The sequence below is a fragment of the Paraburkholderia rhizosphaerae genome (assembly GCF_004366595.1).
In the GTDB taxonomy this organism is placed as follows: Bacteria; Pseudomonadota; Gammaproteobacteria; order Burkholderiales; family Burkholderiaceae; genus Paraburkholderia; species Paraburkholderia rhizosphaerae.
Genome location: NZ_SORE01000003.1, coordinates 1 through 114674, shown reverse-complemented (window position 1 = coordinate 114674; position 114674 = coordinate 1). Strand labels below are relative to the sequence as shown.

At 63.6% G+C, this 114674-nt stretch carries 102 protein-coding genes (1 of these 102 running past the window's edge); 55 read left to right on the top strand and 47 right to left on the bottom strand.

All coding sequences use genetic code 11. From position 1 onward, the window contains the following. The 4 genes from BX592_RS04560 to BX592_RS04545 all read right to left on the bottom strand — a co-directional run. On the bottom strand, nucleotides 1-375 hold the 5' portion of the coding sequence (locus BX592_RS04560; protein ID WP_134190476.1) for a nuclear transport factor 2 family protein. Its footprint begins 72 nt before the window's first position; the window shows 375 of its 447 coding nt (coding positions 1-375); it begins with the start codon at nucleotides 373-375; its stop codon lies off the left edge, out of view. A 258-nt stretch (nucleotides 376-633) separates the two neighbouring features. Then, nucleotides 634-1659: a lipopolysaccharide heptosyltransferase II gene (gene waaF / locus BX592_RS04555; protein WP_134190475.1), complete on the bottom strand. Its 1026-nt coding sequence runs from the start codon at nucleotides 1657-1659 to the stop codon at nucleotides 634-636. 378 nt (nucleotides 1660-2037) lie between these two features. Then, the gene (locus BX592_RS04550; RefSeq protein WP_075155855.1) at nucleotides 2038-2232 is read right to left on the bottom strand and encodes a zinc-finger domain-containing protein; all 195 of its coding nucleotides are present in this window, start codon (nucleotides 2230-2232) and stop codon (nucleotides 2038-2040) included. Between the two features lie 63 nt (nucleotides 2233-2295). Further along, complete coding sequence (locus BX592_RS04545) at nucleotides 2296-3219, bottom strand: branched-chain amino acid transaminase (RefSeq protein WP_134190474.1); 924 nt, start codon at nucleotides 3217-3219, stop codon at nucleotides 2296-2298. A gap of 328 nt (nucleotides 3220-3547) precedes the next feature. Here BX592_RS04545 and BX592_RS04540 point away from each other — a divergent pair, with 328 nt between their 5' ends. The 9 genes from BX592_RS04540 to BX592_RS04500 all read left to right on the top strand — a co-directional run bounded on the left by BX592_RS04540 (nucleotide 3548) and on the right by BX592_RS04500 (nucleotide 13579). Next, nucleotides 3548-4294 carry an AzlC family ABC transporter permease gene (locus tag BX592_RS04540; protein WP_134190747.1) on the top strand — a complete coding sequence of 249 codons (747 nt, stop codon included), beginning with the start codon at nucleotides 3548-3550 and terminating at the stop codon, nucleotides 4292-4294. Further along, on the top strand, nucleotides 4291-4614 hold the full coding sequence (locus BX592_RS04535; protein ID WP_134190473.1) for an AzlD domain-containing protein: 324 nt from the start codon (nucleotides 4291-4293) through the stop codon (nucleotides 4612-4614). Before BX592_RS04540 ends, BX592_RS04535 begins: the two co-directional genes overlap by 4 nt. 259 nt (nucleotides 4615-4873) lie before the next feature. Beyond that, nucleotides 4874-6067 (top strand): phosphoglycerate kinase, encoded by a 1194-nt coding sequence (locus BX592_RS04530; protein WP_134190746.1) that lies wholly within the window; start codon nucleotides 4874-4876, stop codon nucleotides 6065-6067. Between the two features lie 482 nt (nucleotides 6068-6549). Next, a complete protein-coding gene (pyk, locus tag BX592_RS04525) occupies nucleotides 6550-7986 on the top strand; it encodes a pyruvate kinase (protein WP_134190472.1) in 1437 nt (478 codons plus the stop codon). Between the two features lie 283 nt (nucleotides 7987-8269). Further along, nucleotides 8270-9334 carry a class II fructose-bisphosphate aldolase gene (fba, locus tag BX592_RS04520; protein WP_134190471.1) on the top strand — a complete coding sequence of 355 codons (1065 nt, stop codon included), beginning with the start codon at nucleotides 8270-8272 and terminating at the stop codon, nucleotides 9332-9334. Nucleotides 9335-9558: 224 nt separating this feature from the next. Then, nucleotides 9559-10449 (top strand): phosphoribosylaminoimidazolesuccinocarboxamide synthase, encoded by an 891-nt coding sequence (locus BX592_RS04515; RefSeq protein ID WP_134190470.1) that lies wholly within the window; start codon nucleotides 9559-9561, stop codon nucleotides 10447-10449. A 156-nt stretch (nucleotides 10450-10605) separates the two neighbouring features. Beyond that, nucleotides 10606-11124, top strand: a complete 519-nt coding sequence (gene purE / locus BX592_RS04510; protein ID WP_134190469.1) for a 5-(carboxyamino)imidazole ribonucleotide mutase — start codon at nucleotides 10606-10608, stop codon at nucleotides 11122-11124. A 135-nt stretch (nucleotides 11125-11259) separates the two neighbouring features. Further along, nucleotides 11260-12477, top strand: coding sequence for a 5-(carboxyamino)imidazole ribonucleotide synthase (locus BX592_RS04505; protein ID WP_134190468.1), 1218 nt, complete (start codon nucleotides 11260-11262; stop codon nucleotides 12475-12477). A gap of 13 nt (nucleotides 12478-12490) precedes the next feature. Further along, on the top strand, nucleotides 12491-13579 hold the full coding sequence (locus tag BX592_RS04500; protein WP_243849314.1) for an L-threonylcarbamoyladenylate synthase: 1089 nt from the start codon (nucleotides 12491-12493) through the stop codon (nucleotides 13577-13579). A 99-nt stretch (nucleotides 13580-13678) separates the two neighbouring features. Here the strand turns inward: BX592_RS04500 and BX592_RS04495 are convergent, their stop codons facing one another. Next, nucleotides 13679-14836 carry an SGNH/GDSL hydrolase family protein gene (locus BX592_RS04495; RefSeq protein WP_134190467.1) on the bottom strand — a complete coding sequence of 386 codons (1158 nt, stop codon included), beginning with the start codon at nucleotides 14834-14836 and terminating at the stop codon, nucleotides 13679-13681. Nucleotides 14837-15443: 607 nt separating this feature from the next. Then, nucleotides 15444-17177 carry a D-alanyl-D-alanine carboxypeptidase/D-alanyl-D-alanine endopeptidase gene (dacB, locus tag BX592_RS04490; RefSeq protein ID WP_134190466.1) on the bottom strand — a complete coding sequence of 578 codons (1734 nt, stop codon included), beginning with the start codon at nucleotides 17175-17177 and terminating at the stop codon, nucleotides 15444-15446. 481 nt (nucleotides 17178-17658) lie between these two features. Here dacB and BX592_RS04485 point away from each other — a divergent pair, with 481 nt between their 5' ends. The 6 genes from BX592_RS04485 (at nucleotide 17659) to BX592_RS04460 (ending at nucleotide 23375) form a co-directional block, all read left to right on the top strand. Continuing rightward, a complete protein-coding gene (locus BX592_RS04485; RefSeq protein ID WP_134190465.1) occupies nucleotides 17659-18321 on the top strand; it encodes a response regulator in 663 nt (220 codons plus the stop codon). Nucleotides 18322-18325: 4 nt separating this feature from the next. Beyond that, nucleotides 18326-19627 (top strand): ATP-binding protein, encoded by a 1302-nt coding sequence (locus tag BX592_RS04480; RefSeq protein WP_134190464.1) that lies wholly within the window; start codon nucleotides 18326-18328, stop codon nucleotides 19625-19627. 112 nt (nucleotides 19628-19739) lie between these two features. Next, nucleotides 19740-21269, top strand: a complete 1530-nt coding sequence (locus tag BX592_RS04475; protein ID WP_134190463.1) for a DegQ family serine endoprotease — start codon at nucleotides 19740-19742, stop codon at nucleotides 21267-21269. Nucleotides 21270-21427: 158 nt separating this feature from the next. Then, nucleotides 21428-21928: a carboxypeptidase-like regulatory domain-containing protein gene (locus BX592_RS04470; protein ID WP_134190462.1), complete on the top strand. Its 501-nt coding sequence runs from the start codon at nucleotides 21428-21430 to the stop codon at nucleotides 21926-21928. 227 nt (nucleotides 21929-22155) lie between these two features. Beyond that, nucleotides 22156-22608 (top strand): DUF427 domain-containing protein, encoded by a 453-nt coding sequence (locus BX592_RS04465; protein WP_134190461.1) that lies wholly within the window; start codon nucleotides 22156-22158, stop codon nucleotides 22606-22608. Between the two features lie 32 nt (nucleotides 22609-22640). After that, nucleotides 22641-23375: an SRPBCC family protein gene (locus BX592_RS04460; RefSeq protein WP_134190460.1), complete on the top strand. Its 735-nt coding sequence runs from the start codon at nucleotides 22641-22643 to the stop codon at nucleotides 23373-23375. 101 nt (nucleotides 23376-23476) lie between these two features. Here BX592_RS04460 and BX592_RS04455 read toward each other — a convergent pair whose 3' ends face one another. Continuing rightward, nucleotides 23477-24133, bottom strand: a complete 657-nt coding sequence (locus BX592_RS04455; protein ID WP_134190459.1) for a TetR family transcriptional regulator — start codon at nucleotides 24131-24133, stop codon at nucleotides 23477-23479. A gap of 456 nt (nucleotides 24134-24589) precedes the next feature. Between BX592_RS04455 and BX592_RS04450 the strand changes: the two genes are divergently transcribed. The 3 genes from BX592_RS04450 to BX592_RS04440 are packed head-to-tail and all read left to right on the top strand — an operon-like array spanning nucleotide 24590 to nucleotide 30575. Beyond that, a complete protein-coding gene (locus BX592_RS04450; protein WP_134190458.1) occupies nucleotides 24590-25807 on the top strand; it encodes an efflux RND transporter periplasmic adaptor subunit in 1218 nt (405 codons plus the stop codon). 18 nt (nucleotides 25808-25825) lie between these two features. Beyond that, complete coding sequence (locus BX592_RS04445) at nucleotides 25826-29053, top strand: efflux RND transporter permease subunit (RefSeq protein WP_134190457.1); 3228 nt, start codon at nucleotides 25826-25828, stop codon at nucleotides 29051-29053. A 1-nt stretch (nucleotide 29054) separates the two neighbouring features. Beyond that, nucleotides 29055-30575, top strand: coding sequence for an efflux transporter outer membrane subunit (locus BX592_RS04440; RefSeq protein WP_134190456.1), 1521 nt, complete (start codon nucleotides 29055-29057; stop codon nucleotides 30573-30575). Between the two features lie 219 nt (nucleotides 30576-30794). Here BX592_RS04440 and BX592_RS04435 read toward each other — a convergent pair whose 3' ends face one another. Next, nucleotides 30795-32207 (bottom strand): nucleobase:cation symporter-2 family protein, encoded by a 1413-nt coding sequence (locus tag BX592_RS04435; RefSeq protein WP_134190455.1) that lies wholly within the window; start codon nucleotides 32205-32207, stop codon nucleotides 30795-30797. A 393-nt stretch (nucleotides 32208-32600) separates the two neighbouring features. Here BX592_RS04435 and BX592_RS04430 point away from each other — a divergent pair, with 393 nt between their 5' ends. Continuing rightward, a complete protein-coding gene (locus BX592_RS04430) occupies nucleotides 32601-34013 on the top strand; it encodes a xylulokinase (protein WP_134190454.1) in 1413 nt (470 codons plus the stop codon). On the opposite strand, the gene BX592_RS34130 is transcribed toward BX592_RS04430, so the two are convergent. Next, nucleotides 33965-34345: an acyl-CoA thioesterase gene (locus BX592_RS34130; protein ID WP_208327847.1), complete on the bottom strand. Its 381-nt coding sequence runs from the start codon at nucleotides 34343-34345 to the stop codon at nucleotides 33965-33967. The genes BX592_RS04430 and BX592_RS34130 overlap by 49 nt on opposite strands. A 36-nt stretch (nucleotides 34346-34381) precedes the next feature. Further along, nucleotides 34382-35179: an enoyl-CoA hydratase-related protein gene (locus tag BX592_RS04420; RefSeq protein ID WP_134190453.1), complete on the bottom strand. Its 798-nt coding sequence runs from the start codon at nucleotides 35177-35179 to the stop codon at nucleotides 34382-34384. 301 nt (nucleotides 35180-35480) lie between these two features. On the opposite strand from BX592_RS04420, the gene BX592_RS04415 reads away from it, so the two are divergent. Beyond that, nucleotides 35481-36587, top strand: coding sequence for an S-(hydroxymethyl)glutathione dehydrogenase/class III alcohol dehydrogenase (locus BX592_RS04415; RefSeq protein WP_134190452.1), 1107 nt, complete (start codon nucleotides 35481-35483; stop codon nucleotides 36585-36587). Nucleotides 36588-36597: 10 nt separating this feature from the next. Continuing rightward, nucleotides 36598-37446, top strand: a complete 849-nt coding sequence (gene fghA, locus BX592_RS04410; protein WP_134190451.1) for an S-formylglutathione hydrolase — start codon at nucleotides 36598-36600, stop codon at nucleotides 37444-37446. Between the two features lie 164 nt (nucleotides 37447-37610). On the opposite strand, the gene BX592_RS04405 is transcribed toward fghA, so the two are convergent. From BX592_RS04405 to BX592_RS04390, 4 genes are all read right to left on the bottom strand, one after another. Beyond that, a complete protein-coding gene (locus BX592_RS04405) occupies nucleotides 37611-38393 on the bottom strand; it encodes a metal ABC transporter permease (RefSeq protein WP_134190450.1) in 783 nt (260 codons plus the stop codon). After that, complete coding sequence (locus tag BX592_RS04400; protein ID WP_134190449.1) at nucleotides 38386-39357, bottom strand: ABC transporter ATP-binding protein; 972 nt, start codon at nucleotides 39355-39357, stop codon at nucleotides 38386-38388. The genes BX592_RS04405 and BX592_RS04400 overlap by 8 nt, the downstream gene beginning before the upstream one ends. Continuing rightward, nucleotides 39354-40340, bottom strand: coding sequence for a metal ABC transporter solute-binding protein (locus BX592_RS04395; RefSeq protein WP_134190448.1), 987 nt, complete (start codon nucleotides 40338-40340; stop codon nucleotides 39354-39356). The genes BX592_RS04400 and BX592_RS04395 overlap by 4 nt, the downstream gene beginning before the upstream one ends. A 63-nt stretch (nucleotides 40341-40403) precedes the next feature. Continuing rightward, entirely contained in the window at nucleotides 40404-40865 is a 462-nt protein-coding gene (locus BX592_RS04390; RefSeq protein ID WP_134190447.1) for a Fur family transcriptional regulator, read from the bottom strand. A gap of 434 nt (nucleotides 40866-41299) precedes the next feature. Between BX592_RS04390 and BX592_RS04385 the strand changes: the two genes are divergently transcribed. From BX592_RS04385 to BX592_RS04315, 15 genes are all read left to right on the top strand, one after another. Beyond that, complete coding sequence (locus BX592_RS04385) at nucleotides 41300-42082, top strand: L-iditol 2-dehydrogenase (protein WP_134190446.1); 783 nt, start codon at nucleotides 41300-41302, stop codon at nucleotides 42080-42082. A 103-nt stretch (nucleotides 42083-42185) separates the two neighbouring features. Then, on the top strand, nucleotides 42186-43508 hold the full coding sequence (locus BX592_RS04380; protein ID WP_134190445.1) for an ABC transporter substrate-binding protein: 1323 nt from the start codon (nucleotides 42186-42188) through the stop codon (nucleotides 43506-43508). Nucleotides 43509-43672: 164 nt separating this feature from the next. Next, nucleotides 43673-44608, top strand: a complete 936-nt coding sequence (locus BX592_RS04375) for a carbohydrate ABC transporter permease (protein ID WP_134190444.1) — start codon at nucleotides 43673-43675, stop codon at nucleotides 44606-44608. Further along, nucleotides 44605-45471 carry a carbohydrate ABC transporter permease gene (locus tag BX592_RS04370; protein ID WP_134190443.1) on the top strand — a complete coding sequence of 289 codons (867 nt, stop codon included), beginning with the start codon at nucleotides 44605-44607 and terminating at the stop codon, nucleotides 45469-45471. Before BX592_RS04375 ends, BX592_RS04370 begins: the two co-directional genes overlap by 4 nt. Nucleotides 45472-45482: 11 nt before the next feature. Continuing rightward, complete coding sequence (locus BX592_RS04365; protein ID WP_134190744.1) at nucleotides 45483-46172, top strand: HAD family hydrolase; 690 nt, start codon at nucleotides 45483-45485, stop codon at nucleotides 46170-46172. An 82-nt stretch (nucleotides 46173-46254) separates the two neighbouring features. Continuing rightward, entirely contained in the window at nucleotides 46255-47364 is a 1110-nt protein-coding gene (locus BX592_RS04360; protein WP_134190442.1) for an ABC transporter ATP-binding protein, read from the top strand. 347 nt (nucleotides 47365-47711) lie between these two features. Beyond that, nucleotides 47712-49055: an oxalate/formate MFS antiporter gene (gene oxlT, locus BX592_RS04355; RefSeq protein ID WP_475483650.1), complete on the top strand. Its 1344-nt coding sequence runs from the start codon at nucleotides 47712-47714 to the stop codon at nucleotides 49053-49055. A 32-nt stretch (nucleotides 49056-49087) separates the two neighbouring features. Beyond that, on the top strand, nucleotides 49088-49810 hold the full coding sequence (locus BX592_RS04350; RefSeq protein ID WP_134190742.1) for a GntR family transcriptional regulator: 723 nt from the start codon (nucleotides 49088-49090) through the stop codon (nucleotides 49808-49810). A gap of 370 nt (nucleotides 49811-50180) precedes the next feature. Next, on the top strand, nucleotides 50181-51926 hold the full coding sequence (oxc, locus tag BX592_RS04345) for an oxalyl-CoA decarboxylase (protein ID WP_134190441.1): 1746 nt from the start codon (nucleotides 50181-50183) through the stop codon (nucleotides 51924-51926). A 25-nt stretch (nucleotides 51927-51951) separates the two neighbouring features. Next, complete coding sequence (gene frc / locus BX592_RS04340; protein WP_134190440.1) at nucleotides 51952-53205, top strand: formyl-CoA transferase; 1254 nt, start codon at nucleotides 51952-51954, stop codon at nucleotides 53203-53205. Between the two features lie 172 nt (nucleotides 53206-53377). After that, on the top strand, nucleotides 53378-53809 hold the full coding sequence (locus BX592_RS04335; RefSeq protein WP_134190439.1) for a PAS domain-containing protein: 432 nt from the start codon (nucleotides 53378-53380) through the stop codon (nucleotides 53807-53809). Between the two features lie 377 nt (nucleotides 53810-54186). Continuing rightward, a complete protein-coding gene (locus tag BX592_RS04330; protein WP_134190438.1) occupies nucleotides 54187-55779 on the top strand; it encodes a Re/Si-specific NAD(P)(+) transhydrogenase subunit alpha in 1593 nt (530 codons plus the stop codon). Nucleotides 55780-55789: 10 nt separating this feature from the next. Further along, nucleotides 55790-57190 carry an NAD(P)(+) transhydrogenase (Re/Si-specific) subunit beta gene (locus BX592_RS04325; protein WP_134190437.1) on the top strand — a complete coding sequence of 467 codons (1401 nt, stop codon included), beginning with the start codon at nucleotides 55790-55792 and terminating at the stop codon, nucleotides 57188-57190. A 166-nt stretch (nucleotides 57191-57356) separates the two neighbouring features. Further along, nucleotides 57357-57605, top strand: a complete 249-nt coding sequence (locus BX592_RS04320; protein WP_134190436.1) for a hypothetical protein — start codon at nucleotides 57357-57359, stop codon at nucleotides 57603-57605. Between the two features lie 165 nt (nucleotides 57606-57770). Beyond that, a complete protein-coding gene (locus BX592_RS04315) occupies nucleotides 57771-58715 on the top strand; it encodes an amidohydrolase family protein (protein WP_134190435.1) in 945 nt (314 codons plus the stop codon). Between the two features lie 19 nt (nucleotides 58716-58734). Here the strand turns inward: BX592_RS04315 and BX592_RS04310 are convergent, their stop codons facing one another. From BX592_RS04310 to kynB, 6 genes are all read right to left on the bottom strand, one after another. Then, nucleotides 58735-59715 (bottom strand): sugar-binding transcriptional regulator, encoded by a 981-nt coding sequence (locus BX592_RS04310; protein ID WP_134190434.1) that lies wholly within the window; start codon nucleotides 59713-59715, stop codon nucleotides 58735-58737. A gap of 59 nt (nucleotides 59716-59774) precedes the next feature. Beyond that, nucleotides 59775-61262, bottom strand: a complete 1488-nt coding sequence (gene xylB / locus BX592_RS04305) for a xylulokinase (RefSeq protein ID WP_134190433.1) — start codon at nucleotides 61260-61262, stop codon at nucleotides 59775-59777. Between the two features lie 236 nt (nucleotides 61263-61498). Further along, nucleotides 61499-62908: a D-arabinitol 4-dehydrogenase gene (gene dalD, locus BX592_RS04300; RefSeq protein WP_134190432.1), complete on the bottom strand. Its 1410-nt coding sequence runs from the start codon at nucleotides 62906-62908 to the stop codon at nucleotides 61499-61501. A gap of 213 nt (nucleotides 62909-63121) precedes the next feature. Beyond that, nucleotides 63122-64105 carry a tryptophan 2,3-dioxygenase gene (kynA, locus tag BX592_RS04295; protein ID WP_377681509.1) on the bottom strand — a complete coding sequence of 328 codons (984 nt, stop codon included), beginning with the start codon at nucleotides 64103-64105 and terminating at the stop codon, nucleotides 63122-63124. An 18-nt stretch (nucleotides 64106-64123) separates the two neighbouring features. Next, on the bottom strand, nucleotides 64124-65380 hold the full coding sequence (kynU, locus tag BX592_RS04290) for a kynureninase (protein WP_134190431.1): 1257 nt from the start codon (nucleotides 65378-65380) through the stop codon (nucleotides 64124-64126). An 82-nt stretch (nucleotides 65381-65462) separates the two neighbouring features. Beyond that, nucleotides 65463-66119, bottom strand: coding sequence for an arylformamidase (gene kynB / locus BX592_RS04285; RefSeq protein ID WP_279589172.1), 657 nt, complete (start codon nucleotides 66117-66119; stop codon nucleotides 65463-65465). Nucleotides 66120-66224: 105 nt separating this feature from the next. Between kynB and BX592_RS04280 the strand changes: the two genes are divergently transcribed. Then, a complete protein-coding gene (locus BX592_RS04280) occupies nucleotides 66225-66716 on the top strand; it encodes an Lrp/AsnC family transcriptional regulator (RefSeq protein WP_134190430.1) in 492 nt (163 codons plus the stop codon). 137 nt (nucleotides 66717-66853) lie between these two features. Here BX592_RS04280 and BX592_RS04275 read toward each other — a convergent pair whose 3' ends face one another. Next, nucleotides 66854-67363: a flavin reductase family protein gene (locus BX592_RS04275; RefSeq protein WP_134190429.1), complete on the bottom strand. Its 510-nt coding sequence runs from the start codon at nucleotides 67361-67363 to the stop codon at nucleotides 66854-66856. Between the two features lie 255 nt (nucleotides 67364-67618). Between BX592_RS04275 and msrA the strand changes: the two genes are divergently transcribed. After that, the gene (gene msrA, locus BX592_RS04270; RefSeq protein ID WP_134190428.1) at nucleotides 67619-68173 is read left to right on the top strand and encodes a peptide-methionine (S)-S-oxide reductase MsrA; all 555 of its coding nucleotides are present in this window, start codon (nucleotides 67619-67621) and stop codon (nucleotides 68171-68173) included. A 42-nt stretch (nucleotides 68174-68215) separates the two neighbouring features. Here msrA and BX592_RS04265 read toward each other — a convergent pair whose 3' ends face one another. From BX592_RS04265 to pdxH, 3 genes are all read right to left on the bottom strand, one after another. Further along, entirely contained in the window at nucleotides 68216-69523 is a 1308-nt protein-coding gene (locus BX592_RS04265; protein WP_243849313.1) for a DUF72 domain-containing protein, read from the bottom strand. Nucleotides 69524-69639: 116 nt separating this feature from the next. Further along, nucleotides 69640-70854, bottom strand: a complete 1215-nt coding sequence (locus BX592_RS04260) for an SAM-dependent methyltransferase (RefSeq protein WP_134190427.1) — start codon at nucleotides 70852-70854, stop codon at nucleotides 69640-69642. A gap of 159 nt (nucleotides 70855-71013) precedes the next feature. Then, nucleotides 71014-71652: a pyridoxamine 5'-phosphate oxidase gene (pdxH, locus tag BX592_RS04255; protein WP_134190426.1), complete on the bottom strand. Its 639-nt coding sequence runs from the start codon at nucleotides 71650-71652 to the stop codon at nucleotides 71014-71016. A 222-nt stretch (nucleotides 71653-71874) separates the two neighbouring features. On the opposite strand from pdxH, the gene BX592_RS04250 reads away from it, so the two are divergent. Next, nucleotides 71875-72735: a tRNA threonylcarbamoyladenosine dehydratase gene (locus BX592_RS04250; RefSeq protein WP_134190425.1), complete on the top strand. Its 861-nt coding sequence runs from the start codon at nucleotides 71875-71877 to the stop codon at nucleotides 72733-72735. 133 nt (nucleotides 72736-72868) lie between these two features. On the opposite strand, the gene trxA is transcribed toward BX592_RS04250, so the two are convergent. The 4 genes from trxA to tsaE all read right to left on the bottom strand — a co-directional run bounded on the left by trxA (nucleotide 72869) and on the right by tsaE (nucleotide 76996). Further along, complete coding sequence (gene trxA / locus BX592_RS04245; protein ID WP_134190424.1) at nucleotides 72869-73717, bottom strand: thioredoxin; 849 nt, start codon at nucleotides 73715-73717, stop codon at nucleotides 72869-72871. A gap of 108 nt (nucleotides 73718-73825) precedes the next feature. After that, the gene (locus BX592_RS04240; protein WP_134190423.1) at nucleotides 73826-74707 is read right to left on the bottom strand and encodes a pirin family protein; all 882 of its coding nucleotides are present in this window, start codon (nucleotides 74705-74707) and stop codon (nucleotides 73826-73828) included. Between the two features lie 181 nt (nucleotides 74708-74888). Then, nucleotides 74889-76463: an N-acetylmuramoyl-L-alanine amidase gene (locus BX592_RS04235; RefSeq protein ID WP_134190422.1), complete on the bottom strand. Its 1575-nt coding sequence runs from the start codon at nucleotides 76461-76463 to the stop codon at nucleotides 74889-74891. Then, entirely contained in the window at nucleotides 76445-76996 is a 552-nt protein-coding gene (gene tsaE, locus BX592_RS04230) for a tRNA (adenosine(37)-N6)-threonylcarbamoyltransferase complex ATPase subunit type 1 TsaE (protein ID WP_134190421.1), read from the bottom strand. The genes BX592_RS04235 and tsaE overlap by 19 nt, the downstream gene beginning before the upstream one ends. 17 nt (nucleotides 76997-77013) lie before the next feature. On the opposite strand from tsaE, the gene queG reads away from it, so the two are divergent. The 3 genes from queG to xerD all read left to right on the top strand — a co-directional run bounded on the left by queG (nucleotide 77014) and on the right by xerD (nucleotide 79833). Further along, nucleotides 77014-78315 carry a tRNA epoxyqueuosine(34) reductase QueG gene (queG, locus tag BX592_RS04225; protein WP_134190420.1) on the top strand — a complete coding sequence of 434 codons (1302 nt, stop codon included), beginning with the start codon at nucleotides 77014-77016 and terminating at the stop codon, nucleotides 78313-78315. 94 nt (nucleotides 78316-78409) lie between these two features. Next, on the top strand, nucleotides 78410-78880 hold the full coding sequence (locus BX592_RS04220; RefSeq protein WP_134190419.1) for a methylated-DNA--[protein]-cysteine S-methyltransferase: 471 nt from the start codon (nucleotides 78410-78412) through the stop codon (nucleotides 78878-78880). Then, nucleotides 78877-79833, top strand: a complete 957-nt coding sequence (xerD, locus tag BX592_RS04215) for a site-specific tyrosine recombinase XerD (RefSeq protein ID WP_134190418.1) — start codon at nucleotides 78877-78879, stop codon at nucleotides 79831-79833. The genes BX592_RS04220 and xerD overlap by 4 nt, the downstream gene beginning before the upstream one ends. A 93-nt stretch (nucleotides 79834-79926) precedes the next feature. Here the strand turns inward: xerD and BX592_RS04210 are convergent, their stop codons facing one another. Beyond that, complete coding sequence (locus BX592_RS04210) at nucleotides 79927-81534, bottom strand: class I adenylate-forming enzyme family protein (protein WP_134190417.1); 1608 nt, start codon at nucleotides 81532-81534, stop codon at nucleotides 79927-79929. 152 nt (nucleotides 81535-81686) lie between these two features. Here BX592_RS04210 and BX592_RS04205 point away from each other — a divergent pair, with 152 nt between their 5' ends. Both BX592_RS04205 and plsY read left to right on the top strand, forming a co-directional pair. Next, entirely contained in the window at nucleotides 81687-82178 is a 492-nt protein-coding gene (locus BX592_RS04205; protein ID WP_134190416.1) for an aminoacyl-tRNA deacylase, read from the top strand. A gap of 158 nt (nucleotides 82179-82336) precedes the next feature. Continuing rightward, nucleotides 82337-82987 carry a glycerol-3-phosphate 1-O-acyltransferase PlsY gene (gene plsY / locus BX592_RS04200; RefSeq protein ID WP_134190415.1) on the top strand — a complete coding sequence of 217 codons (651 nt, stop codon included), beginning with the start codon at nucleotides 82337-82339 and terminating at the stop codon, nucleotides 82985-82987. Nucleotides 82988-83221: 234 nt separating this feature from the next. On the opposite strand, the gene BX592_RS04195 is transcribed toward plsY, so the two are convergent. Then, nucleotides 83222-83707, bottom strand: coding sequence for a YajQ family cyclic di-GMP-binding protein (locus BX592_RS04195; protein ID WP_134190414.1), 486 nt, complete (start codon nucleotides 83705-83707; stop codon nucleotides 83222-83224). 250 nt (nucleotides 83708-83957) lie between these two features. Between BX592_RS04195 and murB the strand changes: the two genes are divergently transcribed. After that, complete coding sequence (gene murB / locus BX592_RS04190; protein WP_134190413.1) at nucleotides 83958-85085, top strand: UDP-N-acetylmuramate dehydrogenase; 1128 nt, start codon at nucleotides 83958-83960, stop codon at nucleotides 85083-85085. Nucleotides 85086-85263: 178 nt separating this feature from the next. Here murB and BX592_RS04185 read toward each other — a convergent pair whose 3' ends face one another. Beyond that, complete coding sequence (locus BX592_RS04185) at nucleotides 85264-86493, bottom strand: argininosuccinate synthase (protein ID WP_134190412.1); 1230 nt, start codon at nucleotides 86491-86493, stop codon at nucleotides 85264-85266. A 152-nt stretch (nucleotides 86494-86645) separates the two neighbouring features. Then, nucleotides 86646-87575 (bottom strand): ornithine carbamoyltransferase, encoded by a 930-nt coding sequence (argF, locus tag BX592_RS04180; RefSeq protein ID WP_134190411.1) that lies wholly within the window; start codon nucleotides 87573-87575, stop codon nucleotides 86646-86648. A gap of 528 nt (nucleotides 87576-88103) precedes the next feature. On the opposite strand from argF, the gene BX592_RS04175 reads away from it, so the two are divergent. Further along, nucleotides 88104-88439, top strand: a complete 336-nt coding sequence (locus tag BX592_RS04175) for a DUF3579 domain-containing protein (RefSeq protein ID WP_134190410.1) — start codon at nucleotides 88104-88106, stop codon at nucleotides 88437-88439. Between the two features lie 281 nt (nucleotides 88440-88720). Here BX592_RS04175 and rpsT read toward each other — a convergent pair whose 3' ends face one another. Further along, entirely contained in the window at nucleotides 88721-88999 is a 279-nt protein-coding gene (gene rpsT / locus BX592_RS04170) for a 30S ribosomal protein S20 (RefSeq protein WP_134190738.1), read from the bottom strand. A 388-nt stretch (nucleotides 89000-89387) separates the two neighbouring features. Between rpsT and murJ the strand changes: the two genes are divergently transcribed. Further along, nucleotides 89388-90938 carry a murein biosynthesis integral membrane protein MurJ gene (gene murJ, locus BX592_RS04165; protein WP_134190409.1) on the top strand — a complete coding sequence of 517 codons (1551 nt, stop codon included), beginning with the start codon at nucleotides 89388-89390 and terminating at the stop codon, nucleotides 90936-90938. 5 nt (nucleotides 90939-90943) lie between these two features. After that, nucleotides 90944-91786, top strand: coding sequence for a SirB1 family protein (locus tag BX592_RS04160; RefSeq protein WP_134190737.1), 843 nt, complete (start codon nucleotides 90944-90946; stop codon nucleotides 91784-91786). Between the two features lie 176 nt (nucleotides 91787-91962). Here the strand turns inward: BX592_RS04160 and BX592_RS04155 are convergent, their stop codons facing one another. The 5 genes from BX592_RS04155 to lpxK form a co-directional block, all read right to left on the bottom strand. Further along, the gene (locus tag BX592_RS04155) at nucleotides 91963-92721 is read right to left on the bottom strand and encodes a 3-hydroxyacyl-CoA dehydrogenase (RefSeq protein ID WP_134190408.1); all 759 of its coding nucleotides are present in this window, start codon (nucleotides 92719-92721) and stop codon (nucleotides 91963-91965) included. Nucleotides 92722-92980: 259 nt separating this feature from the next. Then, nucleotides 92981-93646, bottom strand: a complete 666-nt coding sequence (adk, locus tag BX592_RS04150; protein ID WP_134190407.1) for an adenylate kinase — start codon at nucleotides 93644-93646, stop codon at nucleotides 92981-92983. Nucleotides 93647-93895: 249 nt separating this feature from the next. Next, complete coding sequence (gene kdsB, locus BX592_RS04145) at nucleotides 93896-94714, bottom strand: 3-deoxy-manno-octulosonate cytidylyltransferase (protein ID WP_134190406.1); 819 nt, start codon at nucleotides 94712-94714, stop codon at nucleotides 93896-93898. Continuing rightward, nucleotides 94711-94914, bottom strand: a complete 204-nt coding sequence (locus BX592_RS04140) for a Trm112 family protein (protein ID WP_006050060.1) — start codon at nucleotides 94912-94914, stop codon at nucleotides 94711-94713. The genes kdsB and BX592_RS04140 overlap by 4 nt, the downstream gene beginning before the upstream one ends. After that, a complete protein-coding gene (gene lpxK, locus BX592_RS04135; RefSeq protein ID WP_134190405.1) occupies nucleotides 94895-95911 on the bottom strand; it encodes a tetraacyldisaccharide 4'-kinase in 1017 nt (338 codons plus the stop codon). Before lpxK ends, BX592_RS04140 begins: the two co-directional genes overlap by 20 nt. Nucleotides 95912-96421: 510 nt before the next feature. On the opposite strand from lpxK, the gene xseA reads away from it, so the two are divergent. Both xseA and BX592_RS04125 read left to right on the top strand, forming a co-directional pair. Next, nucleotides 96422-97801, top strand: coding sequence for an exodeoxyribonuclease VII large subunit (gene xseA / locus BX592_RS04130; protein ID WP_134190404.1), 1380 nt, complete (start codon nucleotides 96422-96424; stop codon nucleotides 97799-97801). A gap of 429 nt (nucleotides 97802-98230) precedes the next feature. Continuing rightward, nucleotides 98231-98809, top strand: coding sequence for a superoxide dismutase (locus BX592_RS04125; RefSeq protein WP_134190403.1), 579 nt, complete (start codon nucleotides 98231-98233; stop codon nucleotides 98807-98809). A 454-nt stretch (nucleotides 98810-99263) separates the two neighbouring features. Here the strand turns inward: BX592_RS04125 and BX592_RS04120 are convergent, their stop codons facing one another. Next, complete coding sequence (locus tag BX592_RS04120) at nucleotides 99264-100571, bottom strand: NYN domain-containing protein (RefSeq protein WP_134190402.1); 1308 nt, start codon at nucleotides 100569-100571, stop codon at nucleotides 99264-99266. A 215-nt stretch (nucleotides 100572-100786) separates the two neighbouring features. Between BX592_RS04120 and BX592_RS04115 the strand changes: the two genes are divergently transcribed. Next, entirely contained in the window at nucleotides 100787-101407 is a 621-nt protein-coding gene (locus tag BX592_RS04115; RefSeq protein ID WP_134190401.1) for a TetR/AcrR family transcriptional regulator, read from the top strand. Between the two features lie 114 nt (nucleotides 101408-101521). On the opposite strand, the gene clpP is transcribed toward BX592_RS04115, so the two are convergent. Next, entirely contained in the window at nucleotides 101522-102169 is a 648-nt protein-coding gene (clpP, locus tag BX592_RS04110) for an ATP-dependent Clp endopeptidase proteolytic subunit ClpP (protein ID WP_134190400.1), read from the bottom strand. A 213-nt stretch (nucleotides 102170-102382) separates the two neighbouring features. On the opposite strand from clpP, the gene BX592_RS04105 reads away from it, so the two are divergent. Continuing rightward, nucleotides 102383-103528 (top strand): sigma-70 family RNA polymerase sigma factor, encoded by a 1146-nt coding sequence (locus tag BX592_RS04105; protein ID WP_243849312.1) that lies wholly within the window; start codon nucleotides 102383-102385, stop codon nucleotides 103526-103528. Here BX592_RS04105 and BX592_RS04100 read toward each other — a convergent pair. From BX592_RS04100 to BX592_RS04090, 3 genes are all read right to left on the bottom strand, one after another. Beyond that, nucleotides 103484-104758, bottom strand: a complete 1275-nt coding sequence (locus BX592_RS04100; RefSeq protein WP_134190399.1) for an EAL domain-containing protein — start codon at nucleotides 104756-104758, stop codon at nucleotides 103484-103486. The two genes, BX592_RS04105 and BX592_RS04100, sit on opposite strands and share 45 nt — an antisense overlap. 231 nt (nucleotides 104759-104989) lie before the next feature. Further along, complete coding sequence (gene mdtD / locus BX592_RS04095; protein WP_279589171.1) at nucleotides 104990-106438, bottom strand: multidrug transporter subunit MdtD; 1449 nt, start codon at nucleotides 106436-106438, stop codon at nucleotides 104990-104992. Nucleotides 106439-106615: 177 nt separating this feature from the next. Further along, entirely contained in the window at nucleotides 106616-108031 is a 1416-nt protein-coding gene (locus BX592_RS04090) for an aminotransferase-like domain-containing protein (RefSeq protein ID WP_134190398.1), read from the bottom strand. A 169-nt stretch (nucleotides 108032-108200) separates the two neighbouring features. Between BX592_RS04090 and BX592_RS04085 the strand changes: the two genes are divergently transcribed. Then, nucleotides 108201-108503: a DUF2917 domain-containing protein gene (locus BX592_RS04085; protein WP_134190397.1), complete on the top strand. Its 303-nt coding sequence runs from the start codon at nucleotides 108201-108203 to the stop codon at nucleotides 108501-108503. 100 nt (nucleotides 108504-108603) lie between these two features. Here the strand turns inward: BX592_RS04085 and BX592_RS04080 are convergent, their stop codons facing one another. Next, nucleotides 108604-109893, bottom strand: a complete 1290-nt coding sequence (locus BX592_RS04080) for a citrate/2-methylcitrate synthase (protein WP_134190396.1) — start codon at nucleotides 109891-109893, stop codon at nucleotides 108604-108606. 124 nt (nucleotides 109894-110017) lie between these two features. Between BX592_RS04080 and BX592_RS04075 the strand changes: the two genes are divergently transcribed. Next, complete coding sequence (locus BX592_RS04075) at nucleotides 110018-111460, top strand: CoA transferase (protein ID WP_134190395.1); 1443 nt, start codon at nucleotides 110018-110020, stop codon at nucleotides 111458-111460. 95 nt (nucleotides 111461-111555) lie between these two features. On the opposite strand, the gene BX592_RS04070 is transcribed toward BX592_RS04075, so the two are convergent. Then, nucleotides 111556-112302 carry a GntR family transcriptional regulator gene (locus tag BX592_RS04070; protein WP_134190394.1) on the bottom strand — a complete coding sequence of 249 codons (747 nt, stop codon included), beginning with the start codon at nucleotides 112300-112302 and terminating at the stop codon, nucleotides 111556-111558. Between the two features lie 153 nt (nucleotides 112303-112455). Here BX592_RS04070 and BX592_RS04065 point away from each other — a divergent pair, with 153 nt between their 5' ends. Further along, nucleotides 112456-113301, top strand: a complete 846-nt coding sequence (locus BX592_RS04065) for an aldo/keto reductase (RefSeq protein WP_134190393.1) — start codon at nucleotides 112456-112458, stop codon at nucleotides 113299-113301. Here BX592_RS04065 and BX592_RS04060 read toward each other — a convergent pair whose 3' ends face one another. Both BX592_RS04060 and BX592_RS04055 read right to left on the bottom strand, forming a co-directional pair. Continuing rightward, entirely contained in the window at nucleotides 113302-113793 is a 492-nt protein-coding gene (locus BX592_RS04060) for a hypothetical protein (RefSeq protein WP_134190392.1), read from the bottom strand. Nucleotides 113794-114068: 275 nt separating this feature from the next. After that, the coding region (locus BX592_RS04055) for an IS256 family transposase (RefSeq protein ID WP_134190391.1) at nucleotides 114069-114674 on the bottom strand (606 nt) is incomplete at its 5' end.

Sequence of the window (114674 nt, the reverse complement as noted above, 5' to 3'; positions counted from 1 at the left end):
CGCGTGGATATGCGCAATGCGCCATTCGCCACGTTCATGGACCATCACGTAGGTGGTGAACACCATCGCCGGCGTGGCCGCCGGGTTCGCCGGCCGATGGGCTTCGGCAATCGCGTAGACGACCGTGCCGAGGCTGTCGTACACGCGGATGTCGAGCGGTTCGATCGACACCGGTGTCGCCTCCAGCTGCGCGGTGAGTCCCGCCCGGATCTGCTCGAGACCATGCAGATGCGAGCCATCCGCACAGATGCAGGTGACGAACTCCTCGTCGATCCACAGGCCCATCAGACTCTCGATATTGACCTCCGCGATCGCCTGGTAATAGGCGTTGAGGGTATCCGCAGCGGCTTCGAAGATGTGGGCGAAACGTGGCATGGCTCGTCAGTCTGTTAGGCGCGGCGTGCGCGGTTGCAGGTCATACGGCATCGACGGGCGGCGGGCGCTGGATGCGAGCATCGCGCACCGCGTGCATTTCGTGCACCGGGGCGTCCACCGCCGGCGGCAGCGAACAACCGCGAGAATGCCCGTGCCGCAAGACGCGCCCATGACTTGCCGCTCGTGCAGCGTGGGCCGGACGTGGCGGGCCTGCCCTGCGCGGTCAACCGGGGCCAGACGTTGCGAAACCCGCGTGGCCTACCGCTGCGCGATCAACATACCCCGCAAGTCATCGAATACCTGCTCAGCGCTCAGTTGCCGCAGACAGTTCAGATGACCCAGCGGACATTCGCGTTCGAAGCACGGACTGCATTCGAGATGCAGCCATTGTACCTTTGCAAGGTCCGACAGGGGCGGGGTGTGGCGCGGATCAGTCGATCCGAACACCGCGACCAGCGGCCGGCGCAGCGCGGCGGCAACGTGCATCAGGCCCGAATCGTTGGTGACGACCGCATTGGCCCGCGTAATCAGCGCGCACGCCTCACCCAACGCGGTCTGGCCGCACAGGTTGCGTACGTTCGGCGCACGGTCGGCGATCGCCTGCGCGATGGGCGCGTCTTTCGGCGAGCCGAGCGCGACGATCTGCGTGTACGGGAACGACTGGCCGACCATTTGCGCGAGCGCCGCGAAATGCTCGGGCGGCCAGCGCTTCGCGGGACCGTATTCGGCGCCCGGGCAGAAAACGAGCAGCGGCACGCGCGTATCGAGGTTAAAGCGCGCCGATACGCGCGACGCCTCGTTCAGGTCGGCGTCGAGGCGCGGCACCGGCAGATCGCCTGGCACGTTGGCGCCGGGTGCGTACGCGAGCGCCGCATAGTGGCCGACCATCGGCGGACGTTCGTCCTTGCGCGGGTTTGCGTGACGCACGTTCAACAGGCCGTAGCGGCTTTCACCGGTGTAACCGATGCGCAGCGGGATGCCCGCGAGCCAGGGCACGAGCGCCGACTTCAGTGAGTTCGGCAGCACGTACGCGGCGTCGTAGCCGACATCGCGCAGGTCGCTCGCCAACTGCCAGCGGCGCAATATTTGCAGCTTGCCGTGCGCGAGATCGGTCGCGTAGACATCGCGGATCTCGGGCATCCGTTCAAGCACCGGGGCGACCCAGGTAGGCGCGAGCGCATCGATCACGATGCGCGGATGCAATTTGACGAGGCGCGCGACGAACGGCTGCGCCATCAATGCGTCACCGATCCAGTTCGGTGCGATAACCAACGCGCGACGCATCAGGGTGGGTTTCCGATGTCGAAAATAAGCGCCGCGCGCGATCGCGTGCGGCGTTCAGGTTGCAGGTTTAAAAGAGACGTGGACACGCGCCCGCAGCGCAAACCGGAGAACGCGTGATATCGCGCGTTTGGACGACGATACGCGTCGTTCACTCCGGTCAGCACTCCCGGCAGAGGCATCAGGGGTTGCGCTGCCGTTCGCGCGCTCACGTCGCGACGAGCGCTACGCGCGACGGCAAATGTGCCCATTCGGCGGCTGTTTCGCCCGCTGCTTCGGCCACTGCTTTGTCCGCCGGTTTGACCGCTGCTTCGACCGCCGCCAGGCGGACCGTCGAACCCAACGGCGACACAGCACGCGCGACCCGGATGCCTGCCGGCTTCAGTGGCCTTTGACCACTTCGCCGTCGCGCAGCTTGTACCGCGTGCCGCAATACGGGCAGCGCGCTTCGCCGTGCGTGACGTCGATAAACACGCGCGGGTGCATGCTCCAGCGGGGCATGGCCGGATTCGGGCAGTAAGCGGGCAGATCTTTTGCCGACAGCTCGACCAGCGGCATTTCCTTGATTTCGCTCATGAGGCTTTCTCGTCTATGCGGGATGCCGGGCGCGTGTTGCGCGCCCGCTCAGGTTTGCTCGAATCAGACTTTCGTGAGCCAGTGCGCGTACTTCGCGCTCCTGCCGTTCACGATATCGAAAAATGCGGACTGCAGCTTCCCGGTGATCGGGCCGCGCGTGCCGGCGCCGATCGTACGGTTGTCGAGTTCGCGGATCGGCGTGACTTCAGCGGCGGTGCCGGTGAAGAACGCTTCGTCGGCGGTATAGACCTCGTCCCGCGTAATGCGCTTTTCGATCACTTCGATGCCGGCGTCTTTCGCCAGCGTGATGACCGTATCGCGCGTAATGCCGTCGAGGCACGACGACAGGTCAGGCGTGTACAGCTTGCCGTTGTTGACGAGGAAGAAGTTCTCGCCCGAGCCTTCGGACACGTAACCGTCGACGTCGAGCAGCAGCGCCTCGTCGTAACCGTCGGCGGTCGCTTCCTGGTTCGCGAGGATCGAGTTCACGTACCAGCCCGATGCCTTCGCACGCACCATCGACACGTTCACGTGATGGCGCGTGAACGACGACGTCTTCACGCGGATGCCCTTGTTCATGCCGTCTTCGCCGAGGTACGCGCCCCACGGCCATGCGGCGATCGCGACGTGGATCGTGTTGCCGCGCGCGGACACGCCGAGCTTTTCCGAGCCGACCCAGACGATCGGACGCAGGTAGCACGATTCGAGCTTGTTTTCACGCACCACCTCGCGCTGCGCGGCGGAGATCGTTTCCTGGTCGAACGGCACGTCCATCTGGAAGATCTTCGCCGAGTTGAAGAGGCGCTTCGTATGTTCTTTCAGGCGGAAAATGGAAGTACCGCCGTCGACCGTCTTATATGCGCGTACGCCTTCGAAAACGCCCATCCCGTAGTGCAGCGTGTGGGTGAGCACATGAATCTTGGCATCGCGCCAGTCGATGAGCTTGCCATCCATCCAGATCTTGCCGTCGCGGTCGGCCAGTGACATACGATTCTCCAGGGCGGTGCTAGTGCGAATAATTGATTGCGAGAGTGCAACGACAAAGCCGTGGCCCGAATGAGCCCGCCCGACGAGGCGCGCTTCATGAACAGGCTTGACCTTGCGTCAGGCTGCAAAAATGGGCTGTTGCAGCGCGCGCGAGGCGGCGAAGATCATTATTTTAGCGTCTTTTGTATGCCGACCGGACATTCCTGGGCGGGGCGGACGCTATAATTCCGCGCACCCATAACACGTATCCGCCTACGTTGCGGGACCGTCAAGGTCTGGCAACGCTATTTGCCGGCGTGCCACCATGCGCACCGGCGTCCTCAGTCTCATGCTCGCTCGCCTGTCCGAACCCGATCGCCGCGCGTTTCACGAAGGCCTGCGCACCTATTCGCCGACCTTGATGGCTATCTTCTCGTGGGGGCTGGTGACCGGCATCGCGATGAGCAAGTCGGTGATGACCGTGCCGCAGGCACTCGGCATGTCGCTGCTGGTCTATGCAGGCTCGTCGCAACTCGCGGTGCTGCCGCTGCTGGCCGCGAAGCTGCCGATCTGGACCGTGCTGCTCACCGCCGCGATGGTCAACACGCGCTTTGTGATCTTCAGCGCCGGGCTCGCGCCGCATTTCGCGTATCTGCCGCTGTGGCGGCGGCTTCTCGTCGGCTATTTCAACGGCGACATCATTTACCTGTTGTTCCAGAAGAAGTCGTTCGCGACCGGCTATGTGCCCGGCAAGGAGCCGTTCTTCTGGGGCATGGCGGTCGCGAGCTGGGTGTCGTGGCAGGTGTCGTCGGTCATCGGCATCCTGCTGGCGAGCCTGTTTCCGGACAACTGGGGGCTGGGCCTCGCGGGCACGCTGGCGCTGATTCCCATCATGGTGTCGGCGATCGCGAACCGCTCGACGCTCGCCGCGGTCGCGGTGGCAGGCGTCGTGTCGCTGCTGCTGTTCGACTTGCCGTACCGGCTCGCGCTGCCGCTTGCGGTGATCGCCGCGATCGCGGCGGGCAGTGCGACCGACCTGATGGTCGAGCGCGCCGATTTGCGCCGCATCCGCGACGGCGCTGGAGACCGGCAATGAGTGCCACCTATATCTGGTTCGCGATTCTCGGCATGATGCTCGTCACCGCGCTCACGCGCGCGTTGTTTCTGATCGGCGGCGAGCGCACCGTGCTGCCCGAGCGCGTGCAGCGAATGTTGCGTTACGCGCCGGCAGCCGCGCTGATCGCGGTCGTGCTGCCGGACGTGCTGGTGACCGACGACGGCGTGTCGTTCGCACTCGCGAATCACGATTTTTACGCGACGCTTGCGGGTTTCGTCTGGTATTTGCTGCGGCGCAGCATGGTCGAGACGATTGTCGTCGGGATGGTGGTGTTTACGGTACTTCGACTGCTGCTGTAAGGCGGTCGACGGGTTCGTCGGGAGCGCGCTCCCGAATATTGTCAATCCGCTGCGAGCGGATCGAAACGCGAGGGGATCGGTTAAAATGGCAGCCTCCTGACGCCTGCGGACGGCCCGCAATCCGGCCGCCGGTCGGGGCGCTGCGCGTCCTGCGACGATCCTGCAACGAGTTTTTGCAACGATCTCGCGGTTGATGCCGCCCTTGATCACCGCACCGCGTCCGCCACCGCCTTCCCAATCAACTCGCATACACATGTCCATGAACCAGGTATTGCGTCTCTCCGATCTGATCGCCGAAGGCAAGCTGTCCGGCAAACGCGTTTTTATCCGCGCCGACCTGAATGTTCCGCAAGACGACGCGGGCAACATCACGGAAGACACGCGCATCCGCGCATCGGTGCCCGCCATCAAGGCGGCGCTCGACGCGGGCGCGGCCGTGATGGTCACCTCGCACCTGGGACGCCCGACCGAAGGCGATTTCAAGCCTGAAGATTCACTCGCGCCGGTCGCGAAGCGGCTGGCCGAACTGCTCGGCCGCGACGTGCCGCTGGTACAGAACTGGGTCGAAAACGGTGTGAACGTCGCGCCCGGCCAGGTCGTCCTGCTCGAAAACTGCCGCGTTAATAAAGGCGAAAAAAAGAATTCGGACGAACTCGCGCAGAAAATGGCGAAGCTGTGCGATGTATATGTGAACGACGCGTTCGGCACCGCGCATCGCGCGGAAGCGACCACGCACGGCATCGCGAAGCACGCAGCGGTAGCTTGCGCGGGTCCGCTGCTGGCCGCTGAGCTCGAAGCGCTCGGCAAGGCGCTCGGTGCGCCGAAGCGGCCGCTGGTGGCGATCGTCGCCGGGTCGAAGGTGTCGACCAAGCTCACCATTCTGAAGTCTCTTGGCGAAAAGGTTGATCAGCTGATTGTCGGCGGCGGCATTGCGAATACGTTCATGCTGGCCGCGGGCCTGAAGATCGGCAAGTCGCTCGCCGAAGCGGACCTGGTCGCCGACGCGAAAGCAATCATCGAGCAGGCAAAGGCGCGCGGCGCGTCGGTGCCGATTCCGATCGACGTGGTCACCGCGAAGGAATTCGCGCCGACCGCGAAGGCCGAAATCAAGAAGGTGGCCGACGTGCAAGACGACGACATGATCCTCGACATCGGTCCTGAGACCGCGAAGGCGCTCGCATCGCAACTCGAGAAGGCCGGCACGATCGTCTGGAACGGCCCGGTCGGCGTGTTCGAGTTCGATCAGTTCGGCAACGGCACGAAGACACTGGCCGAAGCGATTGCCCGGTCGTCCGCGTATTCGATCGCCGGCGGCGGCGATACGCTGGCTGCGATCGCCAAGTACGGCATCCACGACAAGGTCAGCTATATCTCGACGGGCGGCGGAGCGTTCCTCGAATTCCTCGAGGGCAAGAAGCTGCCGGCGGTCGAAGTTCTCGAATCGCGAGCCTGAACGTGGCGCAGCGCTCTCCCACCCGAACCACTCGGAAAACGCGTACCTCGTCGCGTGCGGGGTCATCGGCAGGAGAGCGCGCGTTGAAGGACGCGGCGGCGCAAGACCCGCCGCCGCTGCAACCGACCGACGCAGCGGCCTTAGCCGCGGCCGATGTCGATGTCGCTCTATTGCCCGCGGCGTCCGATGCGGACAAAGCGGCGAACGCAACTGCGAACCCAGACGCAAACCCAGGCGCAAACCCAACCGCGACCCCGACTCCGGCCTCGAACATGTCGGCGCAACATGCGCTGGCGCAAAATAGCGCGATAAACCGCGCGGCCGCACCTGACAACCTTACGCCGATGCTCGCCGCGCGACCCACGCGCGCTGGCGCCAGCGTCACAAACGGCGTATCCGCCCCGGCAGTACCCGTCGGCGCGCAGCCCCCGTATCCGACTCATAGCGCACTTCCCAGCGATTCAACCCACACGAGGAGACTCATGCATCGCGCCACCAAGATAGTCGCTACCATCGGCCCAGCTTCCAGCACATTGGAAATCCTGAAACAAATGATCGAGGCGGGCCTCGACGTGGTGCGGCTCAACTTTTCGCACGGCACGGCCGACGACCATCGTCAGCGCGCCGAGTTTGTGCGTGAAGCGGCTCGCCAGGCGGGCCGCGAAGTCGGCCTGATGGCCGATCTGCAAGGCCCGAAGATCCGCGTCGGCAAGTTCGAGAACGGTAAGGTGACGCTCGTCGCCGGCAATCCGTTCGTACTCGACGCCGACTGCGAGCTCGGTAACGACGAGCGCGTCGGTCTGGACTATAAAGACCTGCCGCGCGACCTGAAACCGGGCGATACGCTGCTGTTGAACGACGGCCTGATCGTGCTGACCGTGTCCCGCGTGATCGGCAACGAAATCCATACGGTCGTGAAGATCGGCGGCGATCTGTCGAACAACAAGGGCATCAACCGCCAGGGCGGCGGCCTGACCGCGCCCGCGCTCACCGCGAAGGATATGGAAGACATCCGCACCGCGATGGCGCTTGGCGCGGATTACGTCGCCGTGTCGTTCCCGAAGAACGCGACCGATATGGAAATGGCGCGCCAGCTCGCAAACATCGCGGGTGCGCCGTACAACATCAAGCCAAAGATGATCGCGAAGATCGAGCGTGCCGAAGCGATTCCGGCGCTGCAAGGCATTCTCGACGCGTCGGACGGCATCATGGTCGCGCGCGGCGACCTCGCGGTCGAAGTCGGCAACGCGGCGGTGCCGGCGCTGCAAAAGCGCATGATCAAGATGGCGCGCGACTCGAACAAGTTCGTGATCACCGCGACGCAGATGATGGAGTCGATGATCCACGCGCCGGTGCCGACCCGCGCCGAAGTGTCGGACGTCGCGAATGCGGTGCTCGATGGCTCGGACGCGGTGATGCTGTCGGCGGAGTCGGCTGCGGGCAAGTATCCGGTGCAGACCATCGAAACCATGGCGGCGATCTGCGTCGAAGCGGAAAAGTCCGAGCACGTCGAACTCGACCGCGATTTCCTCGACCGCACGTTCACGCGGATCGACCAGTCGATCGCGATGGGCGCGCTGTTCACCGCGTATCACCTGGGCGCGAAGGCGATCGTCGCGTTGACCGAGTCCGGCTCGACCGCGCTGTGGATGTCGCGCCACTGGACGCACGTGCCGATCTTCGCGCTGACGCCGCGTATCGGCAGCGAGCGTGCGATGCAGATCTACCGCAACGTGAACCCGCTGCATCTCGATAGCAGTAACGATCGCGACATCGCGTTGCAGCAGGCGCTCGAAGTGGTGGTCAGCAAGGGCTACGCGGCGCGCGGCGATATGGTCGTGCTGACCGTCGGCGAGCCGATGGGCCAGGCGGGCGGCACCAATACGCTGAAGATCGTGCGCGTCGGCGAGCCGTATTGATTTGATTGCAGGAAACCCGCGTGGGGCACCGCGCGGGTCGGTTACATGCAGAAGAAACACGCCCGCAAACGGTAGAAACGGTAGTTCAGTTCATAAACGGCATCGCGAGGCAGGCCGCTGTCCCGGGAGAGGCAGCGCACCGTGCGGCGCGCGCATCGGACGTCAAGATGCGCACGCGCCGCGCCGGGCGCGCGGGAGTGCGGCCTGCTTCACGTAAAATTGCGGATTCGACGCAATAGGTGCCGCGGGCAAAGGTTTTCGTTTGAAATCCAAGGAGTAGCAAATGCCTCTCGTATCAATGCGTCAATTGCTGGACCACGCGGCTGAGAACGGCTACGGTTTGCCGGCTTTCAACGTGAATAACCTGGAACAGGTGCAGGCGATCATGGCGGCGGCGGATCAGGTCGGCGCGCCGGTGATCATGCAGGCGTCGGCGGGCGCGCGCAAATATGCGGGCGAGCCGTTCCTGCGCCATCTGATCGAAGCGGCGGTCGAGTCGTATCCGCATATTCCGGTCGTGATGCACCAGGATCACGGGCAATCGCCGGCGGTGTGCATGGCGGCGATCCGCAGCGGCTTCACGAGCGTGATGATGGACGGATCGCTCGAGGCGGACGGCAAGTCGGTTGCGTCGTACGAGTACAACGTCGACGTGTCGAGGAAGGTTGTCGAAGCGGCGCATTCGATCGGCGTGACGGTCGAAGCGGAACTCGGCGTGCTGGGTTCGCTGGAAACGATGAAGGGCGACAAGGAAGACGGTCACGGCGCCGAGGGCACGATGACGCGCGAGCAACTGCTGACTGACGTCGAGCAGGCCGCCGATTTCGTGAAGCTCACGCAGTGCGACGCGCTGGCAATTGCAATTGGCACGTCGCATGGCGCGTACAAGTTTTCGAAGAAGCCGACCGGCGATATCCTGTCGATTCAACGTATCAAGGAGATTCACCAGCGCATCCCGAATACGCACCTCGTGATGCACGGTTCGTCTTCGGTGCCGCAGGACCTGCTAGCCGAGATTCGCGAGTTCGGCGGCGATATGAAGGAAACCTACGGCGTGCCGGTCGAAGAGATTCAGGAAGGCATCAAGCACGGCGTGCGCAAGGTCAATATCGATACCGATTTGCGGCTTGCGATCACCGGTGCGATTCGCCGTTACTTCGCGGAAAATCCGTCGAAGTTCGACCCGCGCGACTACCTGAAGCCGGCGCGCGAAGCGGCAAAGAAGGTTTGTCTGGATCGCTTCGTCGCGTTCGGCTGCGAAGGCCAGGCCGGCAAGATCAAGCCGCTGCCGCTGGACAAGATGGCGGACAAGTACAAGGCGGGCGATCTGACCCAGGTGGTCCGCTAAGGGGTTGAGCGACGCGGCGCGGGTGGATGCGCGGGCATTACCCGCAAGTGTCGCCGCGATGGCGGGTCGGCTTAACCGCGAGCCTGACCACGGGTTTCAACGCACCGGCCGCGCGCAGTAGTCGAGTTGCATCGCCGTTCCCGCTTGACCGGGGAACGGCGTTTCCCTTTTGTCGGGGCAGTGTTTTTGCCTCATTTTTTGCATGACTTTTACGAGCCACGACGATGTCTACCCTTTATGAATCCACGCTTCGCTCGCTGCCGCTGTTGGGCCGCGGCAAGGTCCGCGACAACTATGCGGTGGGCAATGACAAGCTGCTGATCGTCACCACCGACCGTCTGTCGGCGTTCGACGTGATCATGGGCGAGCCGATTCCGGACAAGGGCCGCGTGCTGAACCAGATGGCCGACTTCTGGTTCGACAAGCTGAAGGACATCGTGCCGAATCACCTGACGGGTGTCGCGCCGGAGTCCGTCGTCGCGCCGGACGAAGTCGAGCAGGTGAAGGGGCGCTCGGTCGTCGTGAAGAGGCTCGAGCCGATTCTCGTCGAAGCCGTGGTGCGCGGGTATCTGGCCGGCAGCGGCTGGAAGGACTATCAGGCGACCGGCGCGATCTGCGGCGTCGAGCTGCCGCCGGGCCTGCAGAATGCGCAGAAGCTGCCCGAGCCGATCTTTACGCCCGCCGCGAAAGCCGAAATGGGCCACCACGACGAGAACATCACCTATAACGAGATGGAACGCCGCATCGGCACCGAACTGTCGGCGACGATTCGCGACATCTCGATCCGGCTGTACAAGGAAGCCGCCGATTTTGCCGCGACGCGCGGCATCATCATCGCGGATACCAAGTTCGAGTTCGGCCTCGACAACCATGGCAAGCTGTATCTGATGGACGAAGCACTGACCGCCGATTCGTCGCGTTTCTGGCCCGCCGACGAATACCAGGTCGGCACGAATCCGCCGTCGTTCGACAAACAGTTCGTGCGCGACTGGCTGGAGACGCAACCGTGGAAGAAGGAACCGCCGGCGCCGAAGCTGCCCGCTGATGTGGTCGCGAAGACGGCCGACAAGTATCGCGAGGCGCTCGAACGGTTGACCGGACAGAAGCTCGCCTGACGGATAGTGTTCGCAATCGGTTGCTAGTTGGCCCGCCAGTTGGCCAATGATCCAGCCAATGACTCGCTGTATGACTGACCTGACTGATAACCGGCGCACGCCGCGTCGGGTGTCTGTATTGAACCCGTGACGCACGGGGGAAGGAATCTGTGGAACATGAGTGAAGTTCAAACCGCGCATACGCATGACGCGCCGCTGGTCGGCGTGCTGATGGGCTCCAGCTCCGACTGGGACGTGATGAAGCACGCGGTCGCGCTGCTGCAGGAATTCGGTGTGCCGTACGAGGCGAAGGTCGTCTCCGCGCACCGGATGCCCGACGAGATGTTCGCGTACGCACAAAGCGCGCGCTCGCGCGGCCTGCGCGCGATCATCGCGGGCGCGGGCGGCGCCGCGCATCTGCCGGGCATGCTGGCTGCCAAAACGACGGTGCCGGTGCTCGGCGTGCCGGCTGCGAGCAAGTATCTGAAAGGCGTCGATTCGTTGCATTCGATCGTGCAGATGCCCAAGGGCGTGCCGGTCGCGACGTTCGCAATCGGCGAAGCGGGCGCGGCGAATGCGGCGCTGTTCGCGGTGTCGATTCTGAGTGGCACCATGCAGGAATATGCGGACAAGCTCGCGGCGTTCCGCGTGCGCCAGAATCAGGCGGCGCATGCGATGGTGCTGCCCGCGCTGTGAGCGCGGCGCAGCGCGCACTGCGCATCCGCAGTACGTAACCGCAGTACATTTCGCTACGCAATAAACAAGGTTCATTGCCCCACTGGCCGCCTGCCGTAAGCGGCGGCCCGCTCGACGTCGGATCCGACCACGAAGATGAGTTCAGACAACACCCCGGTTTCACCGATTCTGCCCGGCGCATGGCTCGGCATGGTTGGCGGCGGCCAGCTTGGCCGCATGTTCTGCTTTGCCGCCCAGGCAATGGGCTATCGCGTTGCCGTGCTCGATCCGGATGAAACGAGTCCGGCGGGCTCGGTCGCGGACAAGCATCTGCGCGCAGCCTACGAAGACGAAGCGGCGCTTACCGAACTCGCGCGCCTGTGCGCGGCGGTGTCGACGGAGTTCGAGAACGTGCCGGCCGCGAGCCTCGACTTTCTCGCGCGTTCGACTTTCGTGAGCCCGGCGGGTCGTTGCGTCGCGATCGCGCAGGACCGGATTGCGGAAAAGCGTTTTATTGCCGCGTCAGGTGTACCGGTCGCGCCGCATGTGGTGATCGAATCGTCGGATGCGCTGGCCGCGCTCGACGATGCGGCGCTCGACGCGGTGCTGCCCGGCATTCTGAAAACCGCGCGTCTCGGCTACGACGGCAAGGGTCAGGTGCGGGTTTGCAATGCGGACGAAGTGCGCGAAGCGCACGCGTCGCTTGGCGGCGTCGCGTGTGTGCTCGAGAAGCGCTTGCCGCTGAAGTTCGAAGTGTCGGCGCTGATCGCGCGTGGTGCGAACGGCAGCTCGGCGGTTTATCCGCTTGCGCAGAACGCGCATCGCAATGGCGTGCTGTCGCATACGATGGTCCCCGCGCCGGATGCGAGCGCGACGCTCGTCGCGCAGGCGCAGCAGGCGGCCTTGCAGATTGCCGACAAGCTCGGCTATGTCGGTGTACTGTGCGTCGAGTTCTTCGTGCTTGAAGACGGCACGATCGTCGCCAACGAAATGGCGCCGCGGCCGCACAATTCCGGCCACTATACGGTCGATGCGTGCGCCACGAGCCAGTTCGAGCAGCAGGTGCGCGCGATGACCGCGATGCCGCTTGGCGACACGCGTCAGCATTCGCCGGCGGTAATGCTGAACATCCTCGGCGACGTGTGGTTCGCGGGCAGCCCGAAGGACATGAAGGGCACGCGTAGCGGCCCGGCGGTGACGCCGCCGTGGCATGAAGTTGCCGCGATGCCGTCGGCGCGTTTGCATCTGTATGGCAAGGAGGACGCGCGTCCCGGCCGTAAGATGGGGCATGTGAACTTCACCGCGGCGACCCTCGAAGAAGCGCGCACGGCGGCCCGCGATTGCGCGCGCCTGCTGCATATTCCGACGAGCTGACGCGCTTTCCACGATGCCGGATCATCCCAATCAGTCTGGCGGCGCGCCGGACGCGCCAGAGTCTCGCGACGGCGGTCACGCGAGCACGCGCGCGACGATCGATGCTGCGCAGATCGACCATGCAGCGGCGCTGCTCGATGCGGGCGAACTGGTCGCGTTTCCGACCGAGACGGTCTACGGCCTGGGCGGCGATGCGCAAAGCCCGGCAGCGGTCGGCCGCATTTATGCGGCAAAAGGGCGGCCGGCGAATCATCCGGTAATCGTGCATCTCGCGCCGCATGGCGATCCGCGCTATTGGGTCGAGCAATTGCCTGCCGATGCGCAGCGGCTGATCGACGCATTCTGGCCCGGTCCGCTCACGCTCATTCTGAAGCGCGCGGCGCATATTCCGTCCGCGGTCAGCGGTGGGCAGGATTCGGTTGGGCTGAGGTGTCCGTCGCATCCGGTCGCGCAGGCATTGCTCGAGGCATTCAGTGCACGCCGCGGTGGACACGGCGGTGTCGCGGCGCCGTCGGCGAACCGCTTCGGACACGTCAGTCCGACCACCGCGCAGCATGTGCGCGACGAGTTCGGACCGGCCATTCACGTGCTCGATGGCGGGCCGTCGAAGGTCGGCATCGAGTCGACGATTGTCGATCTGTCGCGTGGTTTCCCGGCGCTGCTGCGGCCGGGACACGTGACGCCGCAAGACATCGCCAACGTGCTCGGTGCGATGCCGCGGTTGCCCGATGGTTCCGACGCTTCCGCGCCGCGCGCGTCGGGCACGTTGAAGGCGCACTATGCGCCACGCACGCCGCTCGCGCTGTTGCCCTTCGACGCGCTCGAGCCGCTGCTGGCGGCAGCGCGCGCGGCCGATGAGCGCGTCGCGCTGGTCGCGCGGGCGTCGCGTGCCGGGCAGTGGGCGGACGCTAAAGGCGTGCACTTCGTTGCCGCGCCGGAAGATCCGCATGCTTATGCGCGAGATCTTTACGGGCTGTTGCGCGCGCTCGATCGTGCGAACGTCACGCGCATCCTGATCGAAAAGCTGCCGGATACGATCGAGTGGATTGCAGTGAACGATCGGCTTGGAAGAGCGGCGGCTGCGTTCGAAGCGTCAGAGTAGATTTGTCGGCGGCGGTGCGCGCACGATGCGACGGGATTCGCGATGAAAACGGCCCGATCAGCAGCGGATGCGGATCGGGCCGTTTCGATTGCGGTTCAATTACTTCCCAAGGCCCGTCGCTGCGATCGCCTGCTGGGCTTGCGTCGCGAACAACGCATGCAAATGCGTGGTCGGGTGAATCGTATCGGCGAACATGTAGCTCTGGTCCGCGCCCGCCACCGTGAGCAACTGCGGCGAGCAGAACAGCGACGACGCGAATGCGCTCGGGTCGGCCACGCCGTACTGCGCGGCTGCGGCCTGCATGTCCGCCAGTCTGCAAGCAGTGCCGGTGTTCGACACCGTGAAGCCGTTCGCCTGATAGTTCGCCACTGCGCCGTCGATGAATTTATCGGTCTGCAGGTAGATCACTTTGCTGAGGAGGCCGGTGGCAGCCAGCGTGCCTTGCAGCGACTGATTGAACGCGCCGACCAGCGTCTTGAACAACTGCTGGCCGGACGCACCCGAATTGATGCCGAGCGGTGTCACAGCGATATCCGGCACGTTGGCGACCACGACGTGCGTTGCGCCGGCTGCGAGAATCGGCGCGATCACCTGTTGCACCATTTGTTGCGCAGTGGTCACCAATGTTCCGGCTGCAGCGGTGACCGCCGCGGTAGTCGCCGTGCCAGGATTGGCGCCTTGCGCGACCGCAGCTGCGATGGTCGCCTGCGCCGTTTGCGCCGCAACCAGCACGTCATTCGCACCACCTTCAACGAGCACCAGCTGGCCCGCATTGAAGCTGCCATGGGCGCTCAGATAGTTCTGCACCTGCGTCGCGACCGGCACCGTCGTCGCTTGTGCATACGGCGGCTGTCCCGCCGGCGCATGGCCGATCCCGTTCGCGCCGATCACCAGCGCACCGCCTTGCGCATAACCGAGCCCAGTTGACGCTGCAAGCGGTTGACCAAAGCCGCCGAGAAAAGCCGGCGTCAGTGTGCCGCCGTAGTATTCGGCCACCTTCTGCGTCCAGATCTCGCCCGGGTTCGTCGTGAACCGGCCGCCGCCGAAGTTCGCCAGAATCACCGGCGAATACGTGCCGACATCCGACAGGCTCGTGCCGAACGACACGACCTGCAGATTCACCCCGCCCGCCGGCCCGCTGCTCGAATTGTTGTTGTCCCCGCCGCCGCCGCACGCGGCGACGACCGCGAACGCGACACTCGCGATACCGATCTGCGCGGCGCGCCGCAGGCGTGATGGCTTTGATGCTTGCTTCATGTTGTCTCCGGTCTTCTCTTGTTTGTAGTGGGCATCGCAAGCCCTTTGTCGCAAGCTGCGCGTACGGCTTGCGCGATGCGGCGTTAGCCTGCTGAAACGATTCTGGTTCGCGCGATTGGCTGGTAGAACGGCATCCTGAGCGGTTGCTTGAGCACAAGCACGGCGGTCCTTTGCGTTTTGACTTTCCAGTCTGTGCCGCTGTCATCGACCACTCATGTACGCGCGTATCGTTGCGCGTGATGCGGTAGTCGAGTCATGCGGACAGTTGATGCCTGGACCTATGCAATGCGGATCGCTTCGGCTATCGACACGAGCCGTCTGCCCGGGTGCGATAGCGGGCGCAAGCGCGCCGCCATTGAATAGCATGAGTGAGTGTCTCCCTCCGTGGTTCGCGCCAACGCATGTAGCGGTTGGCGCGATCGTTCTAGTTTGATTGTGTCGCCGGTCCGAAATCGAACGCGAAGTGATCGCGCGATCTGCACCATGATGATCTGCGTGTGCGCGTATTCACTCGCGGTTCACGCGCGTTTCATCGACGCGACAAATGCTGCCCGACAGCGTACACGGTTCACAGCGATGCGCGCGCACGCATCGCTAGAAGGATTCCTCAATGCGCACCGCGCCGATTCGGGTTTTTCCTTAGCTTGCTGCGGGGCTCGGCAGCGGGTTCGGCGAGCGATTCGGTGAGCGCGGCCTGCGGTCCCTGATAGACCCACTCGAGCAGACTGTCGTGCGCCGCGCGCGCGGCCTGCGCGTGCGGGTCGTTGATCAGGCTGACGACCACATAGCTGAAGCCATCCGCCGAAGCGACGTAGCCCGCGATCGCGCGCACATCGCGCAGCGTGCCGGTCTTGATATGCGCATTGCCGTTCACCGGCTCGCGCGTCAGACGGTTACGCATCGTGCCGTCGACGCCGACGATCGGCAGCGAATCGACGAACACTTGCGCGACCGGACTCGCATTGGCCGACTGCAACAACCCGGCAAGCGATAACGCGGTGATCTGTTCGTTGCGCGACAGGCCCGAGCCGTTCTCGAGCGTCAGATACTCGGTCGATAGCGCGCTGTTCTTCAGGAACGACCCGATCGCGCGCGCGGATTTCGCGGGCGTCGCCGGCGGTTTGCTCTCGACCGCGCCTATCGTCAGGAACAGGTTGCGCGCCATCGTGTTGTTGCTGAATTTATTGATGTCGTGAACGATGTCGGAAAGCGGTGGCCCCTGATGCGTTGCGACAAGGCGTGCGCCAACCGGCACCGCGCCTTCACGCGTCGTGCCGCTGAACGTGCCGCCGGTCTGCTTCCATAACGCGAGGAAGCCGCCCGCGAAGAATGCCGAATGGTCGAGGGTCGCGACATTGATCGTGCGGTCGCCGCAGCGCAGCGGGTAGTTGCCGTCGAATGATGCGGTCACGATGCCGCCCGGGTCGGGCGTCACGACCGGCGTGAGCGCGCTCAACTGGCCGCGGCATGGGCCGCCGGTCGCGTGCAGATGGTTGTCGATCTGCAGTTGCGCGAGCGCGGGTAGCACGTCGATCGCAACCGTGCCATCGGGCGACGGCGTCAGCGTGAACGACAGCGACTTGAATGCATACAGCAACGGGTCGGGGCCGACGTTATACGGTGCCTCGGTATCGTCGTCGAACGCGGGCAGGTCGCGCGTCGACGGATCGAAGAAACGCTTGTCGAGCACCAGCGCGCCATCGATGCCGACGATGCCCGCGTTGTGAATCTTCTGCACGAGGTCGATCAGTTCCTCTGGCACGAGTTTCGGGTCGCCAGTGCCCTGCACGTACAGATTGCCGTGCAGCACGCCGTTTGCGTCGACGTTGCCGTCCGCGTACGCGGTCGTGCGCCAGCGATAGTCCGCGCCGAGCATCGACAGGCCCGCGTAGGTGGTGACGAGCTTCATCGTCGACGCGGGCAACATCGGCTTGCCGGCGTTCAGCGCGAGGACCGGCGTGGGGTCGCCGACCTTCTCGACGACCACGCTCACCGACGACAGCGGCACATGTGCGCGCTGCAAGCCGGCCATCACGGCGGCCGGCAACACGGTGGTTACGTTGACCGACGGGTGCTGGGTTTTCTTGCGCGCTTGAGCAGGCGCTGCACAGACCAGTGCTGCCGATGCGCACAGCACCGCGGCGACGCGCGCGGCATGATGCGCGCGCCTGCCGACATTCGCCGGAACGGCGCTCGACGACGCGGTGGCCGACGTGGAGTCCGGGACAACAGAACCGGTGCCAGCCTCGCCACGCAAAAAAAATCGTGCGTACGGAAAAGCGCGAGCGGACAGTTGGCGCAAACACAAACGTGGGAGGGCGGAGGGTGAAGCGGGCGTCATGTACGGATCGGTCGTCGGAAAAGCTTTCGAATTCAGTTCTTGCAGCGGTGGGCAACGCCCACGCGGTGGATTGTCTGCAGCTGATCTTCACAGCGCAAGCGTGAAGTGCGGGAATGAAGCGCAAACGCAACTGCGCGCCCAGGTCCGCGCAAGCGCCCGGACACACGGCCATTCGGACGCGCAAATGAAGACAGAACCGTGAACCCCGTTGCGACGCGCGGCCGAACATCCAGAGCCGTAGTGTGGCCGACGCGCGCGGCGTCGCGCAAACAGCGCAAAACCGCTTGCGACCGCAAGCGGCGGCACCGGATGTGTCCGGTCGGCGCGACTGGCGCAAAAGCGCTCATTGTAGAGACATGCCGCGCCGCTGCGTGAAAAACGCAATGCGAAAGCCAGCGCGAAAGCCAATGGCAAGGCGATGCGGGCGGGCATGCGGAAGCGGGCGCTAGAATGCAGGCATTGATTCCAGCTCACGAACACCATGCGAATACTGCTCGTCGAAGATGACCGGATGATCGCCGAAGGCGTGCGCAAGGCGTTGCGCGGCGAAGGCTTCGCGGTCGATTGGGTGCAGGACGGCGAATCGGCGCTGAGCGCCGCGTGCGGCGAACCCTACGATCTATTGCTGCTCGACCTTGGCTTGCCTAAGCGCGATGGCCTCGACGTGTTGCAGACATTGCGCAAGCGCGGTCTATCGGTGCCGGTGCTGATCGTCACCGCACGCGACGCGGTGGCCGATCGCGTGAAGGGCCTCGACGCGGGCGCCGACGACTATCTCGTGAAGCCGTTCGATCTCGACGAACTGGGTGCGCGGATGCGTGCGCTGATCCGGCGCCAGTCCGGCCGCAGCGATTCGACCATCCGTCATGGGACGCTGACGCTCGACCCGGCGTCGCATCAGGTCACGCTCGACGGCGCGCCGGTCGCACTCTCGGCGCGCGAATTCGCGCTGCTCGCCGCGCTGCTCGCGCGGCCCGGCGCGGTGCTGTCGAAAAGTCAGCTCGAGGAGAAGATGTACGGTTGGGGCGAGGAAATCGGCAGCAACACCGTCGAGGTGTACATCCACGCGCTACGCAAGAAGCTCGGTTCGGACCTGATTCGCAACGTGCGTGGCCTCGGCTACATGATTGCGAAGGAAGCCTGACACGATGCGTTCGATTCGCCGTCAATTGCTGTTCTGGCTGCTTGCCATCGTGTTGCTCGGGGTCGGTATCGCGGGCTGGCTGATTTACCGGCAGGCGCTCGCTGAGGCCAATGAACTGTTCGACTATCAGTTGCAGGAAATCGCGGCCGCACTGCCGGCCGAACCGTTCTCGCAAATCCTCAGCTCCCGCGATACCGGCGACGAAGGGATCGTGCTGCAAATCTGGAATCGCAACGGCGTGCTGATGTACTACTCGCATCCGCGTGCACCGCTCGCGCCACGTGCGGAACTCGGCTTCTCGACCGAACGCACTGAGCGGGGCGACTGGCGCGTGTATGGCGCGATCGTCGGCGACAATGTCGTGCAGCTTGCGCAGCCGCTGTCGGTGCGCAACCGGCTCGCGGCGAACGTCGCACTGCGTACGCTATGGCCGCTTATCGTGCTGCTGCCGCTGCTTGGCGTCGCGGTCTGGGGCGTGGTCGGCCGCGGGCTTGCGCCGTTGCGCCGCGTGACGGGCGCGCTCGACACACGCCACCCTGAAGCGCTGGACCCGTTGCCCGACTCGCGTTTACCGCTTGAAGTGCGGCCGCTCGTGCACGCGCTGAACGCGCTGCTCGAGAGGCTGGCGATCGCGCTCGATACGCAGAAGGCGTTCGTCGCCGATGCGGCGCACGAACTGCGCACGCCGCTCGCTGCAGTGCAGATTCAGGCGCAACTCGTCGCGCGCGCTCACGACGATGCGGCCCGCAGCGAAGCGCTCACGGACTTGCAAGCCGGCGTCACGCGCGCGACGCGTCTTGCCGAACAGTTGCTCGCGCTCGCGCGCGCGGAACCGGACGGCCGGGAGGCCGCGCAGCAGATCGATCTCGATACGCTGCTGCACGACTGCGTCGCGGCTTATGCGCCGCTCGCGGAACGGCGCGGCGTCGATCTCGGTATCGAGGCGAGCGAACCGGCGTTCGTGCGCGGCGACGCGGAAGCGCTGCGCGTGCTTTTCAATAATCTGATCGACAACGCAACCAAATACACACCGGGTGGCGGCCGCGTCGACGTGTGCCTGCACGTGACAGACGGCCATCCGGTCGTCCAGATCGCGGATAGCGGCCCCGGTATTCCGCCTGAAGAGCGCGAGCGCGTGTTCGATCGTTTCTACCGTGTCGGCGCTGGCGCGAATCGCGTGCGTACCGATGTCGCCGGCAGCGGCCTCGGCCTCGCGATTGTGCGGCGCATCGCGCTTCAGCACGATGCGACCGTCACGCTCGGCGAGGCTCGGGCAGGCGGGCTGCTGGTGACCGTGACGTTCTGAAAACCCCGGTTTTTATCGCCGTTTTCCGTAAGAGTCTGTTTAAGATTGTTTTAAGTGACCCCGCGTACTCTGCGACACATCGAGAACCACTCTCCCTGTCTGGAGTACAACGATGAACGCAAAAACTCTGTCCCGCAGTGCGATTGCTGTGGCTGTCGCGGTTGCGGTTTCCGCCGGTTATGTGGCCGGGCGCCACAACGTGCACACGCCGGAAGTGATCCAGCAGGCGCAGGCCGCTACTGCGCTGATGCCGGCGGAAGCGGCTGCGAAAACCGGCATTCCTGATTTCTCCGGTCTCGTCCAGACGTACGGGCCTGCGGTGGTCAACATCAGCGCGAAGCATGTCGTGAAGCACACGGCATTGCGCGGCGGTGGCGGCAACGGCGGCAACCAGCAACTGCCGATCGATCCGAGCGATCCGTTCTACCAGTTCTATCGCCACTTCTTCGGCAATGTGCCGGGCATGCAGGGCGGTCAGGGCGGTGACGACGGCGGAGGCGAAGCGCCCGACACGCCGAGCGCGAGCCTCGGCTCGGGCTTCATCATCAGCAGCGACGGGTACATCCTGACGAACGCGCACGTCGTCGACGGCGCAAACGTGGTTACCGTGAAACTGACTGACAAGCGCGAGTATCACGCGAAGGTCGTCGGCGCGGACAAGCAGTCGGATGTCGCGGTGCTGAAGATCGATGCGAAGGATCTGCCGACCGTGAAGATCGGCGACCCGCGTCAAAGCAAGGTCGGCCAGTGGGTCGTTGCGATCGGCTCGCCGTACGGTTTCGACAACACGGTGACGTCGGGCATCATCAGCGCGAAATCGCGCTCGCTGCCGAACGAGAACTACACGCCGTTCATCCAGACTGACGTGCCGGTGAACCCGGGTAACTCGGGTGGCCCGCTGTTCAACCTCGAGGGCGAGGTGATCGGCATCAACTCGATGATCTACTCGCAGACCGGCGGTTTCCAGGGCCTTTCGTTCGCGATCCCGATCAATGAGGCGATGAAGGTCAAGGACGACCTGGTGAAGACCGGCCACGTGAGCCGCGGACGCCTGGGCGTCGCGGTGCAGGGCTTGAACCAGACGCTTGCCGACTCGTTCGGCATGAAGCAGCCGCAAGGCGCGCTGATCAGTTCGGTCGACAAGAGTGGCCCTGCAGCGAAGGCGGGTCTGGAACCGGGCGATGTGATCACCGCGGTGGACGGTACGCCGATCACCGAGTCGTCGGATCTGCCGTCGATGATCGCCGGGCTGAAGCCTGGCACCACCGCCAACGTGACCGTCTGGCGCGACAAGGCGTCGAAGGACATCAAGGTGACGATCGGCGCGCTGTCGGACACGAAGGTTGCGTCCAACGACGAGTCGAAGCCGCAGGTGCAAGGGCGCCTGGGCGTCGCGGTGCGGCCGCTGACGCCGCAGGAAAAAGACAGCGCGTCGGTGTCGCACGGTCTGCTCGTGCAACAGGCGGGCGGCGCGGCGGCGAGCGCGGGCATCCAGGCCGGCGACGTGATCCTCGCGGTGAACGGCCGCCCGGTGTCGAGCGTCGACCAGCTGAAGCAGGCCGTGTCGCAAGCGGGTGACAGCATCGCGCTGCTGATCGAGCGCGACAACGCGCAGATCTTCGTACCGGTCGACCTCGGCTGATCGTACGAAAGGCCTGACCGGCGGCACGCGTGCGGCGACCCGCCGCGCGCCGCAGCCTGCCGGTCAGCCATGCAGGAGGCGCGGCTGTCGGGTACGCCGCTTGCTGCTCCGGTTGGATGTCCATGGTTCGGGGGTTCCCCGAAAAAGGAGCTAACCAAATGGAGAAATTTCAGCGCCACTTTTCACGCCGTCTGGCTGCAGTTGTTGCTGCCACGGCCCTTTCAGCCGGTCTTGCTTCAGGCGCCTTCGCGCAGAACGCAAACGCCGTCACCGGCGGCACAACCAATGACAATACCAGCGCGGGCAATGTGAATGGCGGAGGTCTGCCGCAAATTCAACAGCAAGGCGCGGTCTCATTCACGTCGGGCGGAGTAGGCCTTGACGAATCGCATGCGCTGCGCGCCGCGGAACATGACTGGCCGCTATCGCTGCGCTTCACCGGGCCCAGTTCCGAATATCTCGCTGACGTCCATGTGAAGATCTCGGACGCGCATGGCGGCGACGTACTCGATACCACATCGCGCGGCCCATATATGCTCGTTAAATTGCCGCCGGGCCGCTACACCGTGCAGGCGTCGTATAAAGACCACGCACAGACGAGGACCGTCACCGTGCCGGCTAACGGCACGACGAAGGCGGCGTTCTCCTGGCAGACGTAACGCGCCGGCAACCTGCGTGTGAGGCGAACGGCGCGCGACACCCGGTCAGGTTGTTGCAAGCGTGCGGGAACGCGCGCACTTCACGACGGTTTGATCGATAATGAAGCCACGGACTTCCGGTCCGTGGCTTTTTTGTCTTTGCAAGCACGTTTGAAAGGTCAGCGGCCTTGCTGCAACTGCACAAGCGCTGGTCCGCGCAACATCAGATTCGTTCCGGAGCAGGTGAGATGAGCGGTGTTCCGACTGACGGCGGCGGGAGCCGCGGTGCCTCGCACGAGCCAAGCGCCGCGCGCCATGATGCGGCCCGCGCGGACGCGGCGGATGGCCGGCAGGCCACACCTCATGTCAGCATTTCGCGTAATCAGCACCGCGTGCGCGTCATCCATCAAGGCGTCACCGTGGCCGACACCCAGTCCGCGCTGACGCTCGCCGAAACCGGCTTGCCCGACGTCTTCTATTTCCCGCGCGCCGACGTCAACATGGCGCGCCTCGAACGTTCGACCCACTCGTCCCGATGTCCGCACAAAGGTGATGCATCGTATTTTCATCTGCGCACTGAGGACGGAATCGTCGAAAACGCCGCATGGAGTTATGAGGCCCCGATCGACGGAGCCGTGCAAATCAAGGGATATCTGGCGTTTTACGCGTCGCGCGTCGACCGCATCGATCAGACTTCCTGATCCCGCGGTTGCGAGCACATCGGGAGGCGGCCATGGAACTGACCAACGCGTTGAGAATTCCGCTTGCACAGTCTGAAGTCTGGGACGCGATGCAGGATCTCGCGTTGTTGCGCGCAAGCCTCGACAACTGCGAGTCGTTTACGCGGCTCGCGGGCGGCGAGTATGCATTGACGCTGACCGTGCCGCTCGGGCCATTGCGTGCGCATTACGAGGTGCGCGCTCATGTGGCGAGCGATAACGGCACCGCCGCCGACCAGCCGCATCGCACATTGAACTTCAAGGCACGCGCGGGCGGGGTCGGTTCGCTGCGTGGTCAGATCGACGTCGCGTTGCGCGCGGACGAAGAGGCGCCGCGCGATCGGCCGAGCACACGCATCGACTACGCGGTGTGGGCCACATCAACCGGGCCGCTTGCCGAATTGCCGGCGCGCCAGATCGAGAATGCGCTGCACGAGCTGGCCGACGATTTTTTCACCGAGTTCTGCGCGGTCGTGCAGGCCAAGCACGGGCAGGGGCCGAACCAGTCGCGTGGTACGCCGGCGCGACGCCAGCACGTGTTTCTGCGGCCGATCAGTCTCGCCGGCGTCGCGCGCCGTGCGCGGCACGACCATGACAGCGCGCTGACGGGCCGCGCGATGCATTCGACGTTCGGCGCGCGTGCGCATCATGAACACCCGCCGCATGTGGTCCCGCATTGGGCGTGGGCCGCGATGATTTTCTTCGTCGCGCTGCTGTTGTACGTCGCGCGCTGGTTCGGCGCCAGCTAGGCGCGTATTGCGCGACACGCTTCGGGCTCCATTCGGCGGCGATGGTCGCACGGCTGCCGTGCGACCATCACGCGACCATCAGACGGGCACAACGGGATCCATTACGCCGCCGGCTCTTCGCCTGCCCCGATGCGCAACGACGGGCCGAAGCGCAGCGCATCGACCACCGCCTCGACCATCTCGCGCGCGTACTTGCCGTAGTCGACCGAGCACGGCAGAAACAACATGTCGCGCAACGCGCCGCTCACGAACGAATGCAGGATCGACGCCGCCCGCGTCGTATTCAGATCAGCCGGTAGTTGTCCCTTCGATACCGCATTGCGCAGTCCGCCCTGGATGTTCGCGAGTCCTTCGCGCATGTCGTTCTGATGGCGCGCCATCACCGGGCCCATCTCTTCGACGAACTCACACTTCAGAAACAGGATATCGAACACGCGTCGCTGGCGTGAATCGACCGCGGTATTGCGCAGTACGACCGTGAGAATGTCGATCAGCTTGCCGAGCGGATCCAGTTCCTGCGGATCGAGCGACGCCGCTTTCAGTTCGTCGAGCGGCATCAGCACGCGGTCGAACATCGCGGTGAAGAGATCGCCTTTGTTGTCGAAGTGCCAGTAAATCGCGCCGCGTGTGACGCCGGCGGCTTGTGCGATATCAGAAAGCGAAGTGCGAGAAACCCCTTTCTCGAAGAACACTTTTTCCGCTGCATCCAGAATGCGGCTTCGCGTTTCCAGTGCCTCTTCTTTGGTTCGTCGGACCATATCTTCAGACTACCTGTGTTGCTGGATATCCCTGAGGTTTTTAAGCGAGACTGATAAGGATTGTCTCGTGTAGTCGTTCTCATGGGAGTTGATGTTCCATGGATGCACGCGAACCGTGCGCGGATAATCTTTTACGTGCATTCGTGAACGTATCTATAATAGCACCCTAAACGATCGGATGACCCAGCTCACCCGACCGGTTAAGATCCGTCACTGTTGCTTTCAAACATCTTTACGCCGCCCTTCCGAAGGGTGCGCGGTGCGGCATTTTCCCCGGTTTGGCGCGATTCGAAAGAGCGGTGCTCCCGCTGCAAACAGCATCCATGGGCTTCCCGGTCGGGGCGTCATAAGACGCCAGTGCGCGCCGTCTTCATCCTGGGTTGCCGTCGATCATCCCTGGTCGTCCAGGTAGCCGGTACGCACTTTTCCTTCTCAGTCTCTGACAGAGGTCGCTCCATGCGCGTCAAACGGGTTCCCATCCGCTGGGCTTCGTTCAGCCTGATTCCTGCCGCGGCGCTTGCCGTCTTGCTGGCAGCCTGCGGACCAAAACAATCAGCTCCTCCGCCGCAAGACCCCGAAGTCGGCATCGTGACCGTCAAGCCGACGCCGGTGCCCGTGATTACCGAACTGCCCGGCCGCACCAGCGCGTACCTCGTCGCACAGGTGCGCGCGCGCGTCGACGGCATCGTGCTGCGGCGCGAGTTCATCGAAGGCAGCGAGGTGAAGGCGGGCCAGCGGCTGTACAAGATCGACCCGGCGCCGTACATCGCGGCGCTGAACAACGCGAAGGCGGCGCTCGCGAAAGCGCAGGCAAATCTCGCGACGACCACCGCGCAGGCGAATCGCTACAAGGTGCTCGTCGCCGCTAACGCGGTCAGCAAGCAGGACTACGACAACGCGGTCGCAGCGGAAGGCCAGGCGGCGGCGGACGTTGCCGCGGGCAAGGCCTCGGTCGATACCGCGCAGATCAACCTCGGCTATACGGATGTCGTGTCGCCGGTCTCGGGCCGCGTCGGCATTTCGCAGGTCACGCCGGGCGCTTATGTACAGGCGAGCCAGGCCACGCTGATGTCAACGGTCCAGCAGCTCGACCCGATGTACGTCGACCTCACGCAGTCGAGCCGCCAGGGTCTGCTGCTGCGCCGCGAAGTGCAGAGCGGGCGCCTGAAGACCACCGGTCCGAACGCGGCAAAAGTCACGCTGATTCTCGAAGACGGCCGCCCGTACACAACCACGGGCAAGCTGCAGTTCACCGACGTCACGGTCGACCAGACCACCGGCTCGGTGACGATTCGCGCGATCTTCGACAACAAGGACCGTGTGCTGCTGCCGGGCATGTTCGTGCGCGCGCGCATTGAGGAAGGCATCAACGAGGCGGCGATTCTCGTGCCGCAGATCGCGGTCACGCACGACCAGCGAGGGCAACCTACCGCGCTCGTCGTCGACAAGGACAACAAGGTCGAACTGCGCACGCTCGTCACTTCGCGCACTTTCGGCCCGGACTGGGTGGTTGAAGACGGCCTGAACCCAGGTGACCGCGTGATCGCGCAGGGCGTCGACAAGGTGCGTCCGGGCGCCAAGGTCAGAACCGTCGCCGCGCAGCTTCCTCCGACCCCCGCTTCCGGCGCGGCAGGACAGGCCGCGCCGGCCGCCTCCGCTGCATCGGGCGCGTAATAACAGGGAGCCTGTTACATGGCAAAGTTCTTTATCGATCGCCCGATCTTTGCATGGGTGATCGCCATCGTGCTGATGCTCGCGGGTCTCGCGTCGATTTTCACGCTACCCGTCGCGCAGTACCCGACCATTGCGCCGCCGTCCATCCAGATCAGCGCGACCTATCCGGGCGCATCGGCGAAGACGGTTGAAAACACCGTCACGCAGGTGATCGAGCAGCAGATGAGCGGCCTCGACCACTTGCTGTATCTGTCGTCGACATCGGACGATTCCGGCACTGCAACCATCACGCTGACCTTCGCGGCCGGCACCAACCCGGACATCGCGCAGGTGCAGGTGCAGAACAAGCTGCAGCTTGCGACCCCGCTGCTGCCGCAAGTGGTTCAGCAACTGGGCACGAAGGTGACGAAGTCGAGCAGCAGCTTCCTGCTGGTGCTCGCGTTTGTGTCCGAAGACGGCAGCATGAGCAAGTACGACCTGGCGAACTACGTCGCGTCGCACATCCAGGATCCGGTGAGCCGGATCGACGGCGTCGGCACGGTCACGCTGTTCGGTACGCAGTACGCAATGCGGGTCTGGCTCGACGCGAACAAGTTGACCAACTTCAACCTGACGCCGGTCGACGTGCAGGCGGCGATCATCGCGCAGAACGTGCAGGTCGCGGGCGGTGCGCTCGGCGGCACGCCATCGGTGCCGGGGCAGTTGCTGCAGGCGACGATCTCCGAAGCATCGCTGCTCACCACGCCCGAGCAGTTCGGCAATATCCTGCTGAAGGTGAACACGGACGGCTCTCAAGTGCGGCTGAAGGACGTCGCGCGTATCGATCTCGGCGGCGAGAACTATAACGTCGACACGAAGTACAACGGCGCGCCGACGGCCGGCTTCGGTATTCAGCTTGCGACCGGCGCGAACGCACTGCAGACCGCGAAGCTCGTGCGGCAGAAGATCGACCAGCTGGCGCCGTATTTCCCGCACGGCCTTGTCGTTAAGTATCCGTACGACACGACGCCGTTCGTCCGGCTGTCGATCGAGGAAGTCGTGAAGACGCTGCTCGAAGGCATCGTGCTCGTGTTCCTCGTGATGTACCTGTTCCTGCAGAACCTGCGCGCGACGCTGATTCCGACGATTGCCGTGCCCGTGGTGCTGCTCGGCACGTTCGCGATCATGGCGGCGGTGGGTTTCTCGATCAACGTGCTGTCGATGTTCGGTCTCGTGCTCGCGATCGGCCTGCTGGTGGACGACGCGATCGTGGTCGTCGAGAACGTCGAGCGCGTGATGAGCGAGGAAGGGCTTTCGCCGCGCGAAGCGACCCGCAAGGCAATGGACCAGATTACCGGCGCGCTGATCGGCGTCGCACTGGTGCTCTCCGCGGTGTTCGTGCCGGTTGCGTTCTCAGGTGGCTCGGTCGGTGCGATTTACCGGCAGTTTTCGCTGACGATCGTCGCGGCGATGGTGCTGTCGGTGCTGGTCGCATTGATTCTCACGCCGGCGCTGTGCGCGACGATTCTCAAGCCGATCCCGCAGGGCCATCACGAAGTAAAGAAGGGCTTCTTCGGCTGGTTCAACCGCACGTTCGACAAGAGCCGCGATCAGTATCACAAGGGCGTGCACCATGTGATCAAGCGCTCGAGTCGCTGGCTCATCATTTACCTGGTGGTGATCGTCGCGGTGGGCATGCTGTTCGCGCGCTTGCCAAAGTCGTTCCTGCCGAACGAAGACCAGGGCACGATGTTCGTGCTCGTGCAGACACCGGTCGGTTCGACACAGGAGACCACCGGCCGCGCGCTGAAGGACATCTCCGACTACCTGCTCAACGACGAAAAGAGCATTGTCGAGTCGACCTTCACGGTGAACGGCTTCAGCTTTGCCGGTCGCGGCCAGAACTCGGGTCTCGTGTTCGTGCGGATGAAGGACTATTCGGTGCGCCAGCACGCCGACCAGAAGGTGCAGGCGCTGGTGGGTCGTCTGTTCCAGCACTTCTCGACGTACAAGAACGCGACCGTGTTCCCGGTCAATCCGCCTTCCATTCCCGAACTGGGTACCGCGGCAGGCTTCGATTTCGAACTGCTGGATCGTGCGGGCGTCGGCCACGAAGTGCTGATGCAGGCGCGCAACGAGTTGCTCGGCATGGCGGCGAAAGACCCGATACTCGCGCAGGTGCGTCCGAATGGCCTGAACGATACGCCACAGTTCAAGGTGACGATCGATCAGGAAAAAGCCTCTGCGCTCGGCGTTCAGCTGGCGACGATCGACCAGTCATTCTCGATCGCATGGGCATCGGCGTATGTGAATAACTTCCTCGATACCGACAGCCGGATCAAGAAGGTGTATCTGCAGGGTGACGCGCCGTTCCGGATGACGCCGGAAAACCTGAACGACTGGTACGTGCGCAATACGTCCGGCGGGATCGTGCCGTTCTCCGCGTTCACGACCGGCAAGTGGACCTTCGGCTCGCCGAAGCTCGAACGCTTCAACGGCATCTCGTCGATCGAAATCCAGGGGCAGGCGGCGCCGGGCAAGAGTACTGGCCAGGCGATGGCAGCGATGGAAGCGCTCGCGAAGAAGCTGCCCGCGGGAATCGGCTACGACTGGACCGGCCTGTCGTTCCAGGAAATCCAGTCCGGCTCGCAGGCGCCGATTCTGTACGGCATCTCGATTCTGGTCGTGTTCCTGTGTCTCGCGGCGCTGTATGAAAGCTGGTCGATTCCGTTCTCGGTGATCATGGTCGTGCCGCTCGGCGTGCTGGGCGCGTTGCTGGCGGCGACGCTGCGGGGGCTCGAAAACGACGTGTTCTTCCAGGTCGGTCTGCTTACCACGGTGGGCTTGTCCGCAAAGAACGCAATTCTGATCGTCGAGTTCGCGCGTGAGCTGCAGCAAGGGCAGGGGATGGGGCCGGTCGAAGCCGCACTCGAAGCCGCGCGCCTGCGGTTGCGGCCCATTCTGATGACGTCGCTCGCGTTCATTCTCGGTGTGCTGCCACTCGCGATCAGTAACGGCGCGGGCTCAGCGAGTCAGCACGCGATCGGTACCGGCGTGATCGGCGGGATGTTGACGGCGACGTTCCTCGCGATTTTCATGATCCCGATGTTCTTCGTCGTGATCCGCGGCAGCTTCAGTGGTGAAAAGGAAGATCCGGACGCGGCGCTCGCTCACTACAACGAGCATCATCCGCATGATCCGTCGGGCGGCGATCCGTCGGGCGGCGGTGATCGCAACGGCGGCGGCTCCGGCAAGGAAGGACACTAAGATGCTCAAACATTCTTTGATCGCAGCGTCGGTGGCGCTGCTTGCCGCGGGCTGCACGATGGCGCCGAAGTACCAGCGCCCGGCGGCGCCCGTGTCGGCGACGTTCCCGCAAGGCGGCGTCTACGACACGCAGCCAGTGCCAGCGCGAGGCGAGCGCTCCGCCAATGGAGTGCCGGCGACCGAGATCGGCTGGCGCGACTTCTTCGTCGACGAGCGGCTGCAACAGCTCATCGGGATCGCGTTGAAGAACAACCGCGATCTGCGTGTGTCGGTGCTGAACATCCAGGCGGCGCGCGCGCAGTATCAGATCACGCGTGCGGCGCTGTTCCCGTCTATCGAGGCCGCCGCGTCGCAGTCGAAGACGCGTACGCCGAAGAACCTGTCGTTCCTCAACAAGACGATCTCGAACGAGTACTCGGTCGGGCTCAACGCGTCCTGGGAGATCGACTTCTTCGGTCGCATTCAGAGCCTGAAGGACGAGGCGCTCGCGCAGTATCTCGCGACAGCGCAGGCGCGCAAGGCGGCGGAGATTGCGCTCGTGTCGTCGGTGGCGGACCAGTATGTATCGATGCTCGGCTTTATCGAAGCACAGAACGTCACCGAGAACACACTGCGTACCGCGCAGGATTCGTACAACATCACGAAGCTGCAGTATGAAACCGGCACGGGTTCCGAACTCGATCTGCGTCAGGCCGAAACTGTCGTTGAGCAGGCGCGCGCGAACCTGCAGACCGAGGCACGCGCCCGCGCGCAGGCCGAAAACGCGCTGGTGCTGCTGATCGGCGAGCCGTTGCCGGCCGATTTGCCGGAAGGCCATACGCTTGGCGGGCAGGATCTGTTGACCGATATCCCGGCGGGCTTGCCATCCGACCTTCTGACGCGCCGACCGGACATCATGGAAGCGGAGCAGAATCTGCTCGCCGCGAATGCGAACATCGGTGCCGCGCGCGCTGCTTTCTTCCCGCGCATTTCATTGACCGGCAACTTCGGCACGTTAAGCCCAACGCTCGGCGGACTCTTCAAGGCCGGTTCGGCCGCGTGGGGCTTCGCTCCGCAGATCACCGTGCCGATCTTCGAAGGCGGAGCGAACATCGCGAACCTCGATCTTGCGCACGTGCAGAAGAACATCCAGATCGCGCAGTACGAGAAGGCGATCCAGACCGCGTTCCGAGACGTCGCTGATGGGCTCGCGGCACGCGGCACGTTCGATCAGCAGATCGCAGCGCTGGAACGCGATACGTTCGCCGAACAACGCCGGCTCGACCTGTCGGAACTGCGCTATCGAAACGGCGTCGACAGCTATCTGTCAGTGCTGACCGCGCAGACCGATCTGTACCAGGTGCAACTGTTGCTCACCGATGCGCGTGTGCAGCGACTCACCAACCTGATCGATCTCTATCAGGCGCTCGGCGGCGGTTGGATCGAGCGAGCGGGCGAAATACCGCGGCCGGCCGATGCGCCTGTCGACTACGGTGATGCGCCAGCGGCGCCCGTGTCCGCGTCGGTACCCTCGGCCGGTTGAAGGGTGCGAATAGCCGAACGGCCGGGTTGACGGAGAGGAAGCCGCTGGATGGAAGGCGAGCGGTCCATTCGATGGATGCAACTTCATCGCCACCATTCGTCCGAATGGCCAGGTGCGGCAGCAGCGGCCGCATTGCCTTTACGTGTTTCCGCGGCGTCAGCGTCAGTCATGCGCTCAGTGACGTTCCTCCTCACCGCCATTTATATCCTGTTTTCAATACTATTCGGCCGCTGCGCGCATCATGCCGTCACGGGCGGCGGTGTCGCGCGGCTCGGAACTCGCATCCAGCTCATCTTCGGCGCGGCGCAATTCGCACGTGGATGCGCGTTCGCTCCGAACGCCATTGAAGATCACGTTCAGCGCGACCGCCGACGCAGCAGCAAGCAGAATCCCGCTGTGCAGCAACGGCGACAACGCCGGTGGCAGCCTGGCGAAGAAGTGCGGGGACACGACCGGCACGAGTCCGAGTCCGATGCTGACCGCAACGATGAAAAGATTGTGATGGTTCTTCGCGAAGTCGACCTTCGATAGCACCTTGATGCCGTTCGCCGCCACCATCCCGAACATCACGATGCCGGCGCCGCCGAGCACGAACGCGGGCACCGACGCGACGACCTGCGCCATCTTCGGAAACAGTCCAAGCAGCACCAGGATCACGCCGCCCATCGCACATACATAACGGCTCTTCACACCGGTTACGCCGATGAGCCCGACGTTCTGCGAAAACGACGTATGCGGGAACGAATTGAAGATACCGCCGATCAGCGTGCCCAGGCCATCGACGCGCAAACCGCGCACGAGCGTTTTCTGATCGACAGGCCGATCGACCATGTCGCCGACCGCGAGAAACATTCCGGTGGATTCGATAAACGTGACGAACATCACGGTGACCATCGTCGCGATCGAAAGCGGATCGAAGTGCGGCAAGCCGAAATGAAATGGCATCACGAAACCGACCCATGGCGCGCTCGTCACGCCTTCCATATTGACACGACCGATCAGCGCGGCGATCGCAAAGCCGGCCACGATGCCAAGCAGCACCGATATATTCGCGACGAAGCCCTTGCCGAACTTGTTGATCAGCAAAATCAGCATCAGCACCAGAAGCGATAAGCCCAGATACACCGGATTGCCGTAATCAGGATTGCCGACGCCGCCCGCGGCCCAGTTGATGCCGACTTCCATCAGCGACAGCCCGATCACCGTGATCACGACACCCACGACCACCGGTGGGAAAAACCGCAACAGCTTGCCGATCGCAGGGGCTACCAGTATGCCGACTACGCCCGCAGCGATCGTCGAACCGAAGATATCGAGAATGCCGAGATTCGGGTTCGTGCCGATCGCGATCATCGGGCTCACCGCGGCAAACGTGCAACCCATGATGACCGGCAGACGGATGCCGAATATCCACAGGCCGAGCGTCTGGATCAACGTCGCGACGCCGCATGAGAACAGATCGGCGCTGATCAGGAACGCGATCTGGTCTTTCGGCAGCTTCAGCGCGCTGCCGATGATCAGGGGCACTGCAACCGCGCCTGCATACATGACGAGTACGTGCTGGATTCCAAGTGTCAGCAGCCGGCCTGCCGGCAGCCGCTCATCGCACGGATGAACCGTGTTCGCATGCATTGTCTGTCTCCCTGTCGGTTAGGAATATTCCCAACGGTATGCGCGCCGAAAAAGCGCAACAAGACCGCTGATGGGTATTTCGGGCTTCGCGTTGCTGATATGCGCTATCCGCCGATGTGCACAGGCATGGGCGAAGGGTCAGCGCCACGCGCGCGCACAGGCGGTACCGGTGCGCGCCGCCGGCCACATCGGAACAAAAGGCGATTGCGCAATCGTCAACTCAACAGGGACCTATCGCGTTCGCTATGATCTGTATTTCGCGCCGCGCATCTCGCAGGTTTTGCGTGGCGAAGCGGACGCGGGGGTTAACCCGCGCATCACCGTCCAGTGCGCGTTGCTCGTAGCCGACTGCGCGCGTGATCTCGTCACTCCATTTCCATCGAACGTCTTCTCATGTCCTATCTCGGCATCGATCTCGGCACCGGTTCACTGAAACTCGCGATCGTCGACGGCGATGGTCGCGAAACATCGACCGCAAGTGTTGGGTACGCGATCGAAACGCCGCATCCCGGCTGGGCCGAGACCGATCCGCAGACATGGTGGCGCGCACTGTGCGAAGCGTCGGCGCGCTTGCCAGCGAGCGAACGCGATGCCATTGAGGCGATCGGCTTTTCCGGGCAGATGCATGGCGTCGTGCTGACCGATGCGCACGGCGACGCTGTGCGGCACGCGATGCTATGGCCCGACACGCGCGCGCTGGCGCTGCTCGACGCGTGGCCTGAACCGCAGCCGAATCCGGTTGCACCTGGCATGGCAGGTCCGCTGCTGCGATGGATCACGCAGCACGAACCGGAGCATGTCGAAAACGCCCGCTGGGCGCTGCAGCCGAAAGACTGGCTGCGTGTCGCGATGGGCGGCGACGTGGCGACCGACCCATCCGATGCGTGCGCAACCGCGTTGGCCGAGCCCACGGGTGTCTGGGATGTCGCGCTGCTCGATCGGCTCGGCTTGCCGCGTAGCTGGTTTGCTGCATTGGCGCCGTCGTCCGCGGCATGCGGCGCACTGTCCACGAAAGCCGCGCACGCGCTCGGCCTGCGCCCCGGCATTCCGCTTGCAACCGGCGCGGCCGACACGCCGTGTGCGGCACTCGGCAGCGGCCTCGTGAGCGACGGCGACGCGCTGCTGACGACTGGCACCGGCGGCCAGATCGTCGTGCTGTCGACCGACGAACCCTCGTTCGCGCGAGGCTTGCACCGCTACCGTGCGGCAACCGGTGACTGGTATCGGATGGCCGCGATGCAGAACGTCGGCGTCGCGCTCGAAGCAGTGCGCGGATGGCTGTCGTATGAATGGAGCGATGCGTATCGCGACGCGTTCGCTACCGAAAGCGATGCCAACGCGATCAGTTTTCTGCCGTATCTGACAGGCGAGCGAACACCGTGGCTCAATCCGGCGGCGCGCGGCGGCTGGCTCGGGCTTGCACTGGGCGCTTCGCGCGGCGCGCTGATGCGTGCGGCTTTCGAAGGTGTCGCGTTCGCGCTGCGCGCGGGCCTCGACGCGATTCGGGAAAGCGGCGCGACGGTCGATGCGTTGCGTCTCGCGGGCGGTGGCTCGGTCGACACGCGTTGGCGTCAGCTGCTTGCCGACGCGCTCGATGTGGAACTTCACGCGGTCGATTGTCCGAACGCAGCGGCGCGTGGCGCTGCGTTGCTCGGAGGACTCGCGTGCGGCCATTGGCGCGCGGACGAACTGGCGACGCTCGCGCCTCGCGCGATGCGTGTCGCGGCGCCGGGCAGCGACCGCGCGATCGCGGCTCGCTACGCCCGCTTTATCGATCTATACGGACGGGTCGAAAGCTGGTTCTGAACGTGTCCCGCGTTGTTTCGCGCGCTCACGGCGCAGGTGGTGCCACCAGCAGGGTTTCGAGACACTGCCGCCATGCCAATGGCAGCGACGCGGTCCACATAGACTTGCACGAAATGACCTTGCGCGCACGCTTCGTTCTCTTCATTGCGAAAGATCGCGAGTTCGTAGCGCACGCTGCTGCTGCCAATGCGAGCGACGCCCAGCCCCACGGTGACCGTGTCGGGATGCCCGTAGATATCGTTGTCCACCCAGCGCGTCGTGATGCCGTGCAGTGCGGCAAAGTCGGCGCGCTGCCGGCGTGGTTCGCGTGTATGGGGGGGGTGTTTGCTCATGCAGCCTCGCGATGCGTGCTGTTCGCGACTCGTTCTTCATTCGCCGCGAAACCGCGGCGCGCGTTTTTCCGCGAACGCCGCGCGTCCTTCGCGGAAATCATGGCTCTGCGCCGCCTGATCGAGCAGTTGCTCGACCACGCCGTCGCGTAGCGCGCCGTTGCCGGACGTGAGCGCGTCGAGCATGGTTTTCGCACCGGAGATCGTGAGCGGCGCGCACGCATTGAGCCGCTGCGCGAACGCGTGCGCCGCGGCAAGCGCATCGTCGGCAATTTCGTCGATAAAGCCGATATGCAGTGCGCGCTCGGCATCGAACTTTTCAGCGGTGTAAAGAATGCGCTTCGCGTTCGCCAGGCCAACGAGCGACAGCAGCCGGCGCGTGCCCGCAATGCCATAGACAATCGACAGCTTTGCGGCTGGAATCGCAAACGTTGCGTGCCGTTCGGCGAAGCGAAAATCGCATGACATCGCGACATTGCAACCGCCGCCCATGCAGTAGCCGTTGATTGCCGCGATGGTCGGCTTCGGCGACGCGGCGATCCGGTTGCAGCATCCTTCGTAAGCCTGTTCGTACGCGCGCGCTTGCTCCGCGTTCGCGCGAACCTCGCCGAACTCGGAGATGTCCGCGCCCGCGCAGAAGCTGTTTGCACTGCCCGTTAGTACGATCGCGCGAATTTCGCGCTGCGCGCTCAAGGCATCGAATGTATCGCGCAGACGCTCCCACAACGCGAAGGTGAGCGCATTGCGTCGCTCCGGGCGGTTCAGTGTCACGCGCGCGATGCCTTCGCTGACAGTCAACTGTATGGCATCGCCGGATGCCGGGGTCTCGCTTGCCATGGGTCGCGTTCCGAAAGTCAATGGGTTGCCGTATTGTCGCCGACGTGTGCCGTCGGTGTCCTGTACGGTCGTCTTTGTGACGCTTCGATGTCTTCCGGGTATAGAGACGCAAGGCCGTCCGACGAAATTTCGTCGGGCGTGACCTTTACATAACGGCTGGGCAACGCCAACATGCACGGTGCGCATACCGGCGCGAACGCAGGTCGCGACGCGTTCCGGTCAATGAGGCATCGTCGGGGGCCGACGTCCGTGACATCGACCTTTCCGCTATCCGCTTCGCCAGAATCCAGGAGAACAGTCAATGAAGACCAAAGCCGCCATCGCATGGAAAGCCGGCGCACCGCTAACCATCGAGGAAGTCGATCTCGAAGGACCGCGCGCCGGTGAAGTGCTGATCGAGGTGAAGGCCACCGGCATTTGTCACACCGACTACTACACGTTGTCCGGTGCGGACCCGGAAGGCATTTTCCCGGCCATTCTCGGTCACGAAGGCGCGGGCGTGGTGGTCGACGTCGGGCCCGGCGTCGGTACGCTGAAAAAAGGCGACCACGTCATTCCGCTTTACACGCCGGAATGCCGGCAATGCAAGTTCTGCCTGTCGCGCAAGACAAACCTGTGTCAGGCGATACGCGCGACACAAGGCAAAGGCCTGATGCCCGATTCGACATCGCGCTTCTCGCTTGGCGGCAAGCCGCTCTTTCACTACATGGGTACGTCGACGTTCTCGAATTTCATCGTCGTGCCGGAGATTGCCGTCGCGAAGATTCGCGAAGATGCGCCGTTCGACAAGGTCTGCTATATCGGCTGCGGCGTCACCACGGGTGTCGGCGCGGTCGTCTATTCGGCGAAGGTCGAGGCGGGCGCGAATGTCGTCGTGTTCGGGCTGGGCGGCATCGGGCTCAACGTGATCCAGGGCGCGAAGATGGTCGGCGCGAACAGGATCATCGGCGTCGATATCAACCCGGGCCGCGTCGAACTGGCGACGAAATTCGGCATGACCGACTTCATCAACCCGAAGGAGGTCGGCAACGTCGTCGATCGCATCGTGCAACTCACCGATGGCGGCGCGGATTATTCGTTCGAATGCATCGGCAATACGAAGGTGATGCGCGAAGCACTCGAATGCACGCATAAGGGCTGGGGGCAGTCGTTCATCATCGGCGTCGCGGCGGCGGGTGAGGAGATCAGCACGCGGCCGTTCCAGCTTGTGACCGGCCGTCAATGGAAAGGCTCGGCATTCGGTGGCGCGCGCGGCCGCACCGATGTGCCGAAGATCGTCGACTGGTATATGGAAGGGAAGATCAATATCGACGATCTGATCACGCATCATCTGTCGCTCGAACAGATCAACGACGGTTTCGATCTGATGAAGAAGGGCGAGTCGATCCGCTCGGTGGTGATGTATTAAGGAGGCCGCGATGCTGGAGACGCGCTCATCGCACGCTTGCCACGGCGGCGTGCAGCAGTTCTATCAACACGATTCGCGCACGATCGGCCTGCCGATGCGCTTCGCCGTGTATCTGCCGCCGCAGGCCGCGCACGGCAAGGTGCCGGCGCTGTTTTATCTCGCCGGCCTCACTTGCACCGAAGAGACGTTTCCGATGAAGGCGGGCGCGCAGCGCTTCGCCGCACGGCACGGCATCGCGTTGATCGCGCCCGATACCAGTCCGCGTGGCGCCGGCGTGCCTGGCGAGAGCGACGCATGGGATTTTGGCGTGGGTGCGGGCTTTTACGTCGATGCGACGCGCGACGCATGGGCGAAGCACTATCGGATGTACTCGTACGTGCGCGACGATTTGCGCGAGACGGTCTGCGCGAATTTGCCGATCGATCCCGCGCGGCTTGGCATCTTCGGCCACTCGATGGGCGGGCACGGTGCACTCGTGCTGGCGCTGCGTAATCCGGATCTGTACCGGTCGGTGTCGGCGTTTGCGCCGATCGCGGCGCCGATGCGCTGCCCGTGGGGCGAGAAGGCCTTCCGCGGTTATCTTGGCGACAACCGTGATGCGTGGCGCGACTACGATGCAAGCGAACTCGTTGGGTGCGCGTCGGCGAAATTCGCGGCGGGCATTCTGGTCGATCAGGGGCTCGCCGATCAGTTTCTCGATGTGCAACTGAATCCGGATGTCTTCGAGGCGGCGTGCGGTGCCGCGGGTCAGCCGCTGACACTGCGGCGGCACGCGGGCTACGACCACGGGTACTACTTTATTTCGACCTTCGTCGAAGATCATCTCGCGCATCACGCGAAGGTGTTGCTCGCGTCATAGCGCAGGCCGGTTGCGGCGCGGATGCGCTCGCGTCGCTCGTTTGTCGCATGTTTGCGTCACTTGTCAGCCGGTATGCGGTGTCATTGTGTCATCGCACCACCGCGTTGTCTCACCACCGCGTTGTCGCACGACAGCGAGAATGTCGCCGTACTGGCACTCACGCGTTATCGCCGCGCGAGCAGACTCGCGCCGTACACAAGCGCCGCAAGCAGCGTGATCCAGAAACTCGTCGGCCAGTCGGTGTAGAACGCGAGCGTGACGCCGAGCCACGCTTGCACCAGTGCGAGCGCCGCGGCAACCACGAGACCGACCGACAGACGTGTCGTCATGTTCTGCGCCGCGGCAGCCGGGCCGACCATCAGCGTGAACACCAGCAGCACACCGACGATCTGCGTACAGGCGGCCACCGCAAGTGCCGCGATCGCGAGAAACAGCACCGACACGAGGCGCAGCGACACCCCTTTCGCTTCCGCCAGTTCCGGCTGTAACGACGCAAACAGCAGCGGCCGCATGATCGCCGCGAGCGCAGTGAGGCTCACCGCGCCGAGCGCCGCCAGCACCACGAGCGTCGACTTGCTGACGCCGAGCACATTACCGAACAGCAGTGCGGTGACCTGCGTCGCATAGGCGGTGAAGAAATGCAGAAACAGCAGCCCGAAGCCGAGCGCGAGCGACAGGACCACGCCGATCGCGACATCGCGGCCGGCGAGACGCTCGCCGAGTGCGCCCATGCCGACGCCGGCTGCCAGCGTAAAGCCGATCATCCCCCAGATCGGCGAAATGCCGATCAGCACGGCGCCGGTCGCGCCGGTAAAGCCGACGTGCGACAGCGCATGCCCGGCGAATGTCTGCCCGCGCATCACCAGAAAGTAACCGACGATGCCCGACAGCACCGCGACGATTCCCGACGCGGCGAACGCGTTCACCATGAAGTCATATTCAAACATCGTGCGTGTGCCCGTCGCGTGACGCGTGGTGATGGTTGCGTGCGTGGCCGTGCTTGTGCGTGCCCGCGGCGCCGTGTTCATGCGAGTGGCCGTGTCCGTGATTGCCGTCGTCTTCATGCTCGTGGTCGTGCTTCTCCACTTCGACGTCGCCCGACATCACGAAGATGCGGCCGTTCATGCGGATCACGTCGATCGTCGACCCATAGAGCCGCGACAGCACCGGCTTCGTGATCACTTCGTCGACCGTGCCGAGCGCGGCGACGCCATTGCCGAGGTACAGCACGCGGTCGAGCGCATGCAGCAGCGGGTTCAGTTCGTGCGCGGAGAACAGCACCGCGATGCCGAGCTCCTGCTGCACGCGCCGCACGAGTTCGACGACGCTTTTCTGATGATGCGGATCGAGGCTGATCAGCGGTTCGTCGAGCAGCAGCAGGCGCGGATTGCCGAGCAGGCACTGCGCGAGCAGAAGGCGTTGCCGCTCGCCGCCCGATAGCTCGGAGAGCGGCCGCGCGGCCAATGCGCGGCCGCCGACCAGATCGAGTACGCGTTCGACGTCGGCGCGCGTTTTTGCGTCGGCGTGCGGCAAGCCCCAGCGGTGTCCGTCGGCGGCCATCGCGACGAAATCGCGCCCGCGCACGCGCCGGCCGGCCAGCGCACTGCGCGTCTGCGGCATATAGCCGATCGACGGATTGCCGCAGACGACCGGCTCGCCCAGCACGCGCACGATGCCGCTCGCGGCCGGTACGAGACCGAGCAGCGCGCGCATCAAGGTGGTCTTGCCCGCGCCGTTGGGACCCAGCACACCGACAAATTCGCCTTGCCGGATCGCGAGGCTCGTATCGCGCAGGATCGTTCGTCCGCCGAGTTCGAGCGTTACACGGTCGAGCTCCAGCACCGGTGCGGCATCACTCGCAGTGGGCGACGAAGCGGGCGGTGCGGGCGGCGGACGGTCACTTTCGTTCATTGAGTTTTTCCTTTACCGCCGGCATTGTCGCCTGCAGCGAGCGCAACGCCGAGCGCATCGAGTTGCGTGAGCATCCATTGCTGGTAGTTCTTGCCCGCCGGTTCCGTTTCGGCGACGCTCATCGTCGGCACGTGCGATTGCTGCGCGAGCTTCAACATTCTTTTAGTCAGCGCTTCAGTGGCCTGATTGTTGTAGATCAGTACGCGCACGCGCTTCTCGCGCAAGTCGCGTTCGAACGCGGCAATGTCCGATGCGCTCGCCTCGGTGTCGTTCATCGTCGCCAGCTGGAAACGCAGATTGCGCATATCGAGGCCGATTGCGTCGGACATATAGCCGAACACCGGCTCGGTTGCGGTGACCGGCACACCCGCATAGCGGGCATGCAGGGCGGCAACCTTGGCGTCGATCGGCTTCAGCGATTCGATAAACCTCGCGAGATTCGCATCGTACGCGTTCTTGTGCGCGGGGTCAGCCGCCGTCAACGCGGCGCTGACCGCACGGGCGACAGCGGGCATCGTCGCCGGGTCGTACCAGAGGTGCGGATTATCGCCGCTTTTCTTGCCGACGAGGTCCGCGACGACGATCACTGTGCGCTTCGCATTCTGCGACGCGGCGAGCAGCTTCGCCATCCACGGATCGTAGTCGGCGCCGTTGTAGACGACAAGGCTTGCGTGCTGCAGCGCGCGAGCGGTTTTCGGGCTCGCTTCGAACAGGTGAGGATCCTGGTCCGGATTGCTCAGGATGCTGGTGACGTCGACGCGATCGCCGCCCAGCTGTTGCACGACATCGCCGTAGAAGTTCTCGGCGGCGACCACCGGAATTTTGCCGTTTGCGGCTGCCGGGGCGGCTTGCGCATGCGCTGCCTCAGTCACGGCAAGCGTCGCGGAAAGCGCCGCGGCAAGTGCCAGGCCCACGGTCGTCAGATACTTTGCCAGTCTCAGCGCGGCGCGCGCCGCATGCCACTTGGGATTCTTGTTGTTCATCGTAAGTGCGTGATCGGATTGAAGGTTAGAACGGTTCGAACGTTGGATAAGTAAACGGATGAACTACCGTTGGCCGTGCTGGCAGGCCGCGCATAGCCCACTCAGTTCGACGACCTGACGGAGTACTGCGAAGCCCTGTGCAGGCGCGCTGCCGGCGAGTTGCCGCGCGAGTTCACCGCCGGGAATCTCGACCGTTTCGCCGCATGCTTCGCAGATCAGAAACTGGCCCTGATGCGGATGGTCGACGTCGCAACACGCGAAGAACGCGTTCTTCGACTCGATCCGGTGCACGAAGCCATGCTCGAGCAGGAAGTCGAGCGCGCGATAGACCGTGGTCGGCGGCACGCGTCCGCGCGCCGGCTGGAGCGCGGCAAGCAGGTCATACGCACCGATCGGCCGCTCGCTGGCGACGATCAGCGCATAGACCTGGCGGCGCAACGTAGTGAGCACGAGGCCACGCGCGGTCGCGACGGCTTGCGCGTGCGCGACCCGTTGTACGACGCGGTCATCGGATGGGACAGGCATGAGGCTGCTCCAGAAGGGCGGCACGCTCGACCGGTCGGCGATACACCGGCGGCTGCCCGCGTTCGGCGAATCAACGGCGAACAACGAAGGCGGAATGATATAACGTATCTAAACATCTTGCCATTGATTGCGCCGACGCGCCGTCTAAATTAAGAGAAGGGAGGTGACGCACGCTGGGAAGCGACCGGGCGGTAATCGTGCGAACGACCCGCGCAAAAGCGCTGAGCGAGCATGCTGGCGAGCGCGTGGACCAGGCATACAGCGAGGCAGCGCAACCTGCCGCGCTGCACCATCGAAATCTTGCAGCGCGCCTTGACATGGCCGGACGCGTATCCGATCATTCGATCACAAATAGAGCAATTGATCGCGCAGAGAGCGTTCGCTCACTGGCGAAAGACTCACACACGAAGAGTCGAACGATTGGGAGACACGCAGTGGCAGCGCGATTGCAGGACAAGGTGGCGATTCTCACCGGCGCGGCAAGCGGGATTGGCGAAGCGGTCGCACGCCGGTATCTGGACGAAGGCGCGCGCTGCGCGCTGGTCGACGTGAAGCCCGCCGGCGAGTTCGGCGACGCGTTGCGCGACGCGCACGGCGAGCGCGTGCTGACGATCAGCGCGGACGTCACGCGGCGCGAAGATATCGAGCGCATCGTCGCGCAAACCATTCGGCGGTTCGGCCGCGTCGACATTCTCTTCAATAACGCGGCGCTATTCGACATGCGTCCGCTGCTCGACGAATCCTGGGATATCTACGACAAGCTCTTCGCGGTCAACGTGAAGGGTATGTTCTTCCTGATGCAGGCGGTCGCGCAGCGCATGGTCGAGCAGGGCGAAGGCGGCAAGATTATCAATATGTCGTCGCAGGCCGGGCGCCGCGGCGAGGCGCTCGTGTCGCACTACTGCGCGACCAAGGCGGCCGTGCTCAGTTATACGCAATCGGCGGCGCTCGCATTGGCGCCGCACAGGATCAACGTCAACGGCATCGCACCGGGCGTCGTCGATACGCCGATGTGGGAGCAGGTCGATGCGCTTTTCGCACGTTATGAGAACCGGCCGCTCGGCGAGAAGAAGCGCCTCGTCGGCGAAGCGGTGCCGCTCGGCAGGATGGGGCTGCCGGCGGATCTGACCGGCGCCGCGCTGTTCCTGGCATCGGCGGATGCGGACTACATCACCGCGCAAACCCTGAATGTCGACGGCGGCAACTGGATGAGCTGACCTGTTTGCCCCTGCCAGCGACGCTAGCTGCCGCCCGGAAATGCGAGGATCCGTGAGCCGCCCATCGCAAGCCAACACGAACGTACGATAAAGGAGACAAACGATGAAACCTGCCCTGAAACCCGCGCTGAAGGCATTCGGCGCTGCGGCGGCCGCGTGCGCGGCGCTCAATGCGTCGGCGGCGACCGTGACGATTGCGACGCTGAACAATCCGGACATGATCGAGCTGAAGAAGCTCTCGCCCGCATTCGAAAAGGCAAATCCGGACATCAAGCTTAATTGGGTGATCCTCGAAGAAAACGTGCTGCGCCAGCGCGCGACCACCGACATCACCACCGGCAGCGGCCAGTTCGACGTGATGACGATCGGCGCGTATGAAACGCCGCAATGGGGCAAGCGCGGCTGGCTATCGCCGCTGACGAATTTGCCGGCCAGCTACGATCTGAACGACGTCGTGAAGACCGCGCGCGACGGGCTGTCGTACAACGGCACGCTGTTTGCGTTGCCGTTCTACGTCGAAAGCTCGATGACCTTCTACCGCAAGGACCTGTTTGCGGCGAAGGGCCTGAAAATGCCGGACAACCCGACCTACGAGCAGATCGCGCAGTTCGCGGACAAGCTGACCGACAAGTCGGCCGGCACGTACGGTATCTGTCTGCGCGGCAAGGCGGGCTGGGGCGAAAACATGGCGTACGTGACGACGCTCGTCAATACGTTCGGTGGCCGCTGGTTCGACGAACAATGGCATGCGCAGCTGACCTCGCCGGAATGGAAGAAAGCGGTGTCGTTCTATGTCGATCTGCTGAAGAAAGACGGCCCGCCGGGAGCGAGCTCGAACGGCTTCAATGAAAACCTGACGTTGATGTCGTCCGGCAAGTGCGGAATGTGGATCGACGCGACGGTCGCGGCCGGCATGCTGTACAACAAGCAGCAATCGCAGATCGCCGACAAGGTCGGGTTTGCCGCGGCGCCGACCCAGGTCACGCCGAACGGTTCTCACTGGTTGTGGGCATGGGCGCTCGCCATTCCGAAGACGTCGAAGCAGCAGGATGCGGCGAAGAAGTTTATCGAGTGGGCGACGTCGAAGGAATACATCGAGATGGTCGCGAAAGACGAAGGCTGGGCCTCGGTGCCGCCGGGCACCCGCCAGTCGACCTATCAGCGTCCTGAGTACAAGCAGGCAGCACCGTTTGCCGACTTTGTGCTGAAGGCGATCGAAACAGCCGACCCGACGCACCCGACGCTCAAGCCTGTGCCGTACACCGGTGTGCAGTTCGTCGGTATTCCTGAGTTCCAGTCGTTCGGTACGGTGGTCGGGCAGAGCATCTCCGGCGCGGTGGCCGGACAGATGACGGTCGACCAGGCACTGACAGCCGGCAATGCTGCCGCGGATCGCGCGGTACGTCAGGCCGGATTGCAGAAGTAACCCGGCGTATTACGACGTATGCCGAAGCGATAGCGAAGCAACGTTCGTTTGAAGCAAACCCCGGCCGGGCGACCTAACCCGGCCGGACTCCGGCAGCACGGCGGACCGCTCGACCCGGTTGCAGCAACCCGGCGGTTCGCGCACTTCCGAACAGGTGGCCCATCATGCCTCATCTGCGCCTTCCTCTGTCGCACGTCCACCCCGAAACCGAGAAGGAACGCGAATCGCGTCGAGCCGCGTCCGCACGCTGGCTGGTTTCGCCATCCGTCGCGGTGCTGCTGCTGTGGATGACGATTCCGCTCGCGATGACGATCTGGTTTTCGTTCACGCGCTACAACCTGCTGAACCCGGATGCGCGGGGTTTCGCCGGATTCGACAACTACCGCTATCTGGCGACCGACCCGTCGTTCTGGCCGTCGATCGTGCACACACTGCAACTGATCATTTCAGTGCTGGTGATCACGGTCGTGGGCGGCGTGCTAATGGCCGTGCTGTTCGACCGCAAGTTCTACGGGCAGGGCGTCGCGCGCCTGCTTGCGATCGCGCCGTTCTTCGTGATGCCGACGGTCAGTGCGCTGATCTGGAAGAACATGATCCTGCACCCGGTGTACGGCCTCGTCGCCGGTGCGATGCGCGCGGTCGGCCTGACGCCGATCGACTGGTTTGCGACTTATCCGCTCACGGCGGTGATCATCATCGTCGCATGGCAGTGGTTGCCGTTTGCGTTTTTGATTTTGTTCACCGCGATCCAGTCGCTCGACCAGGAACAGAAGGAAGCGGCGCGCATCGATGGCGCCGGACCGCTCGCGATGTTCTTCTATATCACGCTGCCGCACCTCAGACGCGCGATCGCGGTGGTTGTGATGATGGAGACGATTTTCCTGCTGTCGATTTTCGCGGAGATCTATACGACGACCGGCGGCGGCCCCGGCAATGCAACGACCAACCTGTCGTACCTGATCTACGCGCTCGGCTTGCAGCAGTTCGACGTCGGTCTCGCGTCGGCGGGCGGCATTCTGGCGGTGATCGTCGCGAACATCGTGTCGTTCTTCCTCGTGAAGATGCTCGCGAAGAACCTGAAAGGGGAGTATGAAAAATGAGCCAGCTCGCCGCTACACCTGTGACGACTGCCACCGTGCCCGCAGCTTCGCCGTTTGCCGCTGTGAAGCGCAGCATTCCGGGCATTCTCGCGTGGCTGATTTCGATTGCGCTGTTCTTCCCGATCTTCTGGATGACGATCACCGCATTCAAGACCGAGCAGCAGGCGTATTCGTCGTCGATATTATTCACGCCGACGCTGGAAAGCTTTCGCGAAGTGTTCGCGCGCAGCAACTACTTCGCGTTTGCGTGGAACTCGATTCTGATTTCGGTCGGCGTGACGATTCTGTGCCTGCTACTCGCGGTGCCCGCTGCGTACGCGATGGCGTTTTTCCCGAGCAAACGCACGCAGCAAACGTTGCTGTGGATGCTGTCGACGAAGATGATGCCGTCGGTCGGCGTGCTGGTGCCCATCTACCTGCTGTGGAAAAACAGCGGGCTGCTCGACACGGTGACCGGGTTGATCATCGTCTATACGCTGATCAACCTGCCGATTGCCGTATGGATGGCGTTCACGTACTTCAACGAGATCCCGCGCGATATTCTCGAGGCCGGCCGTATCGATGGCGCGGCGACCTGGCAGGAGATCGTCTACCTGCTGATGCCGATGGCGCTGCCGGGGCTCGCGTCGACCGCGCTGCTGCTCGTTATCCTGTCGTGGAATGAGGCGTTCTGGAGCATCAACCTGTCGAGCTCGAACGCGGCGCCGTTGACGGTGTTCATCGCGTCGTATTCGAGTCCGGAGGGGCTGTTCTGGGCGAAGCTGTCCGCCGCGTCGCTGCTTGCGGTCGCGCCGATTCTGATCGTCGGTTGGCTGTCGCAGAAGCAGTTGGTGCGTGGCCTTACATTCGGGGCCGTTAAGTGACCCAGACCCTGATGCAAGCCGATACGAAGCTCGCGCTGATCTGCGATTGCGACGGCGTACTGATCGACAGCGAAGCGGTCGCGGCCGCGGTGCTCGTGCGCGAACTCGAAGCGCGCTGGCCCGACGCAGAGGTTGCCCCGGTCGTGATACCGCTGCTCGGACTGCGCATCGAGCGCGTGCTCGAAGGCACGGCCACGCAGCTCGGCAAGCAGTTCGCCGACGGCGACGTCCATGCAATTCGCGCGAAGGTCGAAGCGGCGGCGGTGCAGGCGCCGACGGTCAACGGTATCGGCGACGCGCTAGCGGCGATCACGCTGACTAAAGCATGCGCGAGCAACAGTTTCCGTCCGTATGTGGAAGCAGCGCTCGCGCGCACGGGTCTCGCGACGTTCTTCGGCGAGCGGCTCTTCTGCGCGGATATGGTGCCGCGGCCGAAGCCGGCGCCGGATGTCTATCTGGCCGCGGCGCGCGGTCTGAACGTGACGCCGGACGCGTGCCTCGTGATTGAAGACAGCGTGACCGGCGTAACCGCGGCGACAGGCGCCGGAATGACCGTGATCGGCTTCGCCGGCGCCGGTCATGTGAGCGACGCGCAGATCGGCGCGCTGCGCGAGGCCGGTGCGCGGCACGTGTTCGACGACATGCGGCAACTGCCCGAACTGGTCACGCGCTGGACGCAGCAGTTGAAGGCGGCTTCATAACGCGCCTGTGCCAACCGGCATACCGAGCTTTGAAACGAATCGACGCAACACAGCAACATCACGCAACACACGGAGACACATCATGGCTAGCCTGGCATTGCGCAATATCAGCAAGCGCTACGACGACAACGAAGTGATGCGGAACATCAACCTCGATATCGCGGATGGCGAGTTCGTCGTGTTCGTCGGTCCGAGCGGCTGCGGAAAGTCGACGCTGATGCGGATGATCGCGGGACTCGAAGACATCAGCAGCGGCGACCTGAGCATCGACGGCACTCGGATGAACGATGTGCCGCCGGCCAAACGCGGGATCGCGATGGTGTTCCAGTCCTATGCGCTGTATCCGCATATGACGCTGTACGACAACATGGCATTCGGCCTGAAGCTCGCCGGCGCGAAAAAGCCGGAGATCGATCAGGCGGTGCGCAATGCGGCGAAGATCCTGCATATCGACCATCTGCTCGAGCGCAAGCCGAAGCAGTTGTCGGGCGGGCAGCGGCAACGGGTAGCGATCGGCCGGGCGATCACGCGCAAGCCGAAGGTGTTTCTGTTCGACGAGCCGCTGTCGAACCTCGACGCGGCGTTGCGCGTCAAGATGCGTCTCGAGTTCGCGCGGCTGCACGACGAACTGAAGACGACGATGATCTACGTGACGCACGACCAGGTCGAAGCGATGACGCTCGCCGACAAGATCGTCGTGCTGTCGGCCGGCAATCTCGAGCAGGTCGGCACGCCGAATACGCTATATCACGCGCCCGCGAACCGCTTTGTCGCGGGGTTCATCGGTTCGCCGAAAATGAATTTCATGGATGGGGTCGTGCAGTCGATCGGAGCGGACGGCCTGCTGGTGCGCTACGAGACCGGCGAGACGCAGCGGGTCGCGGTCGAACCAGGCAACGCGAAGGAAGGCGACAAGGTGACGGTCGGCATCCGGCCCGAGCACCTGCATGTCGATACCAGCGAATTCGGTGTGTCCGCAACGATCATGACCGTCGAGTCGCTCGGCGATGCCGCGTACCTGTACGCGGAATGCGGCGTCGCACCGGACGGGCTGATCGCGCGCATTCCGCCGCTCGAACGGCATCCGAAGGGAAAACTGGTCAAGCTCGGCGCGCAGCCGGATCATTGCCACCTGTTCGACAGCGATGGGCAGGCGTTCCGCCGCAAATTTGCGCACGAACTGGCCGCCTGATCAGGCGGCCGCGGCCACTGCGCTATACATATAGTCAAACTGATGGTCGATCTCACCGCTACGCATCCGGGCGTCGATGCGTAGCGGCCGGACGCCGCCCGCCGACTGATTTGCTCACTCAGCACCGCATGAGCTTCATTACCGATGGCTTGCACTTTAATAAAGCGTGCTAACGGCCATTCACGTCCTCTTATTCAAACGATAAAAAAGTTTGATTTTTGCTGCCGCGCAAAACACTCCACCATCGTCGGGCGTCAACTGCATCTCGTTCTGTACTTGCCAGCCCGATAGTTGCTCCGGAACCCGAGCGTCGACGTCATACCAGAAGTTACCAACGGAGACGACTCTTGCGACAGCCAGTCAAAGAACAGCAGGCCGCTGCACCGCGCGGTGCCGGTGGCCTATCCAGCCGATGGGTGCAACTCGCGATCGGCGTCATATGCATGGGCCTGGTCGCGAACCTTCAATACGCGTGGACACTGTTCGTCGAACCAATGAATGCGCAGCACCATTGGGGCCTCGCATCCATTCAAACCGCTTTCTCGATCTTTATCGTCACCGAAACCTGGCTTGTGCCGATTGAAGGGTGGCTCGTCGACCGCTTCGGTCCGCGCCCGGTCGTGATCGGCGGCGCAATCTGCGCGGGCCTCGGCTGGATTCTCGATGCGCTTGCACCAAACCTGGGCGTGCTGTACGTCGCCGCGGTGATCTCCGGCATCGGCGCCGGATGTGTGTACGGCACCTGCGTCGGCAATGCGCTGAAGTGGTTTCCGGACCGGCGCGGTCTGGCGGCCGGCATGACCGCCGCGGGTTTCGGCGCGGGCGCCGCACTGACGGTAATCCCGATTGCGTCGATGATCGCGCGCTCCGGTTACCAGCACACGCTGATTTTCTTCGGCTGTCTGCAAGGTGGCGTAATCCTGTTGCTGGCGACGATGCTGGTGCGCCCGAAGCCACCAGAGTTCGCGCGCAACGTGAAGCGCATCGTCGCGACGAAGATCGACTACACGACCGGCGAAATGGTGCGGGCGCCGGTGTTCTGGGTGTTGTACGCGATGTTCGTCTGCGTCGCGACCGGCGGCATTATCGCGACTGCGCAGATCGGCCCGATCGCGAAAGAGTACGGCTTCGCCGACATGCCGATGGCGTTCTTCGCGTCGACGCTGCCGTTGCTCACGCTGACGCTGTCGATCAACAACGTCTGCAACGGCTTTACGCGGCCGATCTGCGGCGCGATTTCCGATCGCATCGGCCGCGAGAACACGATGTTCATCACGTTCCTCGGCGAGGGGCTCGCGCTGCTCGGGCTGATGCACTTCGGTCACAACCCGTACCTGTTCATCGTGTTCTCCGGGCTGATCTTCGTGTTCTACGGCGACATCTTCTCGAACTTCCCGGCGACCTGCGCAGATACGTTCGGCGCGAAATACGCGGCCGGCAACGCGGGAACGCTGTACACCGCGAAAGGCACCGCGGCGCTGCTGGTGCCGATCGCGTCGGTATTGTCCGAGCACGGCGGCTGGAACACGGTGTTTATCTTCGCGGCCTGCATTGCGATCGCGGGCAGCGTGTCGGCGAAGTTCCTGCTCGCACCGATGCGCAAGCGCTGGATCGAGAATTCGGCGAAGGAAAGCGAACGGCTCGCGTTCCGCGGTACGTATGACCCGGCGCCGCTGGGGTCCAACGAGTAATGGACGACGCGACCTTGACGATCCAGGCGCCGATGCCGTCGGCGTCAACGCAAACGCGTGCGGCGCCTTTTACGCTGGCGCTGCAGCCGCTGAGTCCGGGTGCGTCGCTGCGCGATCTGGCGTACGCGAAGCTGCGTCAGGCGATCGCGGAAGCGGATATTTACGGGTCGCGCGAAGCGATCCGGCTCGACGAGCGCAACCTCACCGAAGCGCTCGGCGTGAGCCGCACGCCGATCCGCGAGGCGATGACACTGCTCGAGCAGGAAGGCTTCCTGCGCGCGGTGCCGCGGCGCGGCGTGTTTATCCGGCGCAAGACGCGCCGCGAGATCGTCGAGATGATCCAGATGTGGGCGGCGCTCGAAAGCATGGCCGCCCGGCTTGCGACGCTCAAGGCAAGCGACGACGAGGTCGCCGAGCTGCGGCGGCTGTTCGACGATTTCCAGGGCGAACGGCAGGCGCCGGCGCGGCATATCGACGAGTACTCGGAAGCGAACATCACGTTTCACGAGGCGCTGGTGAAGCTGTCGAAGTCGCAGGCGATCGCGCACACGATCCGCAACGTGTTCGCGCACGTGCGTGCGATCCGCAAGCTGACGATCTCGCAGAGCGACCGCGCGTCACGTTCGATTACCGATCACATGCACATCATCGAAGCGCTGGAAGCGCGCGATACCGAAGGCGCGGAGCGGCTCGCCCGCCAGCATTCGCTGGAACTCGCAACTTATGTGAATACGCACTGCGATTTTCTGGAGTAGGAAAAATCGAAGTTAGATGACAGATGAATGTAATTTCGGCCCGTCAGCGGGCCTTTCTTCGTCTGAGGTTGATATATCACATGCCAGATATCGTCGGACGTCGTTGTGTGCTGCACAAGACATTCTTGAAAGGAGTAAGTCACTGAGATTATTGAAGTTTTTTGATGAAAACTATCAGCGATCAGCGAGGCTTAACGGCATTTGTGCTGCGCAAAACGCGTCCTTAGGGACAAACAGCTATTGAATCAAACTTGGTGTGTGATATATGGTATATCACAGTGCCGGAAAGAGACCGACGGAAGGTCTCGGGCACCGGTTGCCAAACACACGGCGCGACGGCCTAACAGTCCTAACGATTGGAGAAAAGTGAATGTCTACTGTTGAAATTGCGCGCCCTGACGCAACGACCGCACAGGGGAGCGAACAAGCCGCCACGACCGACGGCTTTCATCTGGTTATCGATGCGCTGAAGCTGAATGACATCGATACGATTTTCGGCCTTGTCGGCATTCCGATTACCGACCTCGCGCGCCTTGCGCAGGCCGAAGGCATGCGTTTCATCGGCTTCCGCCACGAGCAGAACGCGGGCAACGCGGCCGCGATTCACGGCTATATGACGCAAAAGCCGGGCATCTGCCTGACGGTGTCCGCGCCGGGCTTCCTGAATGGCTTGACGGCGCTCGCGAACGCGACGACCAACTGTTTCCCGATGATCCTGATCAGCGGCTCGAGCGAGCGCGAGATCGTCGACCTGCAGCAGGGCGACTACGAAGAGATGGATCAGTTGAACGCTGCGAAGCCGTACGCGAAGGCGGCGTACCGCGTGCTGCACGCGGAAGATATCGGCGTCGGCGTCGCGCGTGCGATCCGCGCAGCGGTGTCGGGCCGTCCGGGCGGCGTCTATCTGGACCTGCCCGCCAAGCTGCTCTCGCAAGTGATCGACGCGGCGAAAGCGAAGGCATCGCTCATCAAGGTGGTCGACGCGGCACCGCGTCAGCTGCCGGCGCCGGATTCGGTGAAGCGCGCGCTCGACGTGATCAAGGGCGCAAAGCGTCCGCTGATTCTGCTCGGCAAAGGTGCCGCGTACGCGCAAGCCGACAAGGCGATTCGCGATCTGGTCGAAAAGAGCGGCATTCCGTATCTGCCGATGTCGATGGCCAAGGGCCTGTTGCCGGATACGCATGAACAGTCGGCATCCGCCGCGCGCTCGTTCGTGCTGCAGGAGTCGGACTGCGTGGTGCTGATCGGCGCGCGCCTGAACTGGCTGCTCGCGCATGGCAAGGGCAAGACCTGGGGCGCCGCCCCGAAGCGCTTCGTGCAGATCGATATCGCTCCGACTGAAATCGACAGCAACGTCGCAATCGAAGCACCGCTGATCGGCGATATCGGTTCGTGCGTGTCGGCGCTGGTCGCGGGTATCGACGCAAACTTCCCGAAGCCGCCGGCAGAGTGGATCTCGGCCGTTACGCAGAAGAAGAACACGAACCTCGAAAAGATGGCCGCGACGCTCGCGAAGAATCCGTCGCCGATGAACTTCCACAGCGCGCTGCGCGCGATCCGCGACGTGCTGAAGACGCGTCCGGACATCAACGTCGTCAACGAAGGCGCGAACACGCTGGACTACGCACGTGCGGTGATCGACATGTACGAACCGCGTCGCCGTTTCGATTCGGGCACGTGGGGCATCATGGGTATCGGCATGGGCTTCGCGATTGGCGCCGCGGTGACGAGCGGCACGCAAGTGGTCGCGATCGAAGGCGATAGCGCGTTCGGCTTCTCCGGCATGGAACTCGAAACGATCTGCCGTTACGACCTGCCGGTCTGCACGATCGTGTTCAACAACAACGGCGTCTATAAGGGCACCGATGTGAACCCGACCGGCGGCAAGGACGTCGCGCCGACCGTGTTCGTGAAGGGCGCGCGTTACGACAAGATGATCGAGGCATTCGGCGGCATCGGCTTTAACGCGACGACGCCGGAAGAACTGACCCACGCGCTGCAGGAAGCGATCAAGTCAGGCAAGCCCACCTTGATCAATGCAGTGATCGACGAAACGGCCGGTACCGAAAGTGGCCGATTGACCAACCTGAACCCGCAAAGCGGCGCCAAGAAGTAAGCCCCAGCCCACCTGGAGAAATTGAATGAGCAACAAACCCCTCGAAGGCATCAAGATCATCGACTTTACGCACGTACAGGCCGGCCCGGCGTGCACGCAGCTGCTTGCGTGGTTCGGTGCGGACGTGATCAAGGTCGAGCGTCCGGGCTCGGGCGACGTGACGCGTAACCAGTTGCGCGACATTCCCGACGCTGACGCGCTGTATTTCACGATGCTCAACAGCAACAAGCGTTCGTTGACGCTCGACACGAAGACGGCCGCGGGCAAGGAAGTGCTGGAAAAGCTGATCAAGGAATCGGATGTCCTCGTTGAAAACTTCGGCCCGGGCGCACTGGACCGGATGGGCTTCTCGTGGGAGCGCATCAACGAACTGAACCCCAAAATGATCGTCGCGTCGGTCAAGGGCTTCAGCGACGGCCACCACTATCAGGACCTGAAGGTCTATGAAAACGTCGCGCAGTGCGCCGGCGGCGCCGCTTCGACGACCGGCTTCTGGGACGGCCCGCCGACGGTCAGCGCGGCAGCGCTGGGCGACAGCAACACCGGCATGCACCTCGCGATCGGCATTCTGACCGCGATCATCGGCCGCCAGCAGACCGGCAAGGGCCAGAAGGTGGCCGTGTCGATGCAGGACAGCGTGCTGAACCTGTGCCGCGTGAAGCTGCGCGACCAGCAGCGTCTGGACCGCCTGGGCTATCTGGAAGAGTATCCGCAATACCCGCACGGCACGTTCAGCGACGTGGTGCCGCGCGGCGGCAACGCGGGCGGCGGCGGCCAGCCGGGCTGGGTGTTGAAGTGCAAGGGCTGGGAAACCGATCCGAACGCGTACATCTACTTCACGGTTCAGGGCCATGCATGGGAGCCGATCTGCCGCGCAATCGGCAAGCCAGAATGGATCGCCGATCCGAACTACGCGACGGCGGAAGCCCGTCAGCCGCACATCTTCGACATCTTCGCGACGATCGAAGCATGGCTCGCCGACAAGACGAAGTTCGAAGCGGTCGACATCCTGCGCAAGTTCGATATTCCGTGCGCTCCGGTGCTGACGATGAAGGAACTGGCGAACGACGAATCGCTGCGCGCGAGCGGCTCGATCGTCGAAGTCGACCACAAGGTACGCGGCAAGTACCTGACGGTCGGCAGCCCGATCAAGTTCTCGGACCTGAAGCCGGAAATCACGGGGTCGCCGCTGCTGGGCGAGCACACCGATGAAGTGCTGGCCGAACTGGGCTATAGCCACGAGCAGATCAAGACGATGCGTGAATCGCGCTCGGTTTGATGTGGGAAACGCATTTCGCAGCAGACGTAGCCTGCAGTAAGCGCGGTTGAAGTTGCAGTAGAAGCAGACGGCCGCCGTACCCGTGTTCAGCAAAACGGGACGGCGGCCGCATTAATGAATGAGAGACAAAAGCTCGCGTGCGAGCACAGCCCTACAGCCCGGACGACAGAACATGGCCTCCACCATCGACTTTGAACAGCTTGTCAACGCAATCGGCGACGCCGTGATCATCTCCGGTCCGGACGGCGCGATTACGCTGTGGAATCCCGCGGCTGAGCGGATGTTCGGGTACACGCAGGACGAAGCGCTTGGGAAGTCGCTCGATCTGATCATTCCCGAGCGGCTGCGTGGCCGTCACTGGGACGGTTACAACAAGACCATGGCGACGGGGCAGACGCGCTATGGCCACGATCTGCTGAAAGTGCCGGCCGTCGACAAAGCCGGCCGCGCGATGTCGATCGCGTTCACGGTCGCGCTATTGCATTCGCCACAAGGCGACGTGACCGGGATTGTCGCGATCATCCGCGACGAGACGGTGCGCTTCGCCGAAGACCGCGCGCTACGCAAGCGCGTGACGGAACTGGAAGCGAAAGTCGGCGCGTGACATACGCCGCGATGTAGGCCATTGAGGCGCGCCGATGACGCGCGCGAGCCCACCGGTATGCGGATGCCAGCATGCCGGTGCCAGTGAATCTGCCGGATAACGAACACGAAGCAAAGCGATATAGGCTCGCGTCGAAGCGAGCCGCAAGCGGCCAGCGGTCCTTCCCCCCAAACGGACCACTGGGCCAGAAAGCCCGCGTTTCGCGGCTGACCGACCATCTGACAACAGGATTGAGCGCCTTGCAGCGGCATCACGCCGATGCAGAGGTGTGCGCGGCTGCGCGCTTGAATTGCGGCGCGCGGGATGCCGAGGCGCCTCGCGAAGCGCGCCGGGCGCACCGCAGAACAGGATTTGAAACGTCGAATGGGAGCATTGCCATGCCAATGATGATTGGAGTACCGCGGGAGCGTTATCCGGGCGAGCGTCGCGTTGCATTGACGCCGGAGGTGATCGGGCATCTGTCGAAGCTCGGTTTCAAGGTGACCATCGAAACGGGCGCGGGCGAACTGGCCGCGTTCTCCGATGATTCGTATCGTGCGGCGGGCGCGCAGGTCGTTGCGGACGCAACGGCTGTGCATCAGACCGCCGACATCATTCTGAAAGTGCGTGCGCCTTCGCGTGATGCCGCGGGCGTCGACGAGATCGCGCTGCTGCGCGAAGGCACGACGCTGATCAGCTTTATCTGGCCCGCGCAGAACCCGGAACTGCTCGAGCAGCTGCGTGCACGCAACATCACCGTGCTCGCGATGGACTGCGTGCCGCGCATCTCGCGCGCGCAGAAGATCGATGCGCTGAGCTCGATGGCGAACATGGCGGGTTATCGCGCGGTGATCGAGGCCGCGCATCAGTTCGGCCGCGGCTTTATGGGGCAGATCACGGCGGCCGGCAAGATCGCGCCGGCCAAGGTGATGGTGATCGGCGCGGGCGTCGCGGGCCTCGCGGCGATTGGCGCAGCGCGCAGTCTCGGCGCGATCGTGCGCGCGTTCGACACGCGGCCTGAAGTACGGCAGCAGGTCGAGAGCATGGGTGCGGAATTCCTCGAACTCGACTACCAGGAAGACGGCAGCGGCTCGGGCGGCTACGCGAAGGAAATGAGCCCGGCGTTTATCGAAGCGGAAATGGCGCTGTTCGCCGCGCAGGCGAAGGAAGTCGACGTGATCGTGACGACCGCGCTGATTCCGGGCAAGCCCGCGCCGAAGCTGATTACGAAAGACATGGTGCGCAGCATGCGCTATGGCAGCGTGATCGTCGATCTGGCGGCCGAGCAGGGCGGCAACTGCGAGTTGACGAAACCGGGCGTCGCGACGCAGGCCGAAGGCGTGACGATGATCGGCTATGCGGATCTGCCTTCACGGATGGCGACGCAATCAAGCCAGCTATACGGCACGAACCTGCGGCACCTGCTCACCGATCTCACGCCGCAGAAGGACGGCGAGATCGTCGTGAATCTCGAAGACGAAGTGATCGCCGGCATGACGGTGATCCGCAACGGCGAGATCAAATGGCCGACGCCGAAGCGCGCAGCACCGGCGCCCGTGGCGCCTGCCGCGAACGCGGCCGCGCAACCGAAGCCCGCTGCGCATGGCGCGGGCGCCGCGGTCACGGACGAGCAACGGCGCCGCGCGGCGACGATGGGCATCGTCGGGCTGGTGCTTGCCGCGGTGTTGATCGCCGCGCTCGGCGCAGTCGCGCCGCCCGCGTTTATCGCGCACTTCACGGTGTTCGTGCTGGCGATCTTCGTCGGCTATCAGGTCGTATGGAACGTGACGCCGGCGCTGCATACGCCGCTGATGAGCGTGACCAATGCGATCAGCGGCATTATCGTGATCGGCGCGCTGTTGCAGATCGGCGCACCGGGCCCGCTCGTCGCGGTGCTCGCGGGCCTCGCGCTGCTGATCGCGACGATCAATATCGCAGGCGGGTTCCTCGTGACCCAACGCATGCTGAACATGTTCCAGCGCGGCGAATAAGGAGACCGACATGCAAAACGGAATCGGCAGCATGGCCTATCTGGTCGCGAGCGCGCTGTTTATCTTGAGCCTGCGCGGCCTGAGCAATCCCGCGTCCGCGCGGCGCGGCAATCTGTATGGCGTCGCCGGCATGGCGATCGCCATCGTCACGACGCTGTGCCTGTCGGGCGGCGCGGCGTTGCCGGTCGTCGTCGTGCTGATGGCGATCGGCGTGGCGGGCGGCGCGGTGCTCGCGCGGCGCGTCGAGATGACGCAGATGCCGCAACTCGTCGCGGCGCTGCACAGCTTCGTCGGTCTTGCAGCGGTGCTCGTCGCATACGCGAGCTACCTGTCGCCGGCCGCGGAAAACGCGGCGAGCTTCGGCGGCGCCGGCAAAACCATCCATGACGTCGAAATCTATCTCGGCGTATTCATCGGCGCGGTGACCTTCACCGGCTCGATCGTCGCGTTCCTGAAGCTGCAAGGGACAGTCGGCGGCAAGCCGTTGATCCTGCCGATGCGGCATTTGCTGAACATCGTCGGCGTGCTGGCGTCGGTCGCGCTCGGCTATCTGTTCCTGACGGCGGAAACGCCCGCGCAAGGCATCGGTCCGCTGCTGACGATGACTGCGATCGCCGCGCTGATTGGCGTGCATCTGGTGATGGCGATCGGCGGGGCGGACATGCCGGTGGTCGTGTCGATGCTGAACAGCTACTCCGGCTGGGCGGCAGCCGCGACCGGCTTCATGCTCAGCAACGATCTGCTGATCGTGACCGGCGCACTGGTCGGTTCGAGCGGCGCGATTCTGAGCTACATCATGTGCCGCGCGATGAACCGCAAGTTCCTGTCGGTGATTTTCGGCGGCTTCGGCACGGTGACCACGGTTGCCGCGGCGATCGAAGGCGAAGTGGTGCCGGTCTCGGTCGACGAAGTCGGCGCGCTGCTGCGCGACGCGTCCGAAGTGGTGATCGTGCCCGGTTACGGGATGGCGGTCGCCCAGGCGCAAACGACGATCAGCGAGATCACCCGCAAGCTGCGCGACAAGGGCGTGAAGGTGCGCTTCGGCATTCATCCGGTCGCCGGGCGCTTGCCGGGCCATATGAACGTGCTGCTCGCGGAAGCGAAAGTGCCGTATGACATCGTGCTCGAAATGGACGAGATCAACGAGGACTTCAGCAGCACGGATGTCGTGCTCGTGATCGGCGCGAACGACATCGTGAATCCGGCGGCGCTCGAGGATGCGGGCAGCCCGATCGCCGGCATGCCGGTGCTCGAAGTGTGGAAGGCGAACACGGTGATCGTGTCCAAGCGCAGCATGGCGAGCGGCTATGCGGGCGTGGACAATCCGCTCTTCTACAAGGAGAACACGCGGATGCTGTTCGGCGACGCGAAGCGCAGCGTCGAAGCGTTGCTTGCGCAACTGAGCGCGTAAGCAGCGCCGATTGATCGCGAATAGCGACGAGGCTCGCACGGCGGCGGTGCGAAACAGGGCGGCGCGCGATAGCACGCCGCCCCGTTACCGGCGCCGCTCGGGCCGCCTGGGACTGGGCAAGATGCGACGCAACATCGGCAACAAGCCTCTTTGACTGGAGAAAATCATGCACATCGAAACGCTTGGACGATATCAACTGGTACTGTCGGCGATGCAGTCGATTCAGAACGGCGGCTGGACCGCGTATGCGGCGGTGCGAACCGTGACCGCGCCGACCGACGATGATGGTGAAATCCTGCCGTATCAGCGCGTCGAGAGCGACACGATGTATGCGAGCGAAGCCGCGGCGATCGAGAGCGCGCGCAGTGCTGCGTTGCAGGCGATCGCATCTGGCGCGAAAACCAGGGCAAGCTGATCTCCACCTTTGCCGGTTCAATGTTCGACGCGTCGAAGCAGTCGTAGCGGGTGTCGCGCGGCATACCGCGCCGAATAGTGTGGCCAGTTGCCTTGGGCGCGTGGCGATCCGCGCCTATGCTGTGCGTTGTGCTGTACCGACAACGCCACGCGACGAGGCTGCACCATGACTATTCCGCGGAGAATTATCGATTCGCACGTTCACTTCGTCGATCGCACGGAAAACCAGTATCCGTTTTTTGAGCGTCACGATGAGGGGTTCGAAGCGTTTGTCGGCAACTACGATGCGCTTCCACGGCGTTATCTGCCCGCCGACTATCTCGCGGATGCCACCGGCTACCCGGTCGAGGGCGTCGTCTGGCACGAGTTTCTGTCGACCGATGCATACCAGGAAGCCGCGTGGGCGCAACGGCTGGCAAACGAAAGCAGGCCGCGCAACGGTAACCCGCATGCCGGCAACCTCCGTATTGCGCTGTGCGCGGTGGTCGAGTTCCTCGATCCGGCGCTCGAGCAGAAGCTCGATCTGTACGCGGGTTTGCCGGATCTCACTGCGATTCGTGAGCACGTGGTGTGGGATGACGCGAATCCGCGCAAACGCTTTGCAAAGCGCGGCGATCTGATGCGCGACCCGGAATGGAACCGCCGGCTTGCGATACTGAAGCGATATGACCTGAAATGCGGCCTTTATGCGTTCGCATCGCAGTTGCCGGATCTGATTGAAGTGGTGCGCAGCCATCCGGATATCGGTTTCACCGCCGCGTTGATGGGCTGGCCGCTCGACCTGTCGGACGAAGGCTTCGCGCGCTGGAAGCGCGACCTGCACGAACTTGCCGGCTGCGACAACATCCGCATGGACATCTCCGCGCTCGAATGCCTGTTCGGCATGAAATGGTCGATTCAGGACGCGGCGCGCTGGGTGTCGACGACGATCGAAACGATGGGCGTGTCACGTTGCATGTTCGGCAGTCATATGCCGATCGCCGGCCTGTCGGTCGGATTTGCGGAAGTCTATCGGCGTTACACCGACATGCTCCACGACTACTCAGCGAGCGAAGCGGACGAGATGTTTTACGGTGTCGCGAACCGTTGGTTCATGCCCGCCAATGGATGAGCGGCGCATGATGTTGGCGTTAGCGCGCGCGTTCTTTCAACCCCGCATCGGCCGCCTCTTCGAGTGCCTCGCGCGCGCACAATTCGTCGGTGACGAGCCCGGACAGCCATCCGCCTTTTAGCGCGGCGATCACCGCGGTGCGCTTGCGCTCACCACACGCAAAGCCGATGGTTGGGCGCTTTGGCGGCGATACGGGCCGGATACTGGTCACGCGCCGTTCGGTCGGCGACTCGATGCGCGCACCGTCCGCCGAAATCGGCAAACCATGCAGTTCCGCGACCGCGCCCAATTCCATCAATTCCGCCACTTCGTCGGAGGTGATGAAGCCGTCTTCATGCAGCGGGCAACCGAGCCCGATATTGCCGATGCCGATAAACGCGACATCCGCGTCGCCCGATAGCGACTCGACGATCCGATAAAGCCGGTGATTGCACCATTGCGCGCGCTCGGCCTCGCTATCGGCGATCAACGGCGCAGGCAACAGAAAATGCTTGCCGCCGGTCTTCTCGGAGATATGCAGCGCGACGTCATACCGATTCGACGACCCGTCGTGCGCAATCGCGCCGACCATCGACACCAGCCGATGCTGCGGCCGATCGAGCTGCCCGACCTGATCGACCACCGCCTTCAGCGTGCGTCCGCTGCTGACCGCGACGATCATCGGTTTTTCTTCGCCCAGATACCGCTCCATCACCTGCGCGCCGGCCACCGCAAGCTTCCGGTCGATCTCTTCCTGCGTATCGTTGTCGACTGGCACGACTTCGCACATCGCGAGCCCATACCGTTTCGACAGTTCATCGGCGAGCGCGAGACACTCGGCCAGCTGATGGTCGACCCGCACGCGAATCAGATTTTTTTCGACCGCGAACGCGACCAGCCGCTGCGCGACCGGCCGCGACACCTGCAACTTTTCGGCGATTTCGTTCTGCGTATTGCCCGCCACGTAATACAGCCAGGCAGCACGCGTCGCGAGATCGAGTTTTTCGCTGGACTTGGGCACGGTGAATGGATGCGTCGTTGGCTTGGACCTTTCGACCTGTTCGGCGATTCGAGTGCGGGCTACGCTTCGGAATCGCCTGTCGCAGTCGCGGCAAATAGCGGCTTCAATTGCCGGTACAGCGCGCGGTAATGCTCGAGCCGCTTGCGCAGCACCGCATGCCGCCGCGGATTCGGCGTGAACTCGATTTCCACTGGCGGCTTCGTCAGCACCTGCGCGGGGTCGCCACCGGCCGCGAGCCAGCCCAGCCGCGCGGCGCCGAGCGCGGCGCCGGTTTCGCCGCCGCCGTGTTTGCGCGTACTCGTATTGAGCGCGTCGGCCAGCAGTTGTCCCCAGTAGTTGCTGCGCGCGCCGCCGCCGAGTAGCGACAATGCGTTCGCTTCGGTGCCGGCTGCCTTCAGCGCATCGAGACCGTCGGTCAATGCAAGCGTCACGCCTTCGAGCACCGCGTAGCCGAGTAGCGCACGGTCGGTTGCATGCGTCATGCCGAAGAACACGCCTTGCGCGTACGGGTCGTTATGCGGCGTGCGCTCGCCGGACAGATACGGCAGGAAGATCGGTGCATGCGTCAGCGCGCTTTCGGGCAGCGCCTCGATTTCCGGCAGCAGCGAAGTCTCATTGGTGCCGGTCAGCTTGCAGACCCAGCGCAAGCAGCTCGCGGCCGACAGCACGACGCTCATCTGATGCCAGCGGTTGGGAATCGCATGGCAGAACGCATGCACCGCGGACTCGGGGTTCGGCCGGAAGCTGTCGCCGATCACGCACAGCACGCCGGACGTGCCCAATGACACGAAGCCGTCGCCGGGTTGCGTCGCACCGATGCCGATTGCGCTTGTCGCATTGTCGCCGCCGCCGGCCGCCACGACGACCGGTCCGCGCAGGCCGAGCTCGCGGGCGAGCTCAGGCTTCAGCATGCCGGATGGTGCGCTGCCTTCCGCGAGACCTGGCATATGCGCGCGCGTCAGGTTGCACGCGGCGAGGAGCGTTTCGGACCAGTCGCGCTTTGCGACGTCGAGCCACAACGTGCCGGCCGCATCCGACGGATCGGACACCTTGCCGCCCGTCAGTTGCAGACGCAAGTAGTCTTTCGGCAGCAGCACGCAGGCGGTCTGTTTGAAAATCTCAGGCTCGTGTCGTGCGACCCACAACAGTTTCGGCGCGGTGAAGCCGGGCATCGCGAGATTGCCGGCTACACGATGCAACTCCGGCGCGCGCTCGGTCAGCTCCGCGCATTCTTCGACGCTGCGCATGTCGTTCCATAGAATCGCCGGACGCAGCACGCGGTCCTGCGCATCGAGCAACACGGCGCCGTGCATCTGGCCGGAAAGGCCGATGCCGCGAATCTGCGCGAATTCATCGGGGTGCCGTTCACGCAATGCGAACAGCGCGGCGCGCGTGCCTTCCCACCAGTCGATCGGATTCTGTTCCGACCAGCGCGGATGCGGACGCGACACCGTAAACGGGGTTCCCGCGGTGCCGATCACGCGTCCATCGGACGCGAGCAGCAGGACTTTCACTTCGGACGTGCCGAGATCGATGCCAAGATACATGGGCGCGATACCTTCGTCGGTAAAGATGCGCTACTTTAGCCGCATGTGGCGCGCGATGCCATGGGCGTAAGACCTGGCGCGCATGCGTGCAGCGGATTCGATGATTGAGCGATCACTATGTGGGCTGGGAAGCCGGCTGCGGTCATGGCAATGTCACGCACCGCATGCCGAAAGCCGCTGCCCGTTCCCCGTTCCGCGCTACCTGCCTGTGCAACCGCCGTATTCAACTCTGCTGTTCAACCACGCTTGTCGAGCCAGGCATCGACGCGTGACACTGCCGCGCGAATCGCATTCTCGAGCTGCGGCGTCTGCGCCATGCTTCCCCATAGCAGGCGGTCCGAGCAATACGCTTTGACCGGGTCCGCCGCCGCGAAGAATCCGCGCGCGACCTTCTCGTCCATCACGCCGTCCTGGTAGGTGTATGGCAACCGCCCTTGCTGCCAGCGGTCGAGGAAGCGGAAAAACAGCGCGGGCAGCATCGCGGTCGCCGAGGGCTCGTTGCCGCGTGCGAAGGTTTCGGCGAGCGTCGGCGCGATAAACCCGGGGATTTTCGAAAAGCCGTCCGCCGCGACGCGCTGATTCGTATCCTGGATAAACGGGTTGCTGAAGCGCTCGATCACGACGTCGCGATAGCGGGCCAGGTCGATCGGGCTTGGCGTGAGGCACGCAATCACGTCTTGCGTCACGTAGTCGTACGCGAACCGCTGGATATCCGGGTCGATCGTGCCTTCGTGGATGTAGCGCAGTCCAATCAGTGTGCCCGCCCACGCGATGCAACTGTGCGTCGCGTTCAGCACGCGGATCTTTGCCTCTTCATACGGCATCACCGAATCGACGAGTTCCGCGCCGACTTTTTCCCACGCGGGGCGTCCCGCGCGGAACTGATCTTCGATCACCCACTGGATAAATGCTTCGCCCATCACTGGACACGCATCGTCGAGGCCGGTCGCGGCGCGCACGCGATCGCGCACATCCGGCGTGGGACGCGGCGTGATGCGGTCGACCATCGAGTTCGGGCAAGCGGTATTCGCGTCGAACCACGCGCGCAGCGCCGATGCGCCGCGCTTGTCGAGAAACGCGGTCATCCCCGCATGGAAACGGTGGCCGTTGCTGCGCAGGTTGTCGCAGGTCTGCAGCGTGACGGGGCCCGCGTTGCGCTGCATCCGCGCGTCGAGAATCGCCGCGAGCGCGCCGTAGATCGTCGTGCGCGCACCGTTCAGATCGGCTGCGAGATCCGGGTTGCCGACGTCGAGCCGGTCGTGTTCGTCGAGGTAATAACCGCCTTCGGTGACGGTGAACGCAATGATCTTGCACGCGGGGTCCGCGCCCGCGTCGATCAGCCCTTGCAGGTTGGCCGACCACGGTATGACATGTTTGATCGAACTGATCGTCTCGTACGCGCGCTCGCCTTGCGGCGTGACGGTCTCGAGCGTGTAGACGCCGTTTTGCGCGGCAAGTGCGTCCATCACGGCGTTCATGTCGCTACGGATATTGCCGACGGACAGCGACCAGTGAGGCTCGCCTTCGACATGCGCCTGGATAAGCCGGTGCAGATACCACGCTTGATGCGCGCGATGGAACGAGCCTGCGCCGATGTGCAGGATTACATGCGCATTCGCGCCGCTGCCGCTCGGGTCGCTGTTCATGGTGTGTCTCCAGAGTGTGCTTTGCGCGCGGCCGCCGCTGCGCGCGACCCACATCGATCGCGCGCCTGCTGGGTGCGGAGCATTTGCTCAGTTTGTGAACTTATGATCGTATTCGCGACGGCGAAAGTCAAGGCAGCACGACGAGGTTTTCGTGCGGCAGTGCGGCATCGGCGGGCAGAGGGAGGGCGGCTGGCGGCGAATACGCGGGGACGATCACAGAACCGTGCGCACGTGCCACAGCTCCGGAAACAGCACGACGTCTAGCATCTTGCGCAGATACAGCACGCCCGCGGTGCCGCCGGTGCCCTGCTTGAAGCCGATGATCCGCTCGACGGTCGTCACATGCCTGAAACGCCACTGGCGGAATTCGTCTTCGAGGTCGACCAGTTCTTCGGCCATCTCGTACAGTTCCCAATGCCGCGACGGATTGCGATACACGTCGAGCCACGCGGCTTCGACGCTTGCGTCGTATTCGGTCGGCTTTGTCCAGTCGCGCTCGAGCCGCTCCGGTGCGATTGCAAAGCCGCGCCGCGCGAGCAGGCGCACGACCTCGTCGTAGAACGACGGCGCTTCGAGCAATTGACGGATCGCGTCCATCACTTCGGGATGATGCGCATGCGGCTTGAGCATCTCTTCATGCTTGTTGCCCAGCAGAAACTCGAGTTCGCGATACTGATACGACTGAAATCCCGACGAACTGCCGAGGTACGGTCGCATCGATGTGTATTCGGACGGCGTCAAGGTCGCGAGCACGTCCCAGGCCTGCACGAGCTGTTCGAAGATGCGCGACACGCGCGCCAGCATCTTGAAGGCGCGCGGCAGCTCGTCGCGATGCACAGCAGCGAGCGCGCCGCGCAGTTCGTAGAGGGCAAGCTTCAGCCAAAGCTCGCTCGTCTGATGCTGAATGATGAACAGCATCTCATTGTGATCGGGCGATAGCGGATGCTGCGCGGACAACAAGGTATCCAGCGACAGATAGTCTGCGTAGCTCATCGACTTCGACATATCGAGCTTCGCTTTGTGCCAGCCGTTATCCTGGCCGCGGCCGGGTGCGTTGCCGTTATTGTCGGTGCCCTCATCGCCGGCGGCCATATGAGGCGCGTGCGCGGAATGCGGTACATGAGGGGTACCGTGGCTGATGTTCGAGCCATGTGAAGGCTGCTCGTCGTCCTGCAGTTTCATCGGGTCGGTGGTCATCTTGCGCTCCTCGGCCCGTCAGGTCACAGTGGCGCGGATCGCGAATTCCGGCGCGCGCCAGGTTTCTTTCGCTAATACATCGCGCAGCGTTTCGACCGCATCCCACACGTCCACATAGCGCGTATAAAGCGGCGTAAAGCCGAAGCGCATCACTTGCGGTTCGCGGTAATCGCCGATTACGCCGCGCGCGATCAACGCCTGCATCACCTCGTAGCCGTTCGGATGCGTGACGCTTACCTGCGAGCCGCGTCGCGCATGCTCGCGCGGCGTGATGACGCGCAGCGGAAACTCGTCGCAGCGCGCTTCGACGAGTTCGATAAAGAGATCGGTTAACCCGAGCGATTTGTCGCGGACCGCGCGCATATCCGTTTGCAGGAACACGTCGAGCCCGCATTCGACGAGCGCCATCGACACGATCGGCTGCGTACCGCAGAGGAAGCGCCCGATGCCGTCGTCGGGTTCGTACACCGGGTTCATCGCGAGCGGTGCGCGATGTCCCCACCAGCCCGACAGCGGCTGCTCGAACGCGCTCTGGTGCCGATGCGGAACCCACACGAAGGCGGGCGCGCCGGGGCCGCCGTTCAGGTACTTGTACGTGCAACCGACCGCGCCGTCCGCGCCGACGCCGTTCAGATCGACCGGCACCGCGCCCGCCGAATGCGCGAGGTCCCATATCGCAAGCGCGCCTTTTTGATGAATCAGCTGCGTGAGCGCCGCCATATCGTGCATGTAGCCGCTGCGATAGTTCACCTGCGTGATCATCGCGACCGCGGTGTCCGGCTGTAGTGCGGCTGGCAGTTCCGATGGATCGTCGATCAGCCGGAGCTCATAGGCGCCGTTCGAGTGCGCGACAAGCCCCTGAGCAATGTACAGATCGCTCGGAAAATCACCGCGTTCGGCGACGATCACCCGCCGTTTCGGATCGCGCTGCTGCTGCGCGCGCAACGCGGCCGACAGCAGCTTGAACAGGTTGATCGAAATCGTATCGGTGACCACGACCTCGTTATGCGCGGCGCCGATCAGCGGCGCGAGCTTGTTGCCGAGGCGCTTTGCCAGTGCGAACCAGCCAGCCGTGTTCCAGCTGCGGATCAGGCCTTCGCCCCATTCGGCCGCTATCACGACCTGTGCGCGCTGCGCGGCCGCGGCGGGCGGCACGCCGAGCGAGTTGCCGTCGAGATAGATCGTGTCGGGCGACAGCGCGAACTGCGCGCGCAAAGGCGCAAGCGGGTCGGCGGCGTCGAGGGTCAGTGCTTCGTCACGGGTATTCGTCGTCATCCGGTCAGTTCCAGTCAGGCGCAAGCAAGCGCAATTAAGCGCAATCAGGCGGTCCGTCGTGCGGACGCGGACACGATACGCACTACAGCGCGCGCAACACGGCGCGCACCGGGCTGGCGTCGAGCGTCGTGAATTTGAGCGGTAGCGCGATCAGCTCGTAGTCGCCCGCGTCGACGTCGTCGAGCACGATGCCTTCGAGAATCGCCATTCGATGCGCGTGCACGCGGTGGTGCGCGTCCATTGTTTTAGAGTCCTGCGGATCGAGCGACGGCGTATCGATGCCGATCAGCTTCACACCGTGCGCGGCGAGCAGATCGATCGTTGCCGGCGCGACCGCACAGAACGCGCTATCCCAGACGCTAACCGGCGCATGCGCGTAAGTACGCAGCAGCACGCGCGGCGGGATGTCTTCGAGTGCGGCGGCGATCTGCGCCGGCATGACCAACGGCGTCGTGCCGATGCAATGAATCACACGGCATCGGCCGAGGTACGCATCCAGCGCAACGGCGCCGATCGCGGCCCCTTCGGCGTCATAGTGAAGCGGCGCATCGGTATGCGCGCCGGTATGCGGCGAAAGTGTCAGCCGCGCGACATTGACCGGCGATCCGGCTTCGATGCGCCACACCCGTTCGATACCGACCGGCGTATCGCCCGGCCACACCGGTGTCGCGGCGTCGACGGACGGTGTGATATCCCACAACTTCCGGTTGCGACGCTGCATTTTCGCTGTCGTGTCCATGACATCGATAATAGGCCGGTTGCCGCGCAATAGGGTTGCAAAAAAACTCGTTCTTTCGCCTTGTTTGGAACATAATTTGATCAAGACGGAAAAGGGAGACCGAAAATGAACGCGATCTCGCTCGACGCCACCGATTGCCGTATCTTGACGGTGCTACAGCACGAAGGACGAATCAGCAATCTCGATCTGGCGGAGCGGATCTCGCTGTCGCCGTCAGCCTGCCTGAGGCGATTGCGCCTGCTTGAAGAGCAGGGTGTCATCGAGCGCTATCGCGCGTGTCTGAACCGCGAAGTGCTGGGGTTTGAACTCGAAGCGTTCGTGCAGGTGTCGATGCGCAACGAACAGGAAAACTGGCACGAGCGTTTCGCGGAAGCGGTACGCGACTGGCCGGAGGTAATCGGCGCGTTTGTCGTGACCGGCGAGACGCACTATCTGTTGCACGTACTCGCGCATCACCTGAAACATTATTCGGATTTTGTGCTGACGCGCTTGTACAAGGCGCCGGGTGTGCTGGATATACGCTCGAATATCGTGCTGCAGACACTCAAGGAAGATTCAGGCGTGCCAGTCAGTCTGGTGCCGGGAGCGAGAGGCTAACGCAACCGGTCAAAATGACTGTTTGCGTTGAACGTCGGCGCGCCATTTCGCAAGTCATCCCGAATGCCGTCCGGAATGTGCTCCATGCGCGTCGCCCGCGTCGCGCGCATCGGCACCGGGCTTCACGTTTTTACCGACTACAGCGGCTTGACCGTATGGAATTCGCCACTCTGAAACACGAGCGGCCCGACCTGTCGGGCATCGTCGCGCACGCCGCAGCGTTCCACTTCGCCGACGAAGATCACATGGTCGCCTTCTTCATAACGGCTGCGGTTATGGCACTCGAACCACGCGAGGGCGCCGTCGAGCACCGGCATCCCGCTATCGCCCGCCGCGTGCGCGACGCCTTCGAAGCGGTCGCCCTTTAGTGTCGCGAAGCGTTTGCACAGATCGAGTTGCGACGCGGCGAGCACATTGACGACATAATGGCTATTCGTCCGGAATACCGGCATCGACGCGGAGCGCGACGACAAACTCCACAGCACGAGTGGAGGCGACAGCGAGACGGAGTTGAACGAGCTGGCGGTGATGCCGATCAGTCGGCCCGATGGCGCACAGGTCGTGACGACGGTGACACCGGTGGCGAACTCGCCTAATGCGCGGCGAAACGCGACGGCGTCGAAATTGGGCTGCGCGGCGCGCTTCATGGGTTCGGGGTCTCCCGCGGCGCCTTGTGGGCAATCGTTTCCGCGCGAATGGAGGAAAAAGCTGAATCGAAGGTCATGTAGATTTTCGTCGAATTGACCCAATTTTAGCGGAATCGCGCTGCGGTCCCGCCAAGACCCTACGGTTGTGGGAGCAAGCCGCGCGCGGCGCGAACCGGTCACCGGTCACCGTGGCACGCGGTGGAACGCCTGGTGCATCAGTCGCAAACCAGCACTCGAAGAAAAGGAGCGAGCAGCATGAGTCAGTCAGTCGAAACCGCCACGCTCGGCGGCGGATGTTTCTGGTGTCTCGAAGCGGTGTATCTGGACGTCGATGGCGTCACGTCGGTGGAATCCGGTTACGCGGGTGGTCACGTCGATCATCCGTCGTACGAACAGGTGTGTGACGGCAATACCGGCCACGCGGAAGTGGTGAAGCTCGAGTTCGATCCGTCGAAAATCAGCTATCGCGAGATTCTCGAGATTTTTTTCGCGATTCACGATCCGACGCAGCTGAACCGGCAGGGTAACGACGTCGGCACGCAGTACCGGTCGGTGGTCTTCACGCACTCCGATGCGCAGCGCGATGCGGCGCTGCAGATGATTCGCCAGATCACCGCGGAAGGCATCTACGACGGCCAGATCGTCACGCAAGTGTTACCGCTCGACGGTAACTACTGGCCAGCTGAAGCCTATCATCAGAACTATTTCGCACAGCATCCGAACCAGGGCTACTGCTCGTTTGTCGTGGCGCCGAAGGTCGGGAAGTTCCGGCAGAAGTTCGCGCACCGGATCAAGAGCAGCCGGGTTTGAGCGACAGGCCGGCGCGCCGCGTCCCCGTGTGCGCGCCGCCTTCTATTGCGAGAGTCGCGCGCAGGCGGCTGCAATCTCGCGCGCGAGTTCCACGCAGCTAAGCGGCGCCGATCCTTCCGCCTTGTTGTTGACTGCTATCAGCACCGGTTGACCCGCAATCGCATAGCGTGCCGCGAGTTCCGCGAGCGCGGTGCGTGTGGCCGGGTCTTCATCGACGAGCTGGTCGAACGGATCGTATTTGGCCTTCGCCTGCTCGTACTTGAATCCGCTATGCAGACTCCAGCGTACGATCAGCGGGCCCGCGGGTACTTCGTCGAGTAGCGCGAGCGCCGCCGCTTGCCGTAGCGTGTCCGGCATCCGTGCATGCAAACCGATGCAATAGCGTACGCCCGCCAGTTTCAGCATCCGGACAAAGCGCGGTGTCAGCAGGCACGCGTCACGGATTTCCACCGCATAGCAGCTGCCGTCGGGCAGTGCCGGGAGCGCGGCCAGGAACGCCGCGAGCCGCTCGATCAACGCGGCGGGCTGCGCGAGCAGCGTGTCCGGAAACGGTGAGAACTGGAATACGAGCGCGCCCGCTTTGGTGCCCAGGCCGTCAATACATGGCCGCACAAATTCATCGGCGGCAAGCTGCGCGTTCAGGAAGCATGGGTTCGGCGAGACCGGTTCACCGCGTTCGGCGCGCACGGTCGCGTCGGTCACGAGCGCGGGCGCCTTCACGATAAAACGAAAGTGCTCGGGCACCTGCTGCGCGTAGCGCAGATATTCGGCAAGCGTCAGCGGTTTATAGAACGAGCGGTCGATGCTAACCGTGCGCAGCAGCGGATGCGCGCCGTACGCGGTGAGACCGTCGCGCGACAGCTTGCTGTTGCTGTAGTCATCTGCGTAGACGATCCCGCGCCAGCCGGGAAACGACCATGTCGACGTGCCCAGGTGCACCTGTGGCGGCAGCGTGCTTGCAATGTCAATGAGACCGGTATCCGGCTCGGCGGCGAGCACGCCCTTCGCGCGGCGTTTTGCCGGTTGGGTTGAAGCAGCTTCGGTCGAAGCTGCTTCGCTTGATTCAGATTCGCGACGTGCGTCTGCGGCGTCCGGCTGCGCCGGCGTTTCTTCTTCCCACAACAATGCGTTGGCGGGCTCGCGGATCGGATCCGGCGTCCTCGAGGCGCCCGTAGTGCGGGCCCGCGAAGCGCCGGACGGCTCGCCGTGGTTCGCCTCACGCTGCGTGCGGTGATGCGACGAAGACGGCTGCAAAGGCGCGACACCAGTGGGCGTATCGTCCACCGTTTCACCGAACATATCGATCTGTTCGGCGGACACGTCTTCGTTGCGTGCGCGGCGCGCTTCCATCCATTCCTTTTCTGTTTATGCAAGCGCCGGATCGCGTCAGTTGCGACGCGTCCGGTGCGCGTTGCGTCAACGCAGCCCGCTGCGCACGCTGACGCTCCGTTCGCGCGCGCGTGTGCTCAAAGCGGCGTGTCGTACATATACCGGCGCGACCACGGCAGCGTCGTCGAGCTACGGCCCGCGCGGCGGCAGACCACCTGGAACAGCGAGACATCGTCGTGCTCGAACGCATACGAGCAGCCCGCAAGGTACACGCGCCAGATGCGGAATTTCTCGTCGTCGACGAGCTTCTTCGCCTGTTCGGCCTTTGCCTCGAAGTTCGCGGCCCAGATATCGAGCGTGCGCGCATAGTGGCGGCGCAGGCTCTCGATATCGAGTGCCTCCATGCCGCCGCGCTGCATCGAGTCGAGCACGAGGCCGATATGCGGCAATTCACCATCCGGGAACACGTAGCGGTCGATAAATTCGCCGCCGCCAAGCGACGTCTCGCCACTGTCCGCGTCGGTTGACGTAATGCCGTGGTTCATCGCGACGCCGTCTTCGACAAGCAGGTCGTGGATCTTTTTGAAGTACGCTGGCAGGTTCTTGCGCCCGACGTGCTCGAACATGCCGACGCTCGTGATCCGGTCGAATTGGCCCTGGACGTCGCGATAATCCTGCAGACGAATTTCGATCTTGTCCGCGAGGCCTGCCGCTTTCACTCGCTCGGTTGCGAGATCGAACTGGTTCTGCGACAACGTGACGCCGACGCACTGCGCGCCGAACTTCTGCGCCGCGCGCAACACCAGCGCGCCCCAGCCACAGCCGATATCGAGCAGCCGCTGGCCAGGCTGCACCTGGATCTTGCGCAGGATGTGATCGATTTTCTTCAACTGCGCGGTGCCGATGTCTTCGTCGCCGTTCTCGAAGTACGCGCACGAATAGACCATGTTCTCATCGAGCCACAGCTTGTAGAACTCGTTGGAAACATCGTAGTGGTACTGGATCGACTTCTTGTCCGATGCCTTCGAGTGATTGAAGTAGCGCGTGACGCGAGCGAGCTTGCTGGTGTTCGTGACAGTGCTGCGCGCAAGCGAGTAGCCAATATCGATCACATCGGACAGCTTGCCCTCGATGTCGATCTTGCCTTTCACATACGCCTCGCCGAGATTGTCGAGGCTTGGGTCGAGCAGCAGCGGCATCGCCGATGCGCTATTGACCTTCAGCGTGACCTGCGGCTCGGCGAACTGACCGAAGTCGTGTTTCTGACCGTCCCATAGCACGAGGCGGGCGGGGATATTCGATTTGGTCCGCACTTCGTCGACCCATTGCGCCAGCTTCTTCTCCCAGAACATTCGAACTCTCCGTATCCAATGAATCAAAGCAAAGCCTGTCGAATTGGCGTGCGCCTGCACAGTGCCGGACAACTTGCGCGGCGGCGGGCCAGATCCGTTTAGTGTATGCGGCCCGACTGCGGCCGCGCCTCTTGCCGGTATTTCCGGTGTACAACTGGATCAGGGTGACAGGCGGGCGATCCGCCACGTGCCGCTGCCGTCGCGCGTGTAGCGCATCCGGTCATGCAGCCGGGATGGCCGGCCTTGCCAGAATTCAATCGTATCGGGGACCACGCGGTAGCCGCCCCAGTGCGGCGGACGCGGCGGATGGTCGCCGTATTGCGCGCGGATTTCACGCTCGCGCGCTTCGAGTGCCGCACGGCTTTCGATGACTTGACTCTGCTCGGACGCCCATGCGCCGATGCGCGATTCAAGCGGCCGTGACGCATAGTACGCATCGCTTTCCGCAGCGCTGGTCTTTTCGACGGTGCCCTCGATGCGCACCTGGCGCTCGAGTTCGATCCAGTGAAACAGCAGGCTCGCGCGCGGATTGTTCTCGATCTCGCGGCCTTTGCGGCTTTCGTAGTTAGTGAAGAACACGAACCCGCGAGGGTCGACGCCTTTGATCAGAACAATACGCGCGGCAGGATGACCGTGTGCATCGACGGTCGCGAGCGTCATCGCGTTGGGTTCCGGTAGCTGGGCTTCGATAGCCTGAGCAAACCACTTTTCGAACTGAAGGATTGGATCGCGATCCAGGTCGGCCTCGTCTAGCGAACCGCGCGAATAGTTTTTTCGAAGTTCTGCGAGTGAGCTCATGTTGTTATGCAAGCGCTACAGTAGGGCCAGTATAGCGAAGGACGCATTTCCTTGTAGCCAACCACGTCGATAACACTGTTTACTGTGGCGGGAGAATGCGCCGCCGGCGCTCGCCCGACCGAAGGCATGGCCGGAATGACGACTGAATCGGCGGCTGTGCGATCAGGCAAAATGGAGGTTTCGCCAGCCGGCCACGGCTGTTTGCACACTATCAAGCCGATCATGTCAGCCTCACACGTCGCCACGCCTATCGATGTTACTACCAGCCACACCGGGATTGAAGCCGATCGCGCGCGGCGCTTTGGCGGGGTGGCGCGGCTTTACGGCGCGGCGGGACTTGCCGCATTCGAGCGCGCGCATGTCGCGGTCATCGGCATCGGCGGCGTCGGATCGTGGGCGGTCGAAGCGCTCGCGCGCAGCGCGATCGGCACGCTGACGCTGATCGACCTCGACAACGTCGCCGAGAGCAACACGAACCGGCAGATCCACGCGCACGACGGCAACTACGGGAAACCGAAGGTCGATGCGATGGCCGAACGGATCGCATTGATCGATTCGCAGTGCGACGTGCGCGTGGTCGAAGACTTTATCGAACCGGGCAATTTCGACACGCTGCTTGCAGGCGGCTTCGACTACGTGATCGACGCGATCGACAGCGTGCGGACGAAGACCGCGCTGATCGCATGGTGTGTCGAGCACGGGCAGCCATTGATTACCGTCGGCGGCGCGGGCGGGCAACTCGACCCGACGCGCATTCGCATCGACGACCTCGCGCAGACCATTCAGGATCCGCTGCTGTCGAAGGTCCGTGCGCAATTGCGCAAGCATCATGGTTTCCCACGCGGACCGAAGGCGAAGTTCAAGGTGAACGCGGTGTATTCGGACGAGCCGCTGATCTACCCCGATGCGGCCGTGTGCGATATCGACGAAGAAGCGGAACATGTCGCGACGTCGCCGGGACATGCGGGGCCGGTGGGCCTGAATTGCGCGGGGTTCGGCTCCAGCGTGTGCGTGACGGCGAGCTTTGGTCTGGCGGCGGTTGCGCATGTGCTGCGGGCGCTCGCGCAGCGGGCCGCGACGTGACGTAGCGTGTGCGGCGTTGCCGCGCGCGGTGAAGCGTGATGCAACGCGAATAGAGGCTTGAAAAGAAAGGCAGCGCTGGACGTTTGCGTTGCGCTGCGTTTTCATCGTCCTTGCCGGACTTCTTACGCTCGCATCAATACAGCGCGGCACTCAGTTTGCGCCGCCACTTCGCGACCAGTTCCGGGTTGTGCGCGGCCAGATCGAACACCGACAGCATCGTCTTGCGGCCGATGTCTTCGCGATAGCCGCGATCGCGCTTGACGATCTCCAGTAGCTGTTCCAACGCGCCGTCGTACTTGTGCCGCGCAATCAACGCGCTCGCGAGATCGAAGCGCGCATCGAGATCGTCCGGGGTCCCCGCCACTTTGGCTTCGAGTGCATCGGTAGGCGGCAGGTCGGCTGCGGCGTCGAGCGCGTCGAACCGGGTCTTGATCGCGTTGAAGCGCGCGTCGATGCCCTGCGTGGTTTTCGGCGACAGCAGGTCGATCTGCTGGCGCGCTTCGTCGACACGACTGTCCGCGAGCAGCAGTTCGATCAGGTCCATTCGCGCGTCGTCGTAGCCCGGGTCGAATGCGAGCGCTTCTTTAAGGTAATCGTAAGCTTGCCCGCGCTGACCTTCCGCCAGCGCCGCCACGGCCGCGCCGCGCGCCGCTTCCGCGCCGTTCGGCACAAGCCGGTCGAGAAACTCGCGCAACTGGCCTTCCGGCAGTACGCCGATGAACTGATCGACGGGCCGGCCATCCGCGAATGCGACGACGTGCGGAATGCTGCGCACCTGGAAGTGCGCGGCGAGTTCCTGATTCTCATCGACGTTCACTTTCACGAGCTTCCATTTGCCGTCGTATTCGGCTTCGAGCCGTTCGAGCATCGGGCTCAGGCTCTTGCACGGTCCGCACCACGGCGCCCAGAAGTCGACCAGCACCGGCGCGAGCGTCGAGCCGGCAATCACGTCCTTTTCGAAAGTGGCCAGAGTGGTGTCCATCGCATCCTCATCGTCAAACGGTTGATACGGTCAATTGAGGGCATGATGCGCCAATTCAACACGGAACGGGCGAGCAAGCGCCTTGTCATGTCCGGCGGCAATCTGCGCTCAGCGAGGCTTGCGCTCGGGCAGCGGAATCCATTCGGTTTCGCCCGGCACCTGACCCATTTGCTGATTCGTCCACGCGAGTTTCGCGTGCTCGATCTTGTCGCGCGAACTCGACACGAAATTCCACTCGATAAAGCGCTCGCCTTCGAGCTTTTCACCGCCCAGCAGCATGACCGTCGCACCGTGGGTGCTGGCGAGCGTCACCGTTTCGCCGGGCACGAGCACGGCCATTTGCTCGGGCTCGAGTGGCGTGCCGTCGATTGACAGGTCGCCTTCGACCAGATAGACGCCGCGTTCGTCGTGCTCCGGTTCGAGCGCGAACGCACTGCCTGGCGTGAATTGCGCGGCCGCGTACAACGTGCCCGAGAAAGTGCGGGCCGGTGCGGTATGACCGAACGCGGTGCCGGCGATCACGCGCAGCGTGACGCCGTTGCGCTCGAACTGCGGCAGCGTGGACGCCGGGTGATGTTCAAACGACGGCGCACAGTCTTCATCGGCGAGCGGCAACGCGACCCAGGTCTGGATGCCGTGCACCCGCGAGCCGCGCATGCGCTCGTCGTCGGGCGTGCGCTCCGAGTGAACGATGCCGGAGCCGGCGGTCATCCAGTTGACGTCGCCGGGGACGATCTTCTGCTCTGAACCGATGCTGTCGCGATGCATGATCGCGCCGTCGAACAGATACGTGACCGTCGCGAGGCCGATGTGCGGGTGCGGCCGCACGTCGATGCCGGTACCAGCGGGGAGGGTGGCCGGACCCATGTGATCGAAGAAGATGAACGGGCCGATCAGACGCGCGGCCATCGCGGGCAGCACGCGCCGCACGACCAGGTTGCCGATATCGCGCAGATGGGGTTTCAAAACTGCTTTGATCGAGGAAGACATGGTGTTGGCGGATGCGTCGGGAGGGCGGGATGGTCATTCTACTGCCCTCACGCGCAAACCGACGGGAACCGCGCGCGCCGCCGTCGGGCTGGCGGCGCGCAGATGAAGCCGCGTGCAAAATAAACGGCCACTTCGAGTGGCCGTGTTTGCAGCGAGCGGATTCGTGACGAACAGGTTTCGTTCAAGTCATCCGGCTTTTCGCGAGCGGCGGGTTCGCCGCGAAGTACCGCTTGATCCCGTTCATGATCGCGGTTGCCATTCGGTCGCGGTATGTGTCGTCGTTCAGACGCCGCTCTTCTTCAGGGTTGCTGATGAACGCGGTCTCGACGAGGATCGAAGGAATATCCGGCGCCTTCAGCACGGCAAATCCGGCCTGCTCGACCGAACCCTTGTGCAGTTTGTTGATGTCGCCGATTTCCCTCAGCACATAGTTGCCGTAGCGCATCGAATCGCGAATCTGCGCGGTCGTCGACATATCGAACAGCGCTCGGTTTACCGCCGCATCGGTCGATTTGATGTTGATGCCGCCGATCATGTCCGACGAGTTTTCCTTGTTCGCCATCCAGCGCGCGGCCGCGCTCGACGCGCCGTGCTCCGACAGCGCGAACACGGACGAACCGCTGGCCTCGGGCGTCGTGAACGCGTCGGCGTGAATCGACACGAACAGGTCCGCGCCGACGCGCCGCGCTTTCTGCACGCGCACGTTCAGCGGCACGAAGAAATCCGCATCGCGTGTCATCATCGAGCGCATGTTCGGCTGCGCGTCGATCTTCGTGCGCAGCCGCTTCGCGATGTCGAGCGCGACGTGTTTTTCGTAGGTGCCGCTGCCACCGATCGCGCCCGGATCTTCGCCGCCATGGCCGGGGTCGATGGCGACCGTCAGCAGCCGTACGGTGCTGCTTTTGCCTTTCGGCGTGCTGAAGGTGTAAGTGTCGTTCGTATCACTATCGGCGCCGCTGTCGTCGTTGCGCGCGAGCGCGGAAGGCGGCAGTGCCGGCTTGGCGGGCGCACGCGGCGCAGGTGCGGGGTTCGCGCGCGCCTGCGCCTGAGCGCGCGGCGCGGCGGCTGCGGATGCCCCAGGCGTCGCGGATGGCCCGCCCGGCGCAGGCGTATCGTTCTGCGCGTACTTTTCGAAGAACGCATCGCTGTTGTCAGCCGTCGCGGGCGGCGACGACGGACCGTTGAGCGTCGCGTTCGGCGGCGCGCTCTGTTCCCGCAGACGCTGTTCCTTGCGCTCGGTCTGCGCGAGGAGGTCCATGAGCGGATCCGGCGCGACAGCCGGATACAGATCGAACACCAGCCGGTATTTGTACGAGCCGACCGGCGGCAGCGTGAACACTTGCGGCTTCACCTCGCCCTTCAGATCGAACACGAGCCGCACCACATGCGGCTGATACTGACCGACACGCACCGATTGAATCTGTGGATCGTTCGGCGCGATCTTCGATACGAGGTCCCTTAGCGCCTGATCGAGGTCGAGGCCGTTCAGATCGACGACGAGCCGATCGGGACCTTGTAGCAATTGCTGGTTGTTCTGCAGCGGCTGGTCCGATTCGATCGTTACGCGCGTGTAGTCGCGCGCGGGCCATACGCGCACGCCTAGCACCGAGCTGGCCCAGGCGAGCCGCGGCACCGCGAGTCCGAGCACAAGCGTCGATGCACCGGCGTACAGAATCTGGCGGCGGCGCCAGTTGTGCGACGCGGTGGCGGCGGATTCAATCGAGCGGAACGGTTTGATCAACATCTTTCGAGACATGCTTTTCCTGATTCGCTGTACGCCCGGGCGGTCAGCCTGCGCCCCTCGCCGTCCACTTCCAGCGAGAAGATCAGATCCGGCACACCCAGTAAAGCTCCCGCGCGCTGCGGCCATTCGACAAGACAGATCGCACCACTGTCGAAATACTCTCGAAAGCCCGCATCGGCCCATTCGGCCGGATCGCTGAACCGATAAAGATCGAAGTGATAGAGCTCGAGTTCCCCATCGGGCCGGTGCACCGCATAGGGTTCGACGAGCGTGTACGTCGGGCTGCGCACGCGGCCGGCATGACCGAGCGCGCGCAAGGTTGCGCGCACGAGCGTGGTCTTGCCGGCGCCGAGGTCGCCGATGAGATGCACCTGCAAACCCTTGAACACGTAATGGCCGTTGCGTTGCGCTTCACGTTCGGCTTCGAGCGCTCGCGCGAAACGTTCGCCGAATGCGGTGGTGGCAGCTTCGTCCGCGAGCACGACGGTGCGCTCAAGCAGGACGTCGGCAATGGGGTGGGTCGCGTGGTCGGGTTGATCGGGCATTCTCGTAAAATGACGTAATGGACCGAAGCCAGCAGCATCCCGTTTCCGGCACGCCCGACTCCAACGGCGGCCCGCGCGCTCACCCAACTCTCCCGTATCGTTTCGATGACGCTGCGCTGGCCGCGCTCGCATCGCGTATCAGGACGTGGGGACGCGAGCTTGGTTTCGGCGAGGTGGGAATTAGCGATACCGACCTCGCAAGTGCCGAAGCGGGCCTCGCGGCATGGCTCGACGCGGGTTGGCACGGCGAGATGGATTATATGGCCAAACATGGGATGAAACGTGCACGGCCGGCCGAGCTTGTGGCCGGCACGCTACGCGTGATTACGGCGCGAATGGCCTATTTGCCTGCGTCGACAGAAGCGGGAAAGGGCGGTGAAAGCGGCGTTGAAAGCGCTGCCGCGCGCGAACCAGGTGATGGCGTGCGCGGCAAACTGGTCGCGGATAGCCCCGCACAGCAGGACTGGCGCCGCGACGAACATGCGCGTCTCGCGGACCCGTCCGCGGCCGTCGTGTCGATTTACGCGCGCGGCCGCGACTATCACAAGGTGATGCGAAACCGTCTGCAGCAGCTCGCGGAGCGCATCGAGCACGAGGTGGGCGGTTACGGCTTTCGGGTGTTTACCGATTCGGCGCCGGTGCTCGAGGTCGAACTTGCGCAGAAGGCCGGTGTCGGCTGGCGCGGCAAGCATACGTTGCTGTTGCAGCGCGATGCGGGTTCGCTGTTTTTTCTTGGCGAGATCTATGTCGATTTGCCGCTGCCTACCGATGCGCAGCGTACGCCTGAGCGCGCGCCGCAGACCGCGGGCGCGCATTGCGGACATTGCACGCGTTGCATCGACGCCTGTCCTACCGGCGCGATCGTCGGACCGTACAAGGTCGATGCGCGGCGCTGCATCTCCTACCTGACAATCGAACTGAAGGGCAGTATTCCCCAGGATTTGCGGCCGCTTATCGGTAATCGTGTGTACGGGTGTGACGATTGTCAGCTGGCGTGTCCGTGGAACAAGTTCGCGCAAGCGGCGCCGGTCGCGGACTTCGATGTGCGTCACGGATTGGACCGCGCATCATTGACCGACCTGTTCGGCTGGAGTGCGGCGGACTTCGATGCGCGGATGCAAGGCAGCGCGATCCGCCGGATCGGTTATGAATGCTGGTTGCGCAATCTGGCGGTCGGGATGGGCAATGCGTTGCGCGCCGATCCGGCTAGCCTCGCGCCGCATGTGCGGGAGGCGATTGTCGACGCGTTGCGCCAGCGCGCCGACGACGCTTCGCCGCTGGTGCGCGAGCATGTGCAATGGGCGCTGGAAGCAGCGTAGAGTGGGCCGCCATGGCTGGATAAACCGGCCGGGCGCGCGTGAGATGGGTCGGCGAGGCTGCCATCCCGGCCGCTATCGGGAGGATACGTTCATCATGTTCAATGCAGTGATCGAGGCGCCGTTCGGCAAGATCGGCGTCCGCGTCGAAGGGGCCAAGGTGCGCGAGATCGTCTATTTGCCGGACTCGGTGCAAAGCGTCGAGCCCGACACGGTGCTGGCGAAAGAGGCCGCCGAGCAGATCGAACGCTATCTCGAGCACGCGTCGGCGAACTTCGACCTGCCGCTTGCCGTTGTTGGCACCGCGTTCCAGCGGCGCGTCTGGCAAGCGATCAGCGCAATCCCGCCCGGCATGGTGCTGACCTACGGCCAACTGGCGAAGGAAATTGGCAGTGTGCCGCGCGCAGTGGGCCAGGCGTGCGGGTCAAATGCATATCCGATCGTGATTCCGTGCCATCGGGTAGTCGCTTCCGGCGGTATCGGCGGCTTCGCGCATCATGGCGACGACGGCTATTACCGGAAGGTCAAGCGCTGGCTGCTCGCGCACGAAGGCGTGAGCTACGCATGAGCGACGCTTTTACCCCCGCTATTACCGCGGAGTCGACCGACGCATCCATCGGGTCGCCGCTTTTACAGTCGAGCGGCGCGTCGATCGACGCGTTCTGCGACGCACTGTGGCTCGAGCACGGTTTGTCGCGCAACACGCTCGATGCCTACCGGCGCGATCTGCGCCTCTTTGCCGAATGGCTCGCGGCAACCCGCAATGCGTCGCTCGATACCGCTGCCGAAGTGGATCTGACCGCGTACAGCGCGGTGCGCGCGAAGGACAAATCGACGTCCGCGAATCGTCGCCTGTCGGTGTTTCGGCGTTACTACGCGTGGGCGGTGCGCGAACATCGCGCGGCAGCGGACCCGACGCTGCGCATCCGTTCGGCGAAGCAGCCGCCGCGTTTTCCATCGACGCTGACCGAGGCGCAGGTCGAAGCATTGCTCGGTGCGCCCGATATCGACACGCCGCTCGGATTGCGCGACCGTACGATGCTCGAGCTGATGTACGCCAGCGGCTTGCGCGTGACCGAGCTTGTGACGTTGAAGACCGTTGAGGTCGGCCTCAATGAAGGCGTCGTGCGCGTGCTCGGCAAGGGTGCGAAAGAGCGGCTGATTCCGTTCGGCGAGGAGGCGCATGGCTGGATCGAGCGGTATCTGCGCGAGTCGCGGCCCGCGCTGCTCGGTGCGCGCGCGGCTGATGCGCTGTTCGTGACCGCGCGCGCGGAGGGCATGACGCGTCAGCAGTTCTGGAACATCATCAAGCGTCATGCGACGGCGGCCGGCGTGCATGCGCCGCTGTCGCCCCATACGCTCAGGCATGCGTTCGCGACGCATTTGTTGAACCACGGTGCGGACTTGCGTGTCGTGCAGTTGCTGCTCGGGCATACCGATATTTCGACGACGCAGATTTATACGCACGTTGCGCGTGAGCGGTTGAAGTCGCTGCATGCGACGCATCATCCGCGTGGGTGACGGCTAGTGGCAACCGGCACCGGCAATCGAAACCGCAAGGCCTGGGCAACGCAAGCGCGCGCATCCGAGCGTGCGTCGCGAAGGTCGCTCGCGTTATACGAGGTCACGCAGCTTGTGCTTCAGAATCTTTCCGGTCGAAGCAGCGGGCAGTGCGTCGAGCACCTTCACTTCGACAGGCCGCTTATACGGAGCAAGCCGCGTTCCGCACCATTCGACCAGCTGCGCGGGCGACACGTGCGCGCCGGCGAGCAGTTCAACAAATGCGACCACTTCCTCGTCGCCATCGCTTGCCGGTCGCCCGATCACCGCGGACTGCACGACATCTGAATGTGCGTTCAGCACCTGCTCGACCTCCGCTGGATAGACATTGAACCCTGAACGGATAATCAATTCCTTGCTGCGCCCGACGATATGCATTGCACCATCCGGGTCCTGCGTCGCCAGGTCGCCGGTTTTGAGCCAGCCGTCTTCAGATACAGCAGCGCGCGTTTGAGCGGCCGCGCGATAGTAGCCGAGCATCACATTGGGGCCGCGCACCCAGAGCTCGCCGACATCACCGCGTCCGACATCGGCGCCATCCGGCGCTACGAATCGCACGTCGATACCGGGGATGGGCGGGCCCACCGAGCAGTCTGTGCGCGGGGCATCGAGCAGCGTATGCGCGACGGTCGGGCTGGTTTCGGTCATTCCATAGCCGTTGTGCAGCGCGACGCCGTAAACGGCTTCGACGCGTGCTTTCAGCGTTGCATCGAGCGGTGAGCCGCCCGAGTACGCGAACCGCAAGCGGGGGGCGGACCAGCGCAGACGCTGCGTACGCAGATAGTCGAGCACCTTCGCGTGCATCGCGGGCACCCCCTGAAAAATCGACACCCGTTCTTCGGCAAGCGCGACACGTACCGCTTCCGGCGCAAAACGCGGTGCAAGCCGCAACGTTGCACCCGCATAGAGGCTCGCGAGGCACACTGACGCAAGCCCGTATACGTGCGACACCGGCAACACCGTGTAGACGACGTCGTCCGGATCGACGCGACGCAGCGTACTGGACATTGCCGCGATGAAAAGCAGATTGCGATGCGACAGCATCACGCCCTTTGGCGTGCCGGTGGTGCCGGTCGTGTAGATCAGCGCGGCGCACTGATATTCGCCTGCGACTTCGAACGGTTCCGTAAGTGCGTCGGGATCGACCGTATATGACCACGCACCGATTCTGGACTCAAGCGCGTATGCGCTCGGGGGTGCGGGCTGCGCGCCGCAGCGCTGCGCATGCTGCGCGGCGTGCGCCGACGCTTCGGTCGTGAAGACGGTCATGCGCGGCCGTGCGTGTTTGCTGATCGCATCGAGTTCAGTCGTCGCGAGGCGCGCGTTGCAGAGCAGCGCCCATGCGTCGAGTTGCGCGGTGGCAAATAACAGCACGATCTGCGCGACGCAGTTTTCCGCGACGATCATCACACGATCGCCGCCGCGCACGCCGAGCTCGCGTAGCGTCGCGGCGGCCACGTCGATGGCGGCGGCGAGCTGCGCATAGGTCAGGCGCCGTGTGTCTTCGATCAGCGCGAGATGCTCGGGATGACGCGTGGCGCTCGCCACCGGAATAGCGCAGATGCGTGCAGGCAGCGATGCGAGCAACGCCGCCGCGTCGACGACGACGTCGGCGCGTAACTGGGCACTATCGGATGCACGCGGATACGGCGGATGGCTCAAGGCAATCTCCTGGCAGCGACGCGGCGGGGCAAAGGCGCTGCCGATCTCAAGCTGACGAATCGCGAACGATCGTGCCACAGGCGCGGGGGTCCGCACAATCCTGACCGTTCGGCAGATGGCGCGCGGCGACGCGCGGACATTACAATGCGCCGATGAGCAAATCCAGACACGTTTCCGAAACGCCCGCCACGCAATTTCTGCGGCGTCACCGCATTGAATTTGGCGAGCATCCGTATGACTACGTCGAGCATGGCGGCACGGAGGAATCGGCCCGTCAACTCGGCGTCGATGAGCATCACGTCGTGAAGACACTCGTGATGGAAGACGAGCATGCGAAGCCGTTGATCGTGCTGATGCACGGCGACCGTACGGTGTCGACGAAGAATCTCGCGCGGCAAATCGGCGTGAAGCGCGTCGAGCCCTGCAAGCCGGACGTCGCGAACCGGCACTCAGGGTACCTGATTGGCGGTACATCGCCATTCGGCACGCGTAAGCCGATGCCGGTCTATGTCGAATCGGGCATTCTCGAACTGGATCGGATATGGATCAACGGCGGGCGGCGCGGGTTTCTGGTCAGCATCGCGCCGAGCGTGCTGACCGGCGTACTCGGGGCGAAACCGGTGCAGTGCGCAAGCGTCGATTAAGAGGCTGGCGGCTTCGGTAGAATGTGCGCCGTCGTGAAAGCGCGATCCGTAGCAGGCGGCTGGCATCTGGCGCGATCCGGCGCTATCGGGCGCGCGAAAGCCGTGTTCAACGGCACGCGTTCATCATCGCGATGTTTGATACCTACAAGAGTTTCGATATGGAAAACCTGATTGTTGCCGTTGTGTCCTATCTGATCGGTTCGGTGTCGTTTGCCGTGATCGTGAGCGCGGCGATGGGCCTGGCCGACCCGCGTTCGTATGGGTCCGGCAACCCGGGTGCGACCAACGTGCTGCGCACAGGCAACAAAAAGGCCGCCGTCCTGACGCTGATCGGCGATGCGCTGAAGGGTTGGGTGCCTGTGTGGTTTGTCGGTCACTACGGCGCGCGCTACAACCTCGACGATACGTCGATTGCGATCGCCGCCATCGCGGTGTTCCTCGGGCATCTGTATCCGGTGTTTTTCCGCTTCAAGGGCGGCAAAGGCGTCGCGACCGCGGCGGGCGTGCTGCTGGCGATCAATCCGGTGCTCGGTATCGCGACGCTGTTGACCTGGCTGATCGTCGCGTTCTTTATGCGCTACTCGTCACTTGCGGCGATTTGCGCGGCAATCTTCGCGCCACTGTTCGACGGCTTTCTGTTCGGACCGAATGTGATCGCGCTGTCGATCGTTGCGATGAGTGCGCTGCTGATCTGGCGCCATCGCGGCAATATCGCGAAGCTGGTGGCCGGGAAGGAAAGCCGGATTGGCGAGAAGAAGAAAGAGGCGGAAGGCGGAAGGGCCGGCGGCGCGGGGCCCAGGAAGCCGTGACGGCGGTGGATTGACGGCGCGGCGCACAGGGAAGATGGACCAGCGGGGCCGGGCGAACGGAAAGACGGACCGCAGGACCGCAGAACCGCAGGACGAATGGCGAGGCGGATGGGCGGACAGAATGGCGAGCGGCCGGGCGACGCGCAAAGCCTCGTTGCGCACTGCACGCCACGTTCCGTCTCGACACGCTCGCGAAGCCGCCAGCTCATCCGATCTGCCGGCGACCGCGAGAAGTCAGTCGCGGAAGTTGTTGAAATCGAGCGGGGTATCCGTCACTTCCTTGCGCAGCATCGCGATCACGCTTTGCAGGTCGTCGCGTTTCGTGCCGGCGACGCGCACCGCGTCGCCCTGGATGCTCGCCTGCACCTTGATCTTGCTGTCTTTCACAAGCTTGACGATTTTCTTCGCGAGGTCGCCCGATACGCCTTTCTTGATCGTGACGACCTGCTTGACCTTGTCGCCGCCGATCTTCTCGATCTTGCCGTAATCGAGGAAGCGCACATCGACGCTGCGCTTCGCCATTTTGCCGAGCAGCACGTCCTTCACCTGGCCGAGCTTGAACTCGTCATCGGCGAACGCGGTTAGCTCGCGCTCCTTTTGCTCGACGCGAGCATCCGATCCCTTGAAGTCGAAGCGCGTCGAAATTTCCTTGTTCGACTGCTCGATTGCATTTTTCACCTCAACCATGTTGGCTTCGCAGACGACGTCGAACGATGGCATTTTTCTCTCCCATAGTGCCGCGGTGCCGCGATGCCGCCCGCCGGGCGCGCGCGCCGCACTCGCTATAATCACGAACCGATGTCATTTTACCGATGCCCTATCGTTTGCCCAAGGCTTGCGCGTCGACGGTATGGCTTTACGGATCGTTTTGCGTTTCGTTTCACGCTGACGCCGTGTTGAAACAAACCGGTCCGAGCCTTTGTCAGCCTTGGTCGTCTCCGCCCGTTAGTCCTCTGACCTTTTCAACCCGATGTCCGAAGCTGCCGCCGTTTCGTTTATAGCCGACTACCCGCTCCGCGCGCATAACACGTTCGGTTTCGACGTGCGTGCGCGGCTAGCGTGCCGGATCGAACGGGAAGACCAGTTGCTTGCGGCGGTTCGCGACCCGCGTGTGGCCGGGCTGCCGCGGCTGGTGCTCGGCGGCGGCAGCAACGTCGTACTGACACGCGACTTCGCCGGGCTCGTGCTGCTGATCGCGCTGCGCGGCCGGCGCATCGTCCGCGAGGACGGCGACGCGTGGTTTGTCGAGGCGGCGGCAGGTGAAAACTGGCATCAGTTCGTCGAATGGACGCTCGCGCAGGGCTTGCCCGGCCTCGAGAACCTCGCGCTGATTCCCGGCACGGTGGGCGCCGCGCCGATCCAGAACATCGGCGCTTATGGGCTCGAAATGGCCGAGCGCTTTGCGTCGCTGCGCGCGGTCGATCTCGTGTCCGGTCAGACCGTCGAGCTCGACCCGCGCGCGTGCCGGTTCGGCTATCGCGACAGCTTTTTCAAGCGGGAAGGGCGCGACCGCTTCGCGATTACGTCGGTCACCTTCCGGTTGCCGAAAGTCTGGACGCCGCGAGCCGGCTATGCGGACATCGCGCGCGAACTGGCTGCCGGCCAACAGGACGTTGGCGGTGAAAGCAGTGACGGAAGCGTCAACGGTGGCGGCGGCAACAGCAGTGGCAGTGGCAGTTGTGACGCCAACGCCAACCCCAACGCCGCGTCCGGCGCTCGCGCGATCTTCGACGCGGTGGTCCGGGTGCGCCGGGCGAAGCTGCCCGACCCGCTTGCGCTCGGCAACGCCGGCAGCTTTTTCAAGAACCCTGTGATTGGCGCCGCGCAATTCGAAGCGCTGCGTGAGCGCGAGCCTGGCGTGGTGTCGTATCCGCAGCCGGACGGGCGCGTGAAGCTCGCGGCCGGGTGGCTGATCGACCGCTGCGGGTGGAAGGGCCGCGCGCTCGGCGCGGCGGCCGTGCATGACCGGCAGGCGCTGGTGCTCGTCAATCGAGGCGGGGCCACCGGCGCTGACGTGCTGGCGCTGGCTGCGGCGATTCAACGTGACGTCGCGGAGCGTTTCGGCGTGGACCTCGAGCCGGAGCCGATCTTTCTTTGAGCATCTGGCGGCGCTAGAGCAGGCCGCCGTGGACGGCCGATGATTCGATCCATAAAAAAAGCCGGCGCACGTAGTCGTGCACCGGCTTATCAGGGAATTTGAAGCAGGGAATTTGAAGCAGGGACTCTGAATCAGCGACGCTGAAGCAGCGACCGCGAGGCCGCCGCTTCATCGACGCTTAAGACCCGCGCTTGCGGCGAGCGTTTTCCGCAATCCGCATCCGCAGCGCGTTCAGCTTGATAAAGCCGCCGGCGTCCGCCTGGTTGTATGCGCCGCCGTCGTCGTCGAACGTGGCGATAGTCTTGTCGAACAGGGTGTCCTTCGAATCGCGCGCGACCACCGAGACGCTGCCCTTATACAGCTTCACACGTACCCAGCCGTTGACCTTTTCCTGCGTGTGGTCGACGAGCACCTGCACTGCGCGGCGTTCCGGGCTCCACCAGTAGCCGTTGTAAATCAGCGATGCATAGCGCGCCATCAAATCGTCCTTCAGGTGCGCGACTTCGCGGTCGAGGGTGATCGATTCGATGCCCCGGTGCGCCTTCAGCATGATCGTGCCGCCCGGCGTTTCATAGCAGCCGCGCGATTTCATGCCGACATAGCGATTCTCGACGAGGTCGAGCCGTCCGATGCCGTGCTTTCCGCCCAGCCGGTTCAGTTCGGTGAGCATCGCGGCCGGCGACAAACGCTTGCCATTCAATGCGACAGGATCGCCGTGCTCGTACTCGATATCGATGTATTCCGGCTGATCCGGCGCCTCTTCCGGCGATACGGTCCAGCGCCACATGTCGGCTTCGGCCTCGGCCTTCGGATCTTCGAGGTGACGGCCTTCGAACGAGATATGCAGCAGGTTCGCGTCCATCGAATAAGGCGCGCCGCCCTGCTTGTGCTTCATTTCGATCGGAATGCCCGACTTTTCCGCGTAAGCGAGCAGCTTCTCGCGCGACAGCAGGTCCCATTCACGCCACGGCGCGATCACCTTGATGCCGGGTTCCAGCGCGTAATAGCCCAGTTCAAAGCGGACCTGATCGTTGCCCTTGCCGGTCGCGCCGTGCGAGACCGCTTGTGCACCCGTCGCGCGCGCGATGTCGATCTGGCGCTTCGCGATCAGCGGACGCGCGATAGACGTGCCGAGCAGATATTCGCCTTCATAGAGCGTATTCGCACGGAACATTGGGAACACGAAGTCGCGCACGAACTCTTCGCGCAGGTCTTCGATGTAGATGTTTTCCTGTTTGATGCCGAGTTGCAGCGCTTTCTTGCGTGCCGGTTCCAGCTCTTCGCCCTGGCCGATGTCGGCCGTGAACGTGACGACTTCGGCGTCGTAGTTGTCCTGCAACCACTTCAGGATGACGGAGGTGTCGAGGCCGCCCGAATAGGCGAGCACGACTTTCTTGATATCGCTCATGATGGACTCGTAGCTGGAAGACTAGTGCGCGCCGGCGGCCCCGGCGCGCGGAAAAACGCTATTTTGACACTAAACCGCCGTATGTCCCGCGTTTTGGACGGGGCGGCGGTGTGAGGCTAGTTGCGATGGCGCGCCTGAACGCCCGGGCGGACTCAGTGATTGAGCTTGCCGAGCAGCAGATATTCCAACAGCGCCTTCTGCACGTGCAGACGGTTCTCCGCTTCGTCCCACACGACGCTTTGCGGCCCGTCGATCACTTCCGCGCTCACTTCTTCGCCGCGATGCGCGGGCAGGCAGTGCATGAACAGCGCGTCCCTGTTTGCGAGCGCCATCATGTCCGCATCGACGCACCAGTCCGCGAACGCTTTCTTGCGCGCTTCGTTTTCCGCTTCGAAGCCCATGCTGGTCCAGACATCGGTGGTGACGAGGTCGGCCCCCGTGCAGGCTTCGTGCGGGTCGCCGAATTCCTGGCAGAACGGTGCGCTCTCCGGCGCGACCAGCGCGCGATCGAGCTTGTAGCCCGGCGGCGTGGACAGGCGCAATTTAAAGCCGAGAATCTGCGCTGCCTGAATCCATGTGTACAGCATGTTGTTCGCGTCGCCGACCCACGCGACCGTTTTGTCGCGAATCGGCCCGCGATGCTCGTAGTACGTGAAGATGTCAGCCAGCACCTGGCACGGGTGATATTCGTTTGTCAGCCCGTTGATGACCGGCACCCGCGAATTCTCGGCAAAGCGCTGGATGATGTCCTGGCCGAACGTGCGAATCATGATGATGTCGACCATCCGCGAGATAACCTGCGCGGCGTCTTCGATCGGCTCACCGCGGCCAAGCTGCGTATCGCGCGTGCTCATGAACACCGCGTGGCCGCCCAGCTGGAAGATGCCCGCTTCGAACGATAGTCGCGTACGCGTTGAGTTCTTCTCGAAGATCATCGCGAGCGTGCGGTCGTGCAGCGGGTGATAGGTTTCGTAGTTCTTGAACTTGCGTTTCAGAATGCGTGCGCGTTCGAGCACGTATTCGTAGTCGTCGAGAGAGAAGTCCTTGAACTGCAGATAGTGGCGGATAGTTTTGGCGTTCATAAAACAAATACGGCGGTCTCACCCGGCCGCGAGGACCGGACGGCACCGCCGTCGTTTGTGGTAACTCAATGCAGGATAAAGGATTTTCCGAGGTTTGACGAGTCAGCCAAACAGATGGGAGTCGCACGAGCGGCATCGGGAAAATTGCTGCTGCAACGTTCGCGAGAGTCTTGTGTGCAGTGCGGAAAGAGGCCCGCTGCGATATAATCCGTAAGTTATTCAAGAGCCCGGCAGGCAGGCTCCACGCCCGCTGGACAAGGCTTGGCCTACGCAATGCGCGGACGGGCGCACGTTGGCGTAAGCGGCTGCAATGAACACGTCGGGCGCGTCCCATGGCCATTGTCTCAACGCCATTTATCGCGCTGCCGTCATCCGGTTTTCAGGCTTCCGCGTTTTTCCATGCAGTCTGATCGCCGTGAGCGGGCCCGCACGGACGTGCATGGCGGTGCTTCGCATGTTCGCGCAACCGCGCTCCGGTAACCTGTCCGTTGTTGGCACTCCGCTGGGCAGTCACACAGGGTTTCCTACATGGTCGACACACCCCCAACCGAGTTCTTCATCCAAGGCGTCACCAGCAAGGGAAAAAAGTTTCGGCCGAGCGACTGGTCGGAGCGTCTTGCGGGCGTGATGTCGGGTTTCGGTCCGGGGGCGAGGGGGCCGAATGCGCGCCTGCAGTACTCGTTGTACGTGCGGCCTACCATTCTCGGCGACCTGAAGTGCGTGATCCTCGACTCCCGGTTGCGCGACATCGAGCCGATGGCATTTGACTTCGTGATGAACTTCGCGAAAGACAACGACCTCGTTGTCACCGAAGCGTGCGAACTGCCGCCGCATCACGGTACGCAGCAGGGCAGAACGTCCTGACGGAGCAGCAAATAGCGTGATACTGACTTGTGCACGCCGCGTTCGCACGTGGCCTGCGGTGCTGTGAGGGCCTCAATCAGCCGATTGATCAGACACGAACCCGCGTTGGCGGGTTTTTTTGTGCTTCGCGTTTTCGCGTGTGGGCCAACGGTGTTGTCGATTCACGAGCGCGGACTTGGCAACACACAAACTCGCCAACAAAAAAGCCCGCCAAAGCGGGCCTTCATGTAGCAGCGGAAACAGGAAGCAACCCGCGTTGCGGGCTGCAAGGACTTTCGAATTTACTGTGCTGCGGGCGCTTGCAGGCCCTTGACGGCTGCAGCGAGGCGGCTCTTATGCCGAGCGGCCTTGTTCTTGTGAACGATCTTCTTGTCGGCAATGATGTCGAGCGTCTTCGACGATGCGCGGAGCACTTCAGCAGCCTTTGCTGCGTCGCCGGAATCGATTGCCTTGCGGACGGCCTTGATTGCCGTGCGGAACTTCGAGCGCAGCGCCGAGTTGTGCGAGTTGGCCTTGGCAGCCTGACGGGCGCGCTTGCGTGCTTGTTTGGTGTTAGCCATGACGGTTGGTTCCTTATCCTGTTCCTGTATCCAGTGCCGGCCCGTTCGACGGATGGCCGATGGGAAAAACCCGGCGCTGCTTCTGGATTTCAACTCGCGGAAGCGATTGCCCGCGAGCGCGTGATCAAATTCAAGGTTACGACAATGGGGTGAAACTCGCCCGGGAAGGGATAACAAGCCGAGTAAGCTTCGAAACGGTCGATTATAGCAATAAAAACATGCGGATGACAAGCTGCGACGACTCCCGCGCCGTCCGCCGCAGGCGGCGGCGCCCATCCGGGCTGCATAAAATTCCGGCCGCCATCGCGAACGTCTTGCGCGCGGACGGGTCCGAATCGCGTTTTGACACGCTCTTGCGCCCTGGACGGACCCGTATAATAAGCGCCCCATGAATCTATTCCGAGCCCTGTTGACGGTCAGCGGCTTCACGCTGCTGTCCCGCGTGACCGGACTGGCCCGCGAGACGCTGATCGCCCGTGCGTTCGGTGCCAGCCAATATACCGACGCGTTCTACGTCGCGTTCCGCATTCCGAACCTGCTGCGCCGCATTTCCGCCGAAGGCGCGTTCTCCCAGGCATTCGTGCCGATCCTCGCCGAGTTCAAGAACCAGCAAGGCCACGACGCGACCAAGGCACTGGTCGATGCGACATCGACGGTGCTCGCTTGGGTGCTGGCGATCATGTCGTTGTTCGGCGTGGCGCTCGCGTCGTGGGTTGTGCTGGTCGTCGCGTCGGGGTTGCGTACCGACGGCAACGCGTTCCCGCTCGCCGTCACGATGACGCGAATCATGTTTCCGTACATTGTGTTCATCTCGCTGACGTCGCTTGCGTCGAGTGTGCTCAACACGTACAAGCATTTCTCGATGCCCGCGTTCGCGCCGGTACTGCTCAATCTGTCGTTCATCTTCGCCGCGGTGTTTATCGCGCCGCATCTGCGCACGCCGATCTATGCGCTCGCGTGGGCGGTCATCGCCGGTGGCGTTCTTCAGTTCATCGTGCAGCTGCCGGTGCTGAAAAAAATCGACATGTCGCCGCGCATCGGGCTCAATCCGTTGCGCGCGCTCGCGCATCGAGGTGTAAAGCGCGTGCTGTCGAAGATGGTGCCGGCGATGTTCGCGGTGTCGGTTGCGCAGATCAGCCTGATCATCAACACAAATATCGCGTCGCACATCGGCACGGGCGCGGTGTCGTGGATCAACTATGCGGACCGGCTGATGGAATTCCCGACCGCGCTGCTTGGTGTCGCGCTAGGCACGATTCTGCTGCCGAGTCTGTCGAAAGCGCACGTCGATGCGGACACCCACGAGTATTCTTCGCTGCTCGACTGGGGGCTGCGCGTCACGTTCCTGCTCGCGGCGCCCAGCGCGATTGCGTTATTCTTTTTTGCCGAGCCGCTCACCGCGACACTCTTTCACTACGGCAAATTCGACGGCCACGCGGTCGTGATGGTCGGACGCGCGCTCGCCGCTTACGGCGTCGGACTGGTCGGGCTGATTCTGATCAAGATTCTCGCGCCGGGCTTCTACGCGAAGCAGGACATCAAGACACCGGTGAAGATCGGTGTCGGCGTGCTGATCTTCACTCAGGTGTGCAACTACTTTTTCGTGCCGATCTTTGCGCATGCCGGGCTCACGTTGTCGGTCGGGCTCGGCGCTTGCATGAACGCATTGCTGCTGTTTATCGGCTTGCGGCGGCGCGGCATCTATACGCCATCCGCGGGGTGGATGCGCTTTTTCGTCCAATTGCTCGGCGCGTGCCTCGTGCTGGCGGGCGTGATGCGGTGGCTGGCCACGAGCTTTGACTGGATCGGCATGCACGCGCAGCCGCTTACGCGAATCGTGCTGCTCGGCGCGTGCCTCGTCCTGTTTGCCGCGCTATATTTCGGTATGCTGTGGCTGATGGGCTTCAAATACGCGTATTTCAAAAGGCGAGTGAAGTGATCACGATGACGCGGGTTCTCGATTATTTCAGCACGCTTGTCGCCGAGGATGAAAGCCTTCCGCTGACCGAAGCGGCGCTTTCGCTTGCGCAGGACGCTTACCCGGATCTCGATCTGCAGGGCACGCTCGCGGAAATCGACGAACTGGTCGTGCGGCTGCAGCGGCGTATGCCCGACGATGCGGACGTCAAACAGAAGGTCGGCATCCTGAACCGGTACTTCTTTCGCGAACTCGGATTTGCAGCCAACGTCAACGACTACTACGACCCGGACAACAGCCATCTGAATGTCGTGCTCAAAAGACGACGCGGCATACCGATCTCGCTTGCGGTGCTGTACCTCGAAATCGCCAGTCAAGTCGACATTCCGGTGCGCGGCGTATCGTTTCCCGGACATTTCCTGTTGCGCGTCACGACTCCGGAAGGCGATGTGATGCTCGATCCGACGAGCGGCCATTCGCTGTCCGAGTCTGAAATGGTCGATATGCTCGAGCCGTATGTCGCGAAGGCGGGGGATTCGGTCGGCCGTGCGCTGCGGATGTTGTTGCAGCCGGCCACGCGTCGCGAAATCATCTCGCGGATGCTGCGTAACCTGAAGGCGACCTACCTGCAAACCGAACGCTGGCAGCGCTTGCTCGCGGTGCAGCAACGGCTGGTCATTTTGCTGCCGGAGAGTATCGAGGAAGTGCGCGACCGCGGCTTCGCGTATGCGCGGCTCGATTATCTGCGGCCTGCGCTCGAAGACCTCGAGCGCTATCTGGGCGACCGCCCCGACGCGGAAGATGCGATGGTGGTCGAATCGCAATTGCTCGAAATTCGTCAGCGCACGCAGCATAACGATCGCGACTGATCGACGTATGTCGCGCGGCCTTGGCTTGGTGCCGCGTTTTCCGTTACGCGAAAACCCGAGAACACCGGAACACCAATACGCGCAATCGAGAAAGCCTGTGACGGGCGAGGTGAAAGACCTCGTCCGTCACAGGCTTTTTTCAATCCAGCGCCGGATAGCGTCAAACCATCAAACCGTTACTTCGGTTGCATGCGGATCGCACCATCGAGGCGGATCACTTCGCCGTTCAGCATCGGATTGTCGAAAATCTGCTTCGCGAGCATCGCGTATTCGATCGGCTTGCCCAGACGCGGCGGGAACGGCACCATCGCGCCGAGCGAGTCCTGCACTTCCTGCGGCATACCGAGCAGCATCGGCGTTTCGAAGATGCCCGGCGCGATCGTCATCACGCGGATGCCGTTGCGCGACAGATCGCGTGCGACCGGCAGCGTCATGCCGGCGACCCCGGCCTTCGATGCCGCATACGCGGCCTGGCCGATTTGCCCGTCAAAAGCCGCGACCGACGCGGTATTGACGATCACCCCTCGCTCGCCGCCCGCATTCGGTGCGAGCTTCGCCATTGCGGCGGCGGCGAGCCGGATCATATTGAACGTGCCGACCAGGTTGATCGCGATGGTCCTGGAAAACGCATCAAGCGAATGCGGACCGTCCTTGCCGACCGTTTTCATCGCCGGTGCGACGCCCGCGCAGTTGATCAGCCCGCGCAGCGCGCCGAGCTTCACCGCGGCGTCGACTGCCCGAGTCGCGTCGTCTTCGCGGGTGACGTCGCATTTGACGAACACACCTCGAAGCTCGTTCGCAAGCTGGACGCCGGCCTCTTCGTTCAGATCGGCGAGCACGACCTTGCCGCCGTGTTCGGCGAACAGGCGCGCGGTGGCCGCGCCGAGGCCCGAAGCGCCACCGGTGATCAGAAATACATTGTCGTGGATATCCATGAATGCTCCTTGGCCGGGTTGCCGCGGCCGGCGCGGCGGGTTCGTGTCCAGCGACGATTGTAGCGGGTGCGCGCGGTGAGATTGACGCACGCGGGCGGCGGATTGCAGTCGCACGGAAAGTGCACGACACTGCGACCAGGGTCACGCGAAGATGATTGGGATCGCTGAGCAAATCGAACGTAGCACGTGCCGGCGAACGCCAATAAAAAACCGCCCACAGTGGGGCGGTTCTTGTGAAACTGCGCGCAGCCGGTCGCGCTTACTTCAACGCGTCGAACACTCGCGTGCGAATTTCATCGACACTGCCGAGCCCCGAGATACGCCGATACTGCGGCGCTTTCAGCGAGGTGGACGGATCGCCTTTCTGCGCCCAGCCCTGGTAGTAATCGACCAGCGGCTTCGTTTGCGCGACGTAGACATCCAGACGTTTGCGCACGGTTTCTTCCTTGTCGTCGTCGCGCTGGATTAGCGGCTCGCCGGTCACGTCGTCGAGGCCGTCGTTTTTCGGCGGATTGAACTTCACGTGATACGTGCGGCCCGACTGTGCGTGCACGCGGCGCCCGCTCATGCGCGTGATGATCTCGTCGAACGGCACGTCGATCTCGAGCACGTAGTCGATCGCGACGCCGGCCTGCTTCATCGCTTCGGCTTGTGGCAGCGTGCGCGGAAAGCCGTCGAACAGATAGCCGTTCTTGCAGTCCGGCGCGAGCAGGCGCTCCTTCACCAGGTTGATGATCAACTCGTCCGTGACCAGTTCGCCGGCATCCATATAACGCTTCGCTTCGATGCCGAGCGGTGTGCCGGCCTTGACCGCGGCGCGCAGCATATCGCCCGTCGAAATCTGCGGAATACCGAACCTGTCCTTGATGAAGTTTGCCTGGGTGCCCTTGCCCGCTCCGGGCGCGCCCAACAGGATCAAACGCATGTGATATCTCCAGATCTCTATGTAAATTCTGTTCTGCGCGGGCGCGGATCCCCGCACATCACGCTGCTTCGTCTTGTCGGCCGCGTCGGCCACGCGAAGGCAGCGATCAGCGATGCGTCGTGCCGCGCAATCAATCGCGACGGCGCCGCAGCATGCAAGGTGGACTGCACAACGAGTGGACAAGCGGGGCGATATTTTACGAACGACCTTGCCGGATGGTTCGCTAGCCGTCCGATTATGCCATGGGTGTTACGCGGACGACCCGAATAACGCCCGCACGCGCGCCAGGTCTGCGGGCGTGTCGACGCCCGGCGGCGGGGTGTCCGACGTGACGAGTACGGCGATGCGGTCGCCATGCCACATCGCCCGCAGCTGCTCGAGCGCTTCGGTCTGTTCGATCGGCGACAGGGTCAGGGACGGATACGCGCGCAGAAACTTCGCACGGTACGCGTAGAGACCGATATGCCGGTAGACGGTCGCGCTCGCGGGCGGTGGGGGCAGCGCCGCCAGATCTGGCAACTGCGCTGACGACAGCGGCTGCCATGCATCTCGTGCCCAGGGAATCGGTGCACGCGAAAAGTACATGGCGATGCCGCGCGCGTCGAGCACGACCTTGACGACGTTCGGATTGAACACTTCCGCGGGATCGGTAATCGGGTGCGCGGCGGTCGCGATCGCGCATCCGTCGTTCGACGCGAGGTGCGACGCTACGCCGCGCACCAATGCCGGATCGATCAGCGGTTCATCGCCCTGCACGTTGACGACGATCGTGTCATCGCTCCAGCCGTGCTGTGCTGCGACTTCGGCTAGCCGGTCGGTGCCCGACGGATGATCGGCGCGCGTAAGCATCGCGTCGATGCCATGTTCGCGCGCGGCGTCGAGGACCGCTTGCGCGTCGGTGGCGATCAGCACCTGCTGCGCGCCCGACTCGCGCGCGCGTTCGGCGACACGAATGACCATCGGCTTGCCGCCGAGATCGGCAAGCGGTTTGTTCGGTAAGCGGGTGGAGGCGAGGCGGGCCGGGACGACGGCGATAAAGGACGGGGCAGGGGAAGTCGAACCGCTCACGCGACCGACCCCGGGTTCAGATCGACCGGCGTGCCTTCGACCGTCTGCCTCGCTTCGTCGACCAGCATCACCGGGATGCCGTCGCGAATCGGGTAAGCGAGCTTGTCTGCGTTGCAGATGAGCTCCTGCGCGGAACGATCGTAGCTGAGCGGGCCCTTGCAGATCGGGCAGACGAGGATTTCAAGCAGACGGGCGTCCACGGAGTTTCTCCACAACGGATTCGATAAGGCGATGATCGAGCGCGGCTTCGACCGGAACGACCCAGATACGCGCATCGCGCCAAGCGCCCAATTTTACCGCATCCTTTTCGGTGATCAGGATCGCATCGGCTTGCGCATCTGCGAACGGGTTCGCGGCGAATGCGTAATGGTCCGGCAGCGGACGGGTATCGGGGGCGATGCCGGCGGCGCGCAGCGTCGCGAAGAAGCGCTCGGGTGCGCCGATACCCGCCGCCGCGAGCACCCTCACCCCGGTGAACTGCGCAAGCGGCCGGCGCAGATGCGGATTGTCCAGATGCCACGCGTCGCCGGGCGTCAGTTGCAGCGCGTAGGTGTTCGGCCATGGCGGCAGCATGCGTTCATACGGGCTGTTGACGAGCGTCGCATCGCGACGGCGCGAGAGCGGTTCGCGCAGCGGCCCCGCCGGCAGCAGAAAGCCGTTGCCGCCCAGCCGGTGATCGAACACGACGAGCTCGACGTCGCGCGCAAGACGATAGTGCTGCAGGCCATCGTCACTGACGATCACGTCGACGTCGCGGTGCGCGGCGCACAGTGCGCGCGCGGCGGCGACGCGATCCGGGCAGACCCACACCGGCACGCCGGTGCGGCGCGCGATCAGCAGCGGCTCATCGCCGGCTTGCAGCGCTGACGAAGCGGCCGTGACAGGCGTCGGCGTTTTCACGCGCGCGCCATAACCGCGCGACACCACGCCGGGCGTGAAGCCCGCCGCACGCAGCGCTTCGACGAGCGCGATAACCGTCGGCGTTTTGCCTGTGCCCCCGACCGTCACGTTGCCGACCACGACGATCGGCACGCCGAGCCGGATTCGCTCGAGCCAACCCGCTGCGTACGCGCCGCGCCGCGCCGCCGCGATGACGCCGAACACGCAGGCAAGCGGCGACAGCGCCCAGGCGAACGGGCCGCGCCGCTGCCATTCGCGTGCGACATACGCTTCGATGCGAGCGAGCAGATCCTTCATGGATGCGCGGCCGGACGGCGCGAGCCGGTGACGCCGACAGACGGCAGGCGCGGCCTTCGCGGCACGGTGAAGGGAGTGGTCATCGGCAAGGTGCTCCGGGGGGCGGTGGTCGCCGGGACCTGGCACTCTAGCGCGCGAACCCGCCTCGCGGCAAGTCACGGGCCATAGCATCGAGCAGGCCAGATGACGTTTCGCGTACCGTCCCGACGCACGGCGTGCTTGTGGATAACTTTGTGGAGAACCTGCGCCGCATGCAACGCCAAGCACCGCCGCCCAAGCTTCCTGCCGGTATAGGTATACATTTAAGAGATAAAAAACACATAAAAATCAAATGGATGGATCGAAATTACTAGGCTTTCAGCGACGTTTTCGACCCTTCTTCCTTAGCATCCCGACATGTGGACACTTTTAACAACGTGACTAACCCGGACGCCTGAAGGGTGGACGCGGCCGGCCTGTCGGTCTATCGTCTGTCCGGCCATATCTTTCGACCATCGATCCGACCGCCGCATGAATTCAGACAGTCCTTTCGCGTCATCCATCCCTGGCGGCGCCGATGCCGTGGTACCCGTGTCGGCGCTGAACCGCGCGATCGGCACGATGCTCGAGCGTTCGTTTCCACTCGTATGGGTGTCCGGTGAGGTGTCCAACTTCACGCGCGCCGCGAGCGGTCACTGGTACTTCTCGATCAAGGATGCGCAAGCGCAGATGCGCTGCGTAATGTTTCGCGGCCGTGCGCAATATGCGGAGTTCACGCCGCGCGAGGGCGATCGCATCGAAGTGCGTGCGCTCGTCACGATGTACGAGCCGCGCGGCGAACTGCAACTGAACGTCGAAGCGGTGCGGCGCACCGGTCAGGGGCGGCTGTTCGAAGCGTTCCTGAAGCTGAAGGCGCAACTCGAAGCGGAAGGGTTGTTTGCCGCCGAGCGCAAGCGCGCGCTGCCGCCCCATCCGCGCGCGGTCGGCATCGTTACATCGCTGCAGGCGGCCGCCCTGCGCGATGTGCTGACCACGCTTGCACGCCGCGCGCCGCATGTTCCGGTGATCGTTTATCCCGCGCCGGTGCAAGGCGCAGGCGTTGGCGCAAAGCTCGCGGCGATGGTCGAAACGGCGAACCGCCGGCGTGAAGTCGACGTGTTGATTGTCTGCCGCGGCGGCGGCTCGATCGAAGACCTGTGGGCGTTCAACGAAGAGGTGCTCGCGCGCGCGATTGCCGCAAGCGCTGTGCCGGTGGTGAGTGGCGTCGGTCACGAAACCGACTTCACGATTGCCGATTTCGCGGCTGACGTGCGCGCGCCGACGCCGACCGGCGCTGCGGAGCTCGTGAGCCCGCAGCGCGTGCTGCTGTTGCGCGATCTCGATCACCGGCACGCGACGCTCGCGCGCGGCTTCGGCCGGATGATGGAGCGGCGCGCGCAGCAACTCGACTGGCTGGCGCGCCGGCTCGTGTCGCCGGCCGAGCGGCTCGCGCGCCAACGCACGCATTTGCAGCAGTTGAGCGTGCGGCTCGCGTCGGCGGGTGCGCGGCCGGTGCGCGATGCGCGCGCACGCTTCGCATTGTTGCGCATGCGCTGGCAGCGCTGGTGCCCCGACGTCGCGGTGCATCGCAGTGCGGTGGCTCGGCTCGATGAGCGTCTGCAGGGCGCTTTCGTGCGACGTCACGAACGTGACGCCGCGCGCATTGCGGCACTCGCCGCGCGGCTCGAAGTGCTGAGTCCGCAGCGCACGTTCGAGCGCGGCTACGCGGCGCTGCTCGATGCGCAAAGCGGACGCGCGCTGCGCGCGCCGGCTGCGTTAAAACCGGGTCGCCGGCTGACCGTGCATCTGGCGGAAGGATCGGCGGACATTGCACTTGCCGATGTGCAGCCGCGCTTGACCGATGGTTTTTAAGCACAGTCAATTTGACTGCGTGCCGTGCACGACGCGCATGCACTAATTACGCTGTTTGATGAACTGCACCGACGATGCGGCATAAACGCGCGCGGAAGCGCTCGTGTGAACGCGTATGACAGAGTCGGTATCGGCAGCGGGTGGAGGGGCCGGACAACAGCAATGAACCGTGCATCCGTAGCCCGGGTACGCCGCTTGATACCGTGCTGATAACAACGCCTGGCAGCACGCGCTGTGTGATCGGAATTGCGGCATTGCGCGACGTGAAGACCTGCGGTCACGATTCGTGCGCACCGCGAAAATCCCGCAATCGGCATTCAATTGGGCGAAAGACCGTTGGTTTGCGGGGTTATCCCAAGTCGCCTACAATCCATTGCTCTACAAGCGTTGTCCGCAGACTTCCCCATAAACAGATAGAAGGAAAGCACCATGGAACATCAGCTCCCGCCTCTACCGTACGCGAAAAACGCACTCGCGCCGCACATGTCCGAAGAGACGCTCGAGTTTCACTACGGCAAGCACCACCAGACCTATGTGACTAACCTGAATAATCTGATCAAGGGCACGGAATACGAAAAGCTGTCGCTTGAAGAAATCATCAAGAAAGCGTCGGGTGGTGTGTTCAACAACGCTGCGCAGATCTGGAATCACACGTTCTTCTGGAACAGCCTGAAGCCGCAAGGCGGCGGCGCTCCGAGCGGCGCGCTTGGCGAAGCGATCAACAAGAAGTGGGGTTCCTTCGACAAGTTCAAGGAAGAGTTCACGAAGACGGCCGTGGGCACGTTCGGTTCCGGCTGGGCATGGCTTGTGAAGAAGGCGGACGGCTCGCTCGACCTCGTGTCGACCAGCAATGCCGCAACGCCGCTCACGACGGACGCGAAGCCGCTGCTGACGATCGACGTGTGGGAACACGCGTATTACATCGACTATCGCAATGCGCGTCCGAAGTTTGTCGAAGCATTCTGGAACATCGTGAACTGGGACTTCGCTGCGAAGAACTTCGCGTAAGGTCACGTCACGACTCAGCGTCCGGTGTCAGGTCGGCTTGCGCGTAGCGCGTGAGCGACTGGTAGTCTGAATGAAAGCCCTCCATTGCGAGGGCTTTTTTCATGTCATCGGGTGCGGGCCATAGCGTGTTCGATGATTGCCGGTTTGTATGCAGACTGTCAGCTTTTTGTCGCGAAGCCGCATCGCGCTCTGCGGATTATCGCGGCTTCAAACCCGTGGCTTCAAACCCGCAATTTCAAACATAAACGGCGGATGATTTGTGACACAAGCGTCAAAGATGTCCGCGTGCGTGCCAACGGCCGACTGCAAACGCGGCGAGTACGGATACACGGGCGCGGTGATCGATTTCAGTGAAGCGCAGCAGGTCGAACGGCATCTCGCGCGCGTGCATGACGAACTCGCGCTCCCGCCGCGAGCCGCTACGGCGGAAGCTCTCACCGATTGCGCATGCGCATCAATCGGCATCGGCGGTCGATGCGGCTTTGCGAGGCCGACGCCCGCGAGACGTCGACTTGCGCGGCGTGCGGCCTGCTTTGCCCGCTTCGGCGGTCTGGGCTACGGCGGCGGGGGAGTCCTGCGCATCGTGCAACGTTTCCGCGGCAGACGGCGCCTGCGCTGACGCAACCTCAGCCGTGGCCGAGTCCGCCGCGGCTGGCGTCGATGCGTTTTTCGCCTTCTTTGTTTTTTTCGCAGCCGGTGTGCGCCCGGAGCGCTTTTTGCCGCGCGCGCCGGAGTCCGTGCTGGTGTGATCCGCCGGTGCGTCGGCTTGCGTCCCGGGCGCCGCTTCAACAGCCGCCGCGAGCACGGCTTGCGGATCTGCATCGATGACTTCGCGCAACACTTCGACCGCCGCCTGCGTGTCGCCTTCGCCGCCGCTACCCGTTTCCATCGCGCGCTGGCTGGCGGATTCGATGGCTGGCTCGCTGGCCGGTCCCGCGACCACATTGCGATAGACATACGTACCCGACTTCTCGTCGCGCCCGACCTCGAGCAGCCCGCGCGCCTGCGCTTCGTCAAGCAGATTGCCGAATGCGCGAAACCCGTAATAGGTTTCGTTGAAGTCGGGCTTACGCCGCTTAATCGCATTCTTCAGCGCCGAGGCCCAGATCTTGCCGCTATCGCCGCGCTCGGTCGCCAGTGCGTCGAACGTCTGCACAGCGATTTCGATTGCCTTGGCCTTGCGCGTATCGAGATCTTCCTTGCGCTGTTTGTCGCCATCCGGCGCGCGCTTTGCGGACGGCTGCGGTGCGCGCGCGGCTTCGCGTTTCGCGGCCGCACGCTGGCTTTCGCGCACCAGATCGTCGTAGAAAATGAACTCGTCGCAGTTCGCGGTGAGCAAGTCGGACGTCGAGCGCTGTACGCCGACGCCGATAACCTGCTTCGCGTTCTCCCGCAGTTTCGACACGAGTGGCGAGAAGTCCGAATCGCCGCTGATGATGACGAAGGTGTTCACGTGCGATTTCGTGTAGCACAGATCGAGCGCATCGACGACGAGGCGGATGTCCGCCGAATTCTTGCCCGATTGCCGCACATGTGGAATTTCGATCAGTTCGAAATTCGCTTCGTGCATCCCGGCCTTGAAGCCTTTGTAGCGCTCCCAGTCGCAATACGCCTTCTTCACGACGATGCTGCCTTTGAGCAGCAGGCGCTCGAGCACGAGCTTGATATCGAATTTTTCATACTTCGCATCGCGCACGCCGAGTGCGACGTTTTCGAAGTCGCAGAACAGCGCCATGCTGACTGTGTCGACGGATGACGCCATAAGGGTTTCTCCAGTGAAATGTCCGCCCGGATTGCGAGGCAACGGCGAGCAACAGAGAAAGTATTCGATCGCGCCGGATAGGGCAAGCATTTGCGTTAATCGGCCAAAAATTTCCCGTGGCGGGCATGATGAGTTCATTGGCCGGGAAAAGGCTTGCATAACGCGTCGCGCCTATGTGAGGATTGCCTCATATCATCGGACCCAAGAATTTCAGTATGCCGTCAGTCAAAGAGAAAACACCGGAAAAGACCGCGCGGCGCGTGCCCCAGCAGGAGCGCGCCGCGCGTCGTGTCGAAACGTTGCTCGACGCGGCCGCCGAAACGATCGCGGAGCGCGGCTTCGAATCCGCGACCATGACTGAAATTGCCGAGCGTGCCGGCGCGTCGATCGGCGCGATCTATCAGTACTTTCCAAACAAGGATGCGCTCGTGTTCGCGCTTCGCACCCGTTATGGCAACACGATGGATGCGCAGTGGTCGGCGCTCACCGGGAACGCTGACGGGCTCACGGTGCCGGAACTGGTCGAGCGGCTGTTCGCGCTGATGGTCGAGTTTATGGATACGCACCCGGCGTACCTGCCGCTTTTGTCGGTGTCGCTGAATTTCAAGCGCGACGCGGCAGTGCGTAACCGGCTGCGCAAACGCTTTGCCGAACTGTTCCGGCGATATCGGCCGGCTTTGTCGGGCGACGACGCTTTCAGGATTGCAGAAGTGACGCTGCAGGTCGTGAAAAGCATGAGCCCGTTGTACAGCTCGGCCAAACCGAAGGAGCGCATCGCGCTGGTTGGTGAATACAAGGCGGTGCTGTCGGCGTACCTTGGCACCCGCCTTGTGTAGGATGCGCAGCGCGTGCGGCGCTGGCGATACGGCACTTACGGCGGCATGGCCTTACGACGGCATGGCTTTACGGCGGCACGTTTCGCGCTGACGCCCTCCAGCCCCACAGCTCACTCACCTCGCATCTTGCGCGAGCGTCGCGCGCGTCTGAAGCACGTCGTCGATCAGCCCATAACCTTTCGCCGCATCAGCCGACATGAAGTTGTCGCGGTCGGTGTCCTTTTCGATCTGCGCGACGCTTTTCCCGGTGCGCTGCGCGAGCACGGAATTCAACCGTTCGCGCAGATAGAGCACCTCCTTCGCCTGAATCTCGATATCGGACGCGGTGCCCTGCCCGCCGCCCGATGGCTGATGAATCATGATGCGTGCATTCGGCAGCGCGTAACGCTTGCCTTGCGCGCCGGCCGCGAGCAGGAAGGTGCCCATGCTCGCCGCGAAGCCGGTGCATAGCGTCGACACCTCCGGCCTGATGAACTGCATTGTGTCGTAGATCGCGAGCCCGTCATAAACGGACCCGCCTGGCGAATTGATGTAGAACGCAATATCCTTATCTGGGTTCTCCGATTCGAGAAACAACAGCTGCGCGACGATCAGACTGGCCGATTGTTCGGTGACCGGACCGACCAGAAACACGATGCGTTCGCGCAGCAGCCGCGAGTAAATGTCGTACGCTCGCTCGCCGCGGCCGGATTGTTCAATGACGGTCGGCACGAGGCCGAGGCCGGATGCGGCAGGAGACAGGGACGGATAGCGCCAATGCATGAGGTCCTCGCTGGTTCGGATAGGAAAGCCGGAATGACGTGAAAAGGCGCCGCGTATGACTGGCGCGATGCCTGTCAGTTAAGACGCGCACGCGAACGCGCGTGTGACGAAAGAATTTTTTCGGCGACGTGTCACAGCGCGACGCATTCGTACGTCAACGGGAAGTTGGGGCGCGCGGCGACGCATCCCCGCTACGATCGAGGAGCATGACGAATGGATGAAGAGGCTGAACCCACGGAGGCGGCGGACATGGACGGGACGATGGACGGGACGAGTGACAGTCGCGGCACGAACAACGCAAGCCCAAACGGTGTAAGCGATGCAAGCGCTAACTCGTCGCCGCCCGACGCGGCTTTCGAAAAGTTGCGGCGCAAGCTTGTCGCGCATGCGCAGCGGATGCTCGGCAGCCGCGTGGAGGCCGAGGATGTCGTACAGGACGCATGGCTCAAGTGGCACAGCGCACGTAACACCGACGTGCGTTCGCCGCACGCGTGGCTCACGACGGTCACGACACGGCTGGCAATCGATCGCTTGCGCCGCCTGCGGACCGAACGCGTATCGCAGCTGTCCGGCGATCTGGCGCTGCCGTGGCTAGACGGGTGTGCGCCGGCGGCCGACGAAGCGGCGTTGCACGCGTCGGACATGTCATACGGCGTGACGTTGTTGCTGGACCGGCTGAAACCTGACGAGCGTGTCGCATTCGTGCTGCACGAAGCACTCGATTGCGACTACGCGGAAATCGCGAAGATCCTCGCGAAGACGCCGGCCCATTGCCGGCAAATTGTGCATCGCGCGAAGGAACGGCTGCGGCGTGCGGGCGCGCCATTGAAAACGGCGGATCCGGCCGGGCATGCGCGCATCGTCGAACGCTTGCGAGCGGCAATCGATGCGCAGGATCGGGTCGGCCTGGTGCGCCTGTTCAGCGACGGCGTGCATATCGCGGATGATCAGCCGTGCGTCAATTGCCCGTCGACGAGCGCGACCTCGGACCCGGTCGTGAGCCCGCAAGCGGCGGCCGCACGCGTCGCGCGGATATCGGACGAAACTGCGGTGCGTACGATGTTGCCGCGTCGCGCCGCTACTGCGATCGGCGCGTTGCGGGCCGAAGCAATCAGCGTCAGCGTCGACGGGACGCCGTGTATCGCCTGGCTGGCGGACGGCGAAATCGCCGCGCTGCTGGAAGTGGTGCTGTCCGCGAATGGCGCGATTGCCGCGCTGCGTATCGTGACGGACCCGGTCGCGCTGGGCCGGGTCAATCAGACGTTCGGTCTGTCCGCAGTCCGGCGTCTGTTGCGGCGAATCGGCGCGCGTGCGTCAGGGGCGTGGTGCGGTGCCGTCCCAGTTGATATCGACGCATAGCACCTGCATGCCGCGCGCCGTCTCCGATGCGATCGACGCGGTCACACACAGGTGCGCCTCGTTGATCGACAGATAAGGCGGGGTCAACTGCACATGGCCTGGCGTGCGGACCGCCTGGATGAAATACGGCCGCCGTTCCCAGCTTGCGCCTTCCGAATGCAACAGCGGGCGGAAGCGCTTCGCACGCTGCGACGCGCGCCCGGTCGGCAGCACGTTGTCGCCGATTTGCCGGCCTGAGCCATCGAGCAGAAAACAGCGCGCGGTTTCGCGCAGAGCAAGCAGCGGCGCGGTCGCATCGGCCATTGCCGCGCCGTCGGCAAGCTGCGCGCTTGCGTGTTCTAGCGCGGCGACGAATGGCGCGAGCCGCTCCGACTGCGCATGCGCGCGGTTTGCGACCCGCTTGCGCAACGCCGCGGACAGGCTATCCACCAGATCGACCGTCGCTTGCGGCTTCACCGGTTCGACACTCGGGCTTGCGAAAAACGCGCCTTGCACGAAATCGACATTGCATTCGAGCGCGATCAGCGCATCGTTTTCCGTGGTCAGATTGCCCATCAGCACCAGTTGCCCGGATTCATGCAGCAGCGACACGATGCCGGGCAGCACGCGTTCGATATGTGAATGCTCGGTGGCCTGCGCGAGGATGCTGCGATCGAGCGTGACGATATCGGGGCGCAGCGTCCATACACGATCGATATTCGAGTGCTTGGCGCCAAAGCCGTCGAGCGCGATCAGGAAGCCCGATTTGCGCAGCGCATCGATGGTTTCCGCAAAGCGCGTGGTCTCGCCGCCCACTTGCTCGCTAACCTCCAGCACCACCCGCTGCGGCGGCAGCCCAAGCGATTTGAGACCGGCCAGCAGTGCGTCGCCGTAGCTCATATCCATCAGCGCGGCCGGATGCAGGCTCAGGAAAAGCCACTCGTCGTGACTGTCGAATGCGTTGAAGTTGCCTAAATGCAGTGATTCGGCGAGCCGCCCGAGTTCGAGCAGGTCGCCGCGCCGCGCGGCTTGCGAAAACACTTCGTGCGACGGCACCTGCATCGCGTTTTCGTCGTGCACACGCAACGACGCGTGATAGCCGATCGCGCGCCGATGCGACACCGAAAACACCGGCTGAAACACGCTGAAGACGGTATAGCCGCCGTAGCGCACTGTGCGGCGGGAACCTTCCTCCCCCGCAACGGGGCGCGGCGGCTGGAAGCCGGGAGGATCGAGTTCGACCATGCTCATCGTGTCAATCATTCTCAGGGGTGCGCGCATTGGCGCGAAGTCATCAGTTTACCGGATCGGTCAGCAAGAAACATGCGCAGGATCAATCCTTTGCGATGGCTGACGGATGGCTTTCCGAGCAAGGATTGCGGGTGAGATCGCCGCGACGCCTGGAGCGTGAAGGCCGTTGCGGGCACATCGATGGTGCACGCTGCGCCCTGTTGCGGTTCGAACGCGCCCATTCACGCGAAGTCAGGTGCGCTCGGACGGATCGGTTTTCCGTGCAGGGCGTCGGATATCCTGGGCCAACTGCGCGAAGATCCACGACGTGCCCGCCGTGATGATGCCCACGCAAATAAACGTCGCGTGGAACGCGGGCAGCGTGTTCGCTTCCGTGACGCGCGGAATGATGCCGGTGAAAGTGGTCAGCATCGCGCCCGCGACGGTCACACCGAGGCTCATCGACAGCATCTGTACAAGCGAGAACAGGCTGTTGCCGCTGCTTGCGCCGCCAGTGCCGAGATCTTTTAGCGTCAGCGTATTCATCGCGGTGAACTGCATCGAGTTCACGCCGCCGAAAAACGCGAGCTGCACGAGCCGCAGCCAAAGCGGCTGATGCGGGTCCGTCAACGCGAAGCTCGCCATCGCGAGACCGACCAGCACCGTATTCGTGACGAGCACACGCCGGTAGCCATAGCGGAAAATCAAGCGGGTCACGAGGCGTTTGGACGTCATGCCGGCCGCGGCGACCGGCAGCATCATCAGGCCTGCTTCGAATGCACTGTAGCCGAGGCTCACTTGCAGCAGCAGCGGCAACAGATACGGCATCGCGCCGCTGCCGATGCGCGCGAACAGGTTGCCGAGAATCCCGACGCTAAACGAATGAATCTTGAACAGGTCGAGCGAAAAGATCGGTTGCGGTGTGCGCACCGCATGCAGCCCGTAGGCGGTGAAAAAGCCGAGGCTCAGAATGAGCAGCACCAGCACTGTCGCATGTTCGAAGCCGAATTCGCCCTGGCCGTCGAGCGCCATCGTGATCGCAATCATCGCGATGATCAGCAGCAGATAGCCTTTTATGTCGAACTTCGCGGTATCCGGATTGCGCGAGTCCGTCATAAAGATAAACGTCGCGATCACGCCGACGACGCCGACCGGCACGTTGATCAGGAAAATCCAGTGCCACGACGCGATTTTGACGAGCCAGCCGCCGAGCGTCGGTCCGATCAACGGACCGATCAGACCCGGGATCGCGACGAACGACAGCGCAGGCAGATACCGTTCGGCGGGAAATGTGCGCAGCACCGCGAGGCGTCCGACCGGCAGCAGCATCGCGCCGCCCGCGCCTTGCAGGATGCGCCACAGCACGAGCTGCTGCAGCGTATGCGCGCTCGCGCATAGCAGCGAGCCAACCGAGAACACAAAGATCGCGCTCATGAATACGCGCCGTGTGCCGAATTTGTCGGCGAGCCAGCCGGAGACCGGAATCATCACCGCCATCGTCAGCGAGTACGCGATCACGACCGATTGCATGCGCAACGGCAGTTCGCCGAGGCTGGTCGCCATCGCGGGCAGTGCGGTGTTGACGATCGTCGAGTCGAGCGTCTGCATGAAGAAGCCAGTCGCGACGATCCACAGCATGACCGTGAGCGAACGGGCGGATGGCTTGGCGGCGGGTGTCTCGGTGCTTGTCGTATTGGCCATGGAGCGCGAAGGCGAACCGGATGAGCCGGTCGGCCGATATTTTAAGCAAAAACTGTATCGGCGAGCAGGGCGGTGGACGGAATACGGAACCTACGCAAGCAGCGCACCTGTGATCAACACTGCTTCCTATACGTCGCGCTCGCCCGGCAAAGCACCGGCGCGCCGGCGGCCGACTGATCAGGCTTTCAGTTTCACCGCTGCATTGAAAAATGCTTGCGCACGCGGGTCGTGCGCATAGGCCGCGTTGATGCGCGTCCACGCGCTGGTTTCCGCATTCGGACGAAAATAGTGACCCGGCGCGACGGTGACACCCAGCGGCTCGCCGCATTCGGCGAGCACGCGCGAGTCTTCGATATGCGGCACACGCGCCCAGATCAGATTTCCGCCGAGCGGTTTGTCGAATACTTCCCAGCCTGCTTCCTCGAGCATCTGCACCGATGCGCCGAGCGCGTCGCGCATGCGCCGGCGCAGCCGTTCGAGATGCTTGCGATACATACCGCGCTCGAGCTGCGCGACCGCCACGGCTTCGGCGAAACGCGAGCCGCCGATCGTCGTCAGCATCTTGATGTCGGCGAGGTCCTTGATGATCGCGTGCCGCGAGATCACATAGCCGATCCGCAGCGATGCCGACAGCGTCTTCGACAGCCCGCCGACGTAAATCACATGCTCGAACTGATCGAGCGTCGCGAGGCGGTCGGTCGCTTCGTTCTGGAAGTCCGCGAAGATGTCGTCTTCGATGATCGTGAAATCGTGCTCGCGTGCGAGTTGCAGCAGGCGGAACGCGACGTGCGGCGCAATCGACGTGCCGGTCGGATTGTGGAACACGCTGTTGACGAAGAACAGCTTCGGCCGGTGCAGTTTCAATTGCGCCTGTAGCACGTCGAGGTCGGGGCCGTTGCGCGTGCGCGGGATGCCGACCAGATTCACGCCGTGCAGCTTTAGCAAGCCGAACAGGTTGTAGTAGCCGGGGTCTTCGACGAACATCGTGTCGCCGGCTTTCAGCATGTAGCGCATCAGCAAGTCGAGCGCCTGGCTCGCTCCCTGCGTGATCAGAATCTGCGACGCATCGACTTCCATGCCGAGTTGCGCGGAGCGGCTGCGCAGGTGCTCGCGCAAGACCGCGTTGCCTAGCGGCGTCGCGTAGTCGATCAGGCTCGCGGCGTCCGTGCGCGATACGTGACGCACGGCCTGCGCGAGGCTGTCCATGTCACGCCACGATTCGGGAATAAAGCCGCTGCCGAGCTTTAACGTGCCGCCCGGGTGATTCAACTGCTGCAGGATATGGAACGACTCTTCTTCGGCACGCCGTGGGTCCGACGTACCCTGGCAACGGTCGATGCCCGCGCGCGTGCGTTGCGCGACATAGAACCCCGAACCGTGCCGCGAGTCCAGATAACCGAGCGACACCAGCCGGTCGTACGCCTCGATCACCGGAAAACGGCTGATCCGATAGTCGGCGGCGAACTGGCGGATCGACGGCAGCTTGGTGCCCGCGTGCGCGGTGCGCGAGCCGATCCATTGCGTGACGCCATGGACGATCTGTTCGGTGAGCGGTACACCACTGTCGCGATCGAGTTCGATATCGAGTTTCATGCGGCTACCCTGGCTCGTTGGTGTTCGGCTGAGTGAATCGACCCGGTAAACAAACTGTCCGTTTTTTTAACTGCACAGTTCTGTTGAAAGTGTTCGGTACTGTGCATGTGATTGACAGCATCCTACGTCAATAATTGACTCACCGAAATGCCTTGCAAGGAGAACGGCAATGCGCGAAATCCGTACTTTCGAACTCGAACACGGCGAGCCGGCGGCCGCGTGGCGTGTCGCGCAGCCGGCCATTCTTAAAGTGACCGCGGGCGAGGTCTGGCTGACCGTCGAAGGCGATGCCGAAGACTATTGGCTAAGGCGCGGCGAGTCGTTCGCGCTGTCGCGCGGCGTGACTGCATGGGTCAGTGCCGGGCGTGATGGCGCACGCGTCGTGCTGTCGGGCCGGCGCCATCTGGGCACGTGGCCTTTGAACCGTGCTTCAGTGTGGAACCGGTTGCCGCGCTGGTTGTTGCCCGCGTGAGTGGTTCGGCTCATGGGCCGGATGCCTTCCGTATGCGGCCAGTCCGGCTCTTAACCTGATTTGCGGCGCGCGGGAAGCGCGCCGCGCTTCTTCTGTCTGCTCAACTGCTCCCTTCGTACGCGCCGATATAGCGGGCGCGAGGGCGAATCAAACGGCCATCCGCCGTCTGTTCCATCGCGTGAGCGATCCAGCCGACTACCCGTCCCACCGCAAACAATGTGAAAGCCGCGCCGGCCGGCAACGCGAGCACGCGCTCGATTGCCGCAAGCGCGTAGTCGAGCGTCGGTTCCGCGCCGACCGTGTCGCGCATCGCCGCGGCGAGGCGTTGCACGCCGATCAGCGGCGAACGCGCGGGCGCGCAGTCGGCGAGCATCTCCAGCAGTAGCCGCGCGCGTGGATCGCCGTTTGGATACAGCGGATGGCCGAAGCCGGGCAAAGGTGCGCGCCGCACGTGCGTGTCGCCTGGGGCGCCGGGTGCGTCGCTGTGTTCTTCACACGCGACTCGCATCGCCAGAAAGCGATCGGGATCGGCGGCGCGCGACGCGTCGTCGAATAGCGCCGCGACGCGAGTTGTTTCACCGCCGTGCCGCGGTCCCGACAGCGCCGCGAGGCCGCCCGCAATCGCGCCGAACAGGTGGGTGCCGGTTGACGTGATACAGCGCACCGTGAAGGTCGATGCGTTCAACTCGTGATCCGCGCATGCGACGAGCGCTGCGCGCAGCAGGTTGATATGCGGCCGACTGCGCACACCCCACGCAGCCGCCAGTTGCCGATGCAGCGGATCGTTCGACGGTGCCGCGCCGGCCATCGCTGCGGCGACGAGGCGCAGCAGCACACAGGCGGTATCGAGCTGCGCGTCGCGTCCGAGCGCCCACACGCGCGGCATTTGCGCCGCGGCGGCCGGCAGCAGCACCAGCACACGATCGAGCGGCGTGCTATCGCCCCACAGTTTCAGCCACGCGGACCATTGCGCCGCGGCAAGCGGCGCTGCCGGCGCTTGCGCGATGCGGCGCTCGCTGCACTCCCATAGCAGCGCGGCGACTTCTTCCAGCGATGCGCCGCGCGCCAGTTCGATCGCATCGCGCCCGCGGTAGAAGAGCTGCCCGTCGTGGATCAGCGTGATTGCCGATTCGAGTACTGGCACGCCCCAGTCGAGCACTTTCTGCGCGACTTTACCGGCTCGCTTGCCGTCCGCCTTGCGGCGCGCGAGGCGGCGCACTTCATCGGCATCGTAGAGGCGGCGCTTCGAGTCGGCGTGCGGCGACGAGCGCAGCATGCCGCGGCTCACATACGCGTATAGCGTCGGCAAGCTGATGCCAAGCGCCTGGGCGGCTTCGTCGGCGGACAGATAGCGGCCGGACGATGTGTCAGCAGGATCGGGGAAGGGCATGAGAATCGCGCGATACTGGATAAATCGATATATATTGATTCTAACAATCAAGATTGATCGATGTGCAGGCGAATTCTAGACTGATCGCCATTCCCTCCTGCCCGGCGCGCTGCCGCTTCCGATCATGACGCCTCTTCTCGCTGTCGATCATCTGTGGACTTTGGCCGGCTGCGACGCCGCGGCACTCGACACGGTGTCGATCACCGGCAACGATCCCGCGTTGCCGTCGGTGTTTCGGGTCGGCACGCTGGCCGCCGCGACGGTCGCGGCAGTCGGGCTTGCCGCGGCCGAATGCCATCGCATGCGTACCGGGCAACGGCAGCGTGTCAGCGTCGACGTGCGGCGCGCATTGGTCGCGTTTCGCAGTGAACGGTATCTGCGCGTCAATGACGGGCCGGCACCCGAGCTCCGCAGTCCGATGTTCGGTTTCTTCGAGACGCGCGACGGCCGGTGGGTTCAGCTGCATACGAATTTTCCGCATCACCTCGACGGCGTGCTGAATGTACTCGGCTGCGCGAACGATCGGACCGCGGTCGTGCAGGCGATGCGCGGCTGGGACGGCGCCGCGCTCGACCATACGCTCGCCGACGCGGGGCTGCCCGCCGCGCTGATTCGCACGCCGCGCGAATGGGCGGCACTCGAGCAGGCGAAGGCGATCGCGAGTCTGCCGTTGTTCGAGATCGAGCGGATCGGCGACGCGCCGGCGCAGCCGATCGGCGATTCGTTAAGTTCGCCCGGTTCGCCCGGTTCGTTACGCGGCGCCGGCGAGCCCGCGAAACAGCCACTTTCCGGTGTGCGCGTGCTGGACCTGTCGAGGATCATCGCGGGACCGGTCGCAGGTCGCGCGCTGGCGTCGCACGGTGCGCAGGTGCTGCTCATCAACGGCCCGCATCTGCCGAATATTGCGCCGCTCGTAATCGATACCGGCCGCGGCAAGCGTTCGGCGACGCTCGATCTGCGCGACGCAGCCGCTTGCGCGCAACTCGAAGCGCTCACGCGCGATTCGGACGTGTTCCTGCAGGCGTACCGGCCCGGCGCACTCGCCGCGCGTGGCTTTGGGCCTGACGCGCTGGCTCGGCTGCGACCGGGCATCGTGTGCGTATCGATCTGCGCGTATGGGCATAAAGGGCCATGGGCGGCGCGGCGGGGTTTCGATAGCCTGGTGCAGTCGGCGAGCGGGATCGCGTACACAGAGGCGCGCGCGGCGGGTCTCGACAAGCCGAAGCATTTGCCGTGTCAGGCGCTCGACCACGGCACTGGCTATCTCGCCGCGTTCGGCGCGATGGTCGCGCTCGCGCGTCGCGCAACCGAAGGCGGCAGCTGGCATGTGCGGCTGTCGCTTGCGCAAACCGGCCGCTGGCTGCAGTCGCTTGGCCCGATCGAAGACGGCTGGCAAACGCCGGAGGTCGGGTTCGACGATGTGAAGGACTGTATCGAGATGGTCGATTCGCCGTTTGGCCGCGTGGCCGGCACATTGCCTGCCGAGAAGCTGGAGAAGACACCGGCGCGCTATGGCCGACGGCCAGTGCCGATCGGTACCGATGACCCACGGTGGGAGACGGACTAGACGCGGCTAAAGGCGGGCTAAAGGCGGGCTAAAGGCGGACAGGACGGGCTAGAACGTCCTCCGGATCGGCGAAGCACACACCGCGTGTCGTGGCGCTACTTGCGCAGCTCCGCGACGAAGTCGTAATAGTCGTTGCGGCAGTACGTATCGGTCAGTTCGATCGCGCGCTGATCCGCCGTATAGCCGACCCGCGTAATCAGCAGCAGCGCTTCGTTCGGCGCGATGCTCATCTGTTGCGCAATCTCGTCGCTTGCATTGACCGCGCGAAAGTGCTGCAGCGCACGCACGATCGCAAGACCGCGCTGTTCAAGATAGGAGTACAGGGAATCGCCGATCGCGTTCGGGTCGGGAATCACCGATGCCGGGAACGTCGAGTTTTCGACGGCCATCACGATGCCGTCCGCGAGCCGCAAGCGGCGCAAGCGCGTGACCGCAGCCGCCGGCGACAGCCCGAGACGGATCACTTCATCGCGATTGGCCGGCAGGATTTCGCGCGAAAGCCACTTCGAGCTGGGCGTGAAGCCGCGCCGGCGCAGCATTTCGCTGAAGCTCGACAGCCGCGACAAAGGATCTTCATAGCGCGGTGTGATGAAGCTGCCGGCGCCCTGCGTGCGGTGGATCAGCCCCTGTTCGACCAGCAGCGCGATCGCCTTGCGCGCGGTGATGCGCGATACGCCTAGCGCATCGGACAGCACACGTTCGGAAGGTAACGCTTCGCCCGGATTCCAGCGATTGTCATGAATCGCGTGGCCGAGCTTGCGGGCCAGTTGCAAGTAGAGCGGCGTATCGTTTTCCGGGTCCGGGCGCAGATCGCGCCAGCGGTCTTCCGAGGCTGAGTTCATGAAGTGTGCGCAAGATAGGCAAGCGGCAATTTTATGATATCGGCGCGCCGCGTTATAGCGGGCTTTGCCTGGCTTGCCGATGCGTTCGCGGCTAAAACGCTAAACTCGGTGCAGCGTATTGCAACCTGTGCAACCTGTTCATGGGAGAAACCAATGACCACCGACATCGCCACTGTGACGCTGCCCGACGGCGAGCGTATTCCGAAGCTGGGGCAGGGCACGTGGGAGATGGCGGAGCGCGCGTCGCAGCGTGCCGCGGAGATCGCCGCGCTGCGCGAGGGGATCGCGCTCGGCATGACGCTGATCGACACCGCGGAAATGTATGGCGAAGGCGCGGCTGAATCGCTGCTCGGCGAAGCGCTCGCGGGCGTGCGCGACGATGTGTTTCTGGTCAGCAAGGTGTATCCGCACAACGCGAGCCGGCGCGGTGTGCAGGCCGCGTGCGAGCGGTCGCTAAAGCGCCTGAAGACCGATCGGCTTGACCTGTACCTGTTGCATTGGCGCGGCTCGGAGCCGCTCGAGGAAACCGTCGCGGGCTTCGAGGCTTTGCGCCAGGCCGGCAAGATCCGGCATTGGGGCGTGAGCAATTTCGACGTCGACGATATGGAAGAGCTGGCCGCGGTGCCGCATGGCGATGCGTGCGCGACAAATCAGGTGCTGTACAACGTCGCGCGGCGCGGGCCGGAGTTTGATCTGCTGCCGTGGCTCAACGCACGCAGCATCCCGATGATGGCTTATAGCCCGGTCGATCATGCGCGCTTGCCGAAACGCTCGCCGCTCAACGAGATTGCGGACGCGCACGGCGCATCGGTGTTTCAGATTGCGCTCGCGTGGGTGCTGCAGCAACCGGATGTGTTCGCGATCCCGAAGGCGGGCCGGGTCGAGCATGTGCGCGACAACCGGCGTGCGGCGGAACTGCAACTGAGCGCCGACGATATCGCGGCGATCGATGCGCACTTTCGCCCGCCGCTTCGCAAACAACCGCTCGAAATGCTGTGATCAGCTGCACGGGTGATGCATGTGCACCGACCCGAGCAGCGCAACTTCGGCGGGCGTCGCTTTGAGCGCGTCGGCATCGACCTGGCTCGTATCGCTTAAGAAGTCGTCGATGATCGACGATACCCGCACATCCTGCAGGCATAGCGATACGCGTTGTGTTTCACCCGCGGGCAGCGATTTGCGCTGCGCGAGGAACAGCACGCCGTATTGATAGCCATGGATGATGCCGCGAATCGCGCCGAGGCATTGGCCTTGCGCGACGTTGTCGTCCTTGCTGCCGCATAGGTGAGCGAGCTTGTAGGCGGAGAACGTCGGATCGACGGCGGGTCGGGCGCTGGGTTGAGACGGCTGCTGTTGCGTTTGTGCCGCCGGTTTCGGCGGAGCAGCTGGCTTGCCTGTCTGCGCTTGCGCGTGCGAAGCGAAGCCGGACAGCACCGCGCATAGCCAGACGGCCGTGATACGTGCAACGGAGCGGGGGAGGTGTGGTTGCATGGCGGGACCCCATCGGACGGTGACTCACCTAGGAGGCGTTCGAAAGCGCTTTGGTTCCGATTGGGTGTATTGCATGATGCGTAGCGGATGAATCCCTTCGATTCATGCCACCGCGGTCGAGGCGGTGACGCTCGACCGGGGGATCGGAACGCCACCGCCGCCGTTGCCGGTGCAGCGCTGGCCGTTGCGGTCGGCTGTGCGGCTCATCGCGACTGGAACGGTGCGGGGGCAGGAGGTATCAGGAATTTTGTGTGTCGAGGTCGGTTTAAAAAATCTCAGCTCATGGCGTTCGTGAACCGCTCGCCGAACAGAATGGCGAACTGATTGACTGCCTGCCGCCAGGTAATAGGCGGCATCTTCCAGTCCTTTTCAATGTTGCGCAAGGCCAGATAAAGCAGCTTGCTGGCCGCTTCATCGCTCGGGAAGTGACCACGGTTCTTGACGATCTTGCGCAACTGCATGTGCATGCTTTCGATCGCGTTGGTCGTGTAGATGATTTTGCGTACTTCAGGCGGATAGGCAAAGAACGGGATGACCTGCTCCCATTGACGCTGCCACATCGCTGCGACGGTGGGGAATTTGCGGCCCCACTCACCTTGCGCGAAGGCATCGAGCGCCGCTGCCGCCGCCTCGGCCGTGGCGGCCTGATAGATCGGCTTGAGCTCGGCCGCCAGCGGCTTACGGTCTTTCCAGCTTGCCAGATTCAGCGAATTGCGGATCAGATGCACAATGCAGGTCTGGATCTGCGCGGCCGGATACACCGCCTCGATCGCTTCGGGGAAACCTCGCAGGCCGTCGACGACGGCGATCAGAATGTCATGCAGGCCGCGGTTCTTCAACTCGTTGAAGACCTTCAGCCAGAACTTCGCGCCTTCAGTCTG

Excerpts from the sequence above, each read along its gene's own strand:
- BX592_RS04360 (WP_134190442.1), top strand. The coding sequence starts at position 46,255 with ATGGCTAGCCTGGCATTGCGCAATATCAGCAAGCGCTACGACGACAAC.
- BX592_RS04365 (WP_134190744.1), top strand. The coding sequence starts at position 45,483 with ATGCAAGCCGATACGAAGCTCGCGCTGATCTGCGATTGCGACGGCGTA.
- xseA (WP_134190404.1), top strand. The coding sequence starts at position 96,422 with ATGAATTCAGACAGTCCTTTCGCGTCATCCATCCCTGGCGGCGCCGAT.
- BX592_RS04195 (WP_134190414.1), bottom strand. The coding sequence starts at position 83,707 with ATGCCATCGTTCGACGTCGTCTGCGAAGCCAACATGGTTGAGGTGAAA.
- adk (WP_134190407.1), bottom strand. The coding sequence starts at position 93,646 with ATGCGTTTGATCCTGTTGGGCGCGCCCGGAGCGGGCAAGGGCACCCAG.
- BX592_RS04415 (WP_134190452.1), top strand. The coding sequence starts at position 35,481 with ATGAAGACCAAAGCCGCCATCGCATGGAAAGCCGGCGCACCGCTAACC.
- trxA (WP_134190424.1), bottom strand. The coding sequence starts at position 73,717 with ATGGACACCACTCTGGCCACTTTCGAAAAGGACGTGATTGCCGGCTCG.
- BX592_RS04400 (WP_134190449.1), bottom strand. The coding sequence starts at position 39,357 with ATGAACGAAAGTGACCGTCCGCCGCCCGCACCGCCCGCTTCGTCGCCC.
- BX592_RS04455 (WP_134190459.1), bottom strand. The coding sequence starts at position 24,133 with ATGGTCCGACGAACCAAAGAAGAGGCACTGGAAACGCGAAGCCGCATT.
- lpxK (WP_134190405.1), bottom strand. The coding sequence starts at position 95,911 with ATGAAGGATCTGCTCGCTCGCATCGAAGCGTATGTCGCACGCGAATGG.
- BX592_RS04275 (WP_134190429.1), bottom strand. The coding sequence starts at position 67,363 with ATGAAGCGCGCCGCGCAGCCCAATTTCGACGCCGTCGCGTTTCGCCGC.
- BX592_RS04440 (WP_134190456.1), top strand. The coding sequence starts at position 29,055 with ATGCTCAAACATTCTTTGATCGCAGCGTCGGTGGCGCTGCTTGCCGCG.
- fba (WP_134190471.1), top strand. The coding sequence starts at position 8,270 with ATGCCTCTCGTATCAATGCGTCAATTGCTGGACCACGCGGCTGAGAAC.
- BX592_RS04500 (WP_243849314.1), top strand. The coding sequence starts at position 12,491 with ATGCCGGATCATCCCAATCAGTCTGGCGGCGCGCCGGACGCGCCAGAG.
- BX592_RS04540 (WP_134190747.1), top strand. The coding sequence starts at position 3,548 with ATGCTCGCTCGCCTGTCCGAACCCGATCGCCGCGCGTTTCACGAAGGC.
- BX592_RS04495 (WP_134190467.1), bottom strand. The coding sequence starts at position 14,836 with ATGAAGCAAGCATCAAAGCCATCACGCCTGCGGCGCGCCGCGCAGATC.
- dalD (WP_134190432.1), bottom strand. The coding sequence starts at position 62,908 with ATGAACAGCGACCCGAGCGGCAGCGGCGCGAATGCGCATGTAATCCTG.
- BX592_RS04160 (WP_134190737.1), top strand. The coding sequence starts at position 90,944 with ATGACGCGGGTTCTCGATTATTTCAGCACGCTTGTCGCCGAGGATGAA.
- BX592_RS04175 (WP_134190410.1), top strand. The coding sequence starts at position 88,104 with ATGGTCGACACACCCCCAACCGAGTTCTTCATCCAAGGCGTCACCAGC.
- BX592_RS04105 (WP_243849312.1), top strand. The coding sequence starts at position 102,383 with ATGGATGAAGAGGCTGAACCCACGGAGGCGGCGGACATGGACGGGACG.
- BX592_RS04475 (WP_134190463.1), top strand. The coding sequence starts at position 19,740 with ATGAACGCAAAAACTCTGTCCCGCAGTGCGATTGCTGTGGCTGTCGCG.
- BX592_RS04220 (WP_134190419.1), top strand. The coding sequence starts at position 78,410 with ATGTTCAATGCAGTGATCGAGGCGCCGTTCGGCAAGATCGGCGTCCGC.
- BX592_RS04120 (WP_134190402.1), bottom strand. The coding sequence starts at position 100,571 with ATGGCGTCATCCGTCGACACAGTCAGCATGGCGCTGTTCTGCGACTTC.
- BX592_RS04370 (WP_134190443.1), top strand. The coding sequence starts at position 44,605 with ATGAGCCAGCTCGCCGCTACACCTGTGACGACTGCCACCGTGCCCGCA.
- xerD (WP_134190418.1), top strand. The coding sequence starts at position 78,877 with ATGAGCGACGCTTTTACCCCCGCTATTACCGCGGAGTCGACCGACGCA.
- queG (WP_134190420.1), top strand. The coding sequence starts at position 77,014 with ATGGACCGAAGCCAGCAGCATCCCGTTTCCGGCACGCCCGACTCCAAC.
- rpsT (WP_134190738.1), bottom strand. The coding sequence starts at position 88,999 with ATGGCTAACACCAAACAAGCACGCAAGCGCGCCCGTCAGGCTGCCAAG.
- BX592_RS04080 (WP_134190396.1), bottom strand. The coding sequence starts at position 109,893 with ATGCCCTTCCCCGATCCTGCTGACACATCGTCCGGCCGCTATCTGTCC.
- BX592_RS04075 (WP_134190395.1), top strand. The coding sequence starts at position 110,018 with ATGACGCCTCTTCTCGCTGTCGATCATCTGTGGACTTTGGCCGGCTGC.
- purE (WP_134190469.1), top strand. The coding sequence starts at position 10,606 with ATGAGTGAAGTTCAAACCGCGCATACGCATGACGCGCCGCTGGTCGGC.
- BX592_RS04280 (WP_134190430.1), top strand. The coding sequence starts at position 66,225 with ATGAACGCGATCTCGCTCGACGCCACCGATTGCCGTATCTTGACGGTG.
- frc (WP_134190440.1), top strand. The coding sequence starts at position 51,952 with ATGAGCAACAAACCCCTCGAAGGCATCAAGATCATCGACTTTACGCAC.
- BX592_RS04375 (WP_134190444.1), top strand. The coding sequence starts at position 43,673 with ATGCCTCATCTGCGCCTTCCTCTGTCGCACGTCCACCCCGAAACCGAG.
- BX592_RS04390 (WP_134190447.1), bottom strand. The coding sequence starts at position 40,865 with ATGCCTGTCCCATCCGATGACCGCGTCGTACAACGGGTCGCGCACGCG.
- BX592_RS04550 (WP_075155855.1), bottom strand. The coding sequence starts at position 2,232 with ATGAGCGAAATCAAGGAAATGCCGCTGGTCGAGCTGTCGGCAAAAGAT.
- kynU (WP_134190431.1), bottom strand. The coding sequence starts at position 65,380 with ATGACGACGAATACCCGTGACGAAGCACTGACCCTCGACGCCGCCGAC.
- oxc (WP_134190441.1), top strand. The coding sequence starts at position 50,181 with ATGTCTACTGTTGAAATTGCGCGCCCTGACGCAACGACCGCACAGGGG.
- BX592_RS04250 (WP_134190425.1), top strand. The coding sequence starts at position 71,875 with ATGTCAGCCTCACACGTCGCCACGCCTATCGATGTTACTACCAGCCAC.
- BX592_RS04090 (WP_134190398.1), bottom strand. The coding sequence starts at position 108,031 with ATGAAACTCGATATCGAACTCGATCGCGACAGTGGTGTACCGCTCACC.
- BX592_RS04240 (WP_134190423.1), bottom strand. The coding sequence starts at position 74,707 with ATGTCTTCCTCGATCAAAGCAGTTTTGAAACCCCATCTGCGCGATATC.
- BX592_RS04420 (WP_134190453.1), bottom strand. The coding sequence starts at position 35,179 with ATGGCAAGCGAGACCCCGGCATCCGGCGATGCCATACAGTTGACTGTC.
- BX592_RS04350 (WP_134190742.1), top strand. The coding sequence starts at position 49,088 with ATGCCGTCGGCGTCAACGCAAACGCGTGCGGCGCCTTTTACGCTGGCG.
- dacB (WP_134190466.1), bottom strand. The coding sequence starts at position 17,177 with ATGACGCCCGCTTCACCCTCCGCCCTCCCACGTTTGTGTTTGCGCCAA.
- waaF (WP_134190475.1), bottom strand. The coding sequence starts at position 1,659 with ATGCGTCGCGCGTTGGTTATCGCACCGAACTGGATCGGTGACGCATTG.
- BX592_RS04185 (WP_134190412.1), bottom strand. The coding sequence starts at position 86,493 with ATGAGCGATATCAAGAAAGTCGTGCTCGCCTATTCGGGCGGCCTCGAC.
- BX592_RS04505 (WP_134190468.1), top strand. The coding sequence starts at position 11,260 with ATGAGTTCAGACAACACCCCGGTTTCACCGATTCTGCCCGGCGCATGG.
- BX592_RS04155 (WP_134190408.1), bottom strand. The coding sequence starts at position 92,721 with ATGGATATCCACGACAATGTATTTCTGATCACCGGTGGCGCTTCGGGC.
- BX592_RS04125 (WP_134190403.1), top strand. The coding sequence starts at position 98,231 with ATGGAACATCAGCTCCCGCCTCTACCGTACGCGAAAAACGCACTCGCG.
- BX592_RS04205 (WP_134190416.1), top strand. The coding sequence starts at position 81,687 with ATGAGCAAATCCAGACACGTTTCCGAAACGCCCGCCACGCAATTTCTG.
- BX592_RS04430 (WP_134190454.1), top strand. The coding sequence starts at position 32,601 with ATGTCCTATCTCGGCATCGATCTCGGCACCGGTTCACTGAAACTCGCG.
- BX592_RS04530 (WP_134190746.1), top strand. The coding sequence starts at position 4,874 with ATGAACCAGGTATTGCGTCTCTCCGATCTGATCGCCGAAGGCAAGCTG.
- BX592_RS04115 (WP_134190401.1), top strand. The coding sequence starts at position 100,787 with ATGCCGTCAGTCAAAGAGAAAACACCGGAAAAGACCGCGCGGCGCGTG.
- kynB (WP_279589172.1), bottom strand. The coding sequence starts at position 66,119 with ATGGACACGACAGCGAAAATGCAGCGTCGCAACCGGAAGTTGTGGGAT.
- pdxH (WP_134190426.1), bottom strand. The coding sequence starts at position 71,652 with ATGAGCTCACTCGCAGAACTTCGAAAAAACTATTCGCGCGGTTCGCTA.
- msrA (WP_134190428.1), top strand. The coding sequence starts at position 67,619 with ATGAGTCAGTCAGTCGAAACCGCCACGCTCGGCGGCGGATGTTTCTGG.
- BX592_RS04335 (WP_134190439.1), top strand. The coding sequence starts at position 53,378 with ATGGCCTCCACCATCGACTTTGAACAGCTTGTCAACGCAATCGGCGAC.
- BX592_RS04465 (WP_134190461.1), top strand. The coding sequence starts at position 22,156 with ATGAGCGGTGTTCCGACTGACGGCGGCGGGAGCCGCGGTGCCTCGCAC.
- BX592_RS04515 (WP_134190470.1), top strand. The coding sequence starts at position 9,559 with ATGTCTACCCTTTATGAATCCACGCTTCGCTCGCTGCCGCTGTTGGGC.
- BX592_RS04320 (WP_134190436.1), top strand. The coding sequence starts at position 57,357 with ATGCACATCGAAACGCTTGGACGATATCAACTGGTACTGTCGGCGATG.
- murJ (WP_134190409.1), top strand. The coding sequence starts at position 89,388 with ATGAATCTATTCCGAGCCCTGTTGACGGTCAGCGGCTTCACGCTGCTG.
- BX592_RS04470 (WP_134190462.1), top strand. The coding sequence starts at position 21,428 with ATGGAGAAATTTCAGCGCCACTTTTCACGCCGTCTGGCTGCAGTTGTT.
- BX592_RS04445 (WP_134190457.1), top strand. The coding sequence starts at position 25,826 with ATGGCAAAGTTCTTTATCGATCGCCCGATCTTTGCATGGGTGATCGCC.
- BX592_RS04535 (WP_134190473.1), top strand. The coding sequence starts at position 4,291 with ATGAGTGCCACCTATATCTGGTTCGCGATTCTCGGCATGATGCTCGTC.
- BX592_RS34130 (WP_208327847.1), bottom strand. The coding sequence starts at position 34,345 with ATGAGCAAACACCCCCCCCATACACGCGAACCACGCCGGCAGCGCGCC.
- BX592_RS04480 (WP_134190464.1), top strand. The coding sequence starts at position 18,326 with ATGCGTTCGATTCGCCGTCAATTGCTGTTCTGGCTGCTTGCCATCGTG.
- BX592_RS04065 (WP_134190393.1), top strand. The coding sequence starts at position 112,456 with ATGACCACCGACATCGCCACTGTGACGCTGCCCGACGGCGAGCGTATT.
- BX592_RS04485 (WP_134190465.1), top strand. The coding sequence starts at position 17,659 with ATGCGAATACTGCTCGTCGAAGATGACCGGATGATCGCCGAAGGCGTG.
- murB (WP_134190413.1), top strand. The coding sequence starts at position 83,958 with ATGTCCGAAGCTGCCGCCGTTTCGTTTATAGCCGACTACCCGCTCCGC.
- pyk (WP_134190472.1), top strand. The coding sequence starts at position 6,550 with ATGCATCGCGCCACCAAGATAGTCGCTACCATCGGCCCAGCTTCCAGC.
- BX592_RS04265 (WP_243849313.1), bottom strand. The coding sequence starts at position 69,523 with ATGGAAGCGCGCCGCGCACGCAACGAAGACGTGTCCGCCGAACAGATC.
- BX592_RS04100 (WP_134190399.1), bottom strand. The coding sequence starts at position 104,758 with ATGAGCATGGTCGAACTCGATCCTCCCGGCTTCCAGCCGCCGCGCCCC.
- BX592_RS04060 (WP_134190392.1), bottom strand. The coding sequence starts at position 113,793 with ATGCAACCACACCTCCCCCGCTCCGTTGCACGTATCACGGCCGTCTGG.
- BX592_RS04435 (WP_134190455.1), bottom strand. The coding sequence starts at position 32,207 with ATGCATGCGAACACGGTTCATCCGTGCGATGAGCGGCTGCCGGCAGGC.
- BX592_RS04330 (WP_134190438.1), top strand. The coding sequence starts at position 54,187 with ATGCCAATGATGATTGGAGTACCGCGGGAGCGTTATCCGGGCGAGCGT.
- BX592_RS04450 (WP_134190458.1), top strand. The coding sequence starts at position 24,590 with ATGCGCGTCAAACGGGTTCCCATCCGCTGGGCTTCGTTCAGCCTGATT.
- argF (WP_134190411.1), bottom strand. The coding sequence starts at position 87,575 with ATGAACGCCAAAACTATCCGCCACTATCTGCAGTTCAAGGACTTCTCT.
- BX592_RS04070 (WP_134190394.1), bottom strand. The coding sequence starts at position 112,302 with ATGAACTCAGCCTCGGAAGACCGCTGGCGCGATCTGCGCCCGGACCCG.
- tsaE (WP_134190421.1), bottom strand. The coding sequence starts at position 76,996 with ATGCCCGATCAACCCGACCACGCGACCCACCCCATTGCCGACGTCCTG.
- BX592_RS04405 (WP_134190450.1), bottom strand. The coding sequence starts at position 38,393 with ATGTTTGAATATGACTTCATGGTGAACGCGTTCGCCGCGTCGGGAATC.
- BX592_RS04235 (WP_134190422.1), bottom strand. The coding sequence starts at position 76,463 with ATGTCTCGAAAGATGTTGATCAAACCGTTCCGCTCGATTGAATCCGCC.
- mdtD (WP_279589171.1), bottom strand. The coding sequence starts at position 106,438 with ATGGCCAATACGACAAGCACCGAGACACCCGCCGCCAAGCCATCCGCC.
- BX592_RS04315 (WP_134190435.1), top strand. The coding sequence starts at position 57,771 with ATGACTATTCCGCGGAGAATTATCGATTCGCACGTTCACTTCGTCGAT.
- BX592_RS04325 (WP_134190437.1), top strand. The coding sequence starts at position 55,790 with ATGCAAAACGGAATCGGCAGCATGGCCTATCTGGTCGCGAGCGCGCTG.
- BX592_RS04395 (WP_134190448.1), bottom strand. The coding sequence starts at position 40,340 with ATGAACAACAAGAATCCCAAGTGGCATGCGGCGCGCGCCGCGCTGAGA.
- BX592_RS04260 (WP_134190427.1), bottom strand. The coding sequence starts at position 70,854 with ATGTTCTGGGAGAAGAAGCTGGCGCAATGGGTCGACGAAGTGCGGACC.
- fghA (WP_134190451.1), top strand. The coding sequence starts at position 36,598 with ATGCTGGAGACGCGCTCATCGCACGCTTGCCACGGCGGCGTGCAGCAG.
- BX592_RS04380 (WP_134190445.1), top strand. The coding sequence starts at position 42,186 with ATGAAACCTGCCCTGAAACCCGCGCTGAAGGCATTCGGCGCTGCGGCG.
- BX592_RS04085 (WP_134190397.1), top strand. The coding sequence starts at position 108,201 with ATGCGCGAAATCCGTACTTTCGAACTCGAACACGGCGAGCCGGCGGCC.
- plsY (WP_134190415.1), top strand. The coding sequence starts at position 82,337 with ATGGAAAACCTGATTGTTGCCGTTGTGTCCTATCTGATCGGTTCGGTG.
- BX592_RS04545 (WP_134190474.1), bottom strand. The coding sequence starts at position 3,219 with ATGTCACTGGCCGACCGCGACGGCAAGATCTGGATGGATGGCAAGCTC.
- xylB (WP_134190433.1), bottom strand. The coding sequence starts at position 61,262 with ATGTATCTTGGCATCGATCTCGGCACGTCCGAAGTGAAAGTCCTGCTG.
- BX592_RS04460 (WP_134190460.1), top strand. The coding sequence starts at position 22,641 with ATGGAACTGACCAACGCGTTGAGAATTCCGCTTGCACAGTCTGAAGTC.
- clpP (WP_134190400.1), bottom strand. The coding sequence starts at position 102,169 with ATGCATTGGCGCTATCCGTCCCTGTCTCCTGCCGCATCCGGCCTCGGC.
- kynA (WP_377681509.1), bottom strand. The coding sequence starts at position 64,105 with ATGACCACCGACCCGATGAAACTGCAGGACGACGAGCAGCCTTCACAT.